The sequence below is a fragment of the Roseovarius conchicola genome, from assembly GCF_041403425.1.
Lineage (GTDB): Bacteria > Pseudomonadota > Alphaproteobacteria > Rhodobacterales > Rhodobacteraceae > Roseovarius > Roseovarius conchicola.
The window spans coordinates 529,847-643,897 of sequence record NZ_JBGEHK010000002.1; the positions used below are offsets into that span (position 1 = coordinate 529,847).

The 114,051-nt window shown below is 60.8% G+C and carries 106 protein-coding genes and 1 riboswitch (2 of these 107 only partly in view); of the genes, 57 read left to right on the top strand and 49 right to left on the bottom strand.

The window, feature by feature from the left end; genetic code table 11:
* Nucleotides 1–83 carry the 3' end of a Rossmann-fold NAD(P)-binding domain-containing protein gene (locus tag V6N02_RS08450; RefSeq protein WP_371225092.1) on the top strand. It extends 841 nt beyond the left edge of the window, so only the last 83 of its 924 coding nucleotides appear in the window; its start codon lies off the left edge, out of view; the stop codon is at nucleotides 81–83.
* A 9-nt stretch (nucleotides 84–92) separates the two neighbouring features.
* On the opposite strand, the gene V6N02_RS08455 is transcribed toward V6N02_RS08450, so the two are convergent.
* The 4 genes from V6N02_RS08455 to leuC all read right to left on the bottom strand — a co-directional run bounded on the left by V6N02_RS08455 (nucleotide 93) and on the right by leuC (nucleotide 4,384).
* Nucleotides 93–1,148 carry an endonuclease/exonuclease/phosphatase family protein gene (locus V6N02_RS08455; protein ID WP_371225093.1) on the bottom strand — a complete coding sequence of 352 codons (1,056 nt, stop codon included), beginning with the start codon at nucleotides 1,146–1,148 and terminating at the stop codon, nucleotides 93–95.
* Between the two features lie 17 nt (nucleotides 1,149–1,165).
* A complete protein-coding gene (locus tag V6N02_RS08460; RefSeq protein ID WP_371225094.1) occupies nucleotides 1,166–2,017 on the bottom strand; it encodes a hypothetical protein in 852 nt (283 codons plus the stop codon).
* A 355-nt stretch (nucleotides 2,018–2,372) separates the two neighbouring features.
* Nucleotides 2,373–2,978: a 3-isopropylmalate dehydratase small subunit gene (gene leuD / locus V6N02_RS08465; RefSeq protein WP_371225095.1), complete on the bottom strand. Its 606-nt coding sequence runs from the start codon at nucleotides 2,976–2,978 to the stop codon at nucleotides 2,373–2,375.
* Nucleotides 2,978–4,384, bottom strand: a complete 1,407-nt coding sequence (gene leuC / locus V6N02_RS08470; protein WP_371225096.1) for a 3-isopropylmalate dehydratase large subunit — start codon at nucleotides 4,382–4,384, stop codon at nucleotides 2,978–2,980. The genes leuD and leuC overlap by 1 nt, the downstream gene beginning before the upstream one ends.
* A gap of 269 nt (nucleotides 4,385–4,653) precedes the next feature.
* Here leuC and V6N02_RS08475 point away from each other — a divergent pair, with 269 nt between their 5' ends.
* Nucleotides 4,654–5,127 carry a hypothetical protein gene (locus tag V6N02_RS08475; RefSeq protein WP_371225097.1) on the top strand — a complete coding sequence of 158 codons (474 nt, stop codon included), beginning with the start codon at nucleotides 4,654–4,656 and terminating at the stop codon, nucleotides 5,125–5,127.
* Between the two features lie 52 nt (nucleotides 5,128–5,179).
* Here V6N02_RS08475 and V6N02_RS08480 read toward each other — a convergent pair whose 3' ends face one another.
* A complete protein-coding gene (locus V6N02_RS08480) occupies nucleotides 5,180–5,881 on the bottom strand; it encodes a response regulator (RefSeq protein ID WP_371225098.1) in 702 nt (233 codons plus the stop codon).
* Nucleotides 5,878–6,375 carry a MarR family winged helix-turn-helix transcriptional regulator gene (locus tag V6N02_RS08485; protein WP_371225099.1) on the bottom strand — a complete coding sequence of 166 codons (498 nt, stop codon included), beginning with the start codon at nucleotides 6,373–6,375 and terminating at the stop codon, nucleotides 5,878–5,880. The genes V6N02_RS08480 and V6N02_RS08485 overlap by 4 nt, the downstream gene beginning before the upstream one ends.
* Before the next feature lie 169 nt (nucleotides 6,376–6,544).
* On the opposite strand from V6N02_RS08485, the gene V6N02_RS08490 reads away from it, so the two are divergent.
* Complete coding sequence (locus V6N02_RS08490; RefSeq protein WP_371225100.1) at nucleotides 6,545–7,411, top strand: branched-chain amino acid aminotransferase; 867 nt, start codon at nucleotides 6,545–6,547, stop codon at nucleotides 7,409–7,411.
* A gap of 4 nt (nucleotides 7,412–7,415) precedes the next feature.
* Here V6N02_RS08490 and V6N02_RS08495 read toward each other — a convergent pair whose 3' ends face one another.
* The gene (locus tag V6N02_RS08495) at nucleotides 7,416–8,009 is read right to left on the bottom strand and encodes a TetR/AcrR family transcriptional regulator (RefSeq protein ID WP_371225101.1); all 594 of its coding nucleotides are present in this window, start codon (nucleotides 8,007–8,009) and stop codon (nucleotides 7,416–7,418) included.
* 95 nt (nucleotides 8,010–8,104) lie between these two features.
* On the opposite strand from V6N02_RS08495, the gene V6N02_RS08500 reads away from it, so the two are divergent.
* Nucleotides 8,105–8,476: a hypothetical protein gene (locus V6N02_RS08500; protein ID WP_371225102.1), complete on the top strand. Its 372-nt coding sequence runs from the start codon at nucleotides 8,105–8,107 to the stop codon at nucleotides 8,474–8,476.
* On the opposite strand, the gene V6N02_RS08505 is transcribed toward V6N02_RS08500, so the two are convergent.
* From V6N02_RS08505 to V6N02_RS08540, 8 genes are all read right to left on the bottom strand, one after another.
* Nucleotides 8,473–9,900, bottom strand: coding sequence for an amidase (locus V6N02_RS08505; protein WP_371225103.1), 1,428 nt, complete (start codon nucleotides 9,898–9,900; stop codon nucleotides 8,473–8,475). The two genes, V6N02_RS08500 and V6N02_RS08505, sit on opposite strands and share 4 nt — an antisense overlap.
* A 74-nt stretch (nucleotides 9,901–9,974) precedes the next feature.
* Complete coding sequence (locus V6N02_RS08510; RefSeq protein ID WP_371225104.1) at nucleotides 9,975–10,958, bottom strand: phosphatase domain-containing protein; 984 nt, start codon at nucleotides 10,956–10,958, stop codon at nucleotides 9,975–9,977.
* 48 nt (nucleotides 10,959–11,006) lie between these two features.
* A complete protein-coding gene (locus tag V6N02_RS08515) occupies nucleotides 11,007–12,218 on the bottom strand; it encodes an ABC transporter permease (protein WP_371225105.1) in 1,212 nt (403 codons plus the stop codon).
* A 5-nt stretch (nucleotides 12,219–12,223) separates the two neighbouring features.
* A complete protein-coding gene (locus V6N02_RS08520) occupies nucleotides 12,224–13,495 on the bottom strand; it encodes an ABC transporter permease (protein WP_371225106.1) in 1,272 nt (423 codons plus the stop codon).
* Nucleotides 13,488–13,784 carry a DUF1330 domain-containing protein gene (locus tag V6N02_RS08525; RefSeq protein ID WP_371225107.1) on the bottom strand — a complete coding sequence of 99 codons (297 nt, stop codon included), beginning with the start codon at nucleotides 13,782–13,784 and terminating at the stop codon, nucleotides 13,488–13,490. Before V6N02_RS08525 ends, V6N02_RS08520 begins: the two co-directional genes overlap by 8 nt.
* A gap of 97 nt (nucleotides 13,785–13,881) precedes the next feature.
* A complete protein-coding gene (locus V6N02_RS08530; RefSeq protein WP_371225108.1) occupies nucleotides 13,882–14,973 on the bottom strand; it encodes an extracellular solute-binding protein in 1,092 nt (363 codons plus the stop codon).
* Between the two features lie 113 nt (nucleotides 14,974–15,086).
* Complete coding sequence (locus tag V6N02_RS08535) at nucleotides 15,087–16,190, bottom strand: ABC transporter ATP-binding protein (protein WP_371225109.1); 1,104 nt, start codon at nucleotides 16,188–16,190, stop codon at nucleotides 15,087–15,089.
* Between the two features lie 187 nt (nucleotides 16,191–16,377).
* Entirely contained in the window at nucleotides 16,378–17,745 is a 1,368-nt protein-coding gene (locus V6N02_RS08540; RefSeq protein ID WP_371225111.1) for an aspartate aminotransferase family protein, read from the bottom strand.
* A gap of 120 nt (nucleotides 17,746–17,865) precedes the next feature.
* On the opposite strand from V6N02_RS08540, the gene V6N02_RS08545 reads away from it, so the two are divergent.
* Together V6N02_RS08545 and V6N02_RS08550 are read left to right on the top strand one after the other, a co-directional pair.
* The gene (locus V6N02_RS08545) at nucleotides 17,866–18,321 is read left to right on the top strand and encodes an Lrp/AsnC family transcriptional regulator (RefSeq protein ID WP_371225112.1); all 456 of its coding nucleotides are present in this window, start codon (nucleotides 17,866–17,868) and stop codon (nucleotides 18,319–18,321) included.
* Between the two features lie 111 nt (nucleotides 18,322–18,432).
* The gene (locus V6N02_RS08550) at nucleotides 18,433–19,617 is read left to right on the top strand and encodes a M24 family metallopeptidase (protein WP_371225113.1); all 1,185 of its coding nucleotides are present in this window, start codon (nucleotides 18,433–18,435) and stop codon (nucleotides 19,615–19,617) included.
* Between the two features lie 43 nt (nucleotides 19,618–19,660).
* Here the strand turns inward: V6N02_RS08550 and V6N02_RS08555 are convergent, their stop codons facing one another.
* A complete protein-coding gene (locus V6N02_RS08555; protein WP_371225114.1) occupies nucleotides 19,661–20,209 on the bottom strand; it encodes a GNAT family N-acetyltransferase in 549 nt (182 codons plus the stop codon).
* Nucleotides 20,209–21,606 (bottom strand): aspartate aminotransferase family protein, encoded by a 1,398-nt coding sequence (locus tag V6N02_RS08560; RefSeq protein WP_371225115.1) that lies wholly within the window; start codon nucleotides 21,604–21,606, stop codon nucleotides 20,209–20,211. The genes V6N02_RS08555 and V6N02_RS08560 overlap by 1 nt, the downstream gene beginning before the upstream one ends.
* Before the next feature lie 44 nt (nucleotides 21,607–21,650).
* Here V6N02_RS08560 and V6N02_RS08565 point away from each other — a divergent pair, with 44 nt between their 5' ends.
* Entirely contained in the window at nucleotides 21,651–21,875 is a 225-nt protein-coding gene (locus tag V6N02_RS08565) for a hypothetical protein (RefSeq protein WP_371225116.1), read from the top strand.
* A gap of 225 nt (nucleotides 21,876–22,100) precedes the next feature.
* Here the strand turns inward: V6N02_RS08565 and V6N02_RS08570 are convergent, their stop codons facing one another.
* Nucleotides 22,101–22,781: a GntR family transcriptional regulator gene (locus tag V6N02_RS08570; protein WP_371225117.1), complete on the bottom strand. Its 681-nt coding sequence runs from the start codon at nucleotides 22,779–22,781 to the stop codon at nucleotides 22,101–22,103.
* 166 nt (nucleotides 22,782–22,947) lie between these two features.
* Between V6N02_RS08570 and V6N02_RS08575 the strand changes: the two genes are divergently transcribed.
* Nucleotides 22,948–24,273: an NAD(P)/FAD-dependent oxidoreductase gene (locus V6N02_RS08575; RefSeq protein ID WP_371225118.1), complete on the top strand. Its 1,326-nt coding sequence runs from the start codon at nucleotides 22,948–22,950 to the stop codon at nucleotides 24,271–24,273.
* 182 nt (nucleotides 24,274–24,455) lie between these two features.
* Here V6N02_RS08575 and V6N02_RS08580 read toward each other — a convergent pair whose 3' ends face one another.
* Nucleotides 24,456–25,379: a DMT family transporter gene (locus V6N02_RS08580; protein ID WP_371225119.1), complete on the bottom strand. Its 924-nt coding sequence runs from the start codon at nucleotides 25,377–25,379 to the stop codon at nucleotides 24,456–24,458.
* Nucleotides 25,380–25,477: 98 nt separating this feature from the next.
* Between V6N02_RS08580 and V6N02_RS08585 the strand changes: the two genes are divergently transcribed.
* Nucleotides 25,478–26,971, top strand: a complete 1,494-nt coding sequence (locus tag V6N02_RS08585; RefSeq protein WP_371225120.1) for a malonate--CoA ligase — start codon at nucleotides 25,478–25,480, stop codon at nucleotides 26,969–26,971.
* A gap of 57 nt (nucleotides 26,972–27,028) precedes the next feature.
* On the opposite strand, the gene V6N02_RS08590 is transcribed toward V6N02_RS08585, so the two are convergent.
* The 4 genes from V6N02_RS08590 to V6N02_RS08605 form a co-directional block, all read right to left on the bottom strand.
* On the bottom strand, nucleotides 27,029–27,697 hold the full coding sequence (locus V6N02_RS08590) for an ureidoglycolate lyase (protein ID WP_371225121.1): 669 nt from the start codon (nucleotides 27,695–27,697) through the stop codon (nucleotides 27,029–27,031).
* Complete coding sequence (gene tmpB, locus V6N02_RS08595) at nucleotides 27,694–28,272, bottom strand: (R)-1-hydroxy-2-trimethylaminoethylphosphonate oxygenase (protein ID WP_371225122.1); 579 nt, start codon at nucleotides 28,270–28,272, stop codon at nucleotides 27,694–27,696. The genes V6N02_RS08590 and tmpB overlap by 4 nt, the downstream gene beginning before the upstream one ends.
* Nucleotides 28,269–29,396 carry a 2-trimethylaminoethylphosphonate dioxygenase gene (tmpA, locus tag V6N02_RS08600; RefSeq protein WP_371225123.1) on the bottom strand — a complete coding sequence of 376 codons (1,128 nt, stop codon included), beginning with the start codon at nucleotides 29,394–29,396 and terminating at the stop codon, nucleotides 28,269–28,271. The genes tmpB and tmpA overlap by 4 nt, the downstream gene beginning before the upstream one ends.
* A 402-nt stretch (nucleotides 29,397–29,798) precedes the next feature.
* Entirely contained in the window at nucleotides 29,799–30,488 is a 690-nt protein-coding gene (locus tag V6N02_RS08605) for a FadR/GntR family transcriptional regulator (protein WP_371225124.1), read from the bottom strand.
* Between the two features lie 367 nt (nucleotides 30,489–30,855).
* Here V6N02_RS08605 and V6N02_RS08610 point away from each other — a divergent pair, with 367 nt between their 5' ends.
* The 12 genes from V6N02_RS08610 (at nucleotide 30,856) to V6N02_RS08665 (ending at nucleotide 45,490) form a co-directional block, all read left to right on the top strand.
* The gene (locus tag V6N02_RS08610) at nucleotides 30,856–32,334 is read left to right on the top strand and encodes a glutamine synthetase family protein (protein ID WP_371225125.1); all 1,479 of its coding nucleotides are present in this window, start codon (nucleotides 30,856–30,858) and stop codon (nucleotides 32,332–32,334) included.
* Nucleotides 32,335–32,427: 93 nt separating this feature from the next.
* Nucleotides 32,428–33,363, top strand: coding sequence for a class II glutamine amidotransferase domain-containing protein (locus tag V6N02_RS08615; protein ID WP_371225126.1), 936 nt, complete (start codon nucleotides 32,428–32,430; stop codon nucleotides 33,361–33,363).
* The gene (locus tag V6N02_RS08620) at nucleotides 33,351–34,220 is read left to right on the top strand and encodes a GltB/FmdC/FwdC-like GXGXG domain-containing protein (RefSeq protein ID WP_371225127.1); all 870 of its coding nucleotides are present in this window, start codon (nucleotides 33,351–33,353) and stop codon (nucleotides 34,218–34,220) included. Before V6N02_RS08615 ends, V6N02_RS08620 begins: the two co-directional genes overlap by 13 nt.
* 58 nt (nucleotides 34,221–34,278) lie before the next feature.
* Entirely contained in the window at nucleotides 34,279–35,643 is a 1,365-nt protein-coding gene (locus tag V6N02_RS08625) for an FMN-binding glutamate synthase family protein (RefSeq protein ID WP_371225129.1), read from the top strand.
* 75 nt (nucleotides 35,644–35,718) lie between these two features.
* Nucleotides 35,719–36,132 carry a hypothetical protein gene (locus tag V6N02_RS08630; RefSeq protein ID WP_371225130.1) on the top strand — a complete coding sequence of 138 codons (414 nt, stop codon included), beginning with the start codon at nucleotides 35,719–35,721 and terminating at the stop codon, nucleotides 36,130–36,132.
* Between the two features lie 174 nt (nucleotides 36,133–36,306).
* Nucleotides 36,307–37,098 (top strand): carbon-nitrogen hydrolase family protein, encoded by a 792-nt coding sequence (locus tag V6N02_RS08635; RefSeq protein ID WP_420884251.1) that lies wholly within the window; start codon nucleotides 36,307–36,309, stop codon nucleotides 37,096–37,098.
* 89 nt (nucleotides 37,099–37,187) lie between these two features.
* Nucleotides 37,188–38,810 carry a trimethylamine N-oxide permease gene (locus V6N02_RS08640; protein WP_371225132.1) on the top strand — a complete coding sequence of 541 codons (1,623 nt, stop codon included), beginning with the start codon at nucleotides 37,188–37,190 and terminating at the stop codon, nucleotides 38,808–38,810.
* Nucleotides 38,811–38,879: 69 nt separating this feature from the next.
* Entirely contained in the window at nucleotides 38,880–39,467 is a 588-nt protein-coding gene (locus V6N02_RS08645) for a hypothetical protein (protein WP_371225133.1), read from the top strand.
* Nucleotides 39,468–39,635: 168 nt separating this feature from the next.
* Nucleotides 39,636–41,408 carry an ABC transporter ATP-binding protein gene (locus tag V6N02_RS08650; RefSeq protein WP_371225134.1) on the top strand — a complete coding sequence of 591 codons (1,773 nt, stop codon included), beginning with the start codon at nucleotides 39,636–39,638 and terminating at the stop codon, nucleotides 41,406–41,408.
* A complete protein-coding gene (locus tag V6N02_RS08655) occupies nucleotides 41,401–43,314 on the top strand; it encodes an ABC transporter substrate-binding protein (protein WP_371225135.1) in 1,914 nt (637 codons plus the stop codon). The genes V6N02_RS08650 and V6N02_RS08655 overlap by 8 nt, the downstream gene beginning before the upstream one ends.
* Nucleotides 43,311–44,339 (top strand): ABC transporter permease, encoded by a 1,029-nt coding sequence (locus tag V6N02_RS08660; RefSeq protein ID WP_371225136.1) that lies wholly within the window; start codon nucleotides 43,311–43,313, stop codon nucleotides 44,337–44,339. Before V6N02_RS08655 ends, V6N02_RS08660 begins: the two co-directional genes overlap by 4 nt.
* Nucleotides 44,336–45,490 (top strand): ABC transporter permease, encoded by a 1,155-nt coding sequence (locus V6N02_RS08665; RefSeq protein WP_371225137.1) that lies wholly within the window; start codon nucleotides 44,336–44,338, stop codon nucleotides 45,488–45,490. The genes V6N02_RS08660 and V6N02_RS08665 overlap by 4 nt, the downstream gene beginning before the upstream one ends.
* Before the next feature lie 233 nt (nucleotides 45,491–45,723).
* Here V6N02_RS08665 and V6N02_RS08670 read toward each other — a convergent pair whose 3' ends face one another.
* Nucleotides 45,724–48,162: a mechanosensitive ion channel family protein gene (locus V6N02_RS08670; RefSeq protein ID WP_371225138.1), complete on the bottom strand. Its 2,439-nt coding sequence runs from the start codon at nucleotides 48,160–48,162 to the stop codon at nucleotides 45,724–45,726.
* A gap of 161 nt (nucleotides 48,163–48,323) precedes the next feature.
* Here V6N02_RS08670 and V6N02_RS08675 point away from each other — a divergent pair, with 161 nt between their 5' ends.
* Genes V6N02_RS08675 through V6N02_RS08710 form a run of 8 tightly spaced genes read left to right on the top strand, consistent with a single transcriptional unit; the run spans nucleotide 48,324 to nucleotide 56,107 of the window.
* A complete protein-coding gene (locus V6N02_RS08675; RefSeq protein ID WP_371225139.1) occupies nucleotides 48,324–49,604 on the top strand; it encodes a nucleotide sugar dehydrogenase in 1,281 nt (426 codons plus the stop codon).
* A gap of 26 nt (nucleotides 49,605–49,630) precedes the next feature.
* Nucleotides 49,631–50,851, top strand: coding sequence for a glycosyltransferase family protein (locus V6N02_RS08680; protein WP_371225140.1), 1,221 nt, complete (start codon nucleotides 49,631–49,633; stop codon nucleotides 50,849–50,851).
* Nucleotides 50,848–52,089 (top strand): glycosyltransferase family 4 protein, encoded by a 1,242-nt coding sequence (locus V6N02_RS08685; RefSeq protein ID WP_371225141.1) that lies wholly within the window; start codon nucleotides 50,848–50,850, stop codon nucleotides 52,087–52,089. Before V6N02_RS08680 ends, V6N02_RS08685 begins: the two co-directional genes overlap by 4 nt.
* Complete coding sequence (locus V6N02_RS08690; protein ID WP_371225142.1) at nucleotides 52,086–53,159, top strand: glycosyltransferase family 4 protein; 1,074 nt, start codon at nucleotides 52,086–52,088, stop codon at nucleotides 53,157–53,159. Before V6N02_RS08685 ends, V6N02_RS08690 begins: the two co-directional genes overlap by 4 nt.
* Entirely contained in the window at nucleotides 53,156–53,743 is a 588-nt protein-coding gene (locus tag V6N02_RS08695; protein WP_371225143.1) for a histidine phosphatase family protein, read from the top strand. Before V6N02_RS08690 ends, V6N02_RS08695 begins: the two co-directional genes overlap by 4 nt.
* Entirely contained in the window at nucleotides 53,740–54,879 is a 1,140-nt protein-coding gene (locus tag V6N02_RS08700; protein ID WP_371225144.1) for a glycosyltransferase family protein, read from the top strand. The genes V6N02_RS08695 and V6N02_RS08700 overlap by 4 nt, the downstream gene beginning before the upstream one ends.
* Nucleotides 54,876–55,634 (top strand): polysaccharide deacetylase family protein, encoded by a 759-nt coding sequence (locus V6N02_RS08705; protein ID WP_371225145.1) that lies wholly within the window; start codon nucleotides 54,876–54,878, stop codon nucleotides 55,632–55,634. The genes V6N02_RS08700 and V6N02_RS08705 overlap by 4 nt, the downstream gene beginning before the upstream one ends.
* Entirely contained in the window at nucleotides 55,631–56,107 is a 477-nt protein-coding gene (locus V6N02_RS08710) for a class I SAM-dependent methyltransferase (protein ID WP_371225146.1), read from the top strand. Before V6N02_RS08705 ends, V6N02_RS08710 begins: the two co-directional genes overlap by 4 nt.
* A gap of 4 nt (nucleotides 56,108–56,111) precedes the next feature.
* Here the strand turns inward: V6N02_RS08710 and V6N02_RS08715 are convergent, their stop codons facing one another.
* Nucleotides 56,112–56,741 carry a LysE family translocator gene (locus tag V6N02_RS08715; RefSeq protein ID WP_371225147.1) on the bottom strand — a complete coding sequence of 210 codons (630 nt, stop codon included), beginning with the start codon at nucleotides 56,739–56,741 and terminating at the stop codon, nucleotides 56,112–56,114.
* Between the two features lie 227 nt (nucleotides 56,742–56,968).
* Between V6N02_RS08715 and pdxR the strand changes: the two genes are divergently transcribed.
* The 3 genes from pdxR to pta all read left to right on the top strand — a co-directional run bounded on the left by pdxR (nucleotide 56,969) and on the right by pta (nucleotide 61,347).
* Entirely contained in the window at nucleotides 56,969–58,432 is a 1,464-nt protein-coding gene (pdxR, locus tag V6N02_RS08720) for a MocR-like pyridoxine biosynthesis transcription factor PdxR (protein ID WP_371225148.1), read from the top strand.
* Between the two features lie 111 nt (nucleotides 58,433–58,543).
* Nucleotides 58,544–60,319 (top strand): sulfoacetaldehyde acetyltransferase, encoded by a 1,776-nt coding sequence (gene xsc, locus V6N02_RS08725; RefSeq protein WP_371225149.1) that lies wholly within the window; start codon nucleotides 58,544–58,546, stop codon nucleotides 60,317–60,319.
* A gap of 23 nt (nucleotides 60,320–60,342) precedes the next feature.
* Nucleotides 60,343–61,347, top strand: coding sequence for a phosphate acetyltransferase (pta, locus tag V6N02_RS08730; RefSeq protein ID WP_371225150.1), 1,005 nt, complete (start codon nucleotides 60,343–60,345; stop codon nucleotides 61,345–61,347).
* Nucleotides 61,348–61,484: 137 nt separating this feature from the next.
* On the opposite strand, the gene hemE is transcribed toward pta, so the two are convergent.
* On the bottom strand, nucleotides 61,485–62,519 hold the full coding sequence (gene hemE, locus V6N02_RS08735) for a uroporphyrinogen decarboxylase (protein ID WP_371225151.1): 1,035 nt from the start codon (nucleotides 62,517–62,519) through the stop codon (nucleotides 61,485–61,487).
* A gap of 97 nt (nucleotides 62,520–62,616) precedes the next feature.
* Here hemE and hemC point away from each other — a divergent pair, with 97 nt between their 5' ends.
* A complete protein-coding gene (gene hemC, locus V6N02_RS08740; RefSeq protein ID WP_371225152.1) occupies nucleotides 62,617–63,576 on the top strand; it encodes a hydroxymethylbilane synthase in 960 nt (319 codons plus the stop codon).
* A gap of 4 nt (nucleotides 63,577–63,580) precedes the next feature.
* Here hemC and V6N02_RS08745 read toward each other — a convergent pair whose 3' ends face one another.
* From V6N02_RS08745 to V6N02_RS08760, 4 genes are all read right to left on the bottom strand, one after another.
* Nucleotides 63,581–64,990, bottom strand: a complete 1,410-nt coding sequence (locus tag V6N02_RS08745) for an FAD-binding oxidoreductase (RefSeq protein WP_371225153.1) — start codon at nucleotides 64,988–64,990, stop codon at nucleotides 63,581–63,583.
* 365 nt (nucleotides 64,991–65,355) lie between these two features.
* Nucleotides 65,356–65,850, bottom strand: a complete 495-nt coding sequence (locus V6N02_RS08750; RefSeq protein WP_371225154.1) for a plastocyanin/azurin family copper-binding protein — start codon at nucleotides 65,848–65,850, stop codon at nucleotides 65,356–65,358.
* A gap of 129 nt (nucleotides 65,851–65,979) precedes the next feature.
* A complete protein-coding gene (gene rpe, locus V6N02_RS08755) occupies nucleotides 65,980–66,669 on the bottom strand; it encodes a ribulose-phosphate 3-epimerase (RefSeq protein WP_371225155.1) in 690 nt (229 codons plus the stop codon).
* Nucleotides 66,670–66,801: 132 nt separating this feature from the next.
* Entirely contained in the window at nucleotides 66,802–66,987 is a 186-nt protein-coding gene (locus tag V6N02_RS08760) for a hypothetical protein (protein WP_371225156.1), read from the bottom strand.
* Nucleotides 66,988–67,383: 396 nt separating this feature from the next.
* On the opposite strand from V6N02_RS08760, the gene V6N02_RS08765 reads away from it, so the two are divergent.
* From V6N02_RS08765 to V6N02_RS08780, 4 genes are read left to right on the top strand one after another with little or no spacing between them, the layout of a single operon-like run.
* Nucleotides 67,384–68,514: an aromatic ring-hydroxylating oxygenase subunit alpha gene (locus V6N02_RS08765; protein ID WP_371225157.1), complete on the top strand. Its 1,131-nt coding sequence runs from the start codon at nucleotides 67,384–67,386 to the stop codon at nucleotides 68,512–68,514.
* Nucleotides 68,515–68,528: 14 nt separating this feature from the next.
* Complete coding sequence (locus tag V6N02_RS08770) at nucleotides 68,529–68,954, top strand: RidA family protein (protein ID WP_371225158.1); 426 nt, start codon at nucleotides 68,529–68,531, stop codon at nucleotides 68,952–68,954.
* Nucleotides 68,951–69,631 carry a DUF1028 domain-containing protein gene (locus V6N02_RS08775; protein WP_371225159.1) on the top strand — a complete coding sequence of 227 codons (681 nt, stop codon included), beginning with the start codon at nucleotides 68,951–68,953 and terminating at the stop codon, nucleotides 69,629–69,631. The genes V6N02_RS08770 and V6N02_RS08775 overlap by 4 nt, the downstream gene beginning before the upstream one ends.
* A gap of 12 nt (nucleotides 69,632–69,643) precedes the next feature.
* Complete coding sequence (locus V6N02_RS08780; RefSeq protein WP_371225160.1) at nucleotides 69,644–70,780, top strand: aromatic ring-hydroxylating oxygenase subunit alpha; 1,137 nt, start codon at nucleotides 69,644–69,646, stop codon at nucleotides 70,778–70,780.
* Nucleotides 70,781–70,873: 93 nt separating this feature from the next.
* Here the strand turns inward: V6N02_RS08780 and arfB are convergent, their stop codons facing one another.
* From arfB to V6N02_RS08805, 5 genes are all read right to left on the bottom strand, one after another.
* Nucleotides 70,874–71,296, bottom strand: coding sequence for an alternative ribosome rescue aminoacyl-tRNA hydrolase ArfB (arfB, locus tag V6N02_RS08785; RefSeq protein WP_371225161.1), 423 nt, complete (start codon nucleotides 71,294–71,296; stop codon nucleotides 70,874–70,876).
* A gap of 239 nt (nucleotides 71,297–71,535) precedes the next feature.
* Nucleotides 71,536–72,159, bottom strand: coding sequence for a queuosine precursor transporter (locus V6N02_RS08790; protein WP_371225162.1), 624 nt, complete (start codon nucleotides 72,157–72,159; stop codon nucleotides 71,536–71,538).
* 96 nt (nucleotides 72,160–72,255) lie between these two features.
* A complete protein-coding gene (gene mepA / locus V6N02_RS08795) occupies nucleotides 72,256–73,191 on the bottom strand; it encodes a penicillin-insensitive murein endopeptidase (RefSeq protein ID WP_371225163.1) in 936 nt (311 codons plus the stop codon).
* Entirely contained in the window at nucleotides 73,176–74,558 is a 1,383-nt protein-coding gene (locus tag V6N02_RS08800) for an MFS transporter (RefSeq protein WP_371225164.1), read from the bottom strand. The genes mepA and V6N02_RS08800 overlap by 16 nt, the downstream gene beginning before the upstream one ends.
* A 52-nt stretch (nucleotides 74,559–74,610) precedes the next feature.
* Nucleotides 74,611–75,147, bottom strand: coding sequence for an acyl-CoA thioesterase (locus V6N02_RS08805; RefSeq protein WP_371225165.1), 537 nt, complete (start codon nucleotides 75,145–75,147; stop codon nucleotides 74,611–74,613).
* A 126-nt stretch (nucleotides 75,148–75,273) separates the two neighbouring features.
* Here V6N02_RS08805 and V6N02_RS08810 point away from each other — a divergent pair, with 126 nt between their 5' ends.
* The 3 genes from V6N02_RS08810 to yaaA all read left to right on the top strand — a co-directional run bounded on the left by V6N02_RS08810 (nucleotide 75,274) and on the right by yaaA (nucleotide 78,483).
* Nucleotides 75,274–75,561: a YggT family protein gene (locus V6N02_RS08810; RefSeq protein WP_371225166.1), complete on the top strand. Its 288-nt coding sequence runs from the start codon at nucleotides 75,274–75,276 to the stop codon at nucleotides 75,559–75,561.
* An 81-nt stretch (nucleotides 75,562–75,642) separates the two neighbouring features.
* Nucleotides 75,643–77,682 carry a DNA helicase RecQ gene (gene recQ / locus V6N02_RS08815; RefSeq protein ID WP_371225167.1) on the top strand — a complete coding sequence of 680 codons (2,040 nt, stop codon included), beginning with the start codon at nucleotides 75,643–75,645 and terminating at the stop codon, nucleotides 77,680–77,682.
* 36 nt (nucleotides 77,683–77,718) lie between these two features.
* Entirely contained in the window at nucleotides 77,719–78,483 is a 765-nt protein-coding gene (yaaA, locus tag V6N02_RS08820; RefSeq protein ID WP_371225169.1) for a peroxide stress protein YaaA, read from the top strand.
* Here the strand turns inward: yaaA and V6N02_RS08825 are convergent.
* On the bottom strand, nucleotides 78,468–80,693 hold the full coding sequence (locus tag V6N02_RS08825) for a response regulator (RefSeq protein WP_371225170.1): 2,226 nt from the start codon (nucleotides 80,691–80,693) through the stop codon (nucleotides 78,468–78,470). The genes yaaA and V6N02_RS08825 overlap by 16 nt on opposite strands.
* A 141-nt stretch (nucleotides 80,694–80,834) precedes the next feature.
* Here V6N02_RS08825 and V6N02_RS08830 point away from each other — a divergent pair, with 141 nt between their 5' ends.
* Genes V6N02_RS08830 through pbpC form a run of 3 tightly spaced genes read left to right on the top strand, consistent with a single transcriptional unit; the run spans nucleotide 80,835 to nucleotide 88,870 of the window.
* Entirely contained in the window at nucleotides 80,835–86,261 is a 5,427-nt protein-coding gene (locus V6N02_RS08830) for an alpha-2-macroglobulin family protein (protein ID WP_371225171.1), read from the top strand.
* 4 nt (nucleotides 86,262–86,265) lie between these two features.
* Nucleotides 86,266–86,838, top strand: a complete 573-nt coding sequence (locus V6N02_RS08835) for a putative glycolipid-binding domain-containing protein (protein ID WP_371225172.1) — start codon at nucleotides 86,266–86,268, stop codon at nucleotides 86,836–86,838.
* Nucleotides 86,828–88,870: a penicillin-binding protein 1C gene (pbpC, locus tag V6N02_RS08840; protein ID WP_371225173.1), complete on the top strand. Its 2,043-nt coding sequence runs from the start codon at nucleotides 86,828–86,830 to the stop codon at nucleotides 88,868–88,870. Before V6N02_RS08835 ends, pbpC begins: the two co-directional genes overlap by 11 nt.
* 3 nt (nucleotides 88,871–88,873) lie before the next feature.
* On the opposite strand, the gene V6N02_RS08845 is transcribed toward pbpC, so the two are convergent.
* The 9 genes from V6N02_RS08845 to V6N02_RS08885 form a co-directional block, all read right to left on the bottom strand.
* Entirely contained in the window at nucleotides 88,874–90,049 is a 1,176-nt protein-coding gene (locus tag V6N02_RS08845) for an acetyl-CoA C-acyltransferase family protein (protein ID WP_371225174.1), read from the bottom strand.
* Between the two features lie 74 nt (nucleotides 90,050–90,123).
* A complete protein-coding gene (locus tag V6N02_RS08850; RefSeq protein WP_371225175.1) occupies nucleotides 90,124–90,831 on the bottom strand; it encodes a metallophosphoesterase family protein in 708 nt (235 codons plus the stop codon).
* Between the two features lie 84 nt (nucleotides 90,832–90,915).
* Nucleotides 90,916–92,232: a M16 family metallopeptidase gene (locus V6N02_RS08855; RefSeq protein ID WP_371225176.1), complete on the bottom strand. Its 1,317-nt coding sequence runs from the start codon at nucleotides 92,230–92,232 to the stop codon at nucleotides 90,916–90,918.
* Complete coding sequence (locus tag V6N02_RS08860; protein ID WP_371225177.1) at nucleotides 92,229–93,560, bottom strand: M16 family metallopeptidase; 1,332 nt, start codon at nucleotides 93,558–93,560, stop codon at nucleotides 92,229–92,231. Before V6N02_RS08860 ends, V6N02_RS08855 begins: the two co-directional genes overlap by 4 nt.
* A gap of 100 nt (nucleotides 93,561–93,660) precedes the next feature.
* Nucleotides 93,661–94,179, bottom strand: a complete 519-nt coding sequence (locus V6N02_RS08865; protein ID WP_371225178.1) for a DUF3035 domain-containing protein — start codon at nucleotides 94,177–94,179, stop codon at nucleotides 93,661–93,663.
* A gap of 58 nt (nucleotides 94,180–94,237) precedes the next feature.
* Entirely contained in the window at nucleotides 94,238–94,726 is a 489-nt protein-coding gene (lspA, locus tag V6N02_RS08870; RefSeq protein WP_371225179.1) for a signal peptidase II, read from the bottom strand.
* 61 nt (nucleotides 94,727–94,787) lie between these two features.
* A complete protein-coding gene (purH, locus tag V6N02_RS08875) occupies nucleotides 94,788–96,377 on the bottom strand; it encodes a bifunctional phosphoribosylaminoimidazolecarboxamide formyltransferase/IMP cyclohydrolase (protein WP_371225180.1) in 1,590 nt (529 codons plus the stop codon).
* A gap of 25 nt (nucleotides 96,378–96,402) precedes the next feature.
* Entirely contained in the window at nucleotides 96,403–98,145 is a 1,743-nt protein-coding gene (locus V6N02_RS08880) for a heparinase II/III family protein (RefSeq protein ID WP_371225181.1), read from the bottom strand.
* A 104-nt stretch (nucleotides 98,146–98,249) separates the two neighbouring features.
* Nucleotides 98,250–99,512, bottom strand: coding sequence for an RsmB/NOP family class I SAM-dependent RNA methyltransferase (locus tag V6N02_RS08885; RefSeq protein ID WP_371225182.1), 1,263 nt, complete (start codon nucleotides 99,510–99,512; stop codon nucleotides 98,250–98,252).
* A gap of 69 nt (nucleotides 99,513–99,581) precedes the next feature.
* Between V6N02_RS08885 and V6N02_RS08890 the strand changes: the two genes are divergently transcribed.
* From V6N02_RS08890 to thiD, 6 genes are all read left to right on the top strand, one after another.
* Nucleotides 99,582–99,764, top strand: coding sequence for a DUF1674 domain-containing protein (locus V6N02_RS08890; RefSeq protein WP_371225183.1), 183 nt, complete (start codon nucleotides 99,582–99,584; stop codon nucleotides 99,762–99,764).
* Nucleotides 99,765–100,108: 344 nt separating this feature from the next.
* On the top strand, nucleotides 100,109–100,729 hold the full coding sequence (locus tag V6N02_RS08895; protein ID WP_371225184.1) for an HD domain-containing protein: 621 nt from the start codon (nucleotides 100,109–100,111) through the stop codon (nucleotides 100,727–100,729).
* Complete coding sequence (locus V6N02_RS08900) at nucleotides 100,729–101,862, top strand: aromatic ring-hydroxylating oxygenase subunit alpha (RefSeq protein WP_371225186.1); 1,134 nt, start codon at nucleotides 100,729–100,731, stop codon at nucleotides 101,860–101,862. The genes V6N02_RS08895 and V6N02_RS08900 overlap by 1 nt, the downstream gene beginning before the upstream one ends.
* A 43-nt stretch (nucleotides 101,863–101,905) precedes the next feature.
* A riboswitch (TPP riboswitch) is annotated at nucleotides 101,906–101,998 on the top strand.
* A 42-nt stretch (nucleotides 101,999–102,040) separates the two neighbouring features.
* Nucleotides 102,041–102,829, top strand: coding sequence for a hydroxyethylthiazole kinase (gene thiM / locus V6N02_RS08905; protein ID WP_371225187.1), 789 nt, complete (start codon nucleotides 102,041–102,043; stop codon nucleotides 102,827–102,829).
* Nucleotides 102,826–103,440, top strand: coding sequence for a thiamine phosphate synthase (thiE, locus tag V6N02_RS08910; RefSeq protein WP_371225188.1), 615 nt, complete (start codon nucleotides 102,826–102,828; stop codon nucleotides 103,438–103,440). Before thiM ends, thiE begins: the two co-directional genes overlap by 4 nt.
* The gene (gene thiD, locus V6N02_RS08915) at nucleotides 103,437–104,237 is read left to right on the top strand and encodes a bifunctional hydroxymethylpyrimidine kinase/phosphomethylpyrimidine kinase (RefSeq protein ID WP_371225189.1); all 801 of its coding nucleotides are present in this window, start codon (nucleotides 103,437–103,439) and stop codon (nucleotides 104,235–104,237) included. Before thiE ends, thiD begins: the two co-directional genes overlap by 4 nt.
* A gap of 1 nt (nucleotide 104,238) precedes the next feature.
* Here thiD and V6N02_RS08920 read toward each other — a convergent pair whose 3' ends face one another.
* Together V6N02_RS08920 and dapB are read right to left on the bottom strand one after the other, a co-directional pair.
* Nucleotides 104,239–104,604 (bottom strand): dihydrodipicolinate reductase, encoded by a 366-nt coding sequence (locus tag V6N02_RS08920; protein WP_371225190.1) that lies wholly within the window; start codon nucleotides 104,602–104,604, stop codon nucleotides 104,239–104,241.
* An 82-nt stretch (nucleotides 104,605–104,686) separates the two neighbouring features.
* Nucleotides 104,687–105,499 (bottom strand): 4-hydroxy-tetrahydrodipicolinate reductase, encoded by an 813-nt coding sequence (gene dapB, locus V6N02_RS08925; protein WP_371225191.1) that lies wholly within the window; start codon nucleotides 105,497–105,499, stop codon nucleotides 104,687–104,689.
* 137 nt (nucleotides 105,500–105,636) lie between these two features.
* On the opposite strand from dapB, the gene rbfA reads away from it, so the two are divergent.
* From rbfA to V6N02_RS08965, 8 genes are all read left to right on the top strand, one after another.
* Entirely contained in the window at nucleotides 105,637–106,032 is a 396-nt protein-coding gene (gene rbfA, locus V6N02_RS08930) for a 30S ribosome-binding factor RbfA (RefSeq protein ID WP_371225192.1), read from the top strand.
* Nucleotides 106,033–106,767 carry a phosphodiester glycosidase family protein gene (locus V6N02_RS08935; RefSeq protein ID WP_371225193.1) on the top strand — a complete coding sequence of 245 codons (735 nt, stop codon included), beginning with the start codon at nucleotides 106,033–106,035 and terminating at the stop codon, nucleotides 106,765–106,767.
* 3 nt (nucleotides 106,768–106,770) lie between these two features.
* Nucleotides 106,771–107,682: a tRNA pseudouridine(55) synthase TruB gene (gene truB, locus V6N02_RS08940; RefSeq protein WP_371225194.1), complete on the top strand. Its 912-nt coding sequence runs from the start codon at nucleotides 106,771–106,773 to the stop codon at nucleotides 107,680–107,682.
* Nucleotides 107,675–108,244, top strand: coding sequence for a DUF1643 domain-containing protein (locus V6N02_RS08945; protein ID WP_371225195.1), 570 nt, complete (start codon nucleotides 107,675–107,677; stop codon nucleotides 108,242–108,244). Before truB ends, V6N02_RS08945 begins: the two co-directional genes overlap by 8 nt.
* 308 nt (nucleotides 108,245–108,552) lie before the next feature.
* Nucleotides 108,553–109,503, top strand: a complete 951-nt coding sequence (locus V6N02_RS08950; RefSeq protein ID WP_371225197.1) for a glycosyltransferase family 2 protein — start codon at nucleotides 108,553–108,555, stop codon at nucleotides 109,501–109,503.
* A gap of 3 nt (nucleotides 109,504–109,506) precedes the next feature.
* Nucleotides 109,507–109,908 (top strand): GtrA family protein, encoded by a 402-nt coding sequence (locus tag V6N02_RS08955; protein ID WP_371225198.1) that lies wholly within the window; start codon nucleotides 109,507–109,509, stop codon nucleotides 109,906–109,908.
* A complete protein-coding gene (locus tag V6N02_RS08960) occupies nucleotides 109,905–110,678 on the top strand; it encodes a methyltransferase domain-containing protein (protein ID WP_371225199.1) in 774 nt (257 codons plus the stop codon). The genes V6N02_RS08955 and V6N02_RS08960 overlap by 4 nt, the downstream gene beginning before the upstream one ends.
* The gene (locus V6N02_RS08965) at nucleotides 110,675–112,108 is read left to right on the top strand and encodes a hypothetical protein (protein WP_371225200.1); all 1,434 of its coding nucleotides are present in this window, start codon (nucleotides 110,675–110,677) and stop codon (nucleotides 112,106–112,108) included. The genes V6N02_RS08960 and V6N02_RS08965 overlap by 4 nt, the downstream gene beginning before the upstream one ends.
* Before the next feature lie 114 nt (nucleotides 112,109–112,222).
* On the opposite strand, the gene V6N02_RS08970 is transcribed toward V6N02_RS08965, so the two are convergent.
* Both V6N02_RS08970 and V6N02_RS08975 read right to left on the bottom strand, forming a co-directional pair.
* On the bottom strand, nucleotides 112,223–113,356 hold the full coding sequence (locus V6N02_RS08970; RefSeq protein WP_371225201.1) for a Hint domain-containing protein: 1,134 nt from the start codon (nucleotides 113,354–113,356) through the stop codon (nucleotides 112,223–112,225).
* Nucleotides 113,316–114,051 carry the 3' portion of a Hint domain-containing protein gene (locus V6N02_RS08975; protein ID WP_371225202.1) on the bottom strand. The gene runs 842 nt beyond the window's last position, so the window shows 736 of its 1,578 coding nt (coding positions 843–1,578); its start codon lies beyond the right edge, outside the window — the gene reads right to left on this strand; its stop codon occupies nucleotides 113,316–113,318. Before V6N02_RS08975 ends, V6N02_RS08970 begins: the two co-directional genes overlap by 41 nt.

A 114,051-nucleotide genomic window follows, 5' to 3' on the forward strand; every position in this document is an offset into this window, starting at 1 on the left:
AGCTGGTGCATCCCTTCCTCACCTCCGATGCGAAGGATAGCACTTTTGCTGCGCGCGGGGGGCGACAGTTAACCACGTCCTGAGGGCGTGGGTTATTCGACCTCCAAATCGACCCAGACCAACCGGTGGCGGCTGGCGGCCTCGGCAACAGCCGCCATCGCATCGCCCGCAGCGGGCCAGTAAACACCCGCCGCCTCCACGCGCAGATCGACCGAGGGCAGCACATAGCTGACCCTCAGGTGCCCCGGGACCGGGCCGGGCCACGCCGCCGTGTCCAGCCTGGGATCGCCCAGTTGATCCGGGGTGTCCACCAGCGGGCCATCCGGGCGCATTGGCTGGGGGTCTTGCAGCCGTGGATCGGCCAGCAGATCTGTGATCGCGGGCTTGATCCCTTCCCCATCGACCGGGTCCAGATTGCCCACGCCAGCCAGTACAAAACGACTGTCGGGGGCGGGGCCAAAACCGCCATCGAGATAGGATTGCCAGAACCTCAGCTCATCATGGTTGCGCCGCCCATTCCGGTCTTCGGGGCCGTCAAACACCGGCGGGCTGGCGTGGAAACTCATCAGGTGCAGTGGCATTTCCCCAACCCTCACCGGCACCACCCAATGGGCAACTGACGACAGGCGTTGAACGGCCTGCGCTTCGGGTGGTGGAAAGGGCTGCCCATTCATTGTGGGCAGCAACGCGTCTGGGACATCGCGCCACAGAAGCGTGGTGAAGTCCTGCACCTGATCCTCAACAATCGGATAGCGCGACAGGATTGCCATGCCTCCCTGGCCAAAGAAGGTGCCATACCCTTGGGCATCGCGCGGCCCGCCCAGACGACCATCGCCATCCAGATCAACACCGCTGTCCAGCCCGGTATTGGGCGCGCGAGCAAAAACATGGGGATAGTCCGGCCCATCAAGCGCAACCCAGTCGCGCAGGGCGTTCAGCGTGACCAGTCCATGATCATAGTCAACGCCTTGCAACACCAGAATATCGGGGTCGGTGGCGGCGATCACCTGCCGTACCGCGATCAACTGTGCGTCCTCACCCTTGAGGATGTCGCGCAGCAACAGGCCCGGCCCGTCACGTTCTAGTTCAGTATGAAAGGTGGCAATGCGCAGCGGCTCGGCCAACGCCGGGGCGGTCAGCCCCAGCATCAGGCAAAGCGCGAGGATCAGGCGCGTTGCACGGTTGCTTTTTGTGGATCGTCTTGCGCCTTGGCATAAGCGCGGCGGCGCTTGTCTTCGACCATATCGGCAATCCGGCTCATCGCGATACCGCGCATCATCATGCTTGCAGGAAGGAAGGCCCATGCGGTTATCGTCCATATCAACGTCTGCGGATCCGAGATCAGGATCGGGTCGATCAAGTCCGATGCGGCCTTGACCACTGCGGGTATGATAAACGGCAAGAGCGCCCCAAGCACAATGTTCAATCCGGCATCCCGCTTCAGACGGGCCAGAACATCGCCGCCGCCGGTCGGGTCAAACAGCGGCAGGTTGGTCCAGACGTTGAAGGCCCCCGATCGTGTGGGCCAGCCCAACAGGCGCACGCATGTCAGGAAAACGAACATCATCAAAAGCGATGCCATATAGGCAATGCCAGACGCAGTGCGCACCAGATCAACCAGTTCGGGTGAGGCATCCACTGGCATCATCAACACCATCAGGCGCACGGGCGAATAGGGGAAATCAATCGCATACCCCAGGTCCGAGCCTAATTGCGACAACAATGCTGTGGCATAGGTCGGGTGGAACTCGCCCCGGCAGATCAGGCTCAGCAACACGATAGATGCGCTCAGGCCCGCAAATTTCAGGCGGTTGTAAGGGGGGGCAAAACGGAATTCGATAATGCTGGGCGAACTGCCATAATACTCGATGAACGTCATCGAAGCGGCGATGATCGCAAGGACAACCACAAGCTGTTCGGAATCGGTTCCGGTGCTGGCCAAAAGCAAGGAAGGGGCCATGACCAGAAGGGCGACCAGAAATGCACGCGCAAGCGCGCTTGTCAGCTGTGAAATCACTGCTCGTTTCCCTTCAACCTGGCCCGGCGCAGTACGATGCTGCGCCGTTGTCCCAACTTGATCCCGCGAATTGTGGCGGGTTGCCTCATTCTTGTCCAATTTTTGCCTTCTTTCGTGACGCATCTCAAGAACTTGGTTAACATCACTTAAATTTTGAGGCGAATTCGTGGACAACCTGGTGCGGGAATGCATCAATTTAGGCACGGTATTTGGGCAGTGTTGTGAGGCCCCACAACATCTAGAGGTACGGTGTCACTGCACCACTAGAATTCAGTTCTGATTTGGAAATAGCCTGTTTACGCCCGAGGCCGTTGCGCGCGGGGGTATAGCGCGCAACGGAGAGGCGTATTTCGGATCAGACCCAGGGGCGCTCGGCGCTGGCCTTGGCCTCGAATGTGTCGATCGAGGCGGCTTTTTCCATGGTCAGTCCGATATCATCCAACCCGTTCATCAGGCAGTGCTTTTTGAACGCATCAACTTCAAAGCTGAACACATCCCCATCCGAGGTGGTGATCGTCTGCGCCTCAAGGTCAATCTCCATCCGCGCGTTCGAGCCCTTTTCGGCGTCTTTCATCAGCACATCCACCTGGCTTTGCGGCAGCGCGACGGGCAGGATGCCGTTCTTGAAGCAGTTGTTGTAAAAGATATCGGCAAAGCTGGGCGCGATGACACAGCGGATCCCGAAATCCTTGATCGCCCAGGGCGCATGTTCACGGGACGAGCCACAGCCAAAGTTATCCCCGGCGACCAAAATCTCGGCCTCGCGATACTGCGGCTGGTTCAGTACGAAATCCGGGATTTCGTTGCCCTGACGATCAAACCGCATTTCGTCGAACAGGTTCGCACCCAGCCCCGAGCGTTTGATGGTTTTCAGGAATTGCTTGGGGATGATCATATCGGTGTCGATATTGACCAGCGGCATCGGCGCCGCGATCCCGGAAAGGTTTTCAAACTTGTCCATTACATCATCTCCCGCACGTCGGTCAGTTTGCCGGTGATCGCCGCGGCCGCGGCCATGCCTGGCGAGACAAGATGCGTGCGGCCCTTATAGCCCTGACGCCCCTCGAAGTTCCGGTTCGAGGTCGAGACACAGCGCTCGCCCTCGGACAGCTGATCGGGGTTCATCGCCAGACACATCGAACAGCCCGCAAGGCGCCATTCAAACCCGGCCTCCTTGAAGATATCGGCCAGGCCCTCTTCCTCGGCTTGCGCGCGCACAAGGCCCGAGCCGGGCACAATCATCGCGCGCAGACCCTCCTTGATCTTCTTGCCTTTCAGAATGGCCGCCGCCGCGCGCAGATCTTCGATCCGTCCGTTGGTGCAGGACCCGATAAAGACCGTGTCGATCTCGATATCTGTCAGCGGGGTGCCGGGGGTCAGGCCCATGTAATCAAGCGAGCGTTGTGCCGCGCCCACCTTGCCGCCTTCAAAGTCATCGGCCGAGGGCACTTTGGCGGTGATCGGCAGCACGTCCTCAGGGCTGGTGCCCCATGTGACAACCGGTGCTATATCCTCGCCCTTGATGGTGATCACCTTGTCCCAATGCGCATCTTCATCGGAATAAAGCGTCTTCCACCACGCCAAAGCGGCTTCCCACTGCGCGCCTTTGGGGGCGTGCGGGCGGCCTTTGACATACTCATAAGTGGTCTCATCCGGCGCGATCAGACCAGCGCGCGCGCCGCCCTCAATGGCCATGTTGCAGACGGTCATCCGGCCTTCCATGGAAAGGTCGCGGATCGCCTCACCACAGTATTCGATCACATATCCGGTGCCGCCGGCGGTCCCGGTTTCACCGATCACAGACAGGGTGATGTCCTTGGCGGTCACGCCGGGGCGCAGCTTGCCGGTGATCTCGACCTTCATGTTTTTCGACTTCTTCTGGATCAGGGTCTGCGTGGCCAGAACATGTTCCACCTCCGACGTCCCGATACCATGCGCCAACGCTCCAAACGCGCCGTGGGTCGCCGTATGGCTGTCGCCGCAGACCACGGTCATGCCGGGCAATGTCCAGCCTTGCTCGGGGCCGACGATATGCACGATCCCCTGACGGACATCCGACACCGGGTAATAATGAATGCCAAATTCCTTGGCGTTCTTGTCCAGCGCGGCCACCTGAATGGCGCTGTCCTCGGTCATGTTCTTCGGGTCTTCGCGCCCCGGCGTCGTGGGCACATTGTGATCCGGCACGGCGATGGTTTTCTCCGGCGCACGCACGGTGCGGCCTGCCATGCGCAGCCCTTCGAAAGCCTGCGGGCTGGTCACCTCATGCACGAGGTGGCGATCAATATAGAGCAGGGACGTGCCGTCTTCGGCCTCATGCGCCAGATGCGCGTCCCAGATTTTATCATAGAGTGTCTTGGGGGACATATGTCCTCTCCCATAGCTGATTGGAATTGGCGTGTGACAAAGAGGGCCGCCTTATAGACGGGCAAGCACCGTGCAGGTCGCACCGAAGAACCGCCAGGGCAGGCGCGCGCGATCATCCATGTCAAAAATCCGTGTCATGAGAGATGATCTACGCCTGACATCCAAAGACTTCAAGGATTCTATAGATTGTGGGGCCGATGCACCTGTCGTTTTAGCCAGACGGTGAGGTGACCGGTTTGCGATTGCATCCCGTTGAAACTTCCCTGTAGGTGCCAGCTAAAAATGGCGAGTCCCGAAGGAGTGACGAGATGAAGAAGATAATTGCCGCGGTTTCAGTCTCCGCGATGGTTCTGTCCGGCTGCGCGGGCCGCAAACCCAACACCGTTCCGGAAATTCAGCCCGGGGACGCCACGCTGAACTGTCAGCAGTTGCGGAATGAGGTCAACGTCAACAACCAGGCCATCCTGGGCCTGATCGGAGAGAAAAAGAAGACCCAGGGCGGCAATGTCGCGGCGGGTGTGGCCGGTGCGGTGGTCTTTTTCCCGGCGCTGTTCTTTATGAATCTCAAGGGTGCAGCTGGTGAAGAGGCACGCGCCTATCAGCGGCGGAACCAGGGGTTGATTACTCGGTACAAAGCCCTGAACTGCAAGCCTGAAATCCGCACCATGACCGATGAGGATTATGTCAAGCTGCAGCGCGCGGCCGATGCGGAAAAGGATGCCGGGGAGCAGGCTGAGGAATAAGCGGCTTGTATCAACCGCGGCATCTGTCTTTTAACCCACGCCAGGCAGGGGGCTAGTCCGGGGCCAGCATGTAACCTTCGCCGCGCACCGTTTGCAGGTAGCGGGGCTGTTTCGGATCCGCCTCGATCTTGCGCCTTAACCGCGTGATCTGCACGTCCACTGCGCGTTCCTGGGCCTGCCCTTTGTCGCGGCCCAGATCCTCGACCAGCTTGGCGCGGCTGACCGGTTCGCGCAGATGCTGGGCGAAGATGCGCATCAGTTGCACCTCGGTGGCCGTGAGGCGCACCAGCTGTTCCCCGGCCAGCAACTCGGCACGCTCGATGTCATACCGCACCGGGCCCAGTTGCAACACTTTGGGCGCGATATTCTCCGGCTCGGGTTCCGGCATCCGACGCAGAATGGCATTGATCCTCAGTAAAAGTTCCTTGGGTTCGAACGGTTTGGCGAGGTAATCATCCGCCCCCGCCTCTAGCCCCTTGATGCGATCCTCGGTGTCGCCCTTGGCCGTCAGCAACAGGATCGGCGTACCCAGCGTTTCGCGCAAGGATGTGGTCAGCGAGATGCCATCTTCACCCGGCATCATCACGTCCATCACGATCAGATCGAACTCCAGACCCGACAATACGGACCGGGCATGGGCGGCATCACGTGCGACCGACACCAAAAACCCGTTGCGCTGCAAAAACTTGCGCAGCAGGCCACGGATGCGTTCATCGTCATCGACGATCAGCAGATGGGGGGCAGGGTCGCTCATGCCTCGGTCTCCCTCAGGCTGTTATACTGGCGGCGCATTTCGGGGTCCATCATCGCCTCAAGCACTGTGCGGAACCCCGCCACGGCCTCGGGGCCCGCCGTGCGAAAGGCCGCGCGCATCCGCACGCGCTGGGCGTCACTCAGCTGGCGTTCCAGCGCGCTGCCCGCCTCGGTCAGGAACAAATGCCGTTCGCGTCGGTCGGATTTGCCCACACGGCTTTCCACCAAGCTGTCTTCGACCAGCTTGCGCAACACCCGGTTCAGCGATTGCTTGGTGACACCCAGAATATTCAGCAGGTTGTTTACCGTGGTGCCCGGGCTGCGGGCGATAAAGTGGATGGCGCGGTGATGGGCGCGGCCAAAATCCATCGTGGCAAGAATTCGATCGGGATCGGCGGTGAACCCGCGATAGGCAAAGAACATCGCCTCGATCGCCTTGCGCAATTGCTCGTCGGTCAGAAACAGCAGGGATTCACTGCCGGTCGGCTCTGCCATACGGGGTCTCCGTTCACAATCCTCGCGTGTTCCCTGTCACAATACGTCAGCTTTGTTGACATTCCAAGGATGAACTGGTAGCGAATCGCAGTTTCTGCGTAATTTTATGTCCGCAACGGACGTATCTTGCGCAACAAATGCAAATTCTCAGATGCGGAGGAGTGGTAAAATGGCAGGATATGACGATCGTGACGGTCAGATCTGGATGGATGGCAAGCTGATTGATTGGCGTGCGGCCAACGTACACATCCTGACCCATGCCATGCACTATGCCTCTTCGGTGTTCGAGGGCGAGCGCTGCTATAACGGTAAGATTTTCAAAAGCCGCGAACATTCCGAGCGTCTGCATTTCTCGGCCAGCGAACTCGATTTCCAGATCCCCTATACCGTGGACGAAATCGAGGCCGCCAAGCAGGAAGTTCTGATCGCCAATGGCCATACCGACGCTTATGTGCGCGCCGTTGCCTGGCGTGGTGCGGGCGAAGACATGGGTGTCGCGTCGGCGCGCAACCCCGTCCATCTGGCCATCGCCGCCTGGGAATGGGGCGCCTATTATGGCGACGCCAAGATGAAGGGTGCCAAGCTCGACATCTCCAAATGGAAACGCCCCAGCCCGGAAACCATCCCGGTTCATGCCAAGGCGGCCGGTCTCTACATGATCTGCACCACCTCCAAACACGCGGCCGAGGCCAAGGGCTGTTCCGACGCGCTGTTCATGGATTACCGTGGTTACGTGGCCGAGGCGACGGGTGCCAATATCTTCTTCGTCAAGGATGGAGAAGTGCATACGCCCGACCCCGATTGCTTTCTCAACGGCCTCACGCGTCAGACCGTGATCGGCATGCTGAAAGACCGTCAGGTCAAAGTGCATGAGCGCCACATCATGCCCGAAGAAATGGAAAGCTTCGAGCAATGCTGGCTGACCGGCACCGCCGCCGAGGTCACCCCTGTCGGCCAGATCGGCGATTACAATTTCGAGGTCGGTGCCCTGACCCGCGAGATTGCCGAGGGGTATGAGAAACTGGTGCGCAGCTGATCTGTCAGCCCCGATAAATCTTTAGAAAATCAGTCACGGCGCGGGTTACCTGCGCCGTGATGTCTTTCTGGGTCAGGGGCGGGCGAACACCCAACAGACGTTCCAGTTGCGCCTCGCCCTTGACCAGCACCACAAAACGCTCGGCGGCGTCGGTCGGGTGCTCCAACTGCAGATGGGCCGACAGCCATTGCGCCAGCTTGGGCATCGATCTGGCCTTCCCCTCGGCCAGCAAGGTGTGCCCCAAACTGGCGTCCCCACCGGCCTCGGCAATCGCTGCGCGGTTGATCGCGACCGAGGCGTCGCCCGTGATCAGCCCCAGAAATTCCTCGCCAAAGGCCTGCAAGCCGTCCTCCAGTGACATGGCCGCGAAGTCAGAGGGCAGGGCCCGATCCAACCCTTGGGCGTTTTCGCGGATCAACGCGCCAAAGAACCCGGCCTTATCGCCGAACCAGTTATACAGCGTCTCTTTGCTGGCGCTGGCCTTGCGGGCAATGGCAATCATCGATGTGGCGCGCCAGCCCTCTTCGATCAGAACCTCCAGACCTGCGGCCAGGATGGCCTTGCGCCGTTCTGCATTGGGGTCAGTCTCTGGTGCCATCACACGCCTCTTTCCAAAACTGCCTTGACTCTAGTGTACCAATGGGTACGGTACAAGGCGTACCCATTGGTACGGATAAGCGCAGGACAGTAAACATGACATCCCATACCCCTCAATCACACACTATCGAAACCGCCTGTACGATGTTGGCGGTGGTTCAGGGGGCGATGCTGGCCTCGCTCTATTTCGGGGTTGAACCGCATCCCCCAAGAACGATCCCACTCTTTGCTATGCCGCCATTTCTGGCGGTGTCCATCGGGCTTGCCCTCTGCGCCATCCGGTTATCAACCCTTCGCGCGGGGCGCGTTTTTGCGGGTCTCAGCGCCGTATGTGCCTTGCTCAGTTTTGGACCACAGAAATACTTTGACGCGGCTTTCCCCGACATCTGGATTGCAGTGATCGCCAGTCAGCTTGCCGTGCTTGCCATTGTCTATGCCCTGACGACCCGCACAGAGGCGCAGGTTTAAAGCGTTGGATACTGACCGGCCCCGCGATACATCGGCCGGACCCGTTCCAGATCGGCGGCGATGCGGAACACGGCCACGTCGTCATAGGTGCGCGCCACGATCTGCACGCCAGTCGGGACACCGTTTGACGCGAACCCACTGGGCACGCTCATCACAGGGCAGCGGCTGAGCATGTTGAACGGATAGGTCATGGTCCAGCCCCAGACCGGGTGCACTTCTTTGCCGTTGATCTCGAAACGGTCGACGCCCGGATCGTAATCGGCGGGCACGGCGGCGGTGGGCATGGTTGGGCAGATGAAGGCGTTATACTTCTCCAGCATCGGCCCCATGGTCGCGTACATCTCGTTCAGGATGTTCTTTGATTCAAGGAAATCCGCCGCCGTGGTGGATTGGCCAAACTCGGCAAAGGAGCGCGCGTAATTGGTCATCTGATCGCGGTGGCGCGGCAGCATCGCGGCCAGCGTGTTGCCAAAGATATGGCCCAGATAGTTCGACGCGCCGGTCAGCGTGGTGTGGCTCCACCCCACATCAACCTCTTCCACCTCTGCCCCCAGATCGCGCAGCATCGCCAGCGTGGCCTCGGTATTGCGCACCACTTCCGGGTCTACCTCGAAATAGCCGAGGTCCATCGAATAGGCGATCTTCCATCCTTTGATGGGCTTCAGCTCCTTCGGGATGCTCAGTTTGGGGCGCACCGTGGTGATATCCATCGGATGCGGTCCGGCCATGACGTTTTGTAGCAGCGACAGGTCGGCCACGCTGCGCGCCATCGGCCCTTCGTGGCAATAGTAATCAAGGTTAAAGGGCGGGTCTTCGGGCACCCGTCCATAAGGCGGTTTGAAGCCCAGCACCCCACAGCAGGACGCAGGCATCCGGATTGAGCCCCAGATGTCCGATCCATTGGCCAGCGTGGTGGTGCCCGCGGCCAGTGATCCGCCAGCCCCCCCGGATGACCCGCCCGTCGTATACTCCGGGTTCCACGGGTTGCGCGTCACGCCCCACAGCTTGGAATGGGTCACCCCGGCACAGGCAAATTCCGGCGCGGTGGACCGGGCATGCACGATCCCACCCGCCTTGATGATCCGCTCAACACTCAGCGACGTGGTGGCGTCCACCGAATGCTCCATGATCAACGAGCCGGAGGTGGTCCGTTTGCCCTTGATCTTGTTCTCATCCTTGATGGCAACCGACAGCCCTTCCAGCGGGCGCAGCCGCGCGCCGGGCTTGGCATAACGCGCCTCGGCCTTCTTGGCGGCCTCCATCGCCTCGTCGTAATAGGTGTCGGCAAAGGCATTGACCGTGGGCTCCACCGCCTCGGCGCGGTCAATCACCGCCTTCATCAATTCCACGGGTGACAGCTTGCGCGCCTTGAACAGGGCAATCGCCTCGCTGGCGCTGAGGTAACAAAGGGATAGATCACTCACCGGGGGCGCTCCTTGTTCTTAGGCGGCTTGCCTCACGCTAGGGGGCGATGGGGTTTCGATCAAGCGCGCAGGGCTCACAGCAGCTTGCTGTAATCCGGCGCACTGTCCAGCCGCACACCTGCCGCCCGGATCGCCTCCATCGACGCGAGGCTTTTGGCGTCCGGGCCGGGGCCGGGCTGGCGCAGGATGACCCGTGTGATCCGCCCGGGATGGCGCTGGATCGCGTGCAGATAGACATGCGCATCATGTTGACTGGTATCACCGATCAGGACAAAGGGCAGATCAGGGTTGGCGGCCAGGATCGTGTCAATCGCCGCCCCCTTGTGATCGCCATGGGTGCCAGTGACGAATTGCGTGCTGGAGATCCCCAGGTCGCGCAGGAACATCGGCCCCATGACAAGCCCGTGTCGCCGGAAAATCTGTTGCAGGAAATCGAACAGGTTCCACGGGGACGAACTGACATAAAACACAGGGTTCCTGTCGTCATGCAGCTTCTGCATCAGTGCGACCGCATCAGGGAACACCCGCCGCGTCAGGGCGTTGCCCGTCATCGACGTCCACAGGTTGCGGGCCAGCGAATAGGCCCCGGTTTCCAGCATCGTATCGTCAATGTCCGAGATCACGCCATACTCGGCCCCCGGCAAGGCGCGATAGACCGGCAGCGACACAGGCGGCACGTCGGGACGCGCGGGCAGATGCACATCGACATGGGTCGCGATGGCGGTCGCATCGCTGATCACAAGGGTGAAATAGCCTTCCTCATCGCTGATCGCCTCGATGCCCCCATCGACCGTCGCCACCCGCACCTGTGCCACTTCCGAGGTCAGGAACAGCGACAGCATCTCGCGCAGATTATCGAACCAGCCACGGTTGTCTTTCGGCGTGCCCCGGCGTAACTCGCTCAGGACACGGCCGCGCAGAATCACGCCCTCGGGTGTTTCATAGCCGTCATAGGGCTCGATCACCTGTGTGCCCGCCTGACGACGGCGATGCGTCAACCGGTCGAACCGCTTTTCAATCGGGTGCAACAGGGCGGCAAGGGAAGACTTGACTGACATCACCCCTCCAACGCTTTGCTCAGGCGTTTGTTCCAGATGTTGCGGGGCTTAGCCGGGTGACATCCCCCGCAACCGCTCGGACCGGCGGCGCAGCAATTCGACCGTTGTCAGCAAGGCAATCGACATCACCACGAGGATCGTCGCCACCGCCAGAATGGTGGGCGAGATTTGTTCGCGCAGGCCGGTGAACATCTGCCACGGCAGGGTCTTCTGAGAGGCCGAACCGACGAATAGCACCACGACCACCTCGTCAAACGAGGTGATGAAGGCGAACAACCCGCCCGAGATCACGCCCGGCAGGATCAGCGGCATTTGCACCCGGAAGAAGGTGGTCACCGGGTCCGCGCCCATATTGGCCGCCGCCCGTGTCAGCGAGCGATCAAAACCCACCAGGGTGGCTGTCACCGTGATGATCACGAAGGGAATGCCCAGCACTGCGTGAGCCAGGATCACCTTGATATACCCCACGAAGTTCTTGCTAAGGCCAACAGTGCCCTCAAGGAAATTGCCGATATCCGAATAGAAGAAGAACATGCCGGTGGCCGAGATGATCAGTGGCACGATCATCGGTGAAATCAGGACCGCCATGATCGCGCGCCGTCCGGGCACATGGGATTGCGACAGGCCGATGGCGGCCAGCGTGCCCAGTGTCACCGAAATAATCGTCGCGATTGGGGCAATGATCAGCGAGTTCTTAAAGCTGCGCTGCCATTCATTATTGGTGAAAAAGTCCTGGTAATGCTTGAGCGAATAGCCCTCGGGATCAAACCGCAGCATTTCCGGCGTGAAGGTAAAGAAGTCCTGCGCATTGAAACTCAGCCACATGACCGGCACCAGCGGCGAAACCAGGAAGAAGAAGATCAGCCCGCAAATGATCCGGAAACCATAGTGCCACAGCACCTGTCCCGGTGTCAGATAGGGCAGCAACCGGGCGCGGTATCGCCCTTCATAGAGCCAGTAGATGAACCACCAGAAGAACAGCCCGAAGATGATGCCAAGCACGATGCCGGGAATGCCGCCAAGGAAGAAACACAGCACAATGGCAATCGCCAGAGAGACCCAGCGGGCCATCGCCTCGTTCTTCAGCACATTGATATAGACCCAGGCCATCCCGGCGGTCAGCACCGCGCCGCCGACCATACCCATCAGGCCCGAGCCGTTGGCCGTGCCAAAGAACAGGCCCACAAAGGCGCCCGCGGCGGCCACGATGGGAAGAACCAGGGATTGCGGTTTACGTGAAATCGGAGTGAGTGCAGCCATATCCGTTACCCCAGCTTCACGTTATCAATGCCGACGATCTTGTCGTAACACCAGTAGAGCAACAGCACGACCGCCAGCAGGATCGCCCCCAAAGCGGCCGCGAGGCCCCAGTTGAGCGAGCTGGAAATGTGGTACGCGATCCGGTTCGAAATGAACACGCCCTTGGTGCCGCCGACGATTTCCGGCGTGATGTAATAGCCGATCGACAGGATGAAGACGAGGATCGACCCCGCGCCGATCCCGGGGACCGATTGTGGGAAATAGACCCGCCAGAAAGCCGTCCAGTTGGTGGCTCCCATCGATTTCGCCGCCCGCAGATAGGTGGGCGGAATGGTCTGCATCACCGAATACATCGGCAGGATCATGAAAGGCAGAAGGATGTGGGTCATCGCGATGATCGTGCCGGCCTGGTTGTTGATCATGACCAGCCGGTTGGCATCGCCCAGAACACCCAGCCAGACCAGGATGTCGTTGATCACCCCCTGTTGTTGCAACAACACTTTCCACGCCGAGGTGCGCACCAACAGCGATGTCCAGAACGGAAGCAGCACCAATATCATCAACAGATTGGCCGTGCGCATCGGCAGGTTTGCCAGAATCCAGGCAATCGGATAGCCCAGCAGAATACAGGACCCGGTGATGATCAGTGACATGATCAGGGTGCGGATAAACAGCTGGATCAGGATCTTCTTGTTCTCGGGTTGCGCCACGGCCCCTTCGGGCGAACGCTGCATATCAATGGCGTTCAGGAAATACCCGTTGGTGATGCGCGGGGAATGCGTCTTGATCTGGCGCCAGGTTTCCACCTCGCCCCAATCCTTGTCGATCTCGATCAGCTTGTCCTTGAACGGGGCATCGGCCACCGGGTCCAGCTTCTTGATCTGTCGGCCCGATTTGCGAAACAGCGAGGACATGCCCGTGCTTTCGTAATTCAGCCGGGTGCCAAGGCGGGTGTGTTTCTTCTCCTCAATCGCAATGATCATGTCCGCGACAAAGGCGGCGTAAAGCGATTCAGGCGGCAATTCGCCCGCCTCGGAATCCCATGCCTTCAGCTCAACCACGGTCAGTGGCAGCGTGTCGGCGACCATATCGTTCTCGACCGAGCGGAACAGCATCACCGCGATCGGCCAGATGAAGGACAAAAGAACAAACAGCAGAAGTGGGGCAATCAACAGCATTGCCCGCATTTTTTGTTGGCGCAAGGCGCGTGACAGGCTGCGTTTCAGCGGCGTACCGTCGGCGGCCAAGACCGGGCCGGATTGTGTTGCATCACTCATCTGCGGTCCCCTCGACCAATATGATCACGCTGTCGGCGGTGCGCCTGCGGATCTCGGCCACCTTCTGGTAGTCCGGATCATCATACGCGGCCTTCGCCGCGGCGTAGCTGGGAAATTCAATCACCACATGACGATTCAGGGTCTCGCCCTCGACCGTCTCGGATTGCCCGCCCCGGACAACAAAGCGACCGCCAAGCCCCAGCAGGATAGGCGTGTCCTTGTCGATGTACTCCTGATAGGCCTCAGGATCGTTCACCGTGATATGTCCGATAATATAGCCCTTGGGCATGATGTGGTTTCGTCCCTGTCAGTGTGGTGCGGGCCATACATGCAGCCCGCACTCAATGATGTCGGGCGCGCGAGATACCCGCGCGCCCGAATGGCGATTACTGTGCCAACCACGCCTGGAATTTGGCGTCGATGTCATCGCGGTAATCGGCCCAGAACTCGTAGTTATAAAGGAACGTGTTCTTGGCGTTTTCCGGATCGGTCGGCATGTGCGGTGCCATGTCGATGCCCAGATCTGCGTGCTGACCAACCAGCGGTGCCGACGAGGCGCGCGCGGGGCCATAGCTGATCCACTTGGCCTGATCCGCCAGACGCTGCGTGTCGGTGGCGAAGTAGATGTAGTCCAGCGCGCGCTTGGTGCGCTCTTCGCTCAGACCGGTCGGGATGATCCAGCCGTCAAGGTCGAACACCTGCGCGTCCCACAGCATGGCGACGGGCTGGTTCTGCTCTTCGATCACGCTGAACAGACGGCCATTATAGGTCGAGCCCATAACAACTTCGCCATCGGCCAGCAGTTGCGGCGTGTCGGCACCGGCAGACCACCAGATCACGTCGTCCTTGATGGTGTCCAGCTTGGCAAGGGCTTGATCCTGACCCTCAGAGGTGGCCAGAACGTCATAGACGTCTTCCTTGGCAACACCGTCACACAGCAGGGCCCATTCCATGTTGTTGATCGGGCGCTTTTCCAGGCTGCGTTTGCCGGGATAGGTTTCGGTGTCAAAGACGGCGCAGACCTCGGTCGGAGGTGTGTCGCCCACCATATCGGTGCGATAACCGAACGTGGTCGAGTACACGATCTGCGGGATAAAGCAGTCGCTGACCAGCAGGTCGCCGAAATCTTCCGAGGCGGACGTGCCATCAGGCGCGGGTGCCAGCATGGTGTCAGGGTCGATTTCCATCGCCAGGCCTTCGTCGCACAGGCGGATCGCGTCTGCGGCGACCACGTCAACCACATCCCATGTGACGTTGCCGGCTTCGTTCATCGCACGCAGCTTGGCCACGGCTTCGGCGGCGCTGTCATCATTGATGATGGTAACGCCGGTCTTTTCCATATAGGGCTCGTGGTAAGCATTCACCTGCGATTTGGTATATGCGCCACCCCATGACACGATGGTCATTTCATCAGCGGCCACAGCACCTGCGGCGACCGTCAGGGCGGTTGTGGCCAGCAGTGTTTTTGTCAGTTTCATGTTTGGTCTCCCAATTGTTGTCCCGTTTTTGAGTGGTTCGGGCTTTGCGCTACGGGTCGGAGCAACAAGGCCTCGTTTAACTCGCCTGCCAGGGCAGGCGAATGCTGTTAATCCTAGACCGCGTCCAGCGCGCGGCAATCCTCGGGCAGCCAACCGATCTCGATATGCTCGCCGGGTTTCAGGCGGGTCTGATCGGGGGCGTTGCGCGATTTGATGATGAAATCGTCATTCCCGGCCACGCGCAGCCGCGTGCGGAAGATGTCACCCATATAGATGAATTCCAACACCTCGGCCTTCACCGTGTGGGTGCCTTCTTTCAGGCGCGATTTGTCAAATTCCACCCGCTCGGGGCGGATCGACACCAGCGTGCGCTCGCCCGGCTGGCTGACATTGACAGGTTTGCAGTCGATCAGCTCGCCATCGTCCAGCTCGACCAGCGCAATCTCGCCGTTGATCTCTTTCACGGTGCCTTCCAGCGTGTTGTTCTCGCCGATGAACTGCGCCACGAAACTGTTCTGCGGGCTTTCATACAGCTCGTCGGGTGGATCAATCTGCTGAATGCGGCCATCGTCAAACACGGCAACACGGTCTGACATGGTCAGCGCCTCGGTTTGGTCGTGGGTCACGTAGACCGTGGTGATGCCCAGGTTATGGGCCAGGTCGGTGATCTCGAACTGCATCTTTTCGCGCAATTGTTTGTCCAATGCGCCCAGCGGTTCGTCCATCAGAACCAGTTCCGGCTCAAACACCAGCGCACGGGCCAGCGCGATCCGCTGCTGCTGTCCACCGGACAGCTGCGCGGGACGGCGGCCCCCGAAATCGCCCATCTCCACCATATCAAGCGCGCGCTTCACTTTTCCCTCGCGCTCGGACTTGCCGATCTTGCGCACTTCCAGCGGGAAGGACAGGTTCTCGGCCACCGTCATATGGGGAAACAGGGCGTAGTTCTGGAACACCATGCCGATGCCGCGCTTATGCGGGGGGATGTTGTTGATACTCACCCCGTCCAGCAGGATTTTGCCGTGGGTGGCCGTTTCAAACCCGGCCAGCATCATCAGGCAGGTCGTCTTGCCCGAGCCCGAGGGCCCCAGCATGGTCAGGAATTCACCCTTGGGTATGTCAAGATTGAGATCTTTGACGACAAGAACTTCACCGTCATAGCTTTTCTGCACACGTTCAAAAGCGACGAACGCGTCGTTGGAATTGGTTTCTGCCAAAGCAGGCTCCCCGTTTATGTGTCGCAGATTGATCTGCGTTCGGCCCGGAATAGACCGTGAATTCTCATACGATGCAAGAAGAGTCGTCGGGATCGGTCCCGATTCCCTGTTTTGCGCCTGTGAATGCAGCGCCCCCGCCGCTTTGGCGTTGATAAAACGGCAGAAAAAAGGTGCGAATCGGTTGGCATCAGAGAATCGATTGAACCGCCTTTTGTGTCTTGCCCACCACCTCATCGGCTTCGGCTCTGGTCAGGCAGAACGGTGGCGCAAACCCCAGGATATCGCCCTGTGGCATGGCCCGCCCGATAACACCCTCCGCAGCCAATGCGGCGGCGATCTGTGGGCCGACCTTTTCACTTGCGTCAAAAAAGCTGCGCGTCTCGCGGTCCTTTACAAACTCGACCGCGCACAGCATCCCCTCCCCCCGGATATCACCCACATGGGCGTGCTCGCCCAACGCCTCCGTCATCGCCGCGTTTAGGTAATGGCCCACCTCCTTGGCGTTCTCAATCAGGTTCAGGTCATTCAGAAGGGTCAGATTCGCCACCCCGGCAGCGGCCCCGATGGGGTGCGCGGAGTAGGTCCAGCCATGGCCAATCGGGCCGTTCTCATCCGTGCCTTGTTCCAGAACCGCCCACATCTTCTCGCTCACAATCGAGCCGGATAGCGGCGCATAGGCGCTGGTCAGCCCCTTGGCGATGGTGATCAGGTCCGGCTTCAGCCCGTAATGATCCGAGCCAAACATCGTGCCCAGTCGCCCAAAGCCCGTCACCACCTCATCGGCGATCAGCAGGATATCGTGCTTCTCAAGCACGTCCTGAATGGCGGGCCAATAGCCCTCTGGCGGGGGCACCAGGCCGCCCGTGCCCAAAACCGGCTCGCCAATAAACGCGGCAATCGTATCCGCGCCTTCCCGTTCAATCAGTGCCTCCAATTCGGCCACGCAATGGGCCACGAACTCTGCCTCGCTCTGGTCCAGATCGGCCCGGCGGAAGTAATAGGGCGCCTCGGTATGGATCACCTGCGCCAGCGGCAGATCGAATTTCTTGTGAAACAGCTCCAGCCCGGTCAGCGACCCGGTCACCAGCCCCGAGCCGTGATAGCCCCGCCACCGGCTGATGACCTTCTTCTTTTCGGGCCGACCAAGGATGTTGTTGTAATACCAGATCAGCTTGACGTTGGTCTCGTTCGCATCACTGCCCGACAGGCCGAAATAAACCTTGCTCATGTGATCCGGTGCGCGGTCCAGAATCATCTTCGCCAGGGTGATGCTGGCCTCCGTCCCGTGGCCCACATAGGCATGGTAATAGGCCAGTTCCTTGGCCTGCTTGGCAATCGCCTCGGCAATCTCGGGGCGGCCATAGCCGACGTTTACACAGTAAAGCCCGGCAAACGCATCCAGCAGCCGGTTGCCATCGCGATCTTCGATATGGCAATTCGTGCCCCCGGTGATGATCCGCTGGGCCAGCTCGCCGCGGGCGAACTCGGCCAGATGCGTGGAGGGATGAAAGAAATTCTCGCGATCCCATTCATCCAGTCGGTCGTTTTTCAGCATGGGCAACTCTCTTGCTTCGTGGCCGATACCCTATCGGTCAATCTGGCTGAAATACTTCCCAAGTTATTTCTGATGCGATAGAAAATGGATAATTTAGTCCGCTATGGTAGAGAAATTAGAATGGATCAGTTTGATCGCCGAATCCTTGAACTGCTTCAGAAGGACTGTCGTGCGACCGCAGAAGCGATTGCGCAGAAGGTAGCCCTGTCCCCGGCCGCCGTTCACAAACGCCTGCGCAAACTGCGCGACAGTGGCAGCATCACCGCCGAAGTCGCCATCCTTGAGCCCGAGGCTTTCGGCTATCCCATGCGCGTGATTGTCGAGGTGACGCTGGAACGCGAAAGCCTGCATGAACTTGAGGCGTTCAAGGCCGAGATGCGCGCCTCTCCCAATGTGCAGCAATGCTATTACACGACCGGGGATGCCGACTTTATTCTGCTGGTGCTGGTCAAGGACATCGCTGAATACCAACGTTTTACACACAGGTACTTTTTTGAAAGCAAGTTCATCCGGCGCTTTCAAAGCAATATCGTGATGGACGTGGTCAAGACCGGGATGACCGTTCCGCTGGAATGATCCGACCGAGTGCCCGATGTCCAAAAGCGACGTGCAACGGCGCGAATGTTGGGGCAATCTGGGGGCAAACCGGCTCTCTTGAATGAAGCCACCCCAATTAAAGAGATCAACATGTCCGATAAAGACCTGCCCTTTTCCCAATCCGAATTTGACCGCCGTCTGGTCAAGACCCGGGCCGCGATGGCCGAGGCCGGGATCGACCTGCTCTTTGTCACCGATCCGTCCAATCAGGCGTGGCTGACCGCCTATGACGGCTGGTCCTTCTATGTGCATCAGGGGGTTTTGGTGTCCATGGACGGGTCGCCGATCTGGTGGGGGCGCTACATGGACATGCTGGGCGGGCGGCGCACCTGCTGGATGGGCGATGAGCATATCCTGGGGTATGGCGATCACTATGTGCAATCGACCGTGCGCCACCCGATGCAGGATCTGGCCGGGCATATCCGGGCGCGCGGGTTTGAAAATGCGCGCATCGGTGTCGAGATGGAGAATTACTATTACTCCGCCAAGGCCCACGCGGTTCTGACCGCCGAACTGCCCCAGGCAAAGTTCCAGGATGCCACCGCTTTGGTGAACTGGCAGCGGCTGATCAAATCGGACGAGGAAATCGCTTTCATCCGCAAGGCGGCCCGCATTTCAGAAAAAGTGGTGCAAACCGCAATTGATCGCGCCGCGCCGGGGGTGCGCAAAAATGATCTGGTCGCCGATATTTTCCACGCCGGGATCACCGGGGTCGATGACATCTGGGGCGACTATCCGGCGATCCTGCCGCTGACGCCCTCAGGCGAGGATGCCACCGCCGCGCATCTGACGTGGAACGGCGCCCCGATGAAAACGGGCGAGGCGACGTTCTTTGAACTCTCCGGCGTCTATCGCCGCTATCACGCACCGCTCTGCCGGACGGTTTTCCTTGGCACGCCTCCTGCAGATATGCTGGAGGCCGAAAAGGCTCAGATTGAGGGGATCGAGGCCGGGCTGGACGCCGCCCGCGCGGGCAACCGCACCTGTGATATTGCCAATGCGTTCATGGAGGTTCTGGCCAAACACGGGATCAAACGCGAAGGGCGCATGGGCTATCCCATCGGCCTCAGCTACCCCCCCGATTGGGGCGAACGCACCGCCTCGATCCGTACCGAGGACGAAACCGTTCTGGAACCCGGCATGGTGTTCCATTTCATGCCCGCGCTTTGGATGGACAGCTGGGGGTTGGAGACGACCGAGACGATCCTGATCACTGAAGACGGCCCGGCACAGGCGTTTTGCGATATGCCCCGCAAACTGTTTGTGAAGGATTAGAGCGATGGCCCGGGGCCTGCGGCCTGTTAACCGGGCTGGGCGCTTATCCTTTGGCCGCTTTCGTGGCCTCCCAATCGGCGCGTGAAAGGGTGTAGCTGAAGTAATCATCCTCCCGCCCGGTCCCCAGATCCAGCCGACCTTCAAACACCTTCCTGGCCCCCAGTTTCAAGGTCGCCTTTTGCGAGCGGATGTTGTCCGGGCCAATATCCAGCCAGACCTCGTCATACTGCTCCAATGCGTGATCCAGCATCAGTGTCTTCATCTCGAAATTCGTAACCCCGCCCCAATAGGCGGGCATCAGAAAAGTGTATCCGATGGCAATCGTACCGGGCCGCGTCGGCGGCTGGTAATAGCGTGAACACCCGATCACCATGTCCTTGGCCTTGTCGATCACAACCAGCGTGCCCTGACTGGCCAGCAGGATGTCAAAGTACGGATCGAAAACGGCCCGTTCATGCCGGTTCTTGACTGGATGCCCGGCCCATGTGGCCGGATCGCTGGCCGCCATGGCAAGGGCCTCGCGATCCTCGGCGCGCAGCGGGCGCAACCGGAGTGTCGCGCCCTCCAGCTCGGGTTGGGCATCAAAGCCCATCAGCTGGCGGCTTTCATCAGCCCCTCATCCGTCAGGCGTTTATGGGTGGCATCCAGCGCCCGCATTGCCCGCTCGGCCAGCGTGTCCACTTCGTCCCTGGTGATGACAAGCGGAGGGGAAATCACCATCCGGTCGCCCACGGCGCGCATGATCAGGTTGTTGGCAAAACACGCGTCGCGGCAAATCGCGCCAACGGTGCCGGCCTCGGCCGCAAACTTGGCGCGGCTTTCCTTATGCGGGGTAAGTGCAAGAGAGCCCATCAACCCCACAATTGTCGTCTCGCCCACCAGCGGATGATCGTTCAGCGTCGCCCATTTCTCGGCCAGATAGGGCCCGGTTTCGATACCCGCGCATTCGACAATGCCGTCTTCGTCCAGAATGTGAAGGTTTTCCAGCGCCACGGCACAGGCCACCGGATGGCCCGAATAGGTATAGCCATGGGCAAACTCGCAATTGTCGATCACGCTGGCCATTTCATCGGTGATCACCGACGCGCCGATGGGCTGATACCCACTGCTGAGGCCCTTGGCGATGGTCATGATGTCGGGTGTGATGTCAAAGGTCTGGCTGCCGAACCAATTGCCGGTCCGGCCGAACCCACAGATCACCTCGTCGGCGATCAGAAGGACGTCATGCTCTTTGCAGATACGCTGAATCTCGGGCCAATAGGTCGCCGGCGGAATGATCACACCACCCGCCCCCTGAATGGGTTCGGCAATAAACGCCCCCACACGATCCGCGCCCAGCTGCTCAATCGCCTCTTCCAGTGCACGGGCACGCTGCAGGCCAAACTCGTCGGGGCTCATATCGCCGCCCTCACCCCACCAATAGGGCTGATCAATATGGTGAATATCCGGGATCGGCAGCCCGCCTTGTGCGTGCATCGCCGCCATTCCACCAAGCGAGGCACTGCCCACGGATGACCCGTGATAAGCGTTCTTGCGGCTGATGATGATGTTCTTCTCCGGCTGTCCCTTTTCCTGCCAATAGGTGCGCACCAGGCGGATATTGGTGTCATTGGCCTCTGACCCGGAACTGGCGAAAAACACATGGTTCAGATCGCCCGGTGTCAGTTCGGCAATGCGCGCGGCCAGCGCGATGCCGGGCACATGGGTGGTCTGGAAGAACGTGTTGTAATAGGGCAGCTCGGCCATCTGGCGCGCGGCAGCCTCGGCCAGCTCGGTGCGCCCATAGCCCAGGTTCACACACCACAGGCCCGCCATCGCATCCAGAAACTGGTTGCCCTCGCTGTCGGTCAGCGTGGTGCCTTGCGCGCGGGTGATAACGCGTGCGCCTTTCGCGGCCAGATCGGCCCCATGGGTGAAGGGATGCAAATGATGCGCGGCGTCCAGTGCCTGCAATTCGGCGGTGGGCATGTGGTTGGTGATCATGGCCATGGGGCGACCCTTTCTGACAGGATGGAAAAGGCCGGTTTTGGCCCATGCGCGCAGAATATGATCAAATTATTGAGGGGTCAATCGAAGCCTGCGGGTTTCTCAAATCTCACTGCGGCTGTGCGCCCATTACGGTCATCCCCCCGCGCGCCTTGCCGGAACGCCCGCTTTGTCCGGCAAAGCCTTCATCTGGCTTTTATCGTAACTTCGGCGGCGTAAAAGTCAGCTTTGAGCCCTTTGCGGTCGTCGCTGTTCTGCGCCCAGCCGGTTAACAGCCGCGCAGCGGCCCGGCCATCGTCAGCCCCTCCCTTGGGCTGGCGATTACTCTGACACAGGCGCTGCTTTCGTTCTGTGGATGTGTTTTGCAACCATAAAGCGCCTCGAAGCAAATGGTGGGTCGCCACCCCAGGGGCTGACGTTGGCCTCCGGTGGCTGGTGCATGGCGAATGTCCGCTTCGTCCCGCAAAGCAGCCATTCCTGCCTGACCTAAAGGCCGCTTACCCCTCCAGCGAGTGACGCACCTGTTCCATCCCTTGAATCACATCCTCGCGGATCGCGCGGGCTGCGCCTTCGGCATCGCGGGCATGCATGGCCTCAAGCATGTCCTTGTGTTTGTCGGGCAGGTTCTGGGTGCCCATCCGCCCACAAACCACCCGCAAAGACGGGCCAAAGCGCAGCCACAACCCTTCGGCAAGGTCGGCCAGGATCGGGGCGTCGGCGATGCGATAGATATGTTGGTGAAAACGGTAGTTCAGCTCAAGATAAGCCCGCAGATCCCCGGTTGAAATGGCATTATCCAGATCCTGGTCCAGCGCGGTCAGCTGATCCAGGTCCTCAAGGCTGGCGCGCTGCGTGGCGCGCAGTGTCAGATGCGGGTCAAGCCATTGCCGCGCCAGAATAAGCTCGCTGATATTGTCCGCACTCAGAACCGGCACACTAACCCGGCGATTGCCCTGAAATTCCAGCGCCCCTTCCGAGATCAGCCGCCGGATCGCCTCGCGCACGGGCGTCATGCCCGCCCCCAGCCTGTCGGTCAGCCCCTGGATCGTCACGGCCTGTCCCGGGGCCAGATCGCCAAACAGCACCAGATTGCGCAGCTGCCTGTAAATCAACTCGTGGGCGGGCAGGCGATGGGGCTGTGGATCGGGGGTGTCTGAGGCGTGTGCGGCTTCGGCCATATGGGGCGGTCCCTCCGGTAGGTGATATCTGTGCACGGCAACTCTAACGGCTGCGCGGCTTCATTACCATATTGCCATGTTTTGAAAGTTTTGATCAAATCCACGCATTGATCTGTGATCCCTCGATGACCGAGAGCGCAGACCCAGAACAGGACGTGATCCCATTATGAAACGTGTCTTTCCCGCCCATGCCTACGGCGAGGCCCCGCGCGAGAAGTGTTACTGGTCCTCGACCATCGACACGCCCGACTACCCCGCCGTCCAGGGTGAGTTCAGGGCCGATGTCGCTGTGATCGGCGCAGGCTTCACCGGGCTGAACGCGGCGCTGCATCTGTCTGAGGCGGGCGAGGATGTGATCGTGCTTGAAGCACAGACTCCCGGCTGGGGCGCATCCGGGCGCAATGGCGGGTTCTGCTGCCTCGGCGGGGCCAAGGCTTCGGACAGTATGATGCGCCGCGCTTACGGCGAGGCGGCGCGGCTGGAATTTCGGCTTGGCGAATATGAGGCTGTCAAATACGCCCAGGCCCTGATCGCCGAGCGCGGCATCGACTGCGGCACCCATTCCGAGGGCGAGACGGTGCATGCCCATACCGAAGACGCCATTCGCAACCTTCACGACATCGCCGAAAGCGTCGAGCGTGATCTGGGTGTCTCAAGCACGTTCATACCCAAGGACAAGCTGGCCGAGAATGGCATGAATGGCCCGTTTCATGCGGCGCTGACCACGCCGATTGGCTATGCGCTCAACCCTCTGAAATACACGCTGGGACTGGCTGCCGAGGTGGCCAAGGCCGGCGGGCGCATCTCGTCGCACTCGCCGGTTCTGCATATTGATCAAAACGATGGGTTCACCCTCAAAACGCCCAGTGCCACGGTGCGCGCAAAACGCCTTGTGGTGGCCACCAACGCCTATTCCTCGGACGATCTGCCGAAATGGATGGCCGGGCGGTACCTGCCCACGCAAACCAACGTCATCGTCACCCGTCCGCTGAGTGACAACGAGATCGGTGCGCAAGGGTGGTCCACCCACCAGATGAGTTATGATGATCGCTTCTTCCTGCATTACTTCCGCCTGATGCCCAACAAACGGATGCTGTTTGGCATGCGCGGCGGGCTGTTCAGCTCAACCGCTGCGGATGCCCGGATGAACCGCAAGATCCGCAAGGATTTCGAGACGATGTTCCCCCATTGGGCGCATGTTGAGACGCCCTATAACTGGCACGGTCTGGTGGCGCTTTCCAGCGATCTGACCCCCTATACCGGGCCGATCCCGGAAATGCCGGGGGCGTGGACCTCGCTCTGCTATCATGGAAACGGTGTGGCGATGGGCAGCTATGCCGGCGCGCTGATCGCTGATCAGATGCTCGGGCGCTCAGGCGCGCGGCTGCACCCCAAAATCATGCAGAAACCGCACGGGAAAATCCCGCTGGGCCGGTTCCGCCGGGCCACCTTCTGGCCGGTCTACGCCTTTGCCTGGCTGCGCGGAGAGTGAGAAGAAGCACCCAGCCCGGAATCAAGGCCGTAGGCCGCCGGGCCAGCGCCGGACCGCCCCGCCGGGCTGGCGCTTTGGCGAGGCTCGGTACTCGGCAGATAGGGTATGCGAGTTTTGCAGGCATAAAGTGCACCACATGAATGTTGAGGCGCCACCCCACGGTCCGGCGCTGGCCCTCTTTATCACCCCTGCGGCGTTTTGATCGCCCTTGCCGCGCCGCGTTTCAGCCCCAACCGGCGTTCGCGCCAGATAATGATGATCCCGGCCAAAATCACCAGGGCGGCCCCCATCAGCATGCTCCGGGTCGGTACCTCGTCGAACACCAGATACCCGATGATCAGCGCAAAGATCATCGAGGCATAATCAAACGGCGCCACGACGCTCGCATCGGCAAACCGATAGGCTGAGGTCAGGAAAATCTGTGCCGTCCCACCGATCAGCCCGGCCAGAACCAGACAGACCAACGCCCAGGCTTCCGGCCACACCCAGCCAAAAGGCAGGGTCAGCAGGGATAACAGCGTCGAGGTCAGCGAGAAGTAAAACACGATCGCGCTGGTCTGTTCGGTCGCCACCATCTTGCGGATGTAGATCTGTGCCAATGCCGCACACATTGCGCCCATCAGAACCAGGACCGCCCCCAAGGCTTGGGTCGTTTCAACCGTTGCACTGTTGAACGCTGTCAGGCGCGGAGACAGAACGATCAACACGCCGGCCAAACCCAATCCGACGGCGCTGATCCGGAAAATCCCGACCTTCTCGTTCAGGAACATCGCGGCAAACACGACCGTCAACAACGGCGCGGCATAGCCCAAAGCCGTCACCTCGGGCAGGGGCAACAGGCCGAGGCCCGCAAAGCCCAATCCCATCGCCACCGTGCCCACGAACCCCCGCCAGAAATGGCTGCTGGGCGAGGTCACACGCAATCCGGTCCGCAAATCCCCGCGCCACCACAGCCATGCCAGGATCACCGGAATGGCAAAGAACGAGCGGAAAAACACCGCCTCGCCCGGAGGTACATCCTCCGAGGCCGCTTTGATCAGTGAGGCCATGATGATGAACAACACCACGGCACAGAGTTTCAGGGCAATGCCCTTGATCGGTTGCATGCGCTATTGCTGCGCCCTGTTGCGCCAAAGGTCAATCGCAGGCCTTGCATATCCGCCTTCCGCTTTGGCAAATGGGGCATCAAGGACGAGGGCTGCACATGTATCAAGACAATCACCTGCTTCACCGCCTGTCTTCGGTGGGTGCACCCGACACGTGCTTTGCCACCCGCCCCGGCGCACCCGATCTCAGCTATGGTGATCTGTTCGCCGGGGCCGAGCGGATTGCGGCGGCCTTGGTGGCGAATGGCCTGACCCCGGGCGACCGCGTTGCTGTACAAGTGTCCAAATCGCTTGAAGCGGTACAGCTTTATCTGGGCACGGTGATGGCGGGGGGTATCTTCCTGCCGCTCAACACCGCCTATACCGGGGCCGAGCTGGGCTATTTCTTTGGCAATGCCACGCCGCGCATCGTGGTTTGCGACCCGGCGCGCGAGGCCGAAATTGCACCACTGACGGATGCCACGTTGCTGACGCTGGCGGGCGACGGCACAGGCAGCCTGATGCGTGCGGCCCAATCCCAATCGGGTTTTGTCGCCGCGCCCCGGGGGCCGGACGATCTGGCCGCGATCCTCTATACCTCGGGCACCACGGGGCGCTCGAAAGGGGCGATGCTGAGCCACGCAAATCTTGCCTCGAATTCCGAGACACTGCGGCAGGTCTGGGGGTTCACGGATCAGGATGTTCTGATCCACGCCCTGCCGATCTTTCACACCCACGGCTTGTTTGTCGCCACCAATGTGGCGCTTCTGGCCGGCGCGTCTGTCCACTTCCTGCCCGGCTTTGATGCCGACGCGATCCTTTCCGCCATGCCCCGTGCCACCGCTCTGATGGGCGTGCCGACCTTCTACACCCGTCTGCTGGATCACCCCGGCCTGACGCACGAGGCGGCAGCGAACATGCGCATCTTCATCTCGGGCTCGGCCCCGATGCTGGTGGACACGCATGAGAAGTGGCAAGCCACCACCGGCCACACCGTGATCGAACGCTACGGCATGACCGAAACCAACATGAACACCTCGAACCCTCTGAACGATCCGCGTCCCGGCACGGTCGGTCTTCCCCTGCCTGGCGTGGAACTGCAGGTCATGGCGAACGGGGTGCCTGTCGAACCCGGAGAGATTGGCGTGATCGAAGTGCGCGGGCCGAACGTGTTTCAGGGCTATTGGCAGATGCCCGAGAAAACCGCCGAAGAGCTGCGGACCGATGGTTGGTTCATCACCGGGGATCAGGGTTTCCAGGACAAGGACGGCTATGTCACCATCGTCGGGCGTGAAAAGGACATGGTGATTTCAGGCGGGTTCAACATCTATCCCAAAGAGGTTGAAAGCGTGATCGACGATATGCCGGGCGTTCTGGAAAGCGCTGTCATCGGCGTACCGCACCCCGATTTCGGCGAGGCGGTTGTGGCGGTGATCGTGCGCGATGAGGATACCATCACCGAAGCCGATGTCACCGCCGCGTTGTCAGATAAGCTGGCAAGGTTCAAACAGCCAAAACAGATGATCTTTCTCGCGGAACTGCCCCGCAACACGATGGGCAAGGTGCAGAAAAAGGCCTTGCGCGACACCTATCAGGAGCTTTTTGAGGGGTGACATCCAAAAAATTTTCGCACGAGAAATCTCGATCAAAGTAAGCTCATGCGAATGTCCTTAAACCTCGCGCAGTTTCGAAATATCCAAAGGGCATGACAGGTAAACGCCGAACTCCTGTCCGATATCTGCACTGACACGGGCGTGCACCGCGCCCTGCCTGTCCAGAAAGCGCCCGCTGTCGCCAACCGGGAACACACCCTCGTGCCAGATCCCGGCGTGGATATAGATCCCCTTCGTGCCATCGCTCCAGAATGCCACCACCTTGTCGGGCGACAGGTTGTCACCGGGAAGCGCTGCCGGGACGATAAAGGGCTGGCCGTCCAGAGGATAAAACATCTGCCCGCCATCAGGGTGATAATTCATGTGCCACAGCAGCACCTGGTCGCGGGGCGCTGTTGGCCGGTCTGTGCGTGCCTTTTGCGGATCAGCTGACCAGCCCAGAACATACCGGCCCTTAACGGCTTCGTTCTCGCCATAAAGAACATCACCGCGCCAATCGCATTTGAACGTTCCCTCGACGTAGCCTCCTTCGTCGCCGGTGCCATCGTCGATGGGCCGCCAGCCCTGCTGCGGCCAGCGGGTGATCTCGATCTCGAACGTATCAGGGTCGTCTACCAGACAGCCATACCCTGAAAGCGTGGCGTCAGTGGCGCGGATCAGCGGCACCTCGTGCCAGGGCAGAGACGGCTTGCTGGCGGCCTCAAAAAGATATTCCGGGGCACTCATGCGACAGTTTTACAATGGGTATCGACCACCCGCTGCACCATCGGTGCGAAATGGGCGAAACCGGGTGTGTCCATATCCGCGATCTTGCCCGCATCGTCCAAGTAGCGCACCGCGACAATTTCCTTCAGGTTTGGGTTCTTCTCGAACTCTGCAACCTCGTCGTCGCGCATCGGGCCGCCTTGCAGGTTCAGCGAATGCACGGATGCTTCGCTCAACCGGTTGAAATAGGCAGGCTTGGTCGCACACAAGTAGCGTTTGGCCGCAACGTGATAGCGCACGCAATCCGTCACAATGGAGGGAAAGAACTGTTCCAGCACTTCCGCCCCGGCTTCCTCGTGATACCGGTCTTCGGTGTCGTCCATCGAGAACGTGCCGAATTCAGACGTGAAATGCCCGATATCGTGCAATAGTGCCGCCACGATGATCTCTTCGCTTTGTCCGTTCTTCTCGGCAATCGTCGCGCCTTGCAGCATGTGCTCGGCCATGGTGACCGGCTCGCCCAGGTATTCCTCGCCGCCGCGCCGCTCAAAGATATCCGCCAGAAAGGCGACGATTGTTGTCCGATCCAGGCTCATTCTGCGGCCACTCCCAATTCCTGTACCAATGCCGCATGGGTCGAGCGCAGCCCGTCCATATCTGCATAACACCCCTGCAACCACCGGCTGCCTTCGCCGGAATAGCCTTTGCGCGCATGCAGAACGCGGGTGTTGTTGACGATGAAACACTCGCCCGGTGACAGTTTGAACGTCACTTCCATCTGCGGGTCATCAATGATCTCGCCCAGACGGCGATAGGCGGCGTAATAGTCCTCCATTTCGTCAAACGGCACATCGGTGATGGCGGCGGCCGAACGGTTGTTGAACCGCACGCCGATCATTTCACCATCAGGCGCCAGTTCGATCATCGGGCGGCGCGAGCGCAGGCAGACACCATCGCTTCCGGCATATTCAAACCGCGCGCAATAGCGGCTGAGCAGGTCAAACCCGCGTGGATTTTCTGCCTGCAGCCGCTCGGCACAGGCAAAGCCGTCCACCACCATATTCTCGCCCCCCTCGGCCGAGTTTTCGAGGCAATAGAGAATTTGCACCGTGGGCACCGGATCGCGGTAGGGATTGTCGGTATGGGCCTGAAGGCCAAGGCCGGTGAAGGCGAGGTTGGTGGGGTTCACCTCGGTGCGAACCTCGAACCATTTGCCGTAATTGGTTTCGCGAATATAGCCGAACAGATCGGCGACTTGCGTCAGCGCGCCATCCTCAACCGGCCCGCCGGTCAGCTTGCCAAACCCATAGCGCGCCACCCCGCCCAGCCATGTTGCCCGCGCGGTACGGTCCTGGGTGACGGCGTTGAAATCGGCCTCGGGGATGGAGCCAGACAGGGCATTGTCCCACGTCTCAATCCCGGGCGCGGTCCAGCCGGCGGCCGAGTGTTCGGCGCGGTCATAGGCATGATCCATCAGCCACGCGGCCTCGAAGGTGACGGTCTTGTCCTCGGGGGTGAACGTGATCTGCACGGCGTCGCCAGATATCTCGGCGGCACTCACCACCGTGTCAGCCGGGATATCGCGCAAGGCAATCAATCGCTGACCATTCCCGGGATCACGCGTGGCCGGATCAGGCGCATTATCGCGCAGCCAGATGGCATGAAATCGCGTGTCGTTCAGCGCAATGGCGCGCCCGTCATCAATGATCGAAACCTGCATGTCATAGCCTCTTGCTGCGATAGATCATCTGTCCATCATGCAAAAGCGCCGCCCTTCGGTCTTCGCGAAAGGCGACGCTCTACTATGCCTGAAAGCGACAATTTCTCGTCGCATTCCGGTTATGGGGGCGGATGATGACCACTGCCCGCATGGTACTGAAAGGTCTGCTTTGCGGGACGGAGCCGGCATTGCCCCCGCGCGGAATCAAGGCGAAGCCGCCGCGCGATCGCCAGACCGCCCGCAAGGGCTGGCGATTTGGCAAGGGAGGCGCAACGCGGTGATCTTTTGCGGATTTGACTGCCATAAAGTGCTCTGCACAAAGGTCGGGTCGCCACCCCGCGGTCTGGCCATCGCACGGCTTAGCTTAATAACCGCAAAAGGCTCAGAGCCGACCCCCCCATCCTACGTCGCGGCCGCCCGTGTCAGGGACAGGCGCGCCGTCTCAAGATGCTCTTTCATGATATTGGCCGCGCGTTCCGGCTCTCGGGTGCGGATCGCGTTCAGGATCTGGCGGTGCTGGGCGTTGTAGGTGGTGATCGTGGCCTCATCCAGGGTCAGGTGGCGCATACGGGTCCAGTCATCCTGCCCGCGCACATTGCCGATCTGGTCGATGATCCAGATCAGCAACCCGTTGCGGGTGGAATCCACAAGCGCCCGGTGAAACGCCGTGTCCGCCTCGGAAAAGGCCATCGGATCGCCAAGGCAGTTTTCCATTCTGGTGCACAGGGTTTCCAAAAGGTCGAAATCGGCCCGCCGCCCATGCAGCACCGCGAGTCTGCAAATATGCGGCTCCAGCGCGAATCGGGTGTCCATCAATTCCAGCGGCGTGGCGTTTTCGACGGCCGAGGCGGCCGTGTCGTCGGGCTTGTGCACCACATAGGTGCCGCTGCCTGGGCGGATTTCCACGAATCCTTCCTCTTCCAGCTGCATCAGCGCTTTGCGCACCGTGCCGCGTGCCGCGCCATAGCGTTCGGACAGAACCCGCTCGGGGGGCAATCGGTCGTGAAGTTGCAGATTTCCCTTTGAAATTTCGCGCCGAACCAATGCTGCGATATCTGTCGCGCCCAGTTTCTGCTCAAATTGTGCGGTCATTCGGAAATCTCCAAGTTTGTACCAATAATATACCAATTAGTTATGTTTTGCAACAGAAAAGGCCCTTTTGGATCAAAAGTGGTTGACTTTTGGCGCGTTCAGAGAAAAACTTTAGCCATCCTAGCATCATTTCACGGAAAGATGCATCCACCTAGCTGCCGCAAGGATCATCAGAATGGTTTTGTCTCAAGTCGCATTTCAGCTTCTTCACGACACCAGCCAGCCTGTCCTCAGCAGCAATTCATTTGTTTCAGACCGATCGTGGCAACCCCCGTGCCGCATCGTTCAGGTCTGTCTTCGGGGATCATAATACCAACCGCCGCAACCGGCGTCAGACCCGGACCGGCATCTATCAGGGAGAGTACCTTTGGCCGAAACCGATCTTGAAAGATTTGTAGAAGCGCCCGGACGGGCCGAGAAAATCAAAGAAGTCCGCAAGATGATTGATGCCAAGGGCATCGAATATCTCTACCTGCAATTTGTGTCGGTCACCGGCAAGATCATGGGCAAGGGCATTCCCGCCGACCATTGGGAAGCCATCGCCATGAAGGGCTTCCAGCTGGTCTACGGCGCCACTGTGAACCTGTTCACCGACCGCGCCGGCAACTATCTGGGGTATGGCCCCGAGGCCGCCGAACTGGTCGGTATCCCCGAGCCGGAAACCTTCATGCAGCTGCCCTGGGCGCCGGAAATCGGCCGCTTCTACTGCACGCTGTTCCGCAACCGTGAGGAAAAGGAAAATCCGGGTGGCTACCTGACGTCAGACAGCCGCGGCAACCTGCGCCGCATGCATGAGGAATTCAAAGCCAAGCATGGCCGCAGCCTGCGCATCGGCACCGAGCCGGAAATGATGTGGCTGAAGTTTGACGAGAACGGCAAGCCGAAAGACGGCTACTCCAAGCCTTACTGCTATCACATCGACCAGTTTGAATCGCTGCGCCCCGTTTCGATGCAGGTGATCCGCTATGCCCGTGCCATGGGACTGGATATGATCCAGGGCGACCACGAGGATGCGCCGGGTCAATTGGAACTGAACTGGATGTTCGACGACGTTCTGCGCAACGCCGACCGTCTGACCACCTATCGCCAGATCTGTGCCCAGGTGGCGCGTGAAAATGGCATCTTCGCCTGCTTCATGACCAAGCCGTTCATGGGCGTGTCGGCCTCGGGCTGTCACCATAACATGTCGCTCTGGCGCGGCGGCGAGGATCAGTTCGTGAAATGCGGCAACGATCCCGACGATCTGCCCGGCATGGCCGATAACTACATGTATGTGAAAGGTGGCGAAAACACCTTCATGCCCGACGACGACGATCCGCAGATGCCCGGTAAAGAAGGGCTTGAGGCGATCGGCGGCGTGGTCCACCACCTGCAGGCCCTGACGGCCATCGGGTCTTCGACGGTGAACTCCTATCGCCGCCTGTGGGATACCGGCTTCTGGGCACCGATCTTCGCGGATTGGGGCTTCCAGAACCGCACCACCGGTCTGCGCGTTTCGGCCCCGGGTCGCTTCGAGTACCGCTCGGTCGATAGTATGGTGAACCCCTACCTGATGGGCACCACCCTGCTGGCGGCCATGGATGACGGCATCGACAACAAGCTCGATCCGGGTCAGCCCGAAGAGCGCAACATCTACGAGGCCATCAAGGCCGGCAAGCAGGTCAAGAAACTGCCGATGTCTCTGGGAGAGGCGCTTGAATACCTCGAGAAGAGTGAAGTCGTGCAGCGCGGTCTGCCCGGCGAAATGTATCGCTTGTTCCACGAATACAAGTACGACGAGTATGCCCGCTTCATGGCAACCGTCACCGATTGGGACAACGACACCTACATGGAATGCCTTCCCTGAGGCCTTCCATCTCTGGGCGGCAGGCCCCGAAGGTCTGCCGCCCGTTTTTTGAATACACGACCTAACCCTCAAACCTGAAGGAGGCGCTTCCAGATGTGTGGAATTGCTGGATTGATTCACAAGGGCAAAAGTTCGTCTGTCGGCTCGGAAATGACAGCGATGCTGCAGGCCCTTAAACACCGGGGGCCGGACAGCACCGGCTACGCGGTATATGGAGAACCCACCGAGGGCGATTACGTGATGCGCCTGAAAGTGGCCGAAGCCGAAGACATGGACCGCGGCCGCGGTATCCATCAGGTCATTGTCGACCGTATCGAAGAGGTGGAAACCATCCTCAAAGAGCACGGCGCCAAGATCAAATCCAAGGAGGCGCCCCGCGAATACTCGCTGCGCTATGTCCTGACCCATGATGGTGACACCGGCACCATGGCGGAACATATCGAAGAAACCGAAGGCGTCGAAATCCTGTCGATGGGCAACGGCCTTGAACTGATCAAGGATCTGGGCGACGCGGCCGTTGTGTCCGAAGCCTATGGCCTGAATGATTTCCAGGGCACGCATGGCATCGGCCATACCCGCATGGCCACGGAATCGGACGTCGACATCAAATCGGCCCACCCTTACTGGGCGTTCCCCTATAACGACGTCTCGGTTGTGCATAACGGCCAGATCACCAACTACTGGATCATGCGCCGCGAGATGGAGCGCAAGGGCCACCGGTTCATGTCGAACTGTGACTCTGAACTGCTGGCGGTCTACACCGCGCACAACCTGGCCAATGGCGTTTCGCTTGAAGACAGCCTGCGTCAATCCATCGACGAGATCGACGGCGTGTTCACCTATCTGGTGGCCACCAAGGATCAACTGGGCATGGCCAAGGACACGATGGCTGCCAAGCCGCTGGTCCTTTACGAAAGCGACGATCTGATCGCCATGGCCAGCGAAGAGGTCGCCATCCGCGCGATCCTTCCCGAAGAAATCGACACATATGACCCTTACGACGAGGAGGTCCGGGTATGGCAAGCGTAAGTGACGCAGAACTCAAGGAAATGACTCAGGACGAGCGCGCCAAAGCGCTCGGGATGACAACGGAACAGCTGACCGGTCAATCGCTCTATGTCGAGTTTGACCCCGACGCCGAGGAACGGTTCACCTATCCCTGGGCCCCCGAGGTCGACTTCAACAAGCGGACCGAGATCGACTGTGATGGCAAAACCACCACCGAGGTCAACGCCAATATCCGCGAGCTGATGGCCGAAGGCTATGGCACGATCGTGCTGCAGAACCCGCGCGGCATGCACTCGCTGGGTGTGGGCATCCTGTCCAAGCTGAACCTGATCATCGAAGGCTCGACCGGCTACTTCGCCGTGGGTCTGATCGACGGTCCGAACGTGCGCATCACTGGCCGCGTGGGCTGGTCCTGTGGCGAGAACATGATGTCCGGCACGATCATGATCGAAAAGAACGCCGGCTCCACCTTCGGGGCAGCCATTCGTGGCGGCGATCTGGTCTGCCGTGGCTCTGTTGGGTCGCGTACAGGCATCGACCAGAAGGGCGGCACGATCATCGTTGGCGGTGACACCGGCGCGCTCAGTGGCTTCATGATGCAACGGGGCCGGATGGTTGTCTGCGGCAATGCCGGCAAGAACCTGGGCGACTCGATGTATGACGGGACGATCTATGTCGGTGGCGACGTCAAATCCTACGGGGTTGACGCGGTCGAAGCCGAACTGACCGATCTCGACAAGGCATGGTTGACCCGCAAGCTGACGCAATATGGCCTGATGCCCGACAAGGGCGTGGATCACTTCACCAAGGTCGTCGCAGGCAAGCAGCTGTGGAACTACGACAACCTCGAACCGAACGAGAAGAAACTCATTCTGTAAACCTCGGCCCCGGCCCCCGAGGGGGCTGTGCCATTCCCTAAACGGAAAGGAAAACACCATGGCTGACGGAGATCTGCCCAAAAAACCAGCGCTGGCGCGCGATGTAAACCGCATCGGTGACAGCTTCATCTTCCCCCCGGCGGTGATGGATGACATCCACATCAAATCCGAGCTTGGACGCTACCGGATGCGGGGTTTCTCGCTGTTCAAGAAAATCCCCCATTGGGATGACCTGACCTTCCTGCCGGGCACGCTGACCCGCTTCGTGATCGAAGGTTACCGCGAGAAATGCGAAACCAAGACGATCATCGGCCCCCGTGCCAAGAAGCCGCTCGAACTCGATATCCCGATCTACATCACCGGGATGAGCTTTGGCGCGCTGAGCTATGAAGCCAAAACCGCTCTGGCCCGTGGCGCCACAATGGCCGGAACCGCGACATGCTCGGGCGAAGGCGGGATGATCCCGGATGAACGCCGCTATAGCTCCAAATGGTTCTATCAGTGCATTCAGTCGCGTTATGGCTTCAACCCCAACCACCTCGTGTTGGCGGATGGCTGTGAATTCTTCATCGGCCAGGGCTGTAAAGTGGGCCTGGGTGGCCACCTGATGGGTCAGAAAGTGACCGACCAGGTTGCCGAGATGCGCAGCCTGCCTGCCGGGATCGACCAACGCTCACCCGCCCGTCACCCTGACTGGCTGGGCCCGGACGATCTGGCCCTGAAAATTCAGGAAATCCGCGAAGCCACGGATTGGCAAATCCCGATCCAGCTGAAACTGGGCGCCAGCCGCGTTTATGACGACGTGCGCATGGCCGTTAAATGCGATCCCGACTCGATCTATATCGACGGGATGGAAGGCGGCACCGGCGCTGGCCCGCACCTTGCCACCGAAGACACCGGTGTGCCCGGCATGGCCGCGATCCGTCAGGCCCGCAAGGCCATCGACGATCTGGGCAAGCGCGGCGAGATCAGCCTGGTTTACGCGGGCGGTATCCGCAACGGGGCCGACGTGGCCAAGGCCGTTGCCCTGGGTGCAGATGCGATCGCCATCGGCCACTCGGCCATGATGGCGCTGAACTGCAACAAGGACATCCCCGAGGCCAACTATCCCGACGAAATCGGTGCCGAGCCGGGCTATTGCTATCACTGCCACACGGGCCGCTGCCCGGTTGGCGTGGCCACGCAGGATCCCAAGCTGCGCGAGCGGCTTGACCCGGATGCGGCGGCGGAACGTGTGTACAACTTCCTGCACACGCTCACCATCGAGGCACAGCTTTTCGCCCGTGCCTGCGGCAAGACCTATCTCCACTCGCTAGAGCCCGAGGATCTGGCTGCATTGACGATGGAAGCCTCGGCCATGGCCGGTGTGCCGCTTGCGGGCACCAACCACACCGTTGGCGTCGAAGACTATCACCACCTGTAAACGGTGGGTTGAAAACCCACCCTACCGCATACCGTAGGGTGGGATTTGATCCCACCATCCGAAAGGAGAAAACAAATGGCTGGAACACAGTACCGCGGCTCCGAGATCAAGGATGTCGATCAGTTCCTTAAGGATTCGGACGGCCTTGAATCCGAACGCGAAAAGGAAATCGGTCAGCACATTGGCTATCGCTATGACGTGAACCTTGTGCCTGATTACAACCGCATCACCCCCTTCCTGACCAAGTATATGGAAGTCATGGGCTGGGACGATCTCAACTGGCTTGAGGATGTCCATATGGGCTATGAAGAGGGTGCCGCAGCGGTGTTTGACCGCAACAACAATGGCTGGGTGCGTGTGCCGGAATCGGTGAAACTGCCCGACAATCAGCAGGACCGCGACATGATTGCCCGCGAATTCCTGATCAAGTTCCAGATGTCGGACCGTCATCCTCTGGTATCGCTCAGAAAAGCCTACATGAAGTTCTGAAGGGTTTCCGGCGTGTTGCTGTGCAACCGACAACACGCCGAAACACCCGGAACCTGTCACTGTTGTGGCCGTTTTGAAATCGAGTTGCTTTCCAGCTTTGTCTCGAAACGTTTGTGACCTTCGAGGATACCCATGGCCCGCCCGCTTGATATCGCCTGTCTTCAGACACGGCCAATGCCCGACTTTCAGTCGGCACTGGACGAGGCGGTGCCGCTGGCCCAGGCTGCTGCCAAGGCGGGGGCCGATATCCTGTTCCTGCCGGAATATTGCGGCGGGCTGAGAACAGAGGGGGCGGCGGTGACGCCGCCTTCGGCCCCTCAGGAGGATCATCCGTTCCTGAAGGCGATGCAGGGTTTTGCCGCCGAGGCGCGCATATGGGTTAATCTCGGCTCGATTGCCGTGGATGCCCCTGATGGCCGCATCCTAAACCGTGGTTTGATGATCGACGACACAGGCGCCATCCGTGGCAGCTATGACAAAATCAACATGTTCGATATTCAGCTGTCCGAGACGGAGGTCTATCGCGAAAGTGCGGCGGTCAGTCCCGGGTCGAAAGCGGTGGTGCATGACACGCCCTTTGCCCGCATCGGGCACACGATCTGCTATGATCTGCGCTTTCCCGAACTGTTTCGCACATTGGCGCAGGCGGGGGCGGAGGTTCTGATCTGCCCTGCCGCCTTCACGAAAAAGACAGGCGAGGCGCATTGGCATATCCTCAACCGGGCGCGGGCCATCGAAAACACCTGTTTCGTGATCTCGCCCTGCGCCATTGGCGATGTGCCCGGTGGCGGCGAATGCTTTGGCCACTCTCTGGTGATCAACCCGTGGGGCGAGGTGATCGCCGATGGCGGCACGACCCCGGGCGTCGTTCAGGCACAGATTGACCTGGATATGGTCGGCGAGACGACTCGCAAGATCCCCAGCCGTACGGTGGATCAGCCCTTTAGCCTGACCGGCCCAAGCTAGGCCGATTTTCAGGGCAATGACCAGACCCCGGCAAAGTGCCGGGGCAATACAATCATAATATAAAACATAACATAAACCGGAGGACAGTCATGACTGAACAAACAAATCCAACCGTGGCACGGGGGGGCGCCGATGACGGCGGCCTGCACCGGGCCATTGGTTGGCCACAGGCGTTCTGGCTGGCCAGCGGCGTTCCGGCACTGGTTCTGTTTTCGATCGGGGGCATTGCCGCCACGATCGGCAATCCCTCCTGGGCCATCTGGATAATATCCGTCAGTTTCGGCTTCCTTCAGGCTTTTATCTACGCCGAAATCGCCGGTCTCTTCCCCTCCAAAAGCGGCGGTGCCTCGGTCTATGGCGCGGCCGCCTGGGTGCGCTACAGCCGCATCCTCGCTCCGCTATCGGTCTGGTGCAACTGGCTGGCCTGGACGCCGGTTCTGGCGATCGGCGGCGGCTTGGCGGCGGGCTATATCTTGACGGTGTTCTTTGATGCCGACAGCGCCGTGCGCAGCTGGGAAATTGTCCTGGTCAATCTCGACTTTCTCAAGTCGGACCTGGCGCTGCGGGTTGATGCCACCTTTCTTCTCGGGGCGCTGATCCTGCTGCTGGTCTTTGCCATGCAGCATGGCGGTGTTCTTCGGGCGGCGAAATTTCAGACGATCATGGGTCTGGCCGTGGTCATTCCGCTGCTGATCGTGGGGTTTGTCCCGCTGCTGTCAGGCGATGTGCTGGCCGAAAACCTCACGCCGCTCAAGCCGCTGGCCTTTGACGATGCAGGCAACCTCACCGAAGGCGTCTGGGATATTCCGGGCTGGACGCTTTTCCTTGGCGGTCTCTTCATCGCGGCCTGGTCGGCCTACGCGTTTGAAACCGCGATCTGCTACACGTCCGAGTTCAAGGATCCCGCCCGCGATACATGGCGCGCGATCCTCTTCGCGGGGATGTTGTGCATCGTGGTCTATACCGTCGTGCCGCTGTCGTTTCAGGGGGTGCTTGGTGTCGAGGGCATGTTGCAGGAAGGCATTGTCGATGGTTCGGCCGTGGCCGGTGCCATGGCGGGCATGGTCGGCGGCGGATCAGTTGTCTTCTCGCTGATGGTCATCATGCTGATCCTCGCCTTGCTGCTGGCGGTGATGACCTCGATGGCCGGGTCTTCGCGCACGCTCTATCAGGGCGGAATCGACGGCTGGCTGCCCCGCTATCTGGGCCGCGCCAACAGCCACGGGGCACCAGCCAATGCCATGTGGACCGATCTGGGCTTCAACCTGATCCTGCTGATGATGTCGGACTACCTGTTCGTGCTGGCGGTGTCGAATTGCTGCTACCTGATCTTCAACTTCCTGAACCTCAACGCAGGCTGGATTCACCGGATCGACAGCGCCGATACCCCGCGCCCATGGCGTTGCCCGACGCCGCTGATGGCGGTGGGCGTGGCGCTCAGCTTCGTCAACGCGGTGCTGCTCGGGGCCGGTGCCAATGTCTGGGGCGAGGGCACGCTGATGTCCGGTATTATCGCGGCGCTGCTGATCATCCCGGTCTTTGCCTTCCGGCACTGGGTGCAGGACAAGGGCAAGTTCCCGCAGCAAATGCTGGATGACCTGCATGTCTCCTCGCGCGACCTGGATGTCCGCAAGGCTGGCGTGTTGCCCTATGTTGTTCTGGCGGCGGGGATTGGGGTCGCGATCGTGGCTAACCAAATCTTCCACCTCTAGGCAAATACGAGTAACCTATCCGGGCCGCCCATATCTGGTGGCCCGGACAAAACTGAAAAGGAACGTCGCATGAGCCTTGCCGCACAACTGGGCCAATCCTATTCCGATCACCCCCTGCGCCAGACCTTCATGAAATGGCAATGCCGGGTGCGCCAGCTGAACATGCGCGAAGGCGATGGCCGCCCCGACGACGCGATCATGCCGGCCGTCTATCTCGACGGGGCCGAGGCACCGCTTGGCCATATCATTACCCTGATGAACAAGACGCCGGGCTACTCCGTCACGCCCGAGTTCCTGCATATGGCCAAGAAAACCCACGATCCGGCGCAACGCCGCGCGGATGCGATGAAATTCCTGTCCTCGACCTATTACCAGAAGGCTTCTGAGTTTTCGGATGTCCTGACCGCCACCTTCCCGCCGGGCTCGGAGGGGGCGCTGACAATTCGCCGCGCGAAAAGCTGTCGGCTGGTGTTCGAGGCTTATTCCCAACGCTTTGATCTGTCCTGCAAGGTCTGGAAGCTGGCGGCGCATAACACGCTTTACCAGGCGACCATGGCCCATAACCGTCTGTTCAACCCCGCGATCCCGCCCGACACGGTGGTTCTGGGGTTCGAGCCGGACTGGGGGGCAAGCCGCTCGGAAAATCTGGGCCGCTAGACCGCTTCGCAGCAGCTAGCCTCCCGCGCCGACCAACAAAATTGTGTTCGTCCCGTCCCGTCACATGCATTGACGAATGCCCGCGCGCATTGCCAAGATGTTTCGGAACAGCCGCCACGCCCCGGATAGGGCCGGGGGCTACGGACAAGCGTTGGGACAGCACCATTTATGACCGCACTTTTGCGCGTTGAAGACCTCAGTATCGCCTTTGGTGACGCCCCTCCCGTTGTCAGCGGAGTCAGCTTTGCGGTCGAAAAGGGCCAGACCCTCGCGCTGGTCGGCGAAAGCGGATCGGGCAAGACGATCAGTTGCCGCTCCCTGTTGCGTATCCTGCCCAGGAAGGCGCGCCTGACCAGCGGTGTGATGATGTTTGAAGGTCGCGACGGCCCGCAGGACCTGATGTCGCTCAGCGAACGGCAGATGCGCGCTATTCGCGGCAACACGATCTCGATGATCTTTCAGGAACCGATGCGCTCGCTCTCGCCCCTGCACCGGGTTGGCAATCAGGTGATCGAGGCGCTGCGCCTGCACCGCGGCGTCAGCGCGGCCAAGGCCAAATCGGCGGCGATTGAACAGTTTGAGCGGGTCGGCTTTCCCGATCCCGAACGCGCCTACCGCGCCTATCCGTTTGAGCTGTCGGGTGGCATGCGCCAGCGGGCGATGATTGCCATGGCGATGATCTCGAAACCCGAATTGCTGATCGCGGACGAACCGACCACGGCGCTGGATGTCACCACGCAGGCGCAGGTCCTGGGTCTGATCAAGGAATTGCAACGCGACACCGGCACTGCCGTCATTCTGGTCACCCATGATCTGGGCGTGGTGGCCAACATGGCAGAAACCGTGGTGGTCATGAACAAGGGCCGGGTGATGGAATCCGGGCCTGCCACCGCCATCCTCGGCGCTCCCGCCCATGCCTATACGCAAAAGCTGTTTTCGGCCGCCCCGATGATCCCCGAGGTGGCCAAACCGGCCCCGCCCGTACCGCAGGATGACCTGATTCTGTCGATGTGCGATCTGTCCAAAACCTACCATGTGCGCGGCTCGTCGCGCTGGAAACCCGACGTGCTGGTGCGTGCCTGTCGCGGCGTCGATCTGTCAGTCACGCGCGGCAAAACGCTGGCCATTGTCGGTGAAAGCGGCTCGGGCAAAACCACCTGCGCGCGCATCGCGCTGGGGGCCGAGATGCCGGATGAAGGTGGCGAGGTGCTGTTTCGCGCCACACCGGATGCCGATCCGATTGCCGTTCACGCCATGAACCGCGCCACCCGCACGGCTTTTCAGAAGCAGGCACAGATGGTGTTTCAGGATCCCTATTCCTCGCTCAGCCCCCGGATGCGGGTGATCGACGCTTTGACCGAGCCGTTGGAGATCCACGGGCTTGGCACCCGCTTGGAACAGCGCGACAAAGCTGCCGAAATGCTGGGCTGGGTCGGGCTGAAACCCGAGATGCTCTATCGCTATCCGCATGCGTTTTCCGGCGGCCAACGCCAACGCCTGTCGATTGCCCGCGCCCTGATGCTGGACCCGTCTTTGCTGGTCTGTGACGAACCGACCTCGGCGCTGGATGTCTCGGTACAGGAACAAATCCTCTGCCTGCTCGAAGACATTCAACAGCGCGCGGGCCTGTCCTACCTCTTCATCAGTCACGATCTGGCCGTGGTGGCGCGGATCGCCGATGAGGTGGCGGTGATGCGTCAGGGCATGGTGGTGGAACAGGCCCCGCCCGAAACGCTGTTTTATGACCCGCAACATCCCTACACCAAGGCGCTGATCGCCGCGCAGCCCGAGCCGGATATCGACCGCCCCATCAACCTCAAGCTGGTGGCACAAGGGGCAGGGGACCCCGACACCTGGCCCGAGGCGTTCCGTTTTACCCCCGATCTCACACCCCGCCTGACCGAGATGGCCCCGGGCCACAGGGTACGCTGCCATGCGTAAATGGTTGGTTGCCCTGATCCTCGCCTGCGGTGTCTCAACCGCGCAGGCCGGGCCCGCGCTGGAAGAAAGCCAGTTCTGGTCTGACGAGGTCGAGGCCGGATATCTGCCCCCCGTGGCCGAGCGGGTGCCGGACATGCCGCTGGTCGTTGATCCCGAAGCCAAAGGCCGCCTGCCGGGGCAGCAGGGCGGCACCTTGCGCACCCTGGTGTCACGCTCCAAGGATATCCGTCAGATGGTGGTCTATGGCTATGCCCGGCTTGTCGGGTATGACGACGCCTATAACATTGTGCCCGACATCCTTCTGGACTTTGAGAATGAAGGGAACCGCAGGTTCACCTTCCATCTGCGCCCGGGGCATAAATGGTCCGACGGGCACCCCTTCACCTCGGCGGATTTTGAGTATTACTGGGACCACGTGGTCAACAACGAAGAGCTGACCCCCGGCGGCCCGTCCGAACTGTTGCTGGTCGATGGCGTGCCGCCGCGCGTGTCCTTCCCGGATGAGGTGACGGTGATCTATGAATGGGACGCGCCGAACCCCAATTTCCTGGGGGCCCTGGCACAGGCCAGCCCCTTGTTCATCTATCGTCCGGCTCATTATCTCAAACAGTTTCACGCCGATTTCGCCGATGCGGAAAGCCTCAAGGTGATGATGGAAGAAAAGCGGGTGCGCAGCTGGGCGGCGCTGCATAACCGCTTGGACAACATGTATAAATTCGACAATCAGTATGAGCCGACCCTACAGCCATGGATGAACGCAACCGGTAAGGCAGGCACCCGCCACCTGTTTGTGAAGAACCCGTTTTACCACCGGATCGACACGGCCGGCATTCAACTGCCCTATATCGACATTGTGCAGATGACCGTCGTCTCGGGCGGGCTTATCGCGGCCAAAACCAACGCGGGCGAGGTGGATTTGCAGGCCCGCGGACTGTCCTTCCGCGACATCTCGGTTCTGAAAAAGGGCGAGGCCGATGGCATGCCCTACAGCACGCATCTGTGGGCCAATGGCGTGGCCAGCCAGATTGCGATCTACCCCAATCTGAATTTCAACGATCCGGTCTGGCGTGACGTGCTGCGCGACGTGCGGGTGCGCCGCGCCCTCAGCCTTGCCATTGACCGCCGGATGATCAACCGTGCGCTCTATTTCGGACTGGGCAAAGAGGGCGGCATGACCGCCCTGTCCCAAAGCCCGTTTTTTGACCCCGCCCGCCTGACCGCCTGGGCGCTTTACAACCCCGAACTGGCCAATCAACTGCTGGACGAGGCGGGCCTCGGCGAACGCCGCGCGGACGGTATCCGCCTGTTGCCCGATGGCCGCCCGATGGAGCTCGTGGTGGAAACCGCTGGTGAGAGGCAAGAGGTTGAAAACGCTCTGCAAATCATCACCGACACCTGGCGCGATGCGGGGGTCAAACTGATCATGCGCCCGCTGGATCGCGATATCCTGCGCAACCGGGTCTATTCGGGCGTCACCATGGCCTCGGTCTGGTTCGGCTGGGACAACGGCATCCCCACGGCGGGCACGCCACCCGATTACCTGGCCCCGAAACATCAGGATTTCCTCTCCTGGCCCAAATGGGGACAATACTATCAGACCCACGGCAAGGCCGGGGAGGCCCCGGATCTGGAGGCCGCATCCCGCTTGATGGAGCTGTCCTACGCGTGGCGCGATGCCCCCACCGACGCCGCCCGCAGCGCGATCTGGCGCGAGATGCTGGACATCCATGCGGATCAGCAATTCGCCATCGGCATCCTCTCCGAAGCGCCCCAGCCCGTTGTGGTGTCCGACCGGCTGCGCAACGTGCCCGATGCGGCGATCTGGGCATGGGATCCGGGCGCGCATTTCGGGGTGCACCGCGTCGATGAATTCTGGATCGACCTCGGCGCCGAGGTCACGCAATGAGCCTGCTGAAATACGCCGCCTACCGGTTCATGACCATGGTGCTGACGCTGGGCGTGGTCTCGGTTCTGGTGTTTTTCATCATCAACCTGCCGCCGGGCGATTACCTGTCCAACCAGATCGCCGAATTGCAGGCGACGGGTCAAAGCGCGGCGGTCGAAAAGGCCGAATTCCTGCGCGCCGAATATGCGCTGGATCGCCCGCTTTGGCAGCAATACCTGATCTGGATTGGGGCCATCCCCGGACCCAACGGGTTTTCCGGCCTGTTGCAGGGCGATTTCGGCTGGTCCTTCGAGTTCGATCAGCCCGTCGCCGATATCGTCGGCGATGCCCTGTGGCTGACCGTTCTGGTCAATCTGGCGGCGGTTCTCTTTGTCTACATGGTCGCGTTGCCTTTGGGCGTGCTGGCAGCGGCGAAATCGAAAACATGGGTCGATTACTCGGCCGCCTTCGTGGGCTATCTGGGCCTTGCCACGCCCAACTTCCTGCTGGCGCTGATCCTGTTCTATTACGGCCAGAAATATCTCGGCCTGCCCATCGGCGGGCTGATGGACCCGCAGTTCGAGGGCGAACCGATGAGCTGGGACAAGGTTAAGTCGATCCTCATTCACCTGATCGTGCCCACCTTCGTGATTGGCACGTCTGGCGCGGCGGCGATGATGCAACGCCTGCGCGCCAACCTTCTGGATGAACTGGGTAAACCTTACGTGGAAACCGCCCGCGCCAAGGGCATGGCCCCGGCGCGGATGCTGTCCAAATACCCGCTGCGCATGGCGTTCAATCCGTTCGTGGCCGATATCGGCAACCTGCTGCCCTCGATGATCTCGGGCTCGGTTCTGGTGTCGGTGGTGCTGGGCCTGCAAACCATCGGTCCGGCCTTGTTGGCTGCGCTGAAAAGTCAGGATCAGTTTCTGGCCGGGTTCATCCTGATGTTCGTCGCCCTGCTGACCCTGATCGGCACGATGATTTCCGATCTGCTGCTCGTCCTGCTGGACCCGCGCATCCGCTACGGGGGGCGCAAGGCATGACCCAACTGCCCGACGGACGTTATGTGGACGATGCCCCCTATGATCCGGATGAAAACATCAACCGGATCGAACGGGCCGAGTTTGACGCCCCCAACTGGCTGCTGGTCTGGCGCAAGTTCAAACAGCACAAGCTGGGCCTGTGGTCGGGCATCTTCCTGCTGTTTTCCTACCTGATGCTGCCCTTCGCCGGGTTCATCGCGCCCTACACGCCGTCCGAGCGCAACGCCGATCACCTCTATGCCCCGCCCCAGATGGTGCATTGGTTTCACGAGGGTTCACTGGTGGGCCCGTTCGTCTATCCACGCACCGCGGTGGCCGATCTTGAAAACTTCCAATGGACCTATGAGACGGACACGACCCGCCCGATGCCGCTGCAGTTTTTCTGCGAGGGCGACAGCTATCGTCTGGCCGGGCTGATCAAGACCGACACCCATCTGTTCTGCGCCTCCGAAGGCTCAACCGTGTTCCTGCTGGGCTCGGACAGGCTTGGCCGCGATGTGTTCAGTCGCATCCTTTACGGCGCGCAATTGTCGCTGACCGTGGGGCTGATCGGCATCACCGTCTCGTTCATCCTTGGCATCGGCTTTGGCTCGATTGCCGGGTATTTCGGCGGGCGGATCGACTGGTTCATCCAGCGCAAGATCGAAATACTCCGCTCACTGCCGGAACTGCCCTTATGGTTGGCCCTCTCGGCGGCGGTCCCGTCCAGTTGGGGGCCCGTGGCGGTGTTCTTCATCATCTCGGTGATCCTTGGGATACTGGATTGGCCGGGGCTGGCCCGCGCGGTGCGCGCCAAATTCCTGTCCTTACGGGAAGAAGAATACGTGCGCGCGGCTGAGATGATGGGCGCCTCCTCCGGCCGGGTGATCCGCCGCCACCTGCTGCCCAATTTCGTCAGCCACCTGATCGCCTCGGCCACCCTGTCGATCCCGGCGATGATACTGGGGGAAACGGCGCTCAGCTTCCTTGGCCTCGGCCTGCGCGCGCCGGCGGTCAGCTGGGGGGTGATGCTGAACGACGCGCAGAACCTTGCTTCGATCGAGATTTACCCGTGGACGGCGATCCCCATGCTGCCGATCATCATCGTAGTGCTGGCGTTCAACTTCCTCGGGGATGGGCTGCGCGACAGCCTTGATCCTTACGAGCAGTAGGGCGTTGAGGCGCGCGATGGCCAGACCGCGGGATGGCGATCCAACCTTTGTGTGATGCGCTTTATGGTCGCCAAATCCGCAATAGATCACTGCATTGCACCAAGCCGGGCCAAATCGCCAGCCCATGCGGGCGGTCTGGCGATCGCGCGGCGGCCTGCGGCCTTGATTCCGCGCGGGGGCTAAAACTCCAACCTCCGCTCACGGCCAGAAAGCGGGGCCTTCACAAAACTGCATTAGCGATCATCGCCCCCCTGCGGCCCGCCCATATCCTCCAGAAGATCATCATCAATCGCGGCCTCAACGGCCCCTGAAATCGCCTCGCGCTGCTTGTCGGTCAGGTCTTCGGCCTTCTCATCGGCGATCCGCACCGTCACCTCGCGATGGGCAAACTTGATGCCTTCGCGGGCAAACAGGCTGCGGATCTCCTGATAGACCTTCTTGCGGGCTAGCCATTGATCGCCCGGCTTGGTCATGAATTTGACCCGGATGATCATCGCGCTGTCCTGCATTTCGATCACTCCCTGACTTTTCAGCGGCTGCAGGAAGCTGTCGCCGATCACCGGATCCTCCAGCAATTCCTGCCCCAGGTTCTTGATCAGCTTGCGGACCCGGTCCACATCGGTGTCATAAGTCACCCGCAGGGGCAGCTTCATCATCACCCAGTCACGCGAATAGTTGGTCAGCACCTGAATTTCGCCAAACGGAATGGTGTGCAGCGCGCCCAGATGGTGGCGCAGCTGGAACGAGCGCACCGAGATTTTCTCGACCGTGCCCTTGACCTGCCCGATATCGATATATTCGCCCTTGCGGAACGCATCATCGACCAGAAAGAACGCGCCCGAGAAAATATCACGCACTAGTGTCTGCGCACCAAACCCAACGGCCAGACCGACCACACCGGCACCGGCAAACAGCGGGCTGACATTGATGCCCAGTTCCAGCAGCACGATCAGCGCGATGGTGACGACGACCACAGCCAGAATGAAGTTGCGAAACAGCGGCAGAAGGGTGGCCAGCCGGCTTGCGCTTGATGCCCCGCCGCCCTCGTCGCCCAGTTCGGCCTCGGGCATGTCCACGGTTTCCTCGGCAATCTTGCTGTCAATCCAGATGCGGAAAATGTGGTAGACGATATAGCCGATAAACATCACCACCACGACGTCCAAGAGGCTGTCGACCAGCACGTCATTCAGGATGCGCCCTTCGCCCCAGATCAGCAACAGCGCCACGCCCCCGGCCACAAGCGCCAGAATCGCCGAGACCCGCCGTGCCAGCGCCTCGAAGGTCATCATCCGCGGGAACACCCGGGGCTGGTAGATCTCGTCCTCGGCGTCCTGAATGTCTTCACCCAGTTCGCCGTCCGGGCTGTCGCCGCTGCCCTCTTCGGCCTCTTCGGCGGCGTCTGCCGCGTGCCCGACGGCGTTCATCTCGCGCAGCTGGCGGTGGCGTTCAAAGAACCGTTCGATGACATAGTTGATCACGCCGTAGACAACGATCACTGACAACAGCACGCCATATGCGCCCGCGATCATCGGGATCGACGTGGGCCGCTCCAGCACCAGATCCATGGCCAGATTCACCCAGCCGACGATGAAGTAAAAGATCACTGCCGGGGCCCAGGCGTAGGACACGAACCGCCCCAGCCAGGTCAGCTCACTGGTTTCCTTGCCGTTGCGGAACGCATTTGTAATGGCGCGCCGGTTGACCAGCACCATCAGCACGTTCAGCAACATGATCGCCAGCGCCAGAACGCCGTAAACAATGGCATAAAGGTTATAGTTCAGCCCGAAATCCCATAGCCAGGTGGCAAAGGCGACCACGACCCAATCTATCAGGGCCAGCCCCAGCGCCCAGTAATACAAGTGCCGCGCATCGCGGGTTGAAAAGTTGGGGATGCGGTATTGCGGCAGATAAGGCGACAGGATCATCCGCCACAGATCGGCAATCACCGACCAGAAGAAATAGGTCGTATAGATCGCCGCGATGGTGAACTGCATCGAGACATCTTCGGCGGGTCCGAAAATCAGGGATCCCATGATATAGGCAAAAAGCATCGACACCAATGTGCCGATCACGCCCATGAAAAAGCGGAAGACCAGGAAGGGCATCTTCTCGCGGAAGCCCTCGGGGTTGTCCTTGATCCGTGCCACGACATAGCGTTTGGCAAAGCGCTTGCCGTAAATCTCGGTGGTCAGAAAGCGGCCGATAATGAACAGAATGATCGAGAACACCACAGCCTCGACATAGGTCATGATCCGCCCGTCCGGGCTGGTTGCCCTCAGGATATAGGCCACTTCGATGATCGAACCGGGCAGCGCGTCCAGCCGTTCCTGCAATGTGTCTCGAAAGGCGGTGGCCCGTTCCTGTGCCTTCATCAGGGCCGATCCCTGGCCCATCTTTTCGGCATCATCCGCGTCTTCGGTGGTTTGTGACACCCCCGGTACGGCAATCACTTGCCCGTCCTGATCCACGACCACCACCGAGACACCCTGTTCGGCGGCCTGTCGGATGGCATCGGCCACCGGTGTCTCGCTGCTCTCCTCAGCCGTGCCACCCACGCCGGGCAGCGGCGTCAGGCTTTGCGCATGGGTGATCACCGGCGCTGCCATCAACAGCACGAGGATCAGAAGACTCCGCAGCCAATTCAACACCATGTCCCACGCCTTCTCGGTCATCTTTACTTCGGCTCACGCTAGTGCAGTGTGGACCGCGGCGCAATTCTGCACACTCTCACACGGCTGTCACAACATCGTAATTCTGTGTCGCAATGCTGGAAATCCCCAGGACTGGCGCGTATATGCGTCAGCGATTTACCTTTCAGCACTGGCACTTGCCCATGTCCGCATCCATTGATCACCACTCCATCGCGATATTGGGCCTGGGATATGTCGGCCTGCCCCTTGCGCTGGCCTTGGGCCGGGCCGGGCGCGACGTGATCGGGTTCGATCTTGACGGTGGCCATATCGCGGCCCTCAAGGCAGGGCATGACCGCAACGGCGAAGTTTCCGAGGCGTCATTGGCCGAAACCTCTCTGACCTTCAGCGCCGATCCCGCCGATCTCGCGGCCGCCGATGTGTTCATCATCGCCGTGCCCACACCCATCACCGATGCCCGCAAACCCGATCTTGACCCTGTACGCGGGGCCTGCCGCATGATCGGCCCGCATCTGCGCCCCGGCGCGCTGGTGATCCTTGAATCCACCGTCTATCCCGGCGTCACCGAAGAGGTCTGCGGCCCGGAACTGGCCAAGGCCAGCGGGCTGACCGCCGGAACGGATTTCGCGCTGGCCTATTCGCCCGAACGGGTGAACCCCGGCGATGCCGAACATTCACTGGAAAACGTCATCAAGGTGATCGCGGCCCAGGACGCCCCCACCCTTGACCGGGTCGAGGCGATTTATGCCCCGGTGGTCAAGGCCGGGCTGCACCGCGCCTCCTCGATTGCCACGGCCGAGGCGGCCAAGGTGATCGAGAACACACAGCGCGACCTCAACATCGCGCTGGTCAATGAATTCGCCCTGATCTTTTCACGCCTCGGCCTCGATACGCTGGATGTGCTGGAGGCGGCGGGCACCAAGTGGAACTTCCTGCCCTTCAAACCCGGCCTTGTCGGCGGCCATTGCATCGGCGTGGACCCCTATTACCTGACGTATCGCGCCGAGCAGCTGGGTTATCACCCCGAGGTCATCCTTGCCGGGCGGCGCATCAATGACGGGATGGGCCGCCATGTCGCTCAGGAACTGATCAAGGCGCTTCTGGCCCGCAAGGTCGATCTGGCCCGCGCCCGCGTGCTGGTCATGGGCTTCACCTTCAAGGAAAACTGCGCCGATACCCGCAATACCCGCGTGGCCGATATCCTGCAGGAACTCGGGGATTACACGGTGGATGCCGATCTTTACGATCCGTGGATCGACGCGGATGCGGTGAAGGCCGAATACGGTATTTTCCCCATCACCACCCCCGAACCCGGCACCTATGACGCGATTATTGTGGCCATTGCGCATACAGAGTTCCTAGAAATGGGGGCCGATGCCATCCGGGGCTTGGGCAAACCCGGTGCAATACTCTATGACATCAAGGGACTATTTGACCGATCCGCCTCGGATATGAGGCTGTAGGCCAAGGCCCGCAAGAGAAATACGATATGGCTAAGGCACCATCACTTCCCCCACAATCCGGACCCGCTCCGCGGGTGATGCTCTACAGCCACGACACGTTCGGGCTGGGCCACCTGCGCCGCTCGCGCGCGCTGGCGACGGCGATCACCCAGGCCGATCCGACCGCCTCGGCGCTGATCCTCACCGGCTCGCCTGTGGCCGGACGCTTTGCCTTTCCCAGACGGGTCGATCACATCCGCCTGCCGGGTGTGACCAAACGCTCGGATGGCTCTTACGTGTCCACAACGCTGGGCATGGATATCGACGCCACCACCAGCCTGCGCTCGGGCCTGATCCAGTCGGCGGTGGAACAATACGAACCCGACCTTCTGATCGTCGACAAGGAACCCACCGGCTTTCGCGGCGAACTGCTGCCGGTGCTGGAAAGCCTGCTGGCCGAAGGGCGCACCAAGCTGGTGCTGGGCCTGCGCGACGTACTGGACGAACCCGATGTGCTGGCCGCCGAGTGGGACCGCAAGGGCGGCATCGCGGCAACCGAACGGTTCTATGACGAAATCTGGGTCTATGGCCTGAACTCGATCTATGATCCCACCGCCGGCCTTGACCTGTCCCCCGCCACCCGTGCGCGGATGCACTGGACGGGGTATCTGCGCCGTTCAATGCGCAAATCAGCCACCCCGCCGGACGAGACCTACATCCTTGTGACCCCCGGCGGGGGTGGCGATGGCGAGGCGCTGGTGGATTTGCTGCTGGCCGCCTACGAGGCCGACCCCGATCTCGGCCCCGAGGCCAAGCTGGTCTATGGTCCCTTCCTGTCGGGCGACACCCGCCGCGCCTTTGAAGAGCGGGTCGAGAAGCTGGATGGCCGGGTCACCACCGTCGGGTTCGAAGCCGAAATCGAAACGCTGTTTGATGGCGCGCAGGGCGTGATCTGCATGGGCGGTTACAACACGTTCTGCGAAGTTCTGTCCTTCGACAAACCCGCCGTGATCCTGCCCCGTAAAGTGCCCCGGCTTGAACAATATATCCGCGCTGCCCGCGCCGAGGAACTGGGCCTGTGCCGGATGCTGGATGAAACCCGTGATGGCAATACACCGCAAGCCATGATCGACGCCATTCGCGGCCTACCGCAGCAATCTCCGCCCTCTGAGGCCTTTGTCGATGGATTGCTGGACGGGCTGGACAGCGTGAATGCCCGCGTCACCGCTTTGCTGGCGGACCGCGCCAACCGCGCTGCCGCCGAATGAGCGATGCCCCCCTTGCGGTGGTGGTCAAGGGCTGGCCGCGCCTGTCCGAAACCTTCATCGCGCAGGAACTGGTCGCGCTGGAAGAGGCCGGGCACCACTTTGAGATCTGGTCGCTGCGCTTTCCCACCGACAAGAAACGCCACCCGTTGCATGACCGTCTGCAGGCACAGGTCCGCTATCTGCCGGAATACCTGCACCAGGAACCGCTGCGCGTGATCCGTGCGCTCTGGCGCGTGCGTCGTCAGCCGGGCTTTCGCCGCGCGCTTGGCACGTGGTGGGGCGATCTGCGCCGCGACCGCAGCCGCAATCGCATCCGCCGCTTTGGCCAGGCCTGTGTCATGGCCGCCGAATTGCCACCCGGCGCGCGCGGTCTTTACGCGCATTTTCTGCACACGCCCGCTTCGGTCGCGCGCTACACCGCGATGATCCGTGGCCTGCCCTGGAGCTTTTCGGCCCATGCCAAGGACATCTGGACGTCGCCCGACTGGGAACTGCGTGAGAAACTGTCAGCCGCCAGTGATGGGGCCACATTCGGGGCGACCTGCACCGCTTTCGGTGCGCGCCATCTGCGCGATCTCTCTGATGATCCGGCTCGCGTCGATCTGGTCTATCATGGGCTGGACTTTGCCCGCTTCCCCGACGCACCGGACCGCCCTTTGCGCAAGGCCGATGCGCCAATCCATCTGCTGTCCGTGGGGCGTCTGGTCGAGAAGAAGGGCTTTGACCGGCTGATCGCCGCGCTGGCCCTTTTGCCGCCCCGCGTCGACTGGCACTGGACCCATATCGGTGGCGGTGACCTGAAAACCCCTCTGCAATCGCAAGCCGAGGCCGCAGGGATTGCCGAACGCATCACCTGGCGCGGTGCCTGCGATCAGCCCGAGGTGATTGCCGCCATGCGCGATGCTGACCTCTTCGTGCTGCCCAGCCGCGTGGCCGCCGATGGCGACCGCGATGGCCTGCCCAATGTGCTGATGGAAGCCGCCTCGCAAAAGCTGGCCATCCTCTCGACGCCCGTCTCGGCCATCCCGGAATTCATCGACAGCGGCACCCATGGTCTGCTGTCCGATGACGCCCCCGAAGCATTGGCGCAGGCGATCACCCAGATGTCGGATGATCCCGCCACCACGAACGCCATGGCCGAGGCCGCCCATGCCCGCCTGCACGCAGAATTCGCCATGCACCCCGGCATCACCCGCCTCTCACAGCGTCTCACCGCGTTGATCGAGGCATCGGGATGACCCGGATCGCCTTTTATGCCCCTTTGAAATCGCCCCGGCATCCCACGCCTTCGGGCGACCGCCAGATGGCGCGCAACCTGATCAAAGCGTTAGGGCAGGGGTTGAACGCTGACGTCGATCTGATGTCCGAACTGCGCAGCCGTGAACCTGACGGGCAGGCCGAGGCGCAGGCTCGCCTGATGTCCGAGGCGCAGGACGAGATCACGCGCCTGATCCCGCGCACCTCCGATTGCGCGCTCTGGGTCACCTACCACAATTACTACAAGGCCCCCGACCTGATCGGCCCGCATATCGCCGCCGCCCATGGCATCCCCTATGTCCTGATCGAGGCCACCCGCGCCAAGTCCCGTCTCACCGGTCCCTGGGCCGGGTTTGCCAAAGCGGCCGAGGCCGCCAGCAATGCCGCTTCAGCTATCTTCTCGCTTACCGCCCGCGACCGGGTGGCGCTGGATCGGGATCGTACACAGGGTCAGCAGATCGTCCCGCTGGCCCCCTTCGTGGATCGCGACACGTTGCCCGATCCAGCCCCCGGCGATGGCCCGATGCTCACCGTCGGCATGATGCGCCCGGACGATAAACTGGAGTCCTACAGGCTATTGGCGCAGGCGTTGGAATCAGTGACCGGCGATTGGCATTTGCAGATTGCTGGCGATGGTCCCGCCCGGCCTCAGGTTGAGGCGCTGTTCGCCCCCTTCGCCCCCCGCGTCACATTTCTCGGCGCGCTGGACCCCGAGGCCTTGGCGCACCAATATGCCCAAGCGGGCCTGTTCGTTTGGCCCGGCGTGAACGAGGCGTTTGGCATGGTCTATATCGAGGCCCAGATCGCGGGGCTGCCGATCGTGGCCCAAGACCGCCCCGGCGTGCGCGATGTGCTGCCTCCGGGTGACTACCCCACGCCCGAAGACGGCCCCACCGGATTGGCCGCGCGCCTGAACGATCTGCTCAGCAACCCGGATACCCGCCACGCCGCCAGCGCCGCCGCACGGCAAAACGCAACGCGGCACCTGATGCCCGCCGCCGCCGCAACCCTGCGCGGCACGCTCACCCCTCTGATCGGGGGCACGCCATGACCCGCATCGCCCTTCTGCGCCACGGTCATACCCCGTGGAACCGCGCGGGCCGCATTCAGGGCCAAAGCGACATCGCGCTGGACGAGGACGCCCGCACCGATCTCGCAGCGTTTGCCTTGCCTGCGCCATGGGACAAAGCTCAAGTCATCTCCAGCCCGCTCTGCCGTGCCACCGAGACCGCCGAACTGGTCAGCGGTCACCCTCCCGAGATCGTGCCCGCCTTGCGTGAAATGCACTGGGGCGATTGGGAGGGCCAGAAAGGCCTCGATCTCAAGGCCGATCCCGCATCGGGGTTTCGCGACATCGAACACTGGGGATGGGACTATCAACCGCCCGGCGGCGAAAGCCCGAAACAGGTCTGGGCGCGCGTCTCGGACTGGCTGACCACCGTGACCACGGACACCGTCGTGGTCTCGCATATGGGCATCATGCGGGTGCTTCTGGCCCGCGCCACGGGGTGGGATTTCGACGGCCCCGCCCCGTTCTGGATCAAGCGCAACCGGCTCTATATCCTGCAGATCACACCACGGCTTCGGCTGGCCCAAGACGAACCTGTGCGACTGATCCCAAGGGACACGCAATGAACGTCCTGATCACCGTCACCCACCTTCTGGGCACCGGTCACCTGCGCCGCGCGCTGGTGCTGGCACGGGCCTTCGCACAGGCCGGGCACAGTGTCAGCGTCGCCTCTGGCGGAGGCCCTGTTCCGGGCATCGACACGACTGGGATCGACCTGATCCAACTGCCCCCGCTCCGCTCGGACGGCACGAATTTCAGCACGCTTCTGCGCCCTGATGGCACCTCGGCGGATAACAATTATCTGGCCGCGCGTCGGGCAACCCTGCTTGAGACACTGACCCGGATCGCCCCCGACGTCCTGATCACCGAGCTGTTCCCGTTTGGCCGCCGAACCTTAAGCGCCGAGTTCACGGCCCTGCTCGATGCCGCCCATGCGCAAACCCCGCGCCCGCTCATCCTGTCTTCGATCCGCGATATCCTCGCACCGCCTTCGAAACCCGCCAAGGCCGAGGCCACCCATGCCCTGATCGGCCGCCTCTACGATGGCGTCCTGGTGCACTCCGATGCCACCGCGACCCCGCTTGAGATCAGCTGGCCCGTCACGCCCGATCTTGCGGACAAGCTGCACTATACCGGCTTTGTCACCGCTCCGGCGCCCGCACCACATCCCGACGCCGCCGGGCAGGGCGAGGTGCTGGTCAGCGCCGGGGGCGGGGCCGTTGGCGGGCATGTTTTTGCAACCGCGCGCGCGGCGGCGGCCCTGACGCCTGACCTGACATGGCGGCTGTTGATCGGGGGCAGCGATCCCGTTCCTGCCATCACCACGCTGATGACCGATGCGCCCTCCAACCTGATCGCCGAGCCGGCCCGGCCCGATTTCCGCCAGATGCTGAACCACGCCGCCTGCTCGGTCAGCCTGGCAGGTTACAACACTGCGTTGGACTTGCTGCAGACCGGCGTGCCCGCGCTCTTGATCCCGTTTGACGAGGGCGGCGAAGTGGAACAGGGGCTGCGCGCCGACAGCCTTGCCCGACTGCCCGCGATGGACATGGTCCTGAATGCCGATCTGACCCCATCGCGTCTGGCCGAGACGGTCCGCACCCTTGCCGCCCTGCCGCGTCGCCCCACCGATGGGTTGGGCTTTGACGGGGCCGCCGAAACCGTGCGCCTGACTCAAACGATGTGGGAGGCGCGCCAATGACCGACTGGACCCCGCTTGCAACCGAACTGCAGCAGTGGCAGGCCGAGGGGCTAAAGCTGCCCTTCTGGTGGCGCGATGATGATGCCGTGTCCGACACGCCCGCCCTGCGCGACCTCGCCAGGATGGCGCAAGAGGCCGGTTTGCCTGTCCACCTCGCCGTGATCCCGGCCCACGCGGATGCGACACTGGCCGCGCGTGTCACCAATACGCCGACCCTGATCCCGGTGGTCCATGGCTGGTCCCACGACAACCACGCCCCGGCCTCCCAGAAGAAGGCCGAGTTTGGCGCCCATCGCCCGCTGGATGTTCTCGAAAGCGAAGCCCGCAACGGGCTGAACCGGCTGCAAACCCTGTTCGGCGCTGATGTCAAACCGCTCTTCGTGCCACCCTGGAACCGGATCGCGCCTGATCTTGTGCCGCGCTTGCCGGATTGTGGGTTTCACACCCTCTCCACCTTCACACCGCGCGCAAAGGCGCATCCCGCACCGGGGCTGACCCAGATCAACACCCATATCGACCCGATCAACTGGCGGGGCGGCGGCGGGCTGGTCGAGGAGAGCGCGCTGATTGCCCACACCACCAAGCTGCTGCAGGACCGTCGGGCCGGACGTGCGGATGCCAGCGAACCCCTTGGTCTGCTGACCCATCACCTTGTCCATGACGCGTCAATCTGGTCCTTCTGCGCGCGCCTTGTGGCGGTGTTGATGGACGGCCCGGCCACCCCTTGGATCACCGAAAAGGAGCCACCGAAATGAGCCGACTGGACTCAATGCTGCGCCGTTTCACCGCCCAACGTGACGGTTTGAACTGGGCCGCCCGGAACATCACCGATATGCAAGGCGACGTGCTTGACCTCGGCCTTGGCAACGGGCGCACCTATGATCACCTGCGTGAAATCCTGCCGGACCGGCGCATCTGGGTGATCGACCGGGTGCTGAAATGCCACCCGTCCTGCGTTCCGCCCGAGGCGGATTTTCTGGAAGGTGAGGCCGAACCGATGCTGGATCGTCTGCACGCCCAAGGCACTCAGATCGCTTTGGCCCATTATGATCTGGGCTTTGGCGTGAAAGAGCAGGACGTGGCCGAAGCCGCGCGTCTCAGCCCGCTTCTGGCGCGGATCATGGCACCCGGCGGGCTGATCGTGTCAGGGCAGCCGATGGTCGGCTTCACTCAGCTGGATGAACCGGGTGACATCGCCCCGGGGCGTTACATGTTCTACCGCGCCTGAAGCGTCAGCTTCGGCTCAGCGCCAGCTTTGCCCCCAGCGCAATCAATATCCCGCCGCCCAGCCTTTGCAGGGTCCGGCTGGCCGATCCCGAGCGGCGCAAGGCCGAGGTGATCCGGTGGGCCAGCATCACACACATCACGTCGGCGCTTGAGAACATCACATTCACGATCGTGCCCAGGATCAACAACTGCGCCCAGACCGCCAGCGCCGCCGTGGGATCAACGAACTGCGGCAGGAAGGCGACATAGAAAATCGCCGTCTTGGGGTTCAGCACCTCGACCGTGACGCTCTGCCAGAAGGCGCGTTTGGGAGACTTGGTGTCCGTGGCAAGCGTGGTTACCTTCGGACCGTCCGCACGGATCATCTGAACCCCGAGGAAAACCAGATAGGCCGCCCCGGCAAGTTTGAGCACCACGTAGAGCGTCGGCACCGCCTCGAACAAAAGGGCCAAACCCAAAGCGGCGGCCAGCACATGGGCATAGCCCCCGACATGAAGACCGAGGGCGGCGAAAAAACCGGCCCTTTTTCCCCGTGCCATTGTCTGCGCGGCGGCATAGAACAATGCCGGGCCGGGCATGTAGGCGAAAATGCTCGCGGCGATGAAAAAAGCGATCAGAACATCAGGAGAGGGCATGACAGCAGAGTCCGGGTTAAGGCAACTCTCCCAACCAACCACGCTTCGGATGGAAACGCCACAGCAACCCACCGTGTTTTGGCTTTTGTACAGTTTGTACAATTTGGGTTTTGCGGCCTCTGAAACAGCCCCCCAAATGTACAAAATGGCGTTATCCCTAAGAAAGAGTTAAGACCCGCTGATCATACCAGATTGCATCACCTTTAAGTCCAGCCTAGCATCCTGCCATGGCCATTTCCGTCGAAACCTTTTTCCTTGATCCCGATGCGCAGGGCACGCTTCAGGCGCAGATCCAGCAGATGATCGCCGAGGGCATCCTGTCGGGCCGGTTCTCGAAGGGGGAAAAGCTGCCCAGCTCACGGGCCCTGGCGCGGCATCTGGGCGTCAGCCGGATCACCGTGACGCTGGCCTATACCGAACTCTTGGCGAATGAGTATCTCGAAAGCCGGGATCGCTCGGGCTATTACGTTTCGGAAAACGCGCCTGAACCGCCGCGCTTCCCTCCGCAATCTCCGCATCAGGACAATGTCGATTGGTCGCGCGCATTGGGTCGTCGTTTTACCGGCGGGGCGACGCCGGAAAAGCCGCAGGATTGGCATACCTACAGCTATCCCTTCGTCTACGGTCAGACCGACCCGTCGCTGTTTGATCATGCAAACTGGCGGCTCTGTGCCTTGCAAGCCCTTGGACAGAAAGACTTTCAGGCGCTGACGACCGATTACTATGATCAGGACGATCCGCGCCTGATCGAGTTCATCACCCGCCACACCCTGCCGCGCCGGGGCATTCTGGCCCAACCCGATGAAATACTGATCACCATGGGTGCGCAGAACGCGCTGTGGCTGACGGCACAGGTTTTGCTGACCCAGCGCCGTACCGCTGTGGTGGAGGACCCGTGCTATCACGCGCTGCGCGATATCCTGACCCAGTCGCGCTGCCACCTGACGGCTGTCCCTGTCGATCGTGATGGCCTGCCGCCGGATCAGCTGCCCGATACGGCGGATGTGATCTTCACCACGCCCAGCCATCAAAGCCCGACCAATGCCACCATGCCATTGGCGCGCCGCAAGGCGCTGTTGGAAAAGGCCAACGCAATGGACGCCCTGATCGTCGAGGATGATTACGAGTTCGAAATGTCATTCCTGCGCCCCCCTTCACCGGCGCTCAAATCCCTCGATAGCGATGGCCGGGTGATCTATGTCGGCAGCTTCTCCAAGTCGATCTTCCCAGGTCTTAGGTTGGGCTATCTTGTTGGACCTAAACCATTTATTCGGGAAGCGCGCGCGCTGCGGGCGTCCGTTTTGCGCCACCCGCCGGGCCATATTCAGCGCACCGCGGCCTACTTCCTGTCGCTGGGCCATTACGACAGCCTGATCCGGCGCATGGGCCGGGTCTATGCCACGCGGCGCACCGCGATGGAGGACGCGCTTGCAAGACAAGGCTTAACGGTGGAAGGGCGCGGAGTGTTTGGAGGCAGCTCGATCTGGATGCGTGCGCCCGAACACATCAACACCTCCGAGCTTGAGATCAAGCTGCGCGCGCAAGGGGTGCTGATCGAACCGGGCCGCCCGTTTTTCCACGGGGACGATCCGCCACAGAACTTTTATCGCCTCGCTTATTCCTCGATCCCTTCGAATAAAATCGGCAGCGGAATCGAACTTCTGGCCAACGCATTGCGTGACCTGAGTTAACTGGCTCTATGTGGCTATTTCATCTGGCCCTACGCGTTGCTTCTCGTGCCGCTTAGGTATAGCGCAACTGGCCGGGGGATTCCGGCCTCAATATCCGCGGGAGACCTCACCATGAAAATGACCACCGAAGAAGCCTTCGTCAAAACCCTCCAGATGCATGGCATCGAACACGCGTTCGGGATCATCGGGTCCGCGATGATGCCAATCTCCGATATTTTCGGCGAGGCGGGAATTTCGTTCTGGGATTGTGCCCACGAAGGCTCGGGCGGCATGATGGCTGACGGTTACACCCGCGCCACCGGCAAGATGTCAATGATGATCGCACAAAACGGTCCTGGCATTGCCAACTTCGTCACGGCCGTGAAGACCGCTTACTGGAACCACACTCCTATTCTGCTGGTCACGCCTCAGGCGGCCAACAAAACAATGGGTCAGGGTGGTTTTCAGGAAATCGAGCAGATGAACATGTTTGCCGATTGTGTCGCCTACCAGGAAGAAGTGCGTGACGCCTCGCGTGTTGCCGAAGTTCTGAACCGCGTAATCCTGAACGCCAAGCGTGCCAGCGCCCCGGCGCAGATCAACATGCCGCGCGACTTCTGGACTCAGGTCATTGATATCGATCTCCCCGCGATTGTGGAGTTTGAGCGCCCCTCGGGCGGCCGGCGTGCTGTGGCCGAGGCCGCAGAACTGATCTCGGCCGCGAAGAACCCGGTGATTTTGAATGGCGCAGGGACCGTCCTGTCGCGGGGAGGTATTGACGCGTCACGCGCGCTGGCCGAGCGTCTGGATGCACCGGTTTGCGTGGGTTATCAGCACAATGACGCCTTCCCCGGCTCGCATCCGTTGTTTGCCGGTCCGTTGGGTTACAACGGCTCAAAAGCGGCGATGGAACTGATCAGCGAGGCCGACGTGGTGCTGTGCCTTGGCACCCGGTTGAACCCGTTCTCGACCTTGCCGGGCTATGGTATGGAGTATTGGCCCAGCGATGCAAAGGTCATCCAGGTGGACATCAACGCCGACCGGATTGGTCTGACCAAGGACGTGACCATCGGCATCGTCGGTGATGCGGCGAAAGTTGCGAAGGGCATTCTGGGCCTGCTGTCTGAGACCGCGGGTGACGCGGGTCGTGAAGAACGCAAGGCGCGCATCGCCCAGAAGAAATCGGCCTGGGCGCAGGAACTGACCTCGATGGATCACGAGCAGGACGATCCCGGCACCACATGGAACGAACGCGCCCGCGCCGCGAAGCCCGATTGGCTGAGCCCACGTAAAGCATGGCGCGCCATTCAGGCCGCTCTGCCCAAAGATGCGATCATTTCGTCGGACATCGGCAACAACTGCGCCATCGGCAACGCGTATCCTTCGTTTGAAGATGGCCGCAAGTATCTGGCTCCCGGCCTGTTCGGCCCGTGTGGTTATGGTCTGCCTTCGGTTGTTGGTGCCAAGATCGGCTGCCCCGATGTGCCAGTTGTTGGCTTCTCCGGTGACGGAGCCTTTGGCATTGCCGTGACCGAACTGACTGCGATTGGCCGCGAAGAATGGCCCGCCGTCACGCAGGTGATCTTCCGCAACTACCAGTGGGGTGCGGAAAAGCGAAACACCACGCTGTGGTACGAAGACAACTTTGTCGGCACCGAGCTGGACGAAGGTGTATCTTACGCCGGTATCGCGAATGCCTGTGGTCTGAAAGGCGTTGTCGCCCGCACCTCGGAAGAGCTGACAGCGGCGCTGGATCAGGCGATCAAGGATCAGAAGGCGGGTATCACCACGCTGATCGAAGCCATGATCAACCAGGAGCTGGGTGAACCCTTCCGTCGCGACGCGATGAAAGCGCCCGTGGCTGTGGCTGGTATCAACAAGGCGGACATGCGTCCTCAGCAAGTCTGAGCCGCAGGGGCGGGGCCGGAGATATGACCGAGACACCACTCAAGCTGTTGCTGTCTCAACCCCCGGCAACCCGCCCTGTTGTGTCTTTAAGTGAAGGAAGTGATCCCCGCGTGATTGCGGGGGCGCTTGCCGCGGTAAACGCCGGGATCAGCGATGTGATCCTTGTGGGTGCCCGGGATGAGGTTGTTTCCGGCCTTGAGGCGCAGGGGGCATCCGAGAGCGACCATGTCGCCATCCATGACCCTGCATCTTCCCCGTTGATTGACGATATGGCAGCCGCGTTTCACGAGGCGCGCAAGCACAAGGGCCTCAGCCTTGAGGCCGCCATGAACGCGGTGCAAACCCCTTTGACCTATGCTGCGATGCTGGTGCGCATGGGCCATGCGACCGGTACGGTCGGTGGGGCCGTCGCGACCACATCGGATGTTGTGCGCACGGCGTTGCAGGTGATCGGCAAGGCGTCGGATGCGCCCATCGTCTCCAGCTTTTTCCTGATGTACCCGCCCGAGGATGCACGGCCCGGTGCCCGCGCGATGCTCTTTTCCGACAGCGGTCTGGTGATTGATCCATCGACCGAGGAACTGGCTACCATCGCCGTTGAATCGGCCGCGTCCTGCCGCGCGTTGATGCGCGAAGAGCCGAAAATCGCGATGCTGTCTTTCTCGACCAAGGGCAGTGCACGGCACGAGAAAGTCAGTAAAGTCTCTGACGCCGTGGCGCTGCTGCGCGATCAGCACCCCGAGTTGCAGGTGGACGGTGAGTTGCAATTTGATGCGGCTTTCGTGCCCTCTGTCGGGGCCAGCAAGGCACCGGAATCTGATGTGGCAGGGCAGGCCAATGTGATGATCTTCCCCAATCTCGATGCCGGGAATATCGGCTACAAGATCACCCAGCGGGTCGGGGGGTATGCCGCCATTGGCCCGATCCTGCAGGGGCTGGCGAAACCTGCCAATGACCTGTCGCGCGGTTGCGTGGCCGAGGATGTCACGCAGATGATCGCCGTGACGATCCTGCAGGCGCAGAGCTAAGCGACGTCAGCCCCCTATCAGGGCTGGCGATTGGCTAGGATTGTGCGCGGTTCATTCAGTGTGCAGGCATGGCAGGGACAAAGCGCTTCCGAACACTCCCAGGGATCGCCATCCCGGGGGCAGACGAAGGCCCTTGCTTACCCACCCCGCACAGCGTCAATCATCCGCTGAACATTATCCGGATCGGCATCTGGCGTGATCCCGTGACCCAGATTGAAGATATGCGGCCCCTTGGAAAACGCATCGACAATGCGCCGTGTTTCACGCACCAGATCTTCACCGCCTGTCACCATATGGGACGAGGCCAGATTGCCCTGCACACAGCCATCGACCTGCACATGTTCCGCCGCCCATTCCGGGGCCACGGAATTGTCCAATGCAATGCAATCGGCGCCTGTGGCCTTGGCAAAGCCGATATACTTGTCGCCACCCTCGCGCGGGAAGGCGATGATCGGGATGCCGGGATGGCGGGCCTTGAGTGCCTCGATAATCTCTTTCGCGGGGGCCAGCGCGTAGCGGTCGAAATCCTCGCCTTTCAGCGAGCCTGCCCAGCTGTCAAACAGCTTGACACATTCCGCCCCGGCCTCGATCTGGGCCGAGAGGTATTCAATCGTCGCCGCCGTGATCCGCGCCATCAGCGCCTCGAACACCGGGCGGTTTTCGTTCTTCAACGCATGGGCGGGGCCTTGATCCGGCGTTCCGCGCCCGGCGATCATATAGGTCGCCACGGTCCACGGCGCGCCGGCAAAGCCGATCAACGTGGTCTGGTTGGGCAAAGCCCCGGCCAGATTGCGTACAGTTTGGTAAATCGGGTTGAGCGTCTCGTGAATGTCCCCGACCGGTTTCAGGGCATCCACCCCTGCCTGATCCGTGATCGTGCTGAGGCGTGGGCCTTCACCGGTGACAAACCACAAATCCGCCCCCAGCGCCTGGGGGACCAGTAGGATATCGGCAAACAGGATTGCGGCATCAAACCCGTAGCGGCGGATCGGTTGCAACGTCACTTCGGTGGCCAGATCGCTGTTGTAGCAGAGCGACAGAAAATCCCCGGCCTCGGCCCGTGTGGCCTTGTATTCGGGCAGATACCGTCCCGCCTGCCGCATCATCCAGATGGGGGGCACGGATTGGGTTTCACCCGCAAGGGCTTTAAGGATTGTTTTCTGGCCTGTCATTGTAAGACTCCGGTTGACACCCTCTGGTCGCCTTCCAGTGACATATTGTCAAGCGGCACCGCTTGCCATGGCTGCATCGCAGGGCTATTCCGCTAATATGACGCAGAGATTACCGACCCCCGACAACCCCCTGAAGCTTGGCACCCGTGGTTCTCCCCTGGCATTGGCGCAGGCCTATGAGACCCGTCGCCGCCTAGGCGAAGCACATGACCTGCCCGAGGACGCGTTCGAGATTGTGGTGATCAAGACCACGGGCGACAAGATGTCGCTGATCAAGACCGATACACCGCTGAAAGAGCTGGGCGGCAAGGGGTTGTTCACCCGCGAGATCGAACAGGCCTTGCTGGACGGTGGGATCGACATCGCCATTCACTCGATGAAGGACATGCCGGTGTTGCAGCCCGAGGGGCTGACCATCGACTGCTACCTGCCGCGGGAAGACGTGCGCGATGCGTTCGTATCGCCGCGGTACAAAAGCCTGGGCGAATTGCCGGATGGGACCAAAGTTGGCACTTCGTCGCTGCGCCGCCGGGCGCAAATCCTCGTGGCCTATCCCAAGCTGGATGTGGTCGAGTTTCGTGGCAATGTGCAGACCCGGTTGAAAAAGCTGGAAGATGGTGTCGCGGCCTGCACGTTTCTGGCCATGGCCGGGCTGAACCGGTTGGGGCGGTCGGAAGTGGCCCAAGCCGCGATTGAACCAGAAGAAATGCTGCCTGCAGTCGCGCAGGGGGCTATTGGCATCGAACGCCGTGCGGACGATACCCGCGCCGCCGAGATGCTGGCGGCCATTCATGACACCCCCACCGGTCAGCGACTGGCGGCGGAACGCGCGTTTCTTGAGGCGCTTGATGGGTCTTGCGAAACGCCGATTGCGGCATTGGCGCAACTGGACGGTGGAAACCTGCGCCTGCGCGGCGAAGTTTTGCGGCCCGATGGCAGCGAAAGCCTGAGTGATGATCGGACAGCCTCGATCGCCGACGGACCTGAACTGGGCCGCGCAATGGCGGCCGATCTGCTGGCCAAGGCAGGCCCCGGATTTTTCGACTGGCGGGCTTAAGGCGTCAGGGAAGCAGTTTACCGGGGTTCATGATGTCGTTGGGATCAAGCGCCTGTTTGATCGCCCGCATCACCGCCACAGCCTGAGGGTTCTTGCGCCGCCGCATCGAGGGCAGTTTGTTGACGCCGATACCATGTTCGGCGGAAAAGCTGCCCCCAAGGGCAATGACTTCTTCTTCCACCGCTTCCTTGATCGCGTCATGCACGGCGCTGTCATGGGTCGAGGGCCAGCCGGCAAAATGCAGGTTGCCATCCCCCAGATGCGCCACCGAGTTAAAGGTGATGCCCGGGTCCAGCGCCCGGGCGCGCGCCTCGATCCGCTCGATCAGGGTCTGCATCTTGTCCAGCGGTACGGCGATGTCATTGTCCACAATAGGGTCATGGAGGCGTGATACCTCGGCAGCGGCCTCGCGCCGGGCCCACATTTCTTTGCGTTGCGCATCGGATTTGGCCACGACGGCATCCAAAACCAAGCCCTCTTCAAACAGATCGCCCAACACGGATTCCAGATGCGCAACCACCGGCACGGTGCCGTCGTCTGCAACGGTTGAATCGCGTGCGGCCAGCGCACCAATCTCGACCAGTATGTTCACGTCATACATCTGATCGAAGGGCGCGCGGGCGTCGGGGAACCGCGCCAGATGCGCCTCGATATAGTTGCGGGGCATGTATTCAAACGCCTCAACGGCACCGCCGGTTTCTTCCTGAAGCCGATTGAGCACGCCAAGCGCGGCGTTGATCGACGGCGCAGCAACCATGGCGGTGGCATAGGCGCGGGGTTTGGGATGCAGTTTCAGAACGGCGGCCGTGATCACACCCAGTGTCCCTTCGGCCCCGATCATCAGGTGGCGCAGGTCATAGCCGGAATTGTCTTTGTGTAATTCGGACATCAGATCAACGATCTCACCAGTGGGCAGCACCACTTCCAGTCCCAGACACAGATCGCGGGTATTGCCATAGCGCAGCACGTTCGAGCCACCCGCATTCGTGCTGAGCACCCCGCCGATCATCGCCGAACCGCGCGCCCCGAAGGTGAGCGGAAAGATCAGGTCATGGGTATCCACCGCGTCGTGCAGGGTGGACAGGATCACGCCTGCCTCGACCACCGCCACACGGGCCTCGGGGCGGATTTCGCGAATGGCTGACATCCGGTCCAGCGACAGCATGATCGCGCCCTCGGCATTTGTCCCCCCGGCCAGCCCGGTATTCCCCGCCACCGGCACCACGGGAATGCGATGCTGATTGGCCAGTTTGACGACCTGAGACACCTCATTGGTTGTAGCAGGACGCACCACGGCCACCGGGGTCCAGCGGGTACTGTCGATCCAGTCATGCGACCATGGATCGGCATCCGGGCCTTGAACCACGCTGGATGCACCGACGATTTCAACAAGGGCCGGGATAAGATCAGACATGACGCCACTTTGCGCAGCGCCGCGGGTCAGTGCAAGCACCTTGGACACCGGCGATTTATCCGGCCCGCGCGGTTGTCAAACTTGCCTGATCCAGGTTTTGCGCAGGGCTTGTATTGGTTCCGGAGGGGGATGATTGCGCTTCGCTTTTCGAAACAGTGAATTTCCAATTCGTCACCATTAACCAATTTCACAACAGAGTTTCGCCCAATTGTCGTCCCTCCGGGCGCGCAGTGTTACGGCCAGTAACCAGTGGCAATAATGGTGCGTCATTGCCTGACGCTGGCGGCGTTCTTTCGGAAGTTGGATCGAACGCCGCCGATTGCATTGCAGGGCTTGAGTGCCTTGGCCGAACCATACGCCGCGTGTCAGGCTTCTCTGGTCTCCTGATAGCGGGCTAGCAGTTTTGCAAAGGCTTCTTTTTCGCGATCAGATGCGCGCATTGCGTCGATTTGTTCGGGAATGCCCGACAGGTCACCACCCTCGCCGACAACCACCAGCATCACCATGCCGTATTGCCCATGACGGCGACAGCGAAAGCCGTAGAGGCCGTCGGTGGGAAAGCCGACAATCGCCTCGGGATTGTTCGAGATACCCACCTCGGGCACGCCTTCGGGCCAAAGTTGTGGCACGGAATGCACGGTGTGTTCGCCGCGGCTGTTCAGAAAGGCGACTTCGCTACCGCGTTCGACCGTGATCAGGTCAGGTGAAAAACGGAACATATCCGTCACCTCGCGCGCGCCCGGATCGGTGATCTGATCCACCTTTGGCCCGCCGGCATGGGCGGCGCCACCACAACAACTGGCGGCGATGGTGATCTGGATGGCAGTGCGCCGGTTTATACCCCGTTTTGACTGCGTCATCTGGTATCTCCTTTTCACAAGGGTTGGGATTCGCCCGTCGCTTGGGGTCGGCCTGGCAGAGCGGTTCTTGAGCGTTGCATCATTATGGGACAGACGGTGCAATCCCGCCAATCGCCGCAGGACGGTGACTTACTGCGCAGCCTCCGCCGCTGCCCGCAAGGAGCGGATGTTTTCGCCGTAAACCTCGGGAGCGTCCACGCTGCCGCCTTTGAACACGGCCGATCCGGCCACCAACACGTCAGCACCCGCCGCAGCCACCAGTGGCGCGGTTTCCGGTGTGACACCGCCGTCGATCTGAATGTGAATGGGGCGGTCGCCAATCATGGCACGTAAGGCGCGGGTTTTCTCAATGCCGGAGTGAATGAACTTCTGCCCGCCAAATCCGGGGTTCACGGTCATGATCAGAACCATATCCACAAGGTCCAGCACATGTTCGATACTGCTGAGCGGCGTGCCGGGGTTCAGCGATACGCCCGCTTTTTTCCCGGTCGCCTTGATCGCCTGAAGTGTGCGGTGAATATGCGGTCCGGCCTCGACATGGGCGACGATCATGTCGGCCCCGGCCTCGGCATAGGCCTCGATGTAAGGATCGACCGGTGCGATCATCAGATGCACATCCATGAAGGTCTTCACATGCGGCCGAAAGGCTTTGACAGCGGGGGGACCGAACGTGAGGTTGGGGACGAAATGCCCGTCCATCACATCGACATGGACCCAATCGGCGCCCTGCGCCTCAATCGCCTGAATCTCGGCACCGAAATTGGCGAAATCCGCGCTGAGAATCGACGGTGCAATCTTGATGGAACGCTCAAAGCTCATAGCGGGCCCCTGTCTGGCGCGATGGATCGGATGCACGCTTTGTGCAACCAAACCGACCTCGCGTCCAGCGGATTTGCGCCGCCTGGCGGGCCCCGGTCGGGGCCAAACCTGCGATTGAGCGTTTTATCTGCCTTAGGCGGCGGCGTGTCCCGGCAAACAGCACAGGCGGATGTTGTTCACCAGCGAGGTGACAACCCGGCCTTCATCGGTATCGCGAATGCCATAGCCATAGCCGCGCAGGCGGTGTTTCCATTCGCGCTCGGACACGGCCAACCGGCGTTCGCGCATGACCATTTGTTGAATATCTGTAGTGTTCATTTCGTTCCGCATTTCCCTGTTTCCCTAACTGATTACGAATACGTCGTGGGTTAAGAGTTAGTTAACGAGAGTGGCGGAATTCGTGACAAAATGTGTCACAACAGGGGATTGTTCATGACATGGAGACAATCTTTTGGGCGGACCAAGATTGAGCAACTGCTCCCTAAGTGACCCGTCTTTGCTGCATTTCCTGGCTATGCGTCCAGCAAATCACTCGCTTATGTGGATGTGATTGGCAGACAGGGCTTCCCGTATGCACATCATGGCTTAGGCCTGACCAAATCAAAGGTGAGTCAGAGCCTCCTTTTAACACTGCAGATTCTGACAGAAAGTCATTTCAGGAAAGTCACCCGTCCTCGGCTTGCCACGTGACGGCACCACCTCGGAGTACGCCTTATGGCCAAAGATCATCTTGACCCGCTGGAAGAGCTGCGCGCGAACGCTGCCCAACCGTTCGAGCAGGCCCGCGCCATGCCGCCCTCGGTCTACACCACCGAGACATTCATGCAGGCCGAACTGGACCATATCTTTTCGAAGGACTGGTATTGTGTCGGGCGCGCCAGCGCGTTGCTGAATGCAGGCGACTACGTCACCGCCGAGTTGGCAGGGCAGCCGATCATCGTGCTGCGCGACAAGGATGGCACGCTGCGCGCGATGTCCAATGTCTGCCTGCACCGGATGTCGACCTTGCTGGAAGGGCGCGGGACGACACGCTCGATCGTGTGTCCTTATCATGCCTGGACTTACAATCTCGACGGATCCCTGCGCGGGGCGCCCGCGATGACGCTGAATGAAGGGTTCTGCAAAGACAGCTACAAACTGCCCACCATCCGGTGCGAGGAATGGCTGGGCTGGGTCTTTGTGACGCTGAATGCCGAGGCCCCAGCCGTGGCCGAGCAACTAAAGCAGGTCGAAGACATGGTCGCCGGCTATGACATGACCAACTACACCGAAAGCTTCTATGAAGAGCATGTCTGGGACACCAACTGGAAGGTGCTGGCCGAAAACTTCATGGAAAGCTATCACCTGCCGGTCTGTCACGCGGGGACCATCGGTGGCCTGTCCAAACTGGAGGACATGATTTGCCCGCCCGGTCTGCCTGCGTTCAACTACCACACGATCCTGAAGGACGAGTCGCTGCGCATTGCGATGGCGCATGACACCAATGACCGTCTGCAGGGGGATGAGCGCCGCACCACCTTCCTGCTGGCGATCTATCCCAGCCTGCTGATCACGCTGACACCCGGCTATTTCTGGTACCTGTCGCTGCACCCGGTCAGCCCCGGCCAGGTGCATATCCGCTTTGGCGGCGGCATGTCGGATGATTATAAGGACGATGCGGACGCACAGCAGAATTTCGCCGATTTGAAGGCGCTTCTGGACGATGTGAACGTTGAAGATCGCGGATGCACCGAAAAGGTCTACAATGGCCTATGTTCGGCGCTCAGCACACCCGGCCATCTCAGCCATCTGGAACGTCCGAACTATGACTTTGCGCAATATCTCAATGCGCGGATTAATAGTTAAAAGAGGCGCAATCTATGGCCCACACCCGAATTCGTAAATTCAATACGTCTGACACCTACCCGGAACAAAACCTCGACAACGATCTTTGCCAGGCTGTCGTCACCCGGGGCGGCAAGACCGTCTGGCTGCGCGGCCAATGCCCGCAGAACCTCGACGATGCGGTCAATATCGACAGCCACGACCCGGTCGAGCAGACCCACAAGGTGATGCAGAACATCCGCCAGCTGATCGAAGAGGCCGGCGGGCAGATGGAGCATCTGGTCAAGGTCGTCGTCTACATCACCGACGTGCGCCACCGCGAGGCGGTCTACCGGACGATGGGCGAATATATCAAAGGGGTTTACCCGGTCTCGACCGGCCTTGTGGTGCAGGCGCTGGCCCGTCCTGAATGGCTGGTGGAAATCGACGGCACGGCGGTGATCCCGGAGGATGCGCCATGACGTTCTCCGTCACAGGCCGCTGTGCGCGGACCGGGCAACTGGGCGTGGCCATCACCACCTCGTCGATCGCGGTGGGGAGCCGTTGTCCGTGGGTCAAAGCGGGCGTCGGGGCTGTTGCCACGCAGAACGTGACCATGCCGTCGATTGGCAATGATGTGCTGGACTGGATCGGCGGCGGGGATAGTGCCCAACAGGCCTTGGATGCGGTGATGGAGCGCGAACGGTTCCCCGATTACCGGCAGGTCGCCGTGGTCGATCACAACGGCAACACGGCCATATTCTCTGGCGGGAATTCCCTTGGCATCCATGCGCAGGCCGTTGGCGACGGCGTTATTTCGGCAGGCAACCTGCTGGCGTCCGATCGATTGCCGCAAGTGGTTGTGAACAGGTTCGAAGCGACCGCCGATCTGACCTTGCCCGAGCGCCTTTTGGGTGCGCTTGAGGCGGGTTTGAACGAGGGCGGGGGCGAGGCGGGGCCTGTGCATTCCGCCTGTCTGCTGGTCGCAGGAGAAACATCCTGGCCGCTGGTCGACTTGCGCGTCGACTGGTCCGAGGATTGCCCCGTTGCCGCCCTGCGTGCGCTTTGGACAACCTATGAACCCCAAATGGACGATTATATCGCCCGTGCCCTCAACCCCGAGGTCGCCCCAAGTTACGGGGTGCCCGGCGACGAATAGAAGGTTTTGCCCATGTCTTCGATTGATCAGATGCGCAGCACTTTGCAAGAGCTGGCCAATCTGCCCGGTGACCGCCCTTTTGGACTACCGGGTACATTCTACACCTCTCCGGCCTATTTCGATTGGGAATGCGCCAATGTGCTGCGCGATGGCTGGCATTGCCTTGGCCGCGCGGATGAGGTTGCCGAGCCGGGTGATTTCTTTACCCTGCAATTGCTGAACGAGTCGCTGATCGTGGTGCGGGGCGACGATGGAGAGGTGCGCGTTCTCTCGAATGTGTGCCGCCACCGGGGCATGCCGCTGGCCGAAGGGTCGGGCAATATCAAACGGTTCATCTGTTCCTATCATGCCTGGGCTTATGGCCGCGATGGCGCGTTGCTGCGCGCGCCGCGGATGGAGAATGCAGGTTTTGATGCCGCGTCTTGCCGGTTGAACAGTTTCCCGGTGCAGGTCTGGCGCGGGTTCATTTATGCCTCGCTGTCGGCTACGGCCGCGCCGTTCGGGGCCGAGGCGCAGGCGCTGGACGACATGCTGGCCCCTTATGAGACCGAGACATTCCGCCTTGTGCATTCCGCGTCAGAGCTGTGGAACACCAATTGGAAATGTCTGGTTGAGAACTTCATGGAAGGCTATCACCTATCGGTCGTGCACCCCAAAACACTGCACGGCTACACTCCTACCGGGCTGGCCAAGAAATCCGTCTCGGGGCCGGGCTTTACCAGCTACAACGCCAATTATCCGCAGGATATCCCGTCACGCGGGGCCGGAGCGGTGGGGTTGAGCGAGGACGAACGCCAACGCTCCTCCCTGTTTGCGCGCTTTCCCAATCAGGTGGCCAGCCAAGCGGCCAGCCTTCTGGTGTCTTTGTACATCTTCCCACGCAATGCCGATCAGATTGAGGTGAAATGGACCATGTCGGTTTACGGTGATGATCTGGATGACGAGACGATTGCGCAGCGAATTGCCCTTTGGGAAGACGTGAATCGCGAGGACCGTGAAAAGCTGGAGCGGATGCAGGTGTCACTCCATTCGGCCCATGCGCAATCCGGTCCTTTGGCGGGGGAGGATTATGAAGGCACAGTGCGTGATTTCCTGCTGTGGCTGGCGCATCGAGACCGCGAACTGGAAGATGGGTTGAGCGTAGCATGATCTGAGTGAGTGCCATCCGGCACGCAGATTTTTGAATGAGGGGCGCTGCCCCTCAAACTCCCCGGGATATTTTTAGCCAGAAGAAGCCGGATGTTAGTCTTGGTTGTCAATCTTGCCGCGCAGGGCTTTAACCTCGCCGCGGACCTTTTTGGCTTTCAGGCGCCGTTTCTTGGACCCTAACGTCGGGCGCGTGGGTATGCGGCGTTTGGGTTTTTCAGTGGCTTTGCGGATCAAATCAGCCAAGCGGTCGCGGGCAATATCGCGGTTGCGCGCCTGACTGCGGGTTTCGTCGCATTGGATCACCAACGCGCCCTCCTTTGTCCAGCGACGTCCGGCAAGGCGGCGCAGGCGGTTTTTGACCGGTTCGGGCAGGTTGGGGCTGCGCGCCGCTTCAAAGCGCAGCTCGACCGCCGAACTGACCTTGTTCACATTCTGCCCGCCGGGGCCGGAGGCGCGCATGAAGTGCTCGGTCAGTTCCCAGTCCTCAACGGTGATTTGATCGGTGATACGCAGCATGACCTGTCCAATTCAAAAGGGCCGCCCTTGTCGGTGCGGCCCTCTAGAAGTTTGCGGAGGTGGGCCGGTTAGGCGCACCAATTCGAGTGGGTCTTCACGCCCAGGGTCTGCCCTAGACGGTGCCCTCCCGAACTGTTCCGACACCTCGCTCCAATACCTCTAATGACACTGGACCACCTCCTTTCGATTGTTGAACTCAATCGAAGCTTGCCACAGATTTCGGATTTGTCAAAACAAAATCATGTGGTGCGGCGGGTCAGTGACCCCACGATGATGCGGAAGGGCACAAGAGCGAGCAGCGCCAGTGACAGTTTCACCATCCAATCCGCAACGGCCAGAGACACCCAAAGCGGGGCCATGGGCCCGACGCCCAGAAGGGGAAGAACCTCGCCCGCCCAGCTGACATCGTTGCCCGGTTCCAGCCAGATCAGTGCGCTTGAGAAGGCGATGGTGAAGAACAGCGCCGTGTCGATGGTACTGCCGACGATCGAGGATACCACCGGCGCGCGCCACCAAGTGCCATCACGCAGGCGGTTGAAGATCGAAATGTCGATCAGTTGCGCGGTCAGGAAGGCGATCCCCGATCCGATGGCAATGCGCAAGGTGACCAGCGGGCCGTATTCGCCCGTGATCTGTGTGCCAATGAAGGAACAGATCACGCCCACGACAAAGCCAACCAACACCACGCCGCGCGCGGCCTCACGGCCATAAACGCGATTCATGATATCGGTGACCAGAAAGGCCAGCGGATAGGTGAACGCACCCCATGTCAGCCATTGGCCGAACAGGAATTGCACGAGGATGTTGGAGGCCACGACGATGGCCGCCATGGCGATCACGCCAGGAAAGATATTGGTTTTCATTAACGTAGCCCGTTTTTTAAGCAAGGTTGCGGCGACTTGCCCCCATCGGGGGAATTGCCTGCTCCTAAAGGCTGGCCCTTACCTTTGCAAGGGCGTTCAGGGACTTTGCAGCACCGTCACGCATTGCCCGGGCAAATCTTTCATCGTCAACTCGCGCCGTGGTTTTGGCGCGGGCGCGTTGGGATCGGGCGGCGGCGGATTGAGGATGTTATCCACCCATTGCTGCGCATCGGCGCATCCGTCACCTGCGGGGGGCGGATCCTGATTGATGCAGCCGCTGGCTCCGGCCGGACAATTCAGGCGGACATGAAAGTGATAGTGATGGCCCCACCATGGGCGCACCTTGCGCAGCCACGAGCGATCCCCCTTCTCATCATTGCACATCTTCACCTTGGCACCCGGAAAGACGAAAATCCGGGCCGTGCGGGAGTCCTTGGCCGCGGCCTTGATGATCTCGTGATGCTGACGGGTCCAGTTGCTGTTGGTATAGGCGCCTTTGCCGCGGCGCATCGAGATGGACGAGATGCTTTCGCGCTCGGTCCGGGTCAGGTTTAGCCTTTGGGGCGGCAGCATCCAGATATCGATATCCATGCCACTCTGATGGCTGCGATGCCCGGTCAGCATCGGACCACCGCGCGGCTGGCTCATGTCGCCAATGTAAAGCCCGGCCCAACCGGGTTGAGAGGCGGCGAATTTCGATAGTTTCTTGACGTAATCAATCGTGGTGGGGTGCGCCCAATTGCGATTGCGGCTGAGGCGCATGGCCTGCCATGTGGGGCCGGTTTCGGCCAGTTGCTGGGCGCCCGCGATACAGCCCTTGGAATAGCCGCCAAATGGCTGCGCGGCCTGGCTTGAACCGGTGCTTTTCGCGCCAAACAGCTGCTTGGCCTGCACACCTTGCATCGAGGCGGGCACGCTTTGCGAGGAAATCGTGGCCCTTGGCGCGGCGGCAGTCGTCTTTCGCTCGGGAGCCGAGCCGACGCAACTAGCCAACACCATGGTCAGGAAAATCAGGGTTAACGTACGGCCCATGTCTCTTTATCCCCTTCCGCTTTGACCCAGAGTAACAGGACCAAGCCAATGAGGAAAAGCACAATTACCGGTGAAATGCCTAGCCGCGCGCTTCCGCTCATGGTGGTGACTGTCCCGATCAGGGCCGGGGCCATGAACGCCGTGGCACGCCCGGACAGGCCATAAAGCCCAAAGCTTTCGGTTGGGGCCGACGGGTCGGTGTGGCGCACCATCAGGGATCGGCTGGCTGCCTGAAGAACACCACCCAGACCTCCGATCAGTACGCCACAGCCGAAGAAAATCGTGTCGGGCAGGGTGGAGCCTTCGGCCAGCGGTATGCCGAATAACTGCTCGCGATCCATGCTGACGATAGTGGAGCACACAGCGATTAGTCCAAGGATTGAGCAGATGATGACAGGCTTGGGTCCGAATGCGCGGTCAAGCCGCCCACCGACCCAGGAAAACACCGCCGCTGCGACCGCGCCGACGATGCCGAATATCCCGATCGAGGCCAACTCCCAGTTGAGCACCAGCCGCGCGTAGGTGCCGCCGAAGCCATAGAGCCCGTTCAGCGCATCGCGATAGAACATCGACGAACCCAGATAGACGCTGAGGCTGATACGATTTTTTAAGTTTGTGATGGAGCGTCCCAGAAGGCGCAGGGCATCACCCATGCCGCGGCCTTGTCGTTTGGGGCCGATATCGCTGACCCAGCGAAAGTAGGGGACCATGAAAATGATCAACCAAAGCGCCGTGAACGGGCCGACAAAGCGGGTGCCCTCTTTCGTTTCGGCGTCAAAAAGGCCCAGCCCCGGATCCAGTCCGATCAGGGTCTTGCCGCTGGGCTGTTCCACAAAGAGCAGCAACATGATGAACAGCGAAACGACACCACCGATGTAGCCAAAGGCAAAACCCGAGCCGGAAATCGCGCCGACATCTTTGTCATCCCCCAGCGAAGGGAGTTGCGAATTCACGAAGATCAATGCGTACTCTGCGCCAATAAAGCCGAACCCAAAGGCGACAAGCGCCCACCAGAGGTTCGACCCGTCCGGATTGGTCCACCACAGCCCCGAGGCCCCAATCACGGCCATCACCGTGAAGAGAACGATATAGGGTTTTCGCCGCCCGGCCGTATCGGCCAGCGCCCCAAGAAACGGCGCACCAAGCCCGATGATCAGGCCGGTGATTGTCAGGCACCAAGACCACATGCTCTGGGCGCGCGCGTCCGCCGCGTCTTCTCCCAACCCCGAGGCCATGAAGTAATCGGCGGCGACCCCGGCGAAGAAAGGGGCGAAGATGAAGGTGACCAGCAACGTGTGATAGGGCTGGCTGGCCCAGTCAAAGAAATACCAGCCCCAGATGCGTTTGCGCGGCGAAATGTCGGCCATATGTGTCCCCCTGTTCGGTCGGATATGACAGGGCTTTTCACATGCAGGCAAGTCAATCCTGCATTGGCGGCCAGGGGCGCCGGTCTTCCGAGGCGATCCAGCTGGCGACCCATGCGGGCATCACAGGGGTATCAGTGTCGGCCCCCAATGCTTCCAGCACTTTGATCGGGGGAACGATCCCGTCTTTGCCGGTGACCGCCGAACGATAAAGGATGTGATTGGCGCACTCGCCGTTCTTCTTCCACATGGATTGTTCGAGATACATGAACCTGTCATCCCAGCACAGTGCGCGCGAGCGCATCTCGATCCTCTCAAACGCGCGTACCCGGCGACGATAGCGCACCGATGCCCCCGCCATGGTCAGCCCCCAGCGATTCTTTTGCAACGCGCTCACCAGCCCGACACGCCGGGCCAGCGGAATACGGCCCAGGTCAAACAGCGTCAGGGTGCGCCCGTTGTTCAACTCCATCCACAGATCGATATCCCATGGCAGGCAATAATGATGCGACACATGCATGCCGGTCAGCGGCAACGGCGCCGAGTTGCGGTGTTTGAACAGCTGCCAGAGCATGCGGACAACAGGGTACATTGACGGTCTCCTTTTGTTGGGACATTGACCAAGGGGGCAGGCACGTCAACTACGACCCGGCGTCAATGCTTGCGCTTGGGCGCGGTTGCGCCTACCTGTTGGGCAATCTGATCAAAGGAACGCAGCATGTTGGCAATCTATGGACCGCTCGATCTGATCCTGAGCGTCGTCTACTTCGTGATGATCATCCACATCATCATGAGCTGGCTTATCAATTTCCAGGTGCTGAACCTGCATCAGCAGTTTGTCGCGCAGGTCTGGTATGGTCTGAACCGACTGCTGGAGCCAATCTATCAGCCCATCCGCCGAGTCCTTCCAGATACGCGGCCGCTCGACCTGGCCCCTCTGGTTGCGCTGCTGATAGTGATCTCGTTGCGGGCCTATATCCTGCCGGTGATTTTCGGGTTCGCTTAAGCGCCTTCGGGGTCTTGTTTACGTCTCACTAATATGAAAATGTTTATCCAAGAGCAGATAAACAAACCGTAACAGGACCCCATGACAGGCGCTGCCACGCTGCTGAAAGACGTGTTCGGATTCGATGCCTTTCGCCCTGGGCAGGAAGAGATCGTATCGGCCGTCACGCAAGGTCAGAACGTGCTGGCCATTATGCCGACGGGAGGTGGTAAATCCCTTTGTTTTCAATTGCCTGCCTTGATGCGCGAGGGGGTCACAGTGGTGATCTCGCCGCTGATCGCCCTGATGCGGGATCAGGTGCGCGGCCTGCGCGCCGTCGGGGTCGAAGCAGGCGCGCTGACCTCGGGCAATACCGATGAGGAAACCGAGGCGGTTTGGCAGGCGCTGGATGCGGGGCGTCTGAAACTTCTCTACATCGCCCCGGAACGCCTTGCCGCCGGATCGGCCATGGGCATGTTGCGCCGCATTGGGGTCAGTATGATTGCGGTTGATGAGGCGCATTGCGTCTCGCAATGGGGCCATGATTTCCGCCCGGATTATCTGCGTATTGGCGAGCTGCGCCGCGCGCTGAACGTACCATTGGCCGCGTTCACCGCCACGGCGGATGCGGAGACCCGCGACGAGATTGTTGAGAAACTGTTTGATGGCGAGCCGCCGCAAAGCTTCCTGCGCGGGTTTGATCGGCCCAATATCCATTTGGCCTTTGCCGCCAAGGACAGTCCGCGCCGCCAGATTCTTGACTTTGCTGCTCCACGCAAGGGGCAGTCAGGTATCGTTTACTGCGGGACCCGTGCCAAGACCGAGACCCTCGCGGGTGCCTTGCGCGAAGCGGGGCACAATGCCTGCCATTATCACGGCGGGATGGAGGCCGAGGAACGTCGCATCGTCGAGACGCGGTTCAGTGCCGAGGACGGTCTGGTCGTTGTGGCCACGGTGGCCTTCGGGATGGGCGTGGACAAGCCCGATATCCGCTGGGTGGCCCATGCTGACCTGCCCAAATCCATCGAATCCTACTATCAGGAGATTGGCCGCGCGGGCCGGGATGGCGCGCCAGCCGAAACGCTGACCCTGTTTGGCGCCGATGATATCCGCCTGCGCCGTGCCCAGATTGACGAAGGGCTGGCCCCGCCTGAACGGCGCATGGCAGATCATGCGCGGCTGAATGCCTTGCTGGGTCTGGCCGAGGCGTTGGAGTGCCGGCGTAAAACTTTGCTGGGGTATTTCGGGGAAGAGGCGGAGGCGTGCAACCATTGCGATCTCTGCGCCACCCCGCCCGAGTGTTTTGACGGCACCGAAGCGGTGCGCAAGGCGCTGTCGGCTATCCTGCGCACGGGTGAATGGTTCGGCACCGGGCATCTGATCGACGTGTTGATGGGCCATGAAACCGAGAAAGTGCTGGCGCGGGGCCATCAGGACTTGCCCACCTTCGGGGTCGGTCGCGACACCGATAAGCGCGGTTGGCAGGGTGTATTCCGCCAGATGATGGGGCATGATCTGATCCGCCCTGATCCTGAACGCCACGGTGGCTTGCGCATGACCGATGCGGCCCTGCCGATCCTGCGGGGCGAGGCTGATATCACCCTGCGGCGCGACACATTGGTGAGCAAAACGCGTCAGCCTGCGGTCAAGGCGCTGGTTTCAGATGAGGATGCGCCGCTGCTCTCGGCGCTCAAGGCGCAGCGCCGCGCGCTGGCCGAGGCCGCCAAGGTGCCCGCCTATATCGTGTTCAACGACCGCACCCTGATTGAAATGGCCGAACAACGCCCCGCCAGCCTTGATGGCATGGCCGCGATCACGGGGGTCGGGGCGAAAAAACTGGATCGCTATGGCGATGCGTTTCTGGCGGTGATCAACGGGGCCGCCGAGGCCGTGCATCCCACACGGCGCAAACTGGCGGGCCGCGCGGCGGGCACTGTTTATGATCAGCTGTTGCAGGTGCAGGCCGATCTGTCGCGCGGGGATTGCGGGACGCAAAAACCGCTCAGCTGTTCGGCGTCACTTTTGGCCAAGGTCGCCTCACACCGCCCGCGTGACGCGGGCGAGATGGAGCGCCTTCTGGGCGACAAACGGGCGCAGCGATTTGGCCCCGCATTTCTGGACGTTCTGGCCGAAGCGGACTAGATCGTCACAGAGGCAATTCTTAAGGGGCAAGGCGCGATGCTAGTAGTGGTTTCACCGGCAAAGAAACTGGACATGGATGCGGTGGACGGGGTTACCCCAAGCGCGCCGGATTTTCTGGCCGAGGCGGATGAGCTGGCCGGCGTGGCCCGCGATCTATCGGTCGCAGACTTGCAGAAATTGATGCATATCAGCGAACCGCTGGCGAAACTGAATGCCGAGCGATTTGAGAATTTCGGCTCGATGGAGCAGAAACCCGCTGCACTGGCCTTTGCGGGGGACACCTATCAGGGGCTGGAAGCCAGTTCACTGGACGGCGATGAAATGGCATGGGCGCAGGATCATCTGCGTATCCTGTCAGGGCTGTATGGGGTGCTCCGCCCGCTTGATGCCATTCAGCCCTATCGTCTGGAAATGGGCAGCCGTCTGAAAACCCCGCGCGGCAAGTCGCTGTATGAGTATTGGGGCAACCAGATTTCCGAGGCGCTGAATGCGCAAGGGCAGGCGGTGAAAACCGACATTCTGGTCAATTGCGCCAGCCAGGAATATTTCGGTGCAGTGGCCCCGGACGCTCTGGACCTGCGGGTGATCACCCCGGTGTTCATGGAGATGAAGGCAGGCACACCCAAGATCGTCAGTTTCTATGCCAAGAAGGCGCGTGGCGCGATGGCGCGCTATATCATTCAGCATCGTTTGACAGATGTTGAGGCGCTGAAAGAGTTTGACACTGGCGGTTACAGGTATCAGCCGAACATGTCCGAGGGCGACAGGCTGGTGTTCCTTCGGGATCAGGTGGCGGACTGATCCTCGCCCAAAGGGTGGCGCAGGCCGTCTTGCCAAACCTTAACCACTTCTTTGATGATCAGGGCCTTTTTCAATGGTTTGGTCAGATAGGTGTCGACCCCGGCGGATAAAATGCTGTCCTCGTCGCCATCCATCGCGTGGGCGGTCATGGCGATCACCGGCACGCGCGTGCCGGATGTCGCCTCAAGCTCGCGGATTTTGCGGGTCGCTTCTTTACCATCCATTTCGGGCATGGAGATATCGGTAAAGACGATGTCGGGCGCGAAGGACTGGTAAAGATCAACTGCCTCAATCCCGTTTTCGGCAAACTTCAGGTCGATATCGAGGGCTTTGACCATTTTCGAAAACACCAGCCGGTTGGTCTTGTTGTCCTCCGCCGCCAACACTCGGATCGGTCGGTTGACGGGAATGTCGGATGTTTTTGCTTCGGCCTCGGGCAGGGGGTCGCTGGCTGCCTCGGCCAGGACCGTTTTGGTATCCTGTTCAGGTTTTTCCAGGCTGTCCAGCGCCTTGAACAACTCGCGCCGTGGCACGGGCTTTTGCAACACCGCATGCAGATGCCGATGGGCCGGGTCCTGCGCGGCTGACCCCGTGTTGTGGCTGAGCAGGATGACAGCGGCGGGGTGGCCTTTCTCATGCATGGCTTCGGCGAGTTCCAATCCGTCCATCCCGGGCATGTTATGGTCGGTCAGCACCAGATCGACGCTATCATCAAGCTTTGCCAGAGCGTCAGCCCCAGAGGTGCAGATGGTGGCGCTGACCCCCATCACCTTCAGTTGTTTTTCGATAATGGCGCTATTGGCCTCAAGCGGGTCCACAACCAAAGCCGTGTCGATATGAGCGGGTTTACGAGGGTATTCCGGTTCGACCTCTTCGGCGACGGGCAAGGGCAGGGAAATCCCGAAAGACGATCCCTCGCCCTCTTCGGAATCCACCCAGATTTCACCGTCCATGATACGGATCAGTTTAAGCGAAATAGCCAGGCCAAGGCCGGTGCCCTCGTATTTGCGGTTCTGCTCATCATCGACCTGGTTAAACTCGCCAAAGATATGGTCGACCTTGTCTGCGGGGATGCCGATGCCGGTATCCTCGATGGTGATATGCACGCGGGCCTCGGCCCCGTCCTGAGAGGGCACACCGACAACCCGGATCAGCACATGGCCGCTTTCAGTGAATTTGACCGCGTTGCCCATCAGGTTGGTAATAATCTGCCGGATGCGCCCGCGATCGCCGTTGAACATGGTGGGCAGGAACATGTCGTAGTCCACCAGCAGCTCCAACCCCTTGTCACGTGCGGTGGGTTGCATCAGCATAATCAACTCGTGAATGGTGCGCTCCAGATCGAAGGGATCGGAAAGCAGCACCAGCTTTTCCGCCTCGATCTTGGAGTAGTCCAGCACATCGTTGATAATCACCAACAATGCCTCGCCCGAGTTCTTGATCGTTTCGGCATAAAGCAATTGTTCGTCGTCAAGTTCGGTGTCTTTCAGAAGGTCAGCCATGCCCACGACACCGTTCATCGGCGTGCGGATTTCGTGACTCATGTTGGCCAGGAAGGATGATTTTGCCCGGCTGGCCGCCTCGGCCTTGCGGCGGGCCTCTTTCAGGCGTTCTTCATAGCGAACTGTATCCGTGATGTTCATGGCCAGGCTGACCACGTCACCGCCATGCCCGCGTTGATCGAAAAACTTGATATAGGCACCGTTCCAGAGGCGCACCACCTCGGGTTCGGGATTAGGGCTCTGCCAGCGGTCCAGCATCTTTTCGCGCCATTCCGCCGGGGACAGATCACCAATGTCCACGATCCCTTCCTCGGTGGCGAATTGCAGCAACTCGACATAGCTGATGCCGGGTTGGACAGCCTCAAGCCCGTCAAAAACGCTGAGCCAGGCGTCATTGCCCGCGATCATGCGGCTGTCGGAATCAAAAAACGCGAACCCGTCCTGGATCGTCTCAATCGAATGCCACAGGCGACGTTCCAGCAGTTCGACCTTTTCGTTCGCTTCGTTGAGGTCGGATTTCACCCGCTCATTTTCGTCGCGGACGTTTTTAACCTCGGCGCGGGTTTCGACGATTTCATGGGACAGCTGTTGGGCATGTTTGCCCAGTTTGCGGTTCGCGGCGTGCAGTTCGGCCTGCTTTTGTTCAAGCAAGCGTTCGGCCGCCAGACGCGACCGTCGTTCTTCCGATAGTTTATTGGCAAGGCTCATGCCCGACCTCCGACGCACCAATTTGCTGATCCCTGCCTACAATCCGCGATTGTGGTGAACAGAGCCTTAAGCAAAGCCGGGGAATCGTTGCCACTTCTTGGGGGCCATGGCACGATGCCGCCATAGACAAGGGAGGGTTCCATGCTCCGTCATTTGATTTCGTGCCTTTTTATCATCGTTTTCGCGGCTCAGGCCGTGGCCGACAGCCCTGTGCCGGACCGTCGACAGGTTGTCACCAAGGATGTGGATTTCTACGGTGCCGATTTGCAATCGCTGTTCGATACCACCCGGACCGCCTGTGAAAACGCCTGTTTCGGCAACCCTGATTGCAAGGCCTATACGTTCAACACGAAATCAAATGCCTGCTTCCCGAAATCCGATGTGACCGAGCGGCAACCCTATGATGGCGCGATTTCGGCGATCATGCTGCCCACGGACCCCACTGTTCTGGCCAATGCCGATCAGCGCCGGGGTGAACTGAGCTTTCTGTCGGATGGGGATATGCGCGCAGCTACCAGTCTGGCGCGTGATATTGGCCGCCGTCATCCGGGCGGGCAATGGGACATGCCCTTCATGCTGGACGCTGCACAGGAGCGCATAGCGCAAGAGGATTACATCAACGCCATGCGCTGGACCGGCGCGATTGTGGCCGAGACAGATGCCCCTGACCAATGGGCGGAATATGCCCGCCTGTCCCTGCTGATCAAGACGGACGACAATTCGGCCAAGCGTCGCTATCAGGCGCAGGGCCTGCAAGGCTCGGTGAATGCCTATCTGCGCGGTCAAAACGATCCGGCGCGGATGAATGCGCTGATGATCATGGCCGATGCGCTGGAGCGCAACGGGCGGGGCCGTGACATGGTGCGCGCCCTGCGCCTGGCCGAGACGATCCAGCCGCGTCAGGATGTGCTGGCTGCGCTGGACAGTGCGATTGCAAAATATGGTTTCCGCATCACAGACCACCGCGCCGACAATGAAACCGCAGCGCCACGCATCTGCGCCGAGTTTTCCGAACCGCTGATCAAGGCGGGGCAAGACTATACGCCTTTCGTGCGCCTGCCCGATGCCGGGATGGTGGTGCAGGCCGATGGCGGGCAGATCTGCATCGACGGGGCTCAGCATGGCCAGCGTTACACGGTGACCTTCCGCGAAGGCTTGCCCGCGGCCAGTGGCGAGACCCTGATCAAGGATGTGGACCTGACGGTCTATGTGCGGGATCGCTCGCCTTCGGTCAGTTTCCCGGGTCGCGCCTATGTGTTGCCCCGTGCCGCCGATGCGGCCCTGCCGATTGAGACGGTCAATCTGGACGCGGTTGAATTGCACCTGCGGCGGGTCAGTGACCGCAACCTGATGCGCGCCATTCAGGAGGATTTCTTTGGCCGTCCCCTCAGCGAATATCAAAGCCGCGAATTCACCAATGAGATCGCCGAGGATGTCTGGAGCGGAGTGGGCGAGGTTGGCAACGAGTTGAACCAGACCATGACAACCCGTTTGCCTCTGGGCGAGGTTCTGGCCGGGCAGGAACCCGGCGTTTACGCCCTGACCGCGCGGATCGAAGGGGTCGAGCTTTATGATGATCCCGGTGCGACGCAGTGGTTTGTGCTGAGTGATCTGGGTCTGACCACGCTGAAAGGCACCGATGGGTTGCATGTCTTTGTGCGGGGTCTTGGCGATGCGGCGACGATGGAGGGCGTCAAGCTAACCCTTCTGTCCCGTTCCAACCGTGAATTGGGCACGCTGACCACCGATGCCGATGGCCACGCCCTGTTTGCGCCCGGCCTGACCCGTGGCACGGGGGCGGCTGCCCCGGCGCTGGTTCTGGCCGAGGCGGGCGAGAATGACATGGCGTTCCTTTCACTGACCGATCCGGCCTTTGATCTGTCGGATCGCGGCGTTGAGGGACGTCCGGCGGCCCCGCCGATTGATGTGTTCCTGGCGACAGATCGCGGCGCCTACCGTGCGGGCGAGGTGATCCATGCCACGGCACTGGCCCGTGATGGTGTGGCCAAGGCCATTCCCGGCCTGCCGCTGACCGCGATCCTGATGCGCCCCGATGGCGTGGAATATGCCCGTCATCTTTCGGGCGAGGACAAGGCAGGCGGGCATGTGTTTGACCTGCCTATCGGGGCAACCGCCCCGCGCGGCACGTGGACCTTGCAGATCAAGGCGGATGTGGATGCGCCTGCTTTGGTCAGTCGTCAGTTGCTGATCGAAGATTTCCTGCCCGAGCGGATTGATTTCGATCTGTCGCTGCCAGAGGGCGATATCCGTCCCGGTGACACCACGCCTTTGACCGTCGATGCGCGCTATCTGTTTGGCGCACCCGGCGCGGGCCTGAAGGTGGAAGGCACCGCCAAGCTGCGCGCCCGCAACGCGCTGGAGGGCTTCCCCGGCTATCGTTTCGGGCGGCATGACGTCTATGTTTCCAGCCCCACATCCTATCTGGCGGGCGGCACAACGGATGATGCAGGTCAATTGATCCTGCAGGCCGAATTGCCCAAGGCCGACCAAACCGACCGCCCCTATGAGGCGGAATTCACCATCCGCGTCAACGAAGGCTCTGGCCGCCCGGTCGAACGCCGCATGACCCGGATGCTAGCCCCCGATGGCCCGCTGATCGGCATCAAACCGGGCTTTGATGGCGTTGTGCCCGAGGGCAGCGATGCGGAGTTCCAGGTGATCTCTTTGGGGGTCGATCTGACGCCGACGCCGATGCAGGTTCGCTGGACCGTGAACCGCGTTGAAACCCGCTATCAGTGGTATCAGCAATACGGCAATTGGGAGTGGGAGCCGATCACCACCCGCAAACGCGTGGCCACAGGGGACGCCAGCTTAGGCGACGGGCCTTTGGCCGTATCCGCCCCGGTTGAGTGGGGCAATTACGAGCTGCTGGTCGAACGTCTGGATGGGCCTTACATGGCCGCCTCGCGTCAGTTCTATGCCGGGTGGTACGCGCCCGCCGATGCGTCCAGCACGCCGGATACGCTTGAGCTGTCACTGGATAAACCCGGCTATGTGTCTGGTGAGACGGCGAACCTGCGCATCGTGCCGCGCTATGCGGGCACCGCTTTGATCACCGTGATGTCCAATCAGGTGATCGACATGCAAGCGGTCGAGGTCAGCGAAGGGGAAAACCTGATCCCATTGAGTGTGACGGATGAGTGGGGCGCAGGTGCCTATGTCACCGCACAGGTGATCCGGCCCATGGACGTGTCGGCAGGGCAGAACCCGGCGCGCGCGCTCGGCCTGTCCTACGCCAAGATTGACCCAGGCGACAAACAGCTGAGCGTCAGCATCGACGCGCCTGATCTGTCCTCGCCACGCGGCGCATTGGAGCCCGCCGTGATCGTGGAGGGTCTGGCCGAAGGTGAGACCGGATATGTTACCCTGGCCGCCGTCGATCTGGGCATCCTGAACCTGACGGGTTTTGACAGCCCCGATCCGTCGGGCCACTACTTTGGTCAACGCCGCCTCGGTGTGGAAATCCGCGACCTTTACGGGCGGCTGATCAATGGCATGAACGGTGCCCAAGGACAGGTCCGGTCTGGCGGCGATGCAGGCAACGGACTGGAACGCCAGTCGCCACCCCCCACCGAAGAATTGGTTGCCTTCTTCTCGGGGCCTGTGATTGTCGGTGCAGACGGGCAGGCGCGGGCCAGCTTTGATATTCCCGACTTCAACGGCACCGTGCGGCTGATGGCCGTGGCTTGGTCTGACGGGGCTGTGGGTCAGGCCGAACGCGACGTGATCGTGCGCGATCCTGTTGTGGTGACCGCCAGCCTGCCACGGTTCCTCGCGCCGGGTGATGAAAGTCAGCTTTTGCTTGAGATCATCCATGCCGAAGGCCCCACGGGTCGGATGGGTCTGGATGTAGTGGCCGATGGCGTGACGCTTTCGGGCAACATCCCCTCGGGGTTGGAACTCGGCGCGCAAGAGAAGGCGGTTCTGAGACTGCCGGTGACGGCGGGCGACGTGGGCGATCACTCCATTCGCGTGGCGCTGACCACGCCGGATGGCAAGCAACTGACCAAGGATCTGACGCTGGGTGTGCGCTCCAACGATCCCTCCATTTCGGCCACGCGGCGCTTGTCGCTGGCGGCGGGCGATACGTTCACCTTGGACAACAACGTCTTTGCCGGCTTGCGGGAGGGATCGGGCACCGCGCTGGTCTCGGCCGGGCCATTGTCGAAACTGAACGCACCGCAATTGCTGTCAGCACTGGATCGCTACCCTTATGGCTGCACCGAACAGGTGACCTCACAGGCCATGCCGCTGCTTTACTTCAATCAGGTGGCGCAGGCGTTGGGCATGGGCAACGCAGATCAGGTTGAAAAACGCATTGATCAGGCGATTGCACGGGTTCTGACGCGGCAATCCAGCAATGGGGGCTTTGGCCTTTGGCGTGCCAGTTCGGGTGATTTTTGGCTGGATGCCTATGTGGGCGATTTCCTGTCCCGCGCCCGTGAGAAGGGCCATGCCGTGCCTGATCAGGCGTTCGCCATGGCAATGGACAACCTGCGCAACCGGGTGAATTACGCGCCAGACTTCGACAAGGGCGGCGAAGACATCGCCTATGCCCTGATGGTGCTGGCCCGCGAAGGCGCGGCGCGGATGGGTGATCTGCGCTATTTCGCGGATGTGAAGGCCGAGGCCTTTGCCACCCCACTGGCTGCGGCCCAACTGGGCGCCGCACTGGCCGCCTATGGCGATCAGACCCGCGCAGATCGGATGTTTGCGCAGGCGATGCGGGTGATGGCCGCCGAGACCAATCTTGAAACCGCCCTGTGGCGGGCCGATTACGGCACAAGGTTGCGGGATCGTGCAGGGGTGTTGGCGCTTGCGGTCGAGGCCGGCAGTACCGCAGTCAATGCCGATGCGCTCACCAACACGCTCAGCACCCCCGGCCCCTATATGTCCACGCAGGAGCAATCCTGGACCTTGCTGGCCACGGCCGCGCTGATTAGCGATCCATCGGTCGCCGGGCTGACCCTGAATGGCGAGGCGGTGGCCGGACCCTTTGTGCGCAAGTTCGATGCGCTTGACCTAGCGCCGCAAGAGATCCGCAATACGGCAACGACCGAGACGGATATCACCCTGACCACCATCGGTGTGCCTGAGGTACCCGAACCCGCCGGCGGTTATGGCTACAGCATTTCGCGCAGCTATTACGATATGGATGGCAATGTCGTGGACCTGTCCAGTGTGACCACCGGCACCCGTCTGGTGGTGGTTCTGACGGTCAACTCGTTCGAGAAGGGCGAGGCGCGGCTGATGATTGACGATCCTCTGCCTGCGGGGCTTGAGATCGACAATCCGAACCTGCTGCGCTCGACCAATATCCGCGGACTCGATTGGCTGCAGTCAATCTCGGCGCGCCATACCGAATTCCGCTCGGACCGGTTTTTGGCAGCGGTCGACTGGCGTTCGGATCAGGGGTTTGACCTGGCCTATATCGTGCGCGCGGTGTCGCCGGGCAGCTATCACCACCCGGCTGCGATTGTGGAGGATATGTACCGCCCCAGCTATCGCGCGTGGACAGATACCGGGCAGATGCAAGTGACCGAGTAAACCTATGCCGGGTCAGACCATCGCCGAGGCCCGCTGGCGCGCTTTGGATCGCGAGGGCGAGGATAAATGCCGCCTCTCGCGGGTCGAGGATGGTTGGTTGTTGATCGGCCATGCGCGGTTTCACGATGGCGATGGCTTTGCGGCGCTGGACTATGTGGTGCGCTGTGATGCGGATTGGTACACGCTGAGTGCTGATATCGCGGGCACCCATGCCGAGAAGGATATTCGCCTGACCCTGCACAGGGACGGCGACAGGTGGATGATGAATGATCAGATCCAACCGCAGGTCAGCGGTGCGCGCGATGTCGATCTGGCCTTCACGCCGGCCACAAATCTGATGCCACTGCGCCGCTTGCATAAGGCAGATGATCATTCTTTGACCACTCGTGCGGCTTGGCTGCGCTATCCGTCCTGCGTGCTGTCTGCGTTGGATCAGACCTATACCGGCACGTCGTCCGAGATCGTCTCTTATGCGGCCCAGCAGACCGCTTATGCAACGCAGCTTTGTGTCGACCAGAGCGGGTTTGTCACGCTCTATCCCGGGCTTTGGGAAGGGGAGGTGCACCGTGCGTCCTGATCGGCTGATCTTTGCGCTGGCGATTGGCTTGCTGATTGCCGGGATCGCGCGGGACCGGTTCGATCAATGGGTCTCGGCCACCGATCTGCCTGTGCTGCTCAGCGAAACCTCGGTCGAGGTGCGGGACCGCGATGCACAGCTTCTGAGGGTGTACACCGTGGCCGATGGGCGCTGGCGGCTGGCCGTGACCCCGGATCAGGTGGACGCCGGGTATCTCGACATGCTGATCGCCTATGAGGATCAGCGGTTTTACCGCCATGCCGGTGTCGACCTGTGGGCCATGCTGCGCGCCGCCGGGCAAGCAGTCTGGAATGGTGAAGTGGTCTCGGGCGCGTCGACCCTGACCATGCAGGTGGCGCGTTTGTTGGAGGAAAGTGGCACCGGCAGGCTACGCGGCAAGCTGCGCCAGATGCGGGTCGCGTTGGCATTGGAGCGCCGTCTGAGCAAGACACAAATCCTGCAGCTTTATCTGACCCATGCGCCCTATGGCGGCAATCTGGAAGGGGTGCGCGCCGCGACCCTGTCGTGGTTCGGCAAGGAACCGCGCCGCCTGACCCCGGCCGAAGCCGCGCTGTTGGTGGCCCTGCCACAGGCGCCCGAATATCGCCGTCCGGATCGCAATCGCGAGGACGCCAGTGAGGCCCGTGAACGCGTGTTGGCCCGGATGGTGGATCAACAGGTATTGAACCACGAGACAACGCAAGCCGCGCTCAGCGAACCGGTGCCCAACACACGCCGCCCATTCCCGGCCTTGGCGCCGCACCTTGCCGACTTGGTCCGCTCCGGAGATCCTGCACGGCTGTCGCATCAATTGACCCTCGATAAGGCGTTGCAGCGCAAGCTTGAAGCTCTGGCTGCAGGGGCTTTGCGCGATCTGCCCGACGATCTTTCTGTTGCTGTTGTCTTGGCCGATCACATAACGGGCGAGGTGTTGGGCTCGGTTGGCTCGGCTGGCTATGGCACGGATACGGCGCGGCAAGGCTTTGTTGACATGACTCGCGCGAAACGGTCTCCCGGCTCGACCTTGAAACCGCTGGTTTATGCGATGGCGTTTGATCGCGGGCTGGCGCATCCCCAGACATTGATCAATGATCGCCCTGTCGCCTTTGGTCGCTACGCGCCACAGAATTTCGATGGGGAATTCCGGGGTGAATTGCCGGTGACTGAGGCGCTTCGCCAATCTTTGAACATCCCTGTCGTGCTGCTGTTGGATCAGATCGGCCCGGCGCATTTGATGGATGTGATGCGTCGGGCGGGCACACAGCCCGAACTGCCCGGTGATCAGGCCGGGCTGGCTGTCGGTCTGGGTGGTGTCGGTGTGTCATTGAATGAGTTGGTGCAGCTTTACGCGATGCTGGCGCAAGGGGGACAGGCGCGGGAATTGACATGGCGTGTGGACAATGAGGCCCAGCAAGGCGCGCAAGTCCTTAACCGCGCGGCGGCGTGGCAGGTGGGCGATATCCTGTCGGGTCTGGCCCCGCCTGCGGGCGCACCGCCGCGGCGGCTGGCCTACAAGACCGGCACGTCCTATGGCCACCGCGATGCCTGGGCCATTGGATTTGACGGGGTGCATGTGGCGGGTGTTTGGATCGGGCGGCCTGACGGTACACCGGTGCCGGGCGCTTTTGGTGGTGATCTTGCCGCGCCGATCCTGTTTGAGGCGTTTCAGCGGCTGAAAGAGGTCTCTGATCCGCTGGGCCCTCCGCCGCCGGAAACCCTGATCGTCTCAACAGCCGAACTGCCCAAACCCTTGCGCCGTTTCACCGGGCGCGATGCGGTGTTTTCCGACGCGCCGGATTCACCCAAGCTGATCTTTCCGCCGGATGGGGCCACCTTGGCGCTGGAGGGGGACATCCCGGTCAAGGTGCGCGATGGCAAGCCGCCCTTCACATGGATCGCCAATGGCACGCCGCTGCGGGTACAGGAACACCGGCGCGAGACGACGTTGCCGCGTCTCAGCGTTGGGTTTTCCCAGCTGTCCGTGATTGATGCCGAGGGGCGCGCGGCCCGTGTAACGGTGCGGATCGAGTAGGCGTTAGAGCCGCTCGAAGGCCAGTGCGATGCCCTGACCGCCGCCGATGCACATGGTCACCAGCGCTTTGGACCCGCCGATACGTTCCAGCTCGTAAAGCGCCTTCAGTGTGATGATTGCCCCGGTCGCACCCACAGGGTGGCCCAGTGCAATTGCCCCGCCATTGGGATTTACTTTCGCGGGGTCCAGACCAAGGCCCTTGTTTACAGCCAAGGCTTGGGCGGCGAAAGCTTCGTTCGACTCGATGACGTCGAAATCGCCCACGCTCAACCCGGTTTTGGCCAGCAGGTTTTCGACCGCAGGCACCGGGCCGATGCCCATCACTTCGGGGCGCACCCCGGCATGGGCGTATCCCAGTAAACGGGCCTTGGGTTTCAGACCGGCAGCCTCGGCGGCGCTGGCCTGTGCCAGAACCAGTGCGGCGGCGCCATCGTTGATGCCGCTGGCATTGCCTGCCGTGACGGTTCCGTCCTTCTGGAATACGGTGCGCAACCCGGCCAGTGCTTCGGGCGTGGTTGGTTTGGGGTGTTCATCCACTTCAAAGCTGACCACGTCGCGGCGCACCTTGACGTCAATCGGGGCGATCTGGCTGGCGAAGTGCCCGGCCTCGATGGCCGCCGCGGCGCGGTTCTGGCTTTCCAGTGCAAAAACATCCTGCGCATCCCGCGTGATGTCATGTTCGGCCGCGACATTCTCGGCGGTGACCCCCATATGGCCGGTGCCGAAGGGGCAGTTCAATGCACCCAGCATCATGTCGAGGGTGCGGATATCGCCCATCTTCGCGCCCCAGCGTTGATCGGGAATGATAAAGGGCGAGCGACTCATGCTTTCGGCGCCGCCAGCCAGACCAAACTCGGCATCGCCCAGCATCAGGGATTGCAGGACCGAGACGATGGCCTGCGCGCCCGAGCCACACAGCCGGTTGACGTTCATTGCCGGAGTGGTGTCTGGGATACCCGCCTCCATCGCGGCGACGCGTGACAAATACATATCCTTTGGCTCGGTATTGATCACATGACCAAAGACCACATGACCAATTTGACCCGGCTCGACGCCAGAGCGCTCCATCGCGGCGCGCGCGGCATGTGCGCCCAACTGTGCGGGTGGCGTGCCGGCCAGGGCCCCGCCAAAGGTGCCAATGGCGGTGCGTGCGCCGTCGAGGATAACGATATCGGTCATAGAACATCTCCGGATTCAAATGGGTTTGAGCCAGAGTAACGCCCGCGCCCCCGGAAAGACAATGTGACGTCTCGTCAGCCCGGAACAAGTGGCTGCCGTCCGCCTTCGTCAAGCAGCCAGCAGCTGCGTCCTTCAAACACTGCCACATGCAAATCGCGATCCCAGCCCGCGCCGCCATCCAGCGCAATGCGATTGCCGTGATGTTCGGGAAACATCACCGGGGAGTGGCCATGCACGACCAACCGCCCATGATCTGAGGTGTCCGACAGGAATGGTTCGCGCATCCACATCAGGTCTTCGGGCGTTTGATCGACCAAGGCGATACCGGGGCGGATCCCGGCATGGGCAAAGATCAGATCGGGGGTCTGATGGCTCAGCCTGGTGTCCGCCAGCAGGGTCAGATGTGTCGATGGAATTGCCGACAGAATATCTTTGGCAGGATCGCCCGGACTGACGCCATAGGACAGAAGGGCCTCCCGCGCGCCTGATTTGTAGGACAGCCAACGGATGTCTTCGCGCGGGGCGTCGGGATGATTGCGCAGATGGGTCAGCGCATTCAACATCAGTTGATCGTGATTGCCGCGCAGAAGGGTCCAGTCCTGCCCGGCAGCAAGCCCATCCACAAGCACCTGCAACACTCCGCAGCTATCGGGCCCGCGATCCACATAGTCTCCAAGGAATACCACAGGTCCGCCGCCATCCGCCGCGATCAGTGACAGGGCGTGGTCCAGCTTGTCCTTGTGTCCGTGGATATCGGGGATCACGTATATCGGGTTAGGCATCAGCAGGCGCCTTTCAAAAAGCAAAAGGGGGCGATGAAGCGCCCCCTTTTCATCTTGTCTGCACTTGTTTCGCGCATCGCGGCTTTAGTCAATCGTGCTGTCCAGCCCCTCGGGCTGTCCGACAACCACGAAGGTCAGTTGATCCGGGTTCAGCATTTCACGGGCAACGCGGTTGATCTGCTCCAAGGTGACGGCGTTGACCTTGTCATTGCGGCTGGCGATGTAATCCAGCGGCATGGCGTCATACTGCATGTTCACCGCGATATTGGCGATCGGGCCATTTCCGTCGAAGCGCAGCGGGTAGGCGCCCGTCAGATAGGTCTTGGCGTCGTTCAACTCTTCCTCGGTCACCCCCTCGGTGCCGAGACGCGTCCATTCATCGCGGATCACCTGAACGGCCTCGGCGACACGGTCATTGGCCGATGCGGTGCCCCCGGCCCAGGTTTTGGAATAATCCGCGATACTGAGATAGGAATAGATACCATAGGTCAGGCCACGTTTCTCACGCACCTCGGTCATCAGGCGGCTTTCAAACCCGCCGCCACCCAGGATGTGATTGAGGATGAACGCGGCGAAGAAATCAGGATGATCGCGGGGCAGGCCCGGTTGCGCGAAACGCACCACGGATTGCGGGGTTTCAAATTCGACCACCTTCACACCACCGGGCAGGTTCACCTCTGCCATCTGTGGCAGGTCTGGGCCGGTTTCAGGCAGATCAGCCAGCAATCTGTCCAGCAGTGCCCCCAGTTCTTCCTTGGTGATGTCGCCCACGGCGCTGACGTAGACACGGTCACGGGTGATCGCGGCGCGATGCGCGGCAATCAGGTCATCACGGGTCAGCGCACTGACGCTCTCGATGGTGCCGCTGATGCCGTGGCCATAGGGGTGATCGCCGTAAAGCAACTCATTGAACGCGCGCGCAACGATGCTTTGCGGATCCTTGAGGTCGGATTGCAAACCCGACAGGACCTGTGCCCGCACCCGGTCAATCGCATCGTCGTCAAAGCGCGGTTCAACAAGCGCCGAGCGCAGCAATTCCAGGCTTTCGGCGCGGTTTTCGGTCAGGAAACGTGCTGATACCGACAAGGAATCTCCGTTGGCGCTGAACTGGATCGACGCAGCCAGCGTGTCACGTGCCCTGGCAAACGCACGCGCATCCAACTCGCCCGCGCCCTCTTCCAGAAGTCCGGCCATCAGGTTGGTCACGCCACGCTTGTCCGGCGGATCAATGGCCGCGCCGCCGCGAAACATCAGCTCGATGGCCACGAAGGGGATCGAGTGTTCCTCCACCAGCCAGGCGTTGATGCCGCCCGGCGAGGTGATGCTTTGAATGTTGGTTTCGGCGCGGGCCGGCAGGGTGGCCAACAGAATGGCGAAGGCGGCGAAAACAGCGCGGATCATTGGGTCACCTCCGACTTGGTCAACCAGCCTGTGACCGATCGGTCGCGATTGAAAACCGACCGCGCGGCGGTCATGATATCTTCTTCGGTGACGGCCTGCAGAATATCGGGCCAGGCTTGTACGTCTTCAACGGTCAACCCCTGGGTCAGCGCCCGACCATATTCATCGGCCAGATCGCCGACATCATCACGGGCATAGATCTGGGCCGCGTATATTTGCCGTTTGATCCGGTCCAGATGTTCCGGGTCGACGCCCTCTTCCATGAACTCGGCCACGGCTTGGTCCATCGCGTCCTCGGCTTCTTGCAAGGTTACCCCGTCGGCGGGCACCGCAACCAGCGTGAACGATGTATCGTCCAGCGACATGCCGGTATACCAGGCGGTGGAAAAGATCGCCACATTGGCATCGAACTGCAGTTTCTGGGCCAGAACAGAGGTCGGGCCATCACCCAATAGCTCGGCCAACAGGGTCAGTGCCGCGGCTTTTTCCTGTGCGCCGCTGTCCCGCTCGGGGGCGATGTAGGAGCGGCTGACATAGGGTTGGGCCACGCGCGCATCTTTGTAGATCACACGCCGTTCGGCCATCTGGCGAGGTTCCTGCGCGCGCGCGCGTGGCTGAAGATCCGGATTGGGTGGAATCACTCCGTAATAGGTCTTGGCCAGCTCATGCACCTCGTCCGGGTTCACATCCCCGGCCACCACCAGAATGGCGTTATTGGGGGCGTAATAGGTTCGGTAATATTCCAACGCGTCCTCCAGCGTCAGCTGGGTCATTTCGTGCTGCCAGCCGATCACCGGCACACCGTAGCGGTGGTTGAGATACATGGCCGCGTTCTTCTGTTCACGATAGAGCGCCGAGGGGTCATTCTCGACCCGCTGATTGCGCTCTTCGATGATCACGTCGCGCTCAGTCAGGATATCGTTTCCATCCAGCTGGAGATTGACCATCCGGTCGCTTTCCATCCGCATCATCAACTCAAGCCGATCCGCCGCGATGCGCTGGAAATAGGCCGTAAAATCATAGCTGGTAAAGGCGTTGTCCTGCCCGCCATTGCGCGCAACGGTCTGGGAAAACTCGCCCGGGGCCAGCGTCTTGGTGCCTTTGAACAGAAGATGTTCCAGAAAATGCGCCACGCCGGAAACGCCCGGCTTCTCATCCGCTGATCCGGCGCGATACCAGACCATCTGCACCACAACCGGTGCACGGTTGTCTTCGATCACGATTACTTCCATGCCGTTATCCAGCGTGAAATGGGTGACCTGGTCATTGGCTTGTACAGGCCCGCCGATCAGGGCGATCAGGGTCAGGCAGGTCGCAACAAAGCGCATTTGGAATCTCCGTCTAATGGGCGGCTACTTGCGATAGATACGCCGCCCGCCGAAAGGTTCAAGCGCGATGACAGGACCGTGAGCAGATGGAGAGAGGTATTTATTCAGGCGGAGGCGCAGATGGCGTGCTGATCCCAAGGCGGCGCAGCCGTTCATGTTCGGCCTCAGCGTTCAGCCACTGGCGACGGTAAGCCAGCGCATAATCGTCATTGGGTCCAAGGTTGAGCAGATTTCTGCGGCCATGGCGGCGCCTGACATCGATATCTTCACGACGCAGGGTCTGTCGGATGCCGGGGCTGATTCCATAGCGGCGAGAGTGGTTGAGCAATGCGCCATCCGCAGACGAAACGCCATCCGCCACAAGCGCACCCGGATTGCCACCCAGCGCCGCGACACCATCCGCGCGCGGATTTTGATCGGTCAGGTTGGTTCCGCCGGGTGTCGGCGTGGGCAAAACGTTCAGGTTTTCTGGTGGTTGCAGGGGCTTGCCGGGCAGGATTGAAAACTCGTCCGGGCCTTTGCCAGTCTTCTTGATCTTGGACAGCACGAGATCATCGCCCCGGTTGCCACAGGCGGCGACACCGAGGATCAACAGGAACATCATCAATAGACGCGGCATCGCTTGGGCCACTCCTTCACAGCACTTGCTCATGGTGTAGCGCATCCCGACGCCAAGGTCACGAGGCCTTTTTGTCCGATTTGCCCGACGCATCGCTGGACAGAACGACCATGCCAAACGCCCCAATGAAAACGGCGATGTCCGCGATGTTGAAGGCGTAAGGGTTCTCAAATCCGCAGCAGGACATGTTGATGAAATCGGCCACCGCGCCATAAATCAGCCGGTCGACAACGTTGCCAAGCGCGCCGCCCACCAGCAGACCCGCCGCTATCTTCTGCCAGCGGCCCGCCGGATCGTTATGAACCCACCAAAGAACGGCGGCCGAAATGGTCAGTGCTACGGCGATCAGAACCCAGCGCACCCACGGGCTGTCCTGCGCGAAAAGGCCGAAATTGATCCCGTAATTCCAAGCCATGCGCAGGTTGAAATACGGGTCCCACACGTTGATCGCCAGAACGCGATCAAGGTTCAGCATATGAACGACGTAGTATTTCGTGACCTGATCGGACACAAAGATCACTGCGGCGACCCAAAACACGATGCGCATGGCGCTTGCCTCTCTGCTCGTGGGCCTGATTTGAGCGGCCCATCGTTCTTTTGCTGGCGTCTTAGTGCCGGAAATGGCGCATCCCGGTCAAGACCATTGCCAGACCGGCCTCATCAGCGGCGGCAATCACCTCGTCATCGCGCATCGATCCGCCGGGGTGGATCACCGCCGTGGCACCCGCCTCGGCGGCGGTCAGCAGGCCGTCGGCAAAGGGGAAGAACGCATCCGAGGCCACGACCGACCCAAGCGTCAGTGGTTTGGCCAGACCCAGTTCTGCCGCCATATCCTCGGCCTTGCGCGCGGCAATCCGGCAGCTGTCGACGCGGCTCATCTGACCCGCGCCCACACCGACGGTGGTGCCGTCTTTGACGTAAATGATGGCGTTGGATTTCACATGTTTCGCCACCTTCCAGGCGAACAGCATATCGGCCATCTCGGTCTCGCTTGGCTGGCGTTTGGTGACAACCTTAAGGTCATCGGGGTTGAGCCGTCCATTGTCCTTATCCTGCACCAGATACCCGCCCGACACTTGTTTCAGCATCCGGCCCGCTTCCGCCGGATTGGCCAGCCCCTCGGTGGTCAGCAGGCGCAGGTTCTTTTTCTTCGCAAAAATCTCGACCGCATCCGCATCTGCCCCCGGCGCGATCACCACCTCGGTGAAAATCCCGGAAATCTCTTCGGCGGTGGCCCCGTCCAGCGGCTTGTTCAGCGCGATGATCCCGCCGAATGCGCTGGTGCGGTCACAATCAAAGGCCTTGCGATAGGCCTCGACCACTGTATTGCCGTGCGCCACACCGCAGGGATTGGCGTGTTTGATGATCGCCACGGCGGGGCCATCGGCCGGGTCAAACTCACTGACCAACTCAAACGCCGCATCGGTGTCGTTGATGTTGTTATAGGACAGTTCCTTGCCCTGCAGTTGCGTCGCCGTCGCTACACCCGGACGCGCGCTGCCATCGGTGTAGAACGCCGCCTGCTGATGCGGGTTTTCGCCATAGCGCAGGGTTTGCGCCAGCGTCCCGGCAACCGCGCGGCGCTTGGGTGTGTCCATGCCAATCGCATCGGCCATCCAGTTTGAGACCGCTGCATCATAGGCCGCCGTGCGCGCATAGGCCTTTTGCGCCAGTTTCTTGCGGAACTTGGGGCAGGTGCGCCCGTCATGCTGATCCAGATCGCCCAGCACCTTATCGTAATCCTCGACATCCACCACAACGCTCACAAACGCATGGTTCTTGGCCGCCGCGCGGATCATCGCAGGGCCGCCAATGTCGATATTCTCGACACAAGTGTCATAATCGGCACCTTTGGCGACGGTTTCCTCAAACGGATAAAGATTGACCACCAACAGGTCGATCGGGCCGATGCCATGCGTGTCCATCGCCGCGACGTGATCGTCATTATCCCGCAGCGCCAGCAACCCGCCATGCACCATCGGGTGCAGGGTTTTCACTCGCCCGTCCATCATCTCGGGGAACCCGGTGATATCAGCCACATCTTTCACGTCCAAACCCGCCTCGCGCAGCGCCTTGGCCGTGCCGCCGGTGGATAGAAGTTCGACGCCGCGCGCGGCCAGAGCCTTGCCCAGATCGACCAGACCGGTCTTGTCGGATACAGAAAGAAGGGCGCGTTTCAGCGGGGCGAGATCGGTCATGGGGCAGCTTTGTCCTCGTGCAAATTTAGTCAACTGCCAGCGGGTCCACCTCGTCCTGGGCAAGATCGCGGATACTGACCGGCGTCTCTTGTGCCTTGGCAAGTGACCATCTGACACGGGCGGCATACTGCATAACGTGGCCAGATAGAACGATCTGTTTGGTCGCACGGGGCTTGAGACGCAATTTTTCAAGGTAAACACTGGTTTCAAGGCGCATTTCGGCCGCGCCATCCAGCCGGAATATCCAGATTTCACCGCTTTTGAGCGCCAGGGACACGGCTGTCCCCCCCATATCGACCGAGGCATCCACATCCGGGTGCAGATGAAAGCGGATGTCATAGGGGATACCCTGCAGCCGGGCGCGATCGAGTTCTACGTCGAACAATGCGCGGTCGTCATTGTCGAGCGTCATCAACGTATCTTCGCCCGCGATACCGCGACCATCAAAGGTCATGTCCAGCTTGCGGATATGGGTCAGGCCATAGCGACGACGATAACCGTCATGGCCGCCTTCAAAACGCACGCCATCCTGCGCCTGGCTGATCTCAATCGGCACCTCTGACGGTGTGTCCTCCAACCATTGCAGCGACTCACCGCTGGCCCCAAGGCGCGAAGAAGATCGCGAGGCGAGGATCAGCGTGGAATGCGACGGCGTGGCGCGCCCCGCACGGCGCCAATCCGGGCCAAAGCTGGCCCCCGAGCCGCAATTCACGATCACTGGACGACGTCCCGATGTCAGTTCAAACGCGAGGGTAGATGCATGGGCGTTCGCCGAGGCCCGCCCACGCGGTGGCGGTGCCGCATCCACAATCATCGAACTGCGGCCCGCCGATATCCGCGCAAATCCCATCGACAGACCATCGGGCGCGCTGGATTTCACGCCGCTGGTGGCCAGCGCCGCATCCAGACGCCCTTCAAGGCCGCGCCCGCCGCCATGGAACCGCGCCAGCCCACCATCTGCGTGGCGCAGGGTGCGCAAGGTCGGGGCGATCCGCTCGATCGCGCTCCAATGGGCGTTGCTGGGCGTGTGGCCGGTTTCCGACAAGGCCAGTGCGGCCCATGTCAGCAGGGTGAAAACTTCGAGCAATTCTTCGGGATTACGTGTGGGTAGCCCGCCTTGCGGGTCGATCTGACTGTCGCATTCGCGCGCCAGCGCGTTGAGGGCAGGCTCGACATGCGCTTCCATCCCTTCCAGCGACAGGCCAGCATATAGCATACCCGTAAGTGCCTCGAACCGGGGCAGGCCGGGGGATGAACTTTTCCAGCGTCGCGACAGGAAGATCGTTTGCTGTGCCAGAGAGCGCATGAAACCATCCGCGATTTCATTGCCTTGGCCGGACATCAGGAACAGTGCGTGGGTGATCCAGCGGATCAGGCGCCGCCCGGTCAGTTCCGGTGTCCAGCCGGGACCCGATCCGTCGCCATAGCGTTTGATCCAGTCGGCCAGCCATTCCTGTGCCGCCGCGCGCGCAGGACTGTCTCCGGCGGCAGCCAGATCATCCAGCCATCCAAAGCCGTGTTGCTCGGCGCTGAATTCCTCATCCGGCGCGGCCAGATCCCAAAGACGCGTATGCGGGGCCTGAATCAGCGTGCCGGCAAAAACGAAATTGCCCGCGCTCAGTTGTCGACCCCGGGCAAAGCTGCCGATGGTGCGGGGTTCGGGTTGTGACAGGAAGGCCGTGGCGGGTTTTGACCACGCCGCGCGCCGCGCCTCAAGACGGTTCATCAAACGCGCCCACCGCGCCGAGATATCATCGGTTCTGGACATCTGCCTTGCCTCTGCACGCTCTTATTGGCGTTACTTTTCGGCAATATACCGCGCCCGGCGAGCCAAGTCACCGGCTGATTGACGCCGGGGGTGATGATGGGCGGTTAACGGCGCAGGCAGGCAATGTAAAACCCGTCCATACCCCCCAGATCGGGCCAGTAATCGGGGCGCAGACGCAAGCCGCCTTCCTCGGTGATCCAGGCCGGATCAATACCGGGACGCTCGACGAGTGCCGTGCGATCAACAGTCAGGTCTGTGTGGCGCTCCAACGCCTCTTCCACCTGCACTTCGCCTTCATCGGGCAACAGCGAACAGGTGCAAAACACCAGCCGCCCGCCGGGTTTCAGCAGGGTCAAAGCGTAATCCAGCATTTGCGTTTGCAGGCCGATCAGCTCGCCAAACTCGCTGCCATCCTTGGCAAAGGGCAGGTCGGGGTGGCGGCGGATCGTGCCGGTGGCCGAACAGGGCGCGTCCAGCAGGATGGCATCATACTGCCCTTCATGGGTCAGCGCATCGCCGGTGATGCAGGTCGCGTTTAACCCGGTGCGAGCGAGGTTCTGGGTGACCCGTTCCATCCGGTGTTCTGAGACATCAAGCGCCGTCACCTCGGCCCCGGCGGCAGCCAGTTGCAGGGTTTTACCCCCCGGTGCGGCGCAGAGATCAAGGATCGCCTCGCCCGGTTGCGGCGCCAGAACCTGCACCGCGATCGCGGCGGCGGCGTCCTGCACCCACCAGTCACCCGCCTTATATCCTGGCAGGGCCGACACTTGCCCGGCATCGGCCAACCTGACCGATCCGGTTGGCAAAAGCTGCCCGTTCACAGCATCGGCCAAGGCCGCCGCATCGCCCTTGGCGGTCAAATCCAGCGGGGCACCGGCGAAATGCGCCCGCTCCATATCGTTCATCACGCCCTTGCCCCAGGCCTGCACCAGCGGTTCGCGCAGCCAGCTTCGGATACGCGGCACCCTCAGATCGTTCCAGCGCCCTGGGCCATCCTCGGCCACCTGCCGCAGCACCGCGTTGATCAGGCCCTTCAGCTTGGCATAGCGTCGGTGATTGCCCAGCAGGCCGACCATATCGTTGACCACGCCATGCGCCTCGCCACCCAGACAAAGCTCGACCGTGCCAAGGCGCAGGATGTTATGCACCGTCAAAGGTGGCGGCTTGCGCAGAAACCGTGAGATGATGCGGTCGGCCCGTTCGATGCCGCGCAGCGTTTGCAAGGTCAGGCGCTGGGCGCGGGCGCGATCCGCCGGGTCCAGCCGGTCCAGAGCGCCCCCTGCGATCAGATCGGACAGCAGGCGGCCCTCTTCCATGATCTTATCAAGCATATACAGCGCGGAACTGCGGGGGGTGGGCGGTTTCATAGCGGGCGGGTCCTTGCCGGGGGCGGTGCGGGGCGTATATCAAGGGGCGGAGACCAAAGGAACCCAGCGATGAGCGATCCCGAGAAGAAAGACCTCCCCCCCGCTGCCATCCGCGCCCTTGCCGAGGCCGAAGAGCGCCGCAAAGCTGCCGAAGGGCAAGACGCGTTGCCCAAGGAACTGGGTGGGCGCAAAGGCCCCGAACCCGTGCGCTATGGGGATTGGGAAAAGAAAGGCATTGCTGTCGATTTCTGACTTGGCGCGACAGCCTGCCGCATCCCCGGTGCCGGACCCAGAGCTACCTCTGTCCTTCAAACAGGTGAAAACTCGGAGAGAGACATGTTCAAAGGACTGGGAATTTCGATCGCACTGATCGTTGGCGGCATGGTTGCCGTGCCCGCAGCCATCGTGGCCGCACTTTAAATCGAATACTAGATGTCGGGCGCGGCTTGGCTACCCGACATCCCTCTCTTCTTCCTCAAAACCGACACTGAAAACGCCGCAACGAGACATTTTTCGTTGGCTGCGTCGTGATTTCATCACACCATGTCCAGGCATCGCGACCAAATGAAGGCCCGCGTCAGAGAAAGGGAGAGAGCATGGAAAAGGTCAAGTTCACTCAGATGAAAGATGGCGACAAGGAGGATTACGATCTTCTTGGAAAGCTGGAGCACGAGTATGTCAAAGGCACCGCCGACCGTCTTCTGACCGCGCTGGTTGAATTGGATGAAAGCCTGTCGGGTTATCAGATCACCCGGCTTGGCCACTCGCTGCAATCGGCCACGCGGGCCTGGCGCGATGGTGCGGATCAGGATTGGGTCGTCGGGGCGCTATTGCATGATATTGGCGATATCTTTGCCCCTCATAACCATGACGAATACGCCGCCACGATCCTGAAACCCTTCGTGCGCGAGCAGGTGACTTGGACGGTCGAGGCGCATGGCGATTTCCAACTTGCCTATTTTGGTCATCACGTCGGCGCAGACCCTAACAAGCGGGAACGCCATGCCGGCAGCCCTTATTTCGACGATTGTTCCGAGTTCTGCGAACGCTGGGACCAATCCAGCTTTGACCCCGATTACGATCACGAGCCCATCGAGTTTTTCGCCGACATGGTGCGCGAGGTGTTTGATCGTGAACCATATGATCCCGCCGTCATCCGCCCCGGTGTCCGCGAACCATTGCAAGATCCCGAACGGGCGGCGGAACGGGCGGCCTGATGTCGCGGCTGCTTGCCTCGGCTGCACTTGAACGCTGTCTTTTGCCCGCTGACGAGGCGTCGTCGTTGCCACCCGCTGTCTATCGCTCGGACGCGGTGGCCGACGCCGAGGTAACGGCGATTTTCCGTGCAGGGTGGATCGGGGTGGGTCGGGCTGACATGGTGGCCGAACCTAGCGATTACATCACCTTGGACATCGCAGGGCAGGCCATCCTGCTGCTGCGCGATAACGAAGGGATTTTACGCGCCTATGCCAATACCTGTCGCCACCGCGGCGCGCGGCTGGTGGATGGCGAAGGATCGTGTAAGGGCCTGCGCTGCCCGTTTCATTCGTGGTTCTACGCGCTGGACGGGCGGCTGGTTTCGGCCCCCGAAATGGAGGCCGCGCAGGGTTTTGACAAGGCCGAGAACGGGTTGATCACCTATCGCGCTGAAGAACGGCTGGGTTTTGCCTTCGTCTGCCTGAACGCCGATGCTCCCGACCTTGACACTCATCTGGGCGAGTTTGCGGGCTTGCATGCGGACTGGCCAATGGAGTCACTGGTCAGTGTCCGGCGTCGGGTGCTGGAGGTGGAGTGCAACTGGAAACTGTTTCTTGAGGTGTTCAACGAATACTACCACCTGCCTTTCGTGCATCCCGATTCCATCGACAGCGTTTATGCGCGGCCCAATCCGCCCGATCCAGTACAAGGCGGTTTTGCCACCCAGTTCGGGGCGACCGATGGGACGGGTGGTCTGTTGGAGGATCAGCAGGACAAGGCGCTGCCCGATATGCCGGGTCTGCAAGGGTGCGCAAAAACGGGCGCACGCTATACGTGGGTGTTCCCGAACATGGCCTTTGCTGCCAACACGGACGCGCTCTGGTGTTACGAGGCCTACCCGCTGGGTGGGGACCGCTGCCTTGTTGTGCAAACCTCGTGTTTCCCGCCCGAGACGGTTGACCTGCCAGAGTTTGCCGAGAAGTCGGCGGCGTATCTGGATCGCATGGATGCCGCCCTGGACGAAGACGTCCCCGCCCTGATCAACCAACAGCGTGGGATGGCCAGCCCTGACGCCCGGCAAGGCCGGTTTCAGCCCGAGTTGGAGCCAAATGTTGCCGCCTTTGCCCGCTGGTATGCTGCGATTGGCATCTGACGCTGCTTAGGGCTTGACGCCGCATGCCAGAGCAGTAGCTATACCCACACGACAGGGGCGTCTTGAAAAAGGCTGAGAAGTACCCTTTGAACCTGAACCGGATCATGCCGGCGGAGGAAGTCGTGGGCCTGTTTTGACGTTCGTGCCCGCCTTCTTTCGTTCGCAAGGAGGCACAACGATGCAAGACGCAGGACACTACCTTGAAAACATGCGGGCCACTGCCCCGCTGGTGCAGAACATCACCAATTACGTGGCGATGAACGTCATGGCCAATGTGATGCTGGCGGCGGGGGCCTCGCCCGCCATGGTGCACGCACGCGAGGAAGCGGCAGAGTTCGCCGGGATTGCCTCGGCGCTGAGTGTCAATATCGGCACGCTTGATCCCGATTGGGTCGCGGCTATGGAAGCGGCGGCGCGCGTGATGAATGACGCGGGCAAACCCTGGGTGCTGGACCCGGTTGCGGTCTTTGCCACCGGATTGCGGCGCGAGGCGGGTGCACGGCTGGTGGCGTTGAAACCCACCGTGATACGCGGCAATGCCTCGGAAATTCTGGCGTTGGCGGGGGCCGAGGCCGCAGGCCAGGGCGCGGATGCGGGTGACAGCGTGGCCAGCGCCGAGGCCGCCGCACGCACCCTGGCCGCGCAGACAGGCGGGGTTGTCGCTGTCACGGGTGCGGTGGATTACATCACAGATGGCAGCCGCGCCTATCGTGTGGAAAATGGCGATCCGATGATGCCCAAGATCACCGCGCTGGGATGTTCTTTGACCGGCCTTGTGGCGGCTTTCGCCGTTGGACAGCCGACGCTTGAGGCAACGACAGCCGCTTTGGCCTATTACGGTCTGGCGGGTGAACAGGCCGCGCAGAAATCTGATGGCCCCGGCACGTTGGCGATGCATCTTCTGGATGCGTTGCACGCAATGACACCCGAGGCGTTGACGGCCCGGTCGCGGATCACTGAGGCATGATGGGGCCGGTCTATTTCGTCACCGATCCGGGGGCCGACCTGCCCGTTGTCGGTCAGGCCCTTGCCGCGGCGCGTGGTGGGGCACGGCTGATCCAGCTGCGCGACAAATCGGCGAGCACACCCGAGTTGGCGGCGCAGGCACAGGAGCTGCAAACCGTTTTGGCACAGCATGACGCCAAGCTGATCATCAACGACCGGGTCGATGTGGCCATCACGATAGGCGCATACGGATTGCATATTGGTCAGAGCGATGGAGATCCGCGCGATATCCGCGCCCGCATTGGCCCGGATATGATGCTGGGCCTGTCGGTGGAAAATGCGGATCAATTGGCTGATGTGCCGTTGGACTGCGTCGACTATCTCGGCGTTGGGCCGATCCGCGCCACGGCAAGCAAGCCGGATCATGCGCCACCCATCGGGTTTGCCGGACTGGGGCAGATCACAAAAACCACACCACTGCCCTGTTATGCCATCGGCGGTATCGGCCCGGGTGATGCGGCGGGGTTGCGCGCGGCTGGGGCGGTTGGGCTGGCGGTCGTTTCGGCCATAGCCCGCAGCGCCGACCCCGAGGTGGCAACCCGTGCCTTATTGGAAGAATGGAGGACAACATGAGCGCGAATATTCTCTCTATCGCGGGTTCGGACCCTTCCGGCGGGGCCGGTATCCAGGCCGATATCAAGGCGATTTCTGCCAATGGCGGCTATGCCATGGCCGCGATCACCGCCTTGACTGCGCAAAACACCCAAGGGGTCAGCCGGGTTGAGCTGACCACGCCCGATATGGTGGCCGAGCAGATCGCGATGATCCGTTCCGATATCCGGGTCGATGCGGTCAAGATCGGGATGCTGGGCAGTTCCGCGATCGTTAAGGCGGTGGAAAAGGCGCTGGACGGGCTGGATGCGCCGATTGTGCTGGATACCGTGATGGTGGCCAAGGGCGGAGACCGCCTGTTGCAGGCCGATGCGGTTGCGGCCCTGCGCGACCACCTGTTGCCGCGCGCCAACATCATCACCCCGAACCTGCCCGAGGCCGCCGACCTGCTGGGTGAGGACGAGGTGCAGGATGAGGCCGGGATGATGCGACAAGCCACGGCTCTTTTGGACCTTGGGGCGCAAGCGGTTTTGCTGAAAGGCGGACATCTGAAAACCGACCGCAGCCGCGACCTGTTGCTTTGGCAGGATGGGGATGAGTGGCTGGAAGCCCCGCGTCACCTGACGCACAACACCCATGGCACGGGATGTACGCTGTCAGCGGCATTGGCTGCGTGGTTAGGGCGAGGCGCCGGAATGCCAGAGGCGGTTCGGGCTGCCAAGGCCTATGTCACCGGCGCGATTGCAGCGTCGGATCTTTTGGACGTCGGGCGGGGCCACGGCCCGACCCATCACTTTCATGCCATGTGGAGGGTTTAAATCAGCGCAATACCAGATCGGCGAATTCGCCGGTGCCCTGATCCGAAATGAAGCGCATGGTGTTGCCCTGCACCTTCACAGCCTGGCAGTTGGGTCCAAGATCGCGCTTGCCCCAATAAAGATCACGGCAGAAATAGCCTGATTTCCAAGTCCACGCGCCGGTCACACTGCGGCCAAAGGCGTTGCCCTTGATCTGGCCATCCGGTGTGACGTCCAGCTTGATCCCGAAGCGGGTCAGTTTGCGCCCATCCACAAGCGATACAAAAGCTTGTTTATCGCTGATCTGGGAAAAACTATCGGCAGTCGCCGGGCTGGAGATGGGTGTGGCCAGAAGAGCGAGGCTGAAGAATGCTACGAGTTTACGCATGATCATGTCCCTTTAGCAGATACCGAGGGGTACGCGGCACTGCCCAGAACGGATCACTTTTTTGGGAGGAGACTCCCCGAGGTTACTTCAAACCCAGCACATCGAGCATGTCATACTCGCCCGGTTTGCGCCCAAGTCCCCACAGGGCCGCTTTCAAAGCCCCCCGTGCGAACAAGGCACGATCGCTGGCGATATGGCGCAGCACGATCCGCTCGCCTGCACCGGCGAACATCACGTCATGTTCGCCCACGATATCGCCCCCGCGAATGGCGGAAAATCCGATATGACCCCGTTCGCGCTTGCCGGTGATGCCGTCACGCGCGCGATCTGACACGGCGTTCAGGTCCACCCCACGCCCTTCGGCGGCGGCCTCGCCCAGCATCAGGGCGGTGCCCGAAGGCGCATCGACCTTTTGGTTGTGATGGCTTTCGATCACTTCAATATCGAAATCCTCGTCCAACGCGGCCGCCACCTGCTTGGTCAGTTGCACCAAAAGGTTCACTCCAAGGCTCATGTTTCCAGCGCGAATGATTGTGGCATGGCGCGCGGCGGGTTTAAGCTGGGCAATTTCGGCGTCGCTCATCCCCGTGGTGCCGATCACATGCACGGCGCGGGCCTGTGCCGCGAGGGCGGCGAATTCGAGCGTGGCGGCAGGGGCAGTGAAATCAATGATGGCTTGGGCCGTGGCAAAGGCCTCAAGCGGATCATCCAGAACGGTGATACCGGTTGGCGCGCCACCCATCGCGGTGCCAAGATCCTGACCGACCCAAGGGTGCCCCTGACGCTCCAACGCGCCGGACAATTGGGCATGATCGCTGTTTTGAACGGTCTGGATCAGCATCTGGCCCATGCGGCCGGATGCGCCGGTAACAACAATGCCTGGCAGGTCTGTCATGATATTCGTCCCTGATGATCTGGCCGTTCGTTTAGCGCACCCGGGCGGGGGCCGTCTATCGCGAAGTTTTGCGTGGGTGCCCGGATCAGCTGCATCGCCGCTTGGCAAAGCGTGCGATAGGTCTTAGATGCACGCTCATGGCTAAGAATAAGTTTCATGACGGGCCAGGCCCTTCGCAACGCCAACTGCGCGTTGGCGAATTGATCCGCCGGACATTGTCCGAGGTGTTGATGCGTGGCGATGTGCACGACCCTGATCTGAACCGCTTGTCGGTGACGGTGGGTGAGGTGCGCACCTCGCCCGATCTGAAAGTGGCAACGGCTTATGTTTCGCCTCTGGGCGGGACGGGCAAGGATGACCTGGTGGGTCTGCTGGCCCGCAACAAGGGCGAGCTGCGTCGGATCATCGGCAAGAAGCTTGAGCTGAAATACGCGCCCGATCTGCGGTTCCGTCTGGATGAGACCTTTGATCAGATGGATGAAACCCGCCGCCTGTTCGCACAGGACGATGTGCGCCGCGATCTGGACGAGTAGATGCGCGCGCTAGTGGCATGTCTGATCCTGCTGGCGGCCCCCGCTGCGGCGGTTGAGTGCAGGAATGTCAGCTTTGAGGGCGAGAAATATACGCTCTGCGAGGTCAACACCGACGCGGATGAGCTGCGCCTGTTCCTGACCGATCCTGATCGTGATGCGCCCTTTGGCAGCTTTGACAATGTCGAAGCGCAATTGCGCGACAGTGGTGAAACCCTGCACTTCGCGATGAACGCGGGCATGTATCATTCGGATCGTCGCCCCGTCGGACATTACGTCGAGGATGGCCAACAGCGCAGCCCGGTGATCGCCAGCGATGGTCCCGGCAATTTCGGCCTTTTGCCCAACGGCGTCTTTTGCATCCGCGAGGGCCGCGCCGATGTGATCGAGACGAAACGCTTTCAGCGCGAAAAGCCAGCCTGTACCTATGCCAGCCAGTCGGGCCCGATGCTGGTGATCGACGGCGCGCTGCATCCGAAATTCCTGAAAGACAGCGACAGCTATTACGTGCGCAACGGCGTTGGTACCTCGGCGGATGGCAAGACCGTCTGGTTCGTCATTTCGCGGGGCACGGTCAATTTCCACACTTTTGGCACCTTCTTTCGCGACGGGCTGAAGGCCCCGCAGGCGCTCTATTTCGATGGCAATATCTCGCGGCTCTACGCCCCCGATCTGAACCGCAATGATGGCGGTTTTCCGATGGGTCCGATCGTGGGTGTTGTGGGCAAGGCGGACTGAGCGATGGCACGGAAACGCAAGGGCCGCGATATCTCGGGCTGGCTGGTGGTGGACAAACCGGCGGGCATGACCTCAACCGCGGTAGTCAACAAGGTGCGCTGGGCGTTGCAGGCCAAGAAGGCAGGCCATGCCGGCACACTTGACCCCGAGGCGACAGGCGTTCTGGCGGTGGCTTTGGGCGAGGCGACCAAGACCGTGCCCTATATCACCGATGCGTTGAAGGCCTATGCGTTTGAGGTACGGTTGGGACAGGCCACCAATACCGACGATGCCGAGGGCGAAGTGATCGCCACCAGTGATCTGCGCCCATCGGATGACGAGATCAAAGAGGCCCTTGGCGCCTTTGTCGGCGATATCCAACAAGTGCCGCCCAAATTCTCCGCGGTGAAGATCGACGGAGAGCGCGCCTATAAACGTGCCCGCGATGGCGAGGAGTTTGAGGTCGAAGCGCGGCCTTTGTGGGTGGAAGAACTGGTGCTGACCGACCGGCCCGATGTCGACCATGTGCATCTTGAAATGACCTGCGGCAAAGGCGGGTATGTGCGCGCCATTGCCCGCGATCTGGGCGAGGCGCTGGGCTGTCATGGTCATGTGACCTGGCTGCGCCGCCTGTGGTCCGGCCCGTTTGAGGCCGAGGATAGCCTGAGTTTTCAGCAGATCGAAGAGATGGCGCAAACTCCCGAGTTGGACAGCCATCTGCGCCCGCTTGAAGAGGGGTTGAGCGAGTTGCCAATGGTGCGCTGTGCGCCCGAGGCGGCGGCCAAGTTGCGCAATGGCAATCCCGGCATGGTGATCGCGCAGGATGTGGAATACGGCGATGAATGCTGGGCCGCTTGCGATGGACAGGCCGTGGCGGTGGGCCGTTTCAAGGCCGGTGAATTACATCCTTCCCGCGTCTTCGTCAGTCATGAGTAATCCTGACCAGCTTCACGATCCCGGCGGCAAGGTACGCTTGCGTCTGCCTGACGGAGTGATCGGCGGGGCGACGTTTTCCGAGTGTGGACGGTATCGCCAGGCCCTGACCCGCGACTGGACGCCCAAGGGCACGCCCCCGCGTGCAATCCTGTTCATCGGCATGAACCCGTCAGTGGCGGGGGCAGAGGTGTCAGACCCCACCTGCCACCGCGAATTGATGTTCGCCCGCGACTGGGGATTCACCCGCTATCTGAAAGGCAATGTGCTGGACTGGCGCGCCACCTCGCCCAAGGACCTGCCGGTTGACCCGGGAGAGGCCAACAGCCCCGCCAACCTGACTGCCCTGCAAGAAATGGCCGCCGAGGCCGAAACGGTTGTGATGGCCTATGGCAAGCTGCACGCGCGCTATCAGCCAGTGATTGGTCAGGTGATCGATGCGATGGAAGCCTTGGGTAAACCCCTGACCTGTCTGGGGCTGAACAAAGACGGATCGGCCAAACACCCGCTTTACCTGCGCAAGGATACCCAGCTGAGGAACTTCCCAAGACCGGACGGGGTGTAAGGCGTATTCCCTTCGCTCAGCGGCATCCTTGCCTTGGATTTTGCACTCTGGCCGGGCCGGTCGCAGGTACAACAAGAAGATAGCGGTCTTACCCGCCTTCCCAAATCACCCTTGCCGGAGATCCCAAAGGTAATCCGCGCGGAAGATGCTCAGCATTGAACTGAAAGAGCTCGATCCCCTCACGATAGCGCCAAGCTGAATTTCCGCACCTTCTTGACGAATTGGCCGGTCAAAAAGCCTCTTGTCGGCCAAATTTTAAACACAAAACGGATTTACCACCCTTAGTCAGATAGTTTTGGAGGGCTCAAATGTATCTGTCTGTTGTAGTTCCGTGCATGAACGAAGAGGAAGCGATTCCGGAATTGGTCTCGCGCCTCGCGGCTGTGACGGACCCTTACAAAGGCCGTGCTGAAATCGTTCTTGTAGATGACGGCTCGACGGATGGTACATGGGCTGAAATCCAGCGGATGCAAGCCTCATATCCGCAGTTGCGCGGATTGCGAATGTCCACAAACCGAGGTCACCAGATCGCGCTAACCGCAGGGCTTGAAGCGGCCAAGGGTGCACGCATTTTCATGTTGGATGCAGACCTCCAAGATCCGCCCGAGTTGCTTGGGGACATGATGTCTATGATGGATCGCGGCTATGATGTGGTGTATGGTCGCCGCGTGGAACGTCAGGGTGAGACGATTTTCAAACGTGCTTCCGCGCATGTGTTTTATCGCTTCCTTAACATGATGTCAGATGTCCCAATCCCCAAAGATACCGGCGATTTCAGACTGGTGAGCCGCCGCGTGCTGGATGCTGTTCTGGACATGCCGGAAAAGGCGCGTTTTATCCGAGGAATGTTCGCATGGGTCGGGTATGATCAGGTTGGCATCGAATACACCCGGGCAGCCCGCAGCATGGGAGAAACCAAATACCCGCTCCGCAAGATGATTGGGCTTGCTACAGACGCAATGACGGCCTTTTCCACAAAACCATTGCGCTTGTCTACACGGCTGTCTTTCGTCAGTTTTATTGTGGCAGGGTTGATGATGATCTACGTGTTTAGGTCCCTCATTCTGTACCAGACTGCACCAGGTTGGGCCTCGGTGGTCCTGGCAATCAGCGCGTTTTCCGGGGTGCAGCTTTTGACGCTGGGTATCCTGGGCGAATACATCGGACGGCTTTACATCGAAGCCAAGAACCGTCCGCTTTACTTCGTGTCTGAAGAAACCTGCGCCGACGCTTCTGCTAAGCGTAAAATCCGGGCCTGATCTGTGACCACGCGTGGTAAACTCCTGCCCTTTGCCCTTGTTGGTGTTGGTGTGGCGGCACTCTATGTGGCGCTCTACACCATGCTTCAGGCACTTGGTGTGACACAATCTGTCGCCAACGCAGCGGCGTTTTTGGCGGCGGTCGTGGTGCAATATGCGGCGCAGGCGTGCTTTACCTTCCAAGCGCCTCTGAGAAGCAAACAACAAGTGGTCCGGTTCGGCATTATGGTTGCTCTGGGCTTTGTTACTTCGGCGATTATCACCGGTTTGATTGGCCCCTCTCTGGGCTGGCCTGACCTTGCCTCGGCGATAATCGTCACCATCGTGCTGCCATTTCAAAATTATGTATTCATGTCGCGCTGGGTGTTTTTACGCCGCAGCGGTCAAATGGAGAAACAGCCATGAAACATGTCTATGATGACACGTTCTTCAACTATATCGATCAAGGCGCGCGCAGTTCGGCCAAGGCATTGATCGACTTGCTGAACGGGTGGCTCGCCCCGCAAAGGGTGCTTGATTTGGGGTGCGGTCGCGGTGTTTGGCTGGATGAGTGGCAAAAGGCCGGGGCGTCAACGGTCCTTGGCATTGATGGGACGTATGTGAACCGCGATGCGCTCGCGATCAACAAGGATGATTTCCAATCTGCCGATCTGACCAAACCGCTTAAGCTTGATGCGCGTTTTGATCTGGCGCAGAGCCTCGAAGTGGGAGAGCACCTGCCCGGTGATGCCTCGGACACGCTTGTGGATAGTCTGTGCCAAAGTTCCGATCGCATCCTGTTTTCCGCCGCCGTGGTCGGCCAAGGCGGAGAGTTTCATGTAAATGAGCAGCCCCTGTCCTACTGGCAAGAAAAGTTCGCAGCACGTGGCTATCGCGCCTTCGATTGTTTGCGCCCGCATCTACGCCACAACATGCAGGTCGAACCTTGGTATCGCTATAACAGCATCTTCTACGCAAGTGAAAAAGGCGTAGAAGGCTTGCCCACCGATGTGACAAAACACGCACTGCTTGATAATGAAAAGCTCAAGAATGCAGGCGATCTGAAATGGCGCCTGAGAAAAGCCATCGTCGCGCAATTGCCGCAAAGCACTGTGACCCGCATTGCCCAAAAACGCGCAAGCCGAATTGCTGCCAAAGCCGCGCGACCGGTAGGTCAGGCGGAGTTGGGAAAATGACCCACGTGGCCGACGGCAGCATGCTGCCTGATGCCGCTTACAGCGGCGAGAACAGCAATGCATCAGTGATCCCGATTATCATAGCCCTTCTCGCGACACTGGTTGTTTCGGCCCCTAATGTGCTTGATCCGATGATCCGGTATGACGATTATCCGGCGTATTTTGCCGATCCCACAGAGTATTTCAGCAAGACCAAAGAAGAGGGACGCTGGCTGAACTATTGGTGGCACTTGCGCTCATTCACCACACCTGCATGGCTGAGCTTTACCATCTATCAAATCAGCTGGGCGTTATTTGCTGCCTTCATCGCCCTTGCGGGAGTGGAAAAAACACCAAACCGGGTTTGGTTTGCGGCGTTGTTGGGGGTGTTGATCCTTCTATCCCCATCCGCAACTTTGATTTCCTTGTGGTTCAACACGTTGCTTCCTGGTCTGGCCCTGGTCGCAGTTTATGCGGGGTTGGGGTTGGTGGTATCACGTTTCACGCACCGCGCCTTGCTCGTGCCTTTCACGATACTCGCCTTTATGGCTTACACGACCTACCCGCTGCTCTTGCTGATTTCTGCGGTCGTATGCAATCGTCAGCGTAGCTTCTTGGACCTCATAGGATTGATGTCGCTGTTCGTGGCAGGATTTGTACTTGCCGTGATATGCGTCTTCAGCTTGAATCTTTATGTACATGGAATCTTCGGGGTGCCTGTTGCGGAATGGCGAAATGCTACACCCGCTACAGATTTGGCCAGTGTGTTTTCTAATTTGCCACTGGTTGTGGAATCGTTCCAAACGTTCCTGAACATCACCAGTTTCAATTTTACACCCTTAATCTACTTTCATCTTGGCTTCTTCGTTATGGGAACGATTGTGCTGGTACGCCATTCCCCTCTAGAGGCGCTCTATCTGAATGTAGCACTGGCCGCAGGGCTGGGCCTCATCACCCTGCAAATTATCAAGGTTGGCGTGATCACACCACCGCGCGCATTCCTGTTTGCATGGGTGCTCTATGCGATCGTGATTACCCGTGCCATGCAAATCCTGACCGCGAAGAGTGGGCTTTCCGGGCGTTTGATACGGGTTGGTGTCCTGTTTGTCGCTGGCAGCTATATTCTGTTCACGTTCAAGCACTACGTTAGCTATCGTGACTGGCAGGTAGAAACGCGTGTTCTGGCTGAAAAGGTAAAGACCATAGAGACGCCAGTCGCCATAACCGGTGATATTCTCGCCCTGCCAAGCGCCCGCAAAGCCTTTGTTCAAGACAATCGTGCATTGGGCTTTCGACTGCAGCAACTGACAGGTAAAACAGTCCCTGTTTGTATCGGTGCTGAAGGTTCCTGCTGTCCGAAAAATACAAGCGCACAAACAGATTGCGCAACATTGATACACCTCCATGAACAGAATGGCGAAGCTCACCTTGCTGTCGGCTTTTTGGATTAGAGCGATACCTGCGCTGCGAGTGGGATCGCCCCGTTGCGGTGATTGAGGGCGAGGCGGTGTACTAGATCCGCATCGGCCATATCGGACGGCCCTTGTTCACAACTGAATGCCGCGTCAGGCGGCGCGGCTCATCGCCAGGGTGATCGCCTCGAAGGGCTTCAGAACCGGCCAGGCGGGTTTGGGATGTTCGGGCAGCCGGTTGCGGTTGACCTTCGCCAGCAGACTGGCGGCCAGTTGCTCGGGTTTGCGGCGCAGACGTCCGATATACAGGCTTTCTGCAGGGCAGCCTGCGGTGACAATCACCTCGTGACCGGGCAACAGCAACTGATGATAGGTGACCTGATCAGGCCCTTCGGCGGGCAAGGCCGAGACACCGTTGATCAGGTGCCGCGCGGGCACCAGAACCGCCTCTTTGCCGAACATGTATTCCACTTGCGTGCCGCGGATCACCAACCGTTGGTGTGGGGCAACGACGATATCCCGGCGCAGGCCAAAATAGGGCGCGCGCAGCCGGACAGGGCGGAAATTGCCGCGTGCAGGCACCGTCCGGCGCACCGTCTGCAAAACCGGGACAACATTGCCTGTTTCGGTCATTACCAGATCACCGCGCTTGAGGTGGCCAATGGGCAGATACCCGTCCGGGGTCGAGACGGGAACGCTCCCGGCGAGGCCGGGCATGGGGCCCAGCGGCTCGATCTGGTCCGACAGGGCAACGAAGGCCACATCATCGGCCATCTCCCGTTGTCGCGGGTCGGTCAGCGTGGTCTTAAAATCAGCCAGCGGCATCGGGTGCGGCGGCTTCATCTTGGTAACATGAATGCTGTCGGTCTCGGGGCGCTCCAGCGCAAGGCGCCCCCACTTGGCAGGTGCATCCCAGCTATAGGTCAGGCGCACAATGTCCATCCGCCCGTCGGGCTGATGCGGCAAGGTGGCGTGGCGCACCACATCGCGTTGGGATTCGATCAGGATGAATCCACCCCCCGGCAAAGCCTGAAGCGAAAAGCTGCAGGGCCATGGATAGCTGCGCTGAAACGCGATCAGCGTTTGTGGGTGACCGTCATGGGACAGCCGTGTCTCGGCCATTAGCGTCCCGCGTGGTAACAGCGTATCAGGATCCACATGGATAATGCGCCCGGGCGGGCTGACGCCCAACCCTGCCGGATCAAACCGGCTGTCTGCACCGTCAGTGAACCCGATCCAGGCCACCTCAGGCGGCCCTTTGTGCCGCAGCCAGCAACTGCGCCTCATAGCTTTTCAGCATACGCCGTGCCGCAGGGCTGTAGCCGTGGCCGGTTTCGGGATCAATCTCGGGGAAAAGGCTGCAAATCTCGCGTACGATATCTGCCTCAAAGCTGCGCGCCGTTTGCGGGCCGGGCAGGAAGCTTTCCGTCTCGAGCCCTTCGGAAAACACCACCTGATGACGGTCAAACAGGATATGAACATAGATCACTTTGCCGCCGGGCATGGGCCGCACGCTGGTTTCATTGACCAGATCGCGGGCCGCCACCAGCACCTCGCCTTCGCCAAACAGCAGTTCGGCCAGACTGTCACGGATCAATACCCGGTGCAGAGGTGACAACATCAGCGCACCATGTTGACCAAAGGTGTTCGCGGAGATGCGGATCGGGGCAAAGTCACCAACGGCGGCCACTTCCCGCGAACCGATCCACCGCAGTGGCTGGGGTCCTTCATCGCGGGTCATCACCAGATCGCCGGGTTCGAGTGTTTCGACGGCCACTAGCCCGTCCGGCGTTCGGATCATCGTCCCGGCCACAAAGCACGGGATGGAATCGACCGTGACCATGCCGATATCGGTTTGCCCCGTGCTGCTTTCGACGGTGTAGGTAAAGTTGAACTCTTCGATGTCGCCATCGCCCACCAGAACCAGCTTGCCATCGGCTGTCAATTCCACGGTCTGGCCCGTGCTCAGCGTCACTATGCTT

Coding starts and splice junctions, on each gene's coding strand:
- V6N02_RS08455 (WP_371225093.1), bottom strand. CDS start 1,148: ATGCTGGGGCTGACCGCCCCGGCGTTGGCCGAGCCGCTGCGCATTGCC.
- leuD (WP_371225095.1), bottom strand. CDS start 2,978: ATGGACAAGTTTGAAAACCTTTCCGGGATCGCGGCGCCGATGCCGCTG.
- leuC (WP_371225096.1), bottom strand. CDS start 4,384: ATGTCCCCCAAGACACTCTATGATAAAATCTGGGACGCGCATCTGGCG.
- V6N02_RS08480 (WP_371225098.1), bottom strand. CDS start 5,881: ATGAGCGACCCTGCCCCCCATCTGCTGATCGTCGATGACGATGAACGC.
- V6N02_RS08485 (WP_371225099.1), bottom strand. CDS start 6,375: ATGGCAGAGCCGACCGGCAGTGAATCCCTGCTGTTTCTGACCGACGAG.
- V6N02_RS08490 (WP_371225100.1), top strand. CDS start 6,545: ATGGCAGGATATGACGATCGTGACGGTCAGATCTGGATGGATGGCAAG.
- V6N02_RS08495 (WP_371225101.1), bottom strand. CDS start 8,009: ATGGCACCAGAGACTGACCCCAATGCAGAACGGCGCAAGGCCATCCTG.
- V6N02_RS08500 (WP_371225102.1), top strand. CDS start 8,105: ATGACATCCCATACCCCTCAATCACACACTATCGAAACCGCCTGTACG.
- V6N02_RS08510 (WP_371225104.1), bottom strand. CDS start 10,958: ATGTCAGTCAAGTCTTCCCTTGCCGCCCTGTTGCACCCGATTGAAAAG.
- V6N02_RS08515 (WP_371225105.1), bottom strand. CDS start 12,218: ATGGCTGCACTCACTCCGATTTCACGTAAACCGCAATCCCTGGTTCTT.
- V6N02_RS08520 (WP_371225106.1), bottom strand. CDS start 13,495: ATGAGTGATGCAACACAATCCGGCCCGGTCTTGGCCGCCGACGGTACG.
- V6N02_RS08525 (WP_371225107.1), bottom strand. CDS start 13,784: ATGCCCAAGGGCTATATTATCGGACATATCACGGTGAACGATCCTGAG.
- V6N02_RS08530 (WP_371225108.1), bottom strand. CDS start 14,973: ATGAAACTGACAAAAACACTGCTGGCCACAACCGCCCTGACGGTCGCC.
- V6N02_RS08540 (WP_371225111.1), bottom strand. CDS start 17,745: ATGCTGAAAAACGACCGACTGGATGAATGGGATCGCGAGAATTTCTTT.
- V6N02_RS08545 (WP_371225112.1), top strand. CDS start 17,866: ATGGATCAGTTTGATCGCCGAATCCTTGAACTGCTTCAGAAGGACTGT.
- V6N02_RS08550 (WP_371225113.1), top strand. CDS start 18,433: ATGTCCGATAAAGACCTGCCCTTTTCCCAATCCGAATTTGACCGCCGT.
- V6N02_RS08555 (WP_371225114.1), bottom strand. CDS start 20,209: ATGGGCTTTGATGCCCAACCCGAGCTGGAGGGCGCGACACTCCGGTTG.
- V6N02_RS08560 (WP_371225115.1), bottom strand. CDS start 21,606: ATGGCCATGATCACCAACCACATGCCCACCGCCGAATTGCAGGCACTG.
- V6N02_RS08565 (WP_371225116.1), top strand. CDS start 21,651: ATGCGCGCAGAATATGATCAAATTATTGAGGGGTCAATCGAAGCCTGC.
- V6N02_RS08570 (WP_371225117.1), bottom strand. CDS start 22,781: ATGGCCGAAGCCGCACACGCCTCAGACACCCCCGATCCACAGCCCCAT.
- V6N02_RS08575 (WP_371225118.1), top strand. CDS start 22,948: ATGAAACGTGTCTTTCCCGCCCATGCCTACGGCGAGGCCCCGCGCGAG.
- V6N02_RS08580 (WP_371225119.1), bottom strand. CDS start 25,379: ATGCAACCGATCAAGGGCATTGCCCTGAAACTCTGTGCCGTGGTGTTG.
- V6N02_RS08585 (WP_371225120.1), top strand. CDS start 25,478: ATGTATCAAGACAATCACCTGCTTCACCGCCTGTCTTCGGTGGGTGCA.
- V6N02_RS08590 (WP_371225121.1), bottom strand. CDS start 27,697: ATGAGTGCCCCGGAATATCTTTTTGAGGCCGCCAGCAAGCCGTCTCTG.
- tmpB (WP_371225122.1), bottom strand. CDS start 28,272: ATGAGCCTGGATCGGACAACAATCGTCGCCTTTCTGGCGGATATCTTT.
- tmpA (WP_371225123.1), bottom strand. CDS start 29,396: ATGCAGGTTTCGATCATTGATGACGGGCGCGCCATTGCGCTGAACGAC.
- V6N02_RS08605 (WP_371225124.1), bottom strand. CDS start 30,488: ATGACCGCACAATTTGAGCAGAAACTGGGCGCGACAGATATCGCAGCA.
- V6N02_RS08615 (WP_371225126.1), top strand. CDS start 32,428: ATGTGTGGAATTGCTGGATTGATTCACAAGGGCAAAAGTTCGTCTGTC.
- V6N02_RS08620 (WP_371225127.1), top strand. CDS start 33,351: ATGGCAAGCGTAAGTGACGCAGAACTCAAGGAAATGACTCAGGACGAG.
- V6N02_RS08625 (WP_371225129.1), top strand. CDS start 34,279: ATGGCTGACGGAGATCTGCCCAAAAAACCAGCGCTGGCGCGCGATGTA.
- V6N02_RS08630 (WP_371225130.1), top strand. CDS start 35,719: ATGGCTGGAACACAGTACCGCGGCTCCGAGATCAAGGATGTCGATCAG.
- V6N02_RS08635 (WP_420884251.1), top strand. CDS start 36,307: ATGCCCGACTTTCAGTCGGCACTGGACGAGGCGGTGCCGCTGGCCCAG.
- V6N02_RS08640 (WP_371225132.1), top strand. CDS start 37,188: ATGACTGAACAAACAAATCCAACCGTGGCACGGGGGGGCGCCGATGAC.
- V6N02_RS08645 (WP_371225133.1), top strand. CDS start 38,880: ATGAGCCTTGCCGCACAACTGGGCCAATCCTATTCCGATCACCCCCTG.
- V6N02_RS08650 (WP_371225134.1), top strand. CDS start 39,636: ATGACCGCACTTTTGCGCGTTGAAGACCTCAGTATCGCCTTTGGTGAC.
- V6N02_RS08655 (WP_371225135.1), top strand. CDS start 41,401: ATGCGTAAATGGTTGGTTGCCCTGATCCTCGCCTGCGGTGTCTCAACC.
- V6N02_RS08660 (WP_371225136.1), top strand. CDS start 43,311: ATGAGCCTGCTGAAATACGCCGCCTACCGGTTCATGACCATGGTGCTG.
- V6N02_RS08665 (WP_371225137.1), top strand. CDS start 44,336: ATGACCCAACTGCCCGACGGACGTTATGTGGACGATGCCCCCTATGAT.
- V6N02_RS08670 (WP_371225138.1), bottom strand. CDS start 48,162: ATGACCGAGAAGGCGTGGGACATGGTGTTGAATTGGCTGCGGAGTCTT.
- V6N02_RS08675 (WP_371225139.1), top strand. CDS start 48,324: ATGTCCGCATCCATTGATCACCACTCCATCGCGATATTGGGCCTGGGA.
- V6N02_RS08680 (WP_371225140.1), top strand. CDS start 49,631: ATGGCTAAGGCACCATCACTTCCCCCACAATCCGGACCCGCTCCGCGG.
- V6N02_RS08685 (WP_371225141.1), top strand. CDS start 50,848: ATGAGCGATGCCCCCCTTGCGGTGGTGGTCAAGGGCTGGCCGCGCCTG.
- V6N02_RS08690 (WP_371225142.1), top strand. CDS start 52,086: ATGACCCGGATCGCCTTTTATGCCCCTTTGAAATCGCCCCGGCATCCC.
- V6N02_RS08695 (WP_371225143.1), top strand. CDS start 53,156: ATGACCCGCATCGCCCTTCTGCGCCACGGTCATACCCCGTGGAACCGC.
- V6N02_RS08700 (WP_371225144.1), top strand. CDS start 53,740: ATGAACGTCCTGATCACCGTCACCCACCTTCTGGGCACCGGTCACCTG.
- V6N02_RS08705 (WP_371225145.1), top strand. CDS start 54,876: ATGACCGACTGGACCCCGCTTGCAACCGAACTGCAGCAGTGGCAGGCC.
- V6N02_RS08710 (WP_371225146.1), top strand. CDS start 55,631: ATGAGCCGACTGGACTCAATGCTGCGCCGTTTCACCGCCCAACGTGAC.
- V6N02_RS08715 (WP_371225147.1), bottom strand. CDS start 56,741: ATGCCCTCTCCTGATGTTCTGATCGCTTTTTTCATCGCCGCGAGCATT.
- pdxR (WP_371225148.1), top strand. CDS start 56,969: ATGGCCATTTCCGTCGAAACCTTTTTCCTTGATCCCGATGCGCAGGGC.
- xsc (WP_371225149.1), top strand. CDS start 58,544: ATGAAAATGACCACCGAAGAAGCCTTCGTCAAAACCCTCCAGATGCAT.
- pta (WP_371225150.1), top strand. CDS start 60,343: ATGACCGAGACACCACTCAAGCTGTTGCTGTCTCAACCCCCGGCAACC.
- hemE (WP_371225151.1), bottom strand. CDS start 62,519: ATGACAGGCCAGAAAACAATCCTTAAAGCCCTTGCGGGTGAAACCCAA.
- hemC (WP_371225152.1), top strand. CDS start 62,617: ATGACGCAGAGATTACCGACCCCCGACAACCCCCTGAAGCTTGGCACC.
- V6N02_RS08745 (WP_371225153.1), bottom strand. CDS start 64,990: ATGTCTGATCTTATCCCGGCCCTTGTTGAAATCGTCGGTGCATCCAGC.
- V6N02_RS08750 (WP_371225154.1), bottom strand. CDS start 65,850: ATGACGCAGTCAAAACGGGGTATAAACCGGCGCACTGCCATCCAGATC.
- rpe (WP_371225155.1), bottom strand. CDS start 66,669: ATGAGCTTTGAGCGTTCCATCAAGATTGCACCGTCGATTCTCAGCGCG.
- V6N02_RS08760 (WP_371225156.1), bottom strand. CDS start 66,987: ATGAACACTACAGATATTCAACAAATGGTCATGCGCGAACGCCGGTTG.
- V6N02_RS08765 (WP_371225157.1), top strand. CDS start 67,384: ATGGCCAAAGATCATCTTGACCCGCTGGAAGAGCTGCGCGCGAACGCT.
- V6N02_RS08770 (WP_371225158.1), top strand. CDS start 68,529: ATGGCCCACACCCGAATTCGTAAATTCAATACGTCTGACACCTACCCG.
- V6N02_RS08775 (WP_371225159.1), top strand. CDS start 68,951: ATGACGTTCTCCGTCACAGGCCGCTGTGCGCGGACCGGGCAACTGGGC.
- V6N02_RS08780 (WP_371225160.1), top strand. CDS start 69,644: ATGTCTTCGATTGATCAGATGCGCAGCACTTTGCAAGAGCTGGCCAAT.
- arfB (WP_371225161.1), bottom strand. CDS start 71,296: ATGCTGCGTATCACCGATCAAATCACCGTTGAGGACTGGGAACTGACC.
- V6N02_RS08790 (WP_371225162.1), bottom strand. CDS start 72,159: ATGAAAACCAATATCTTTCCTGGCGTGATCGCCATGGCGGCCATCGTC.
- mepA (WP_371225163.1), bottom strand. CDS start 73,191: ATGGGCCGTACGTTAACCCTGATTTTCCTGACCATGGTGTTGGCTAGT.
- V6N02_RS08800 (WP_371225164.1), bottom strand. CDS start 74,558: ATGGCCGACATTTCGCCGCGCAAACGCATCTGGGGCTGGTATTTCTTT.
- V6N02_RS08805 (WP_371225165.1), bottom strand. CDS start 75,147: ATGTACCCTGTTGTCCGCATGCTCTGGCAGCTGTTCAAACACCGCAAC.
- V6N02_RS08810 (WP_371225166.1), top strand. CDS start 75,274: ATGTTGGCAATCTATGGACCGCTCGATCTGATCCTGAGCGTCGTCTAC.
- recQ (WP_371225167.1), top strand. CDS start 75,643: ATGACAGGCGCTGCCACGCTGCTGAAAGACGTGTTCGGATTCGATGCC.
- yaaA (WP_371225169.1), top strand. CDS start 77,719: ATGCTAGTAGTGGTTTCACCGGCAAAGAAACTGGACATGGATGCGGTG.
- V6N02_RS08825 (WP_371225170.1), bottom strand. CDS start 80,693: ATGAGCCTTGCCAATAAACTATCGGAAGAACGACGGTCGCGTCTGGCG.
- V6N02_RS08830 (WP_371225171.1), top strand. CDS start 80,835: ATGCTCCGTCATTTGATTTCGTGCCTTTTTATCATCGTTTTCGCGGCT.
- V6N02_RS08835 (WP_371225172.1), top strand. CDS start 86,266: ATGCCGGGTCAGACCATCGCCGAGGCCCGCTGGCGCGCTTTGGATCGC.
- V6N02_RS08845 (WP_371225174.1), bottom strand. CDS start 90,049: ATGACCGATATCGTTATCCTCGACGGCGCACGCACCGCCATTGGCACC.
- V6N02_RS08850 (WP_371225175.1), bottom strand. CDS start 90,831: ATGCCTAACCCGATATACGTGATCCCCGATATCCACGGACACAAGGAC.
- V6N02_RS08855 (WP_371225176.1), bottom strand. CDS start 92,232: ATGATCCGCGCTGTTTTCGCCGCCTTCGCCATTCTGTTGGCCACCCTG.
- V6N02_RS08860 (WP_371225177.1), bottom strand. CDS start 93,560: ATGCGCTTTGTTGCGACCTGCCTGACCCTGATCGCCCTGATCGGCGGG.
- V6N02_RS08865 (WP_371225178.1), bottom strand. CDS start 94,179: ATGCCGCGTCTATTGATGATGTTCCTGTTGATCCTCGGTGTCGCCGCC.
- lspA (WP_371225179.1), bottom strand. CDS start 94,726: ATGCGCATCGTGTTTTGGGTCGCCGCAGTGATCTTTGTGTCCGATCAG.
- purH (WP_371225180.1), bottom strand. CDS start 96,377: ATGACCGATCTCGCCCCGCTGAAACGCGCCCTTCTTTCTGTATCCGAC.
- V6N02_RS08880 (WP_371225181.1), bottom strand. CDS start 98,145: ATGTCCAGAACCGATGATATCTCGGCGCGGTGGGCGCGTTTGATGAAC.
- V6N02_RS08885 (WP_371225182.1), bottom strand. CDS start 99,512: ATGAAACCGCCCACCCCCCGCAGTTCCGCGCTGTATATGCTTGATAAG.
- V6N02_RS08890 (WP_371225183.1), top strand. CDS start 99,582: ATGAGCGATCCCGAGAAGAAAGACCTCCCCCCCGCTGCCATCCGCGCC.
- V6N02_RS08895 (WP_371225184.1), top strand. CDS start 100,109: ATGGAAAAGGTCAAGTTCACTCAGATGAAAGATGGCGACAAGGAGGAT.
- V6N02_RS08900 (WP_371225186.1), top strand. CDS start 100,729: ATGTCGCGGCTGCTTGCCTCGGCTGCACTTGAACGCTGTCTTTTGCCC.
- thiM (WP_371225187.1), top strand. CDS start 102,041: ATGCAAGACGCAGGACACTACCTTGAAAACATGCGGGCCACTGCCCCG.
- thiE (WP_371225188.1), top strand. CDS start 102,826: ATGATGGGGCCGGTCTATTTCGTCACCGATCCGGGGGCCGACCTGCCC.
- thiD (WP_371225189.1), top strand. CDS start 103,437: ATGAGCGCGAATATTCTCTCTATCGCGGGTTCGGACCCTTCCGGCGGG.
- V6N02_RS08920 (WP_371225190.1), bottom strand. CDS start 104,604: ATGCGTAAACTCGTAGCATTCTTCAGCCTCGCTCTTCTGGCCACACCC.
- dapB (WP_371225191.1), bottom strand. CDS start 105,499: ATGACAGACCTGCCAGGCATTGTTGTTACCGGCGCATCCGGCCGCATG.
- rbfA (WP_371225192.1), top strand. CDS start 105,637: ATGGCTAAGAATAAGTTTCATGACGGGCCAGGCCCTTCGCAACGCCAA.
- V6N02_RS08935 (WP_371225193.1), top strand. CDS start 106,033: ATGCGCGCGCTAGTGGCATGTCTGATCCTGCTGGCGGCCCCCGCTGCG.
- truB (WP_371225194.1), top strand. CDS start 106,771: ATGGCACGGAAACGCAAGGGCCGCGATATCTCGGGCTGGCTGGTGGTG.
- V6N02_RS08945 (WP_371225195.1), top strand. CDS start 107,675: ATGAGTAATCCTGACCAGCTTCACGATCCCGGCGGCAAGGTACGCTTG.
- V6N02_RS08950 (WP_371225197.1), top strand. CDS start 108,553: ATGTATCTGTCTGTTGTAGTTCCGTGCATGAACGAAGAGGAAGCGATT.
- V6N02_RS08960 (WP_371225199.1), top strand. CDS start 109,905: ATGAAACATGTCTATGATGACACGTTCTTCAACTATATCGATCAAGGC.
- V6N02_RS08965 (WP_371225200.1), top strand. CDS start 110,675: ATGACCCACGTGGCCGACGGCAGCATGCTGCCTGATGCCGCTTACAGC.
- V6N02_RS08970 (WP_371225201.1), bottom strand. CDS start 113,356: ATGAGGCGCAGTTGCTGGCTGCGGCACAAAGGGCCGCCTGAGGTGGCC.